General features: G+C 46.2%; 106 protein-coding genes, 15 tRNA genes, 1 rRNA gene and 2 pseudogenes (1 of these 124 running past the window's edge). 89 read left to right on the forward strand and 35 right to left on the reverse strand.

All coding sequences use genetic code 11. The annotated features are described in order from the left end of the window. Positions 1-14: 14 nt before the first annotated feature. The 20 genes from rrf (at position 15) to AC3B4V_RS00100 (ending at position 4,479) form a co-directional block, all read left to right on the forward strand. Positions 15-130: ribosomal RNA gene (gene rrf, locus AC3B4V_RS00005) — 5S ribosomal RNA — on the forward strand. Positions 131-136: 6 nt separating this feature from the next. Next, positions 137-211 (forward strand) — tRNA-Asn (locus AC3B4V_RS00010). A gap of 26 nt (positions 212-237) precedes the next feature. Further along, positions 238-328 (forward strand) — tRNA-Ser (locus AC3B4V_RS00015). A 21-nt stretch (positions 329-349) separates the two neighbouring features. Next, positions 350-424 (forward strand) — tRNA-Glu (locus AC3B4V_RS00020). Positions 425-434: 10 nt separating this feature from the next. Continuing rightward, positions 435-508, forward strand: a tRNA-Met gene (locus AC3B4V_RS00025). A gap of 8 nt (positions 509-516) precedes the next feature. Next, positions 517-592: transfer RNA gene (locus AC3B4V_RS00030), tRNA-Asp, on the forward strand. 7 nt (positions 593-599) lie between these two features. Continuing rightward, positions 600-675 (forward strand) — tRNA-Phe (locus AC3B4V_RS00035). A 31-nt stretch (positions 676-706) separates the two neighbouring features. Further along, a tRNA-Tyr gene (locus AC3B4V_RS00040) sits at positions 707-790 on the forward strand. 4 nt (positions 791-794) lie between these two features. Next, positions 795-865: transfer RNA gene (locus AC3B4V_RS00045), tRNA-Trp, on the forward strand. 9 nt (positions 866-874) lie between these two features. Beyond that, positions 875-947: transfer RNA gene (locus AC3B4V_RS00050), tRNA-His, on the forward strand. 10 nt (positions 948-957) lie between these two features. After that, positions 958-1,029, forward strand: a tRNA-Gln gene (locus AC3B4V_RS00055). Between the two features lie 8 nt (positions 1,030-1,037). Then, positions 1,038-1,112 (forward strand) — tRNA-Gly (locus AC3B4V_RS00060). A gap of 6 nt (positions 1,113-1,118) precedes the next feature. After that, positions 1,119-1,192 (forward strand) — tRNA-Cys (locus tag AC3B4V_RS00065). A gap of 36 nt (positions 1,193-1,228) precedes the next feature. Continuing rightward, positions 1,229-1,309: transfer RNA gene (locus AC3B4V_RS00070), tRNA-Leu, on the forward strand. Positions 1,310-1,313: 4 nt separating this feature from the next. Then, positions 1,314-1,384: transfer RNA gene (locus tag AC3B4V_RS00075), tRNA-Gly, on the forward strand. Between the two features lie 38 nt (positions 1,385-1,422). After that, a tRNA-Gly gene (locus AC3B4V_RS00080) sits at positions 1,423-1,493 on the forward strand. Between the two features lie 89 nt (positions 1,494-1,582). Further along, entirely contained in the window at positions 1,583-2,743 is a 1,161-nt protein-coding gene (queG, locus tag AC3B4V_RS00085) for a tRNA epoxyqueuosine(34) reductase QueG (protein WP_488377488.1), read from the forward strand. Further along, positions 2,718-3,197: a methylated-DNA--[protein]-cysteine S-methyltransferase gene (locus tag AC3B4V_RS00090; protein ID WP_023467318.1), complete on the forward strand. Its 480-nt coding sequence runs from the start codon at positions 2,718-2,720 to the stop codon at positions 3,195-3,197. Before queG ends, AC3B4V_RS00090 begins: the two co-directional genes overlap by 26 nt. Before the next feature lie 3 nt (positions 3,198-3,200). Next, the gene (gene trmL, locus AC3B4V_RS00095) at positions 3,201-3,674 is read left to right on the forward strand and encodes a tRNA (uridine(34)/cytosine(34)/5-carboxymethylaminomethyluridine(34)-2'-O)-methyltransferase TrmL (protein WP_488377489.1); all 474 of its coding nucleotides are present in this window, start codon (positions 3,201-3,203) and stop codon (positions 3,672-3,674) included. Positions 3,675-3,912: 238 nt separating this feature from the next. Next, on the forward strand, positions 3,913-4,479 hold the full coding sequence (locus AC3B4V_RS00100) for a DUF5366 family protein (RefSeq protein ID WP_029340917.1): 567 nt from the start codon (positions 3,913-3,915) through the stop codon (positions 4,477-4,479). 1 nt (position 4,480) lies between these two features. On the opposite strand, the gene AC3B4V_RS00105 is transcribed toward AC3B4V_RS00100, so the two are convergent. Next, positions 4,481-6,256, reverse strand: a complete 1,776-nt coding sequence (locus AC3B4V_RS00105; RefSeq protein ID WP_223041400.1) for a transglycosylase domain-containing protein — start codon at positions 6,254-6,256, stop codon at positions 4,481-4,483. Positions 6,257-6,461: 205 nt separating this feature from the next. On the opposite strand from AC3B4V_RS00105, the gene AC3B4V_RS00110 reads away from it, so the two are divergent. The 4 genes from AC3B4V_RS00110 to AC3B4V_RS00125 are packed head-to-tail and all read left to right on the forward strand — an operon-like array spanning position 6,462 to position 12,654. After that, positions 6,462-7,622 (forward strand): glucose-1-phosphate adenylyltransferase, encoded by a 1,161-nt coding sequence (locus AC3B4V_RS00110; protein ID WP_488377490.1) that lies wholly within the window; start codon positions 6,462-6,464, stop codon positions 7,620-7,622. A gap of 13 nt (positions 7,623-7,635) precedes the next feature. Then, complete coding sequence (glgD, locus tag AC3B4V_RS00115) at positions 7,636-8,736, forward strand: glucose-1-phosphate adenylyltransferase subunit GlgD (protein ID WP_195865556.1); 1,101 nt, start codon at positions 7,636-7,638, stop codon at positions 8,734-8,736. A 14-nt stretch (positions 8,737-8,750) separates the two neighbouring features. Next, positions 8,751-10,202, forward strand: a complete 1,452-nt coding sequence (gene glgA / locus AC3B4V_RS00120; RefSeq protein WP_488377491.1) for a glycogen synthase GlgA — start codon at positions 8,751-8,753, stop codon at positions 10,200-10,202. Positions 10,203-10,230: 28 nt separating this feature from the next. Next, positions 10,231-12,654, forward strand: coding sequence for a glycogen/starch/alpha-glucan phosphorylase (locus AC3B4V_RS00125; protein WP_488377492.1), 2,424 nt, complete (start codon positions 10,231-10,233; stop codon positions 12,652-12,654). A gap of 41 nt (positions 12,655-12,695) precedes the next feature. Here AC3B4V_RS00125 and AC3B4V_RS00130 read toward each other — a convergent pair whose 3' ends face one another. Next, positions 12,696-13,514: a sulfurtransferase gene (locus AC3B4V_RS00130; RefSeq protein ID WP_195865559.1), complete on the reverse strand. Its 819-nt coding sequence runs from the start codon at positions 13,512-13,514 to the stop codon at positions 12,696-12,698. A 93-nt stretch (positions 13,515-13,607) separates the two neighbouring features. Here AC3B4V_RS00130 and AC3B4V_RS00135 point away from each other — a divergent pair, with 93 nt between their 5' ends. Then, positions 13,608-15,344 carry a phospho-sugar mutase gene (locus tag AC3B4V_RS00135; RefSeq protein WP_488377493.1) on the forward strand — a complete coding sequence of 579 codons (1,737 nt, stop codon included), beginning with the start codon at positions 13,608-13,610 and terminating at the stop codon, positions 15,342-15,344. 138 nt (positions 15,345-15,482) lie between these two features. Further along, a complete protein-coding gene (locus AC3B4V_RS00140) occupies positions 15,483-16,379 on the forward strand; it encodes an aldo/keto reductase (protein ID WP_058265034.1) in 897 nt (298 codons plus the stop codon). 188 nt (positions 16,380-16,567) lie between these two features. On the opposite strand, the gene AC3B4V_RS00145 is transcribed toward AC3B4V_RS00140, so the two are convergent. The 5 genes from AC3B4V_RS00145 to AC3B4V_RS00165 form a co-directional block, all read right to left on the reverse strand. Continuing rightward, positions 16,568-16,756 (reverse strand): hypothetical protein, encoded by a 189-nt coding sequence (locus AC3B4V_RS00145; RefSeq protein WP_023467331.1) that lies wholly within the window; start codon positions 16,754-16,756, stop codon positions 16,568-16,570. Positions 16,757-16,896: 140 nt separating this feature from the next. Then, entirely contained in the window at positions 16,897-17,547 is a 651-nt protein-coding gene (locus tag AC3B4V_RS00150) for an amino acid ABC transporter permease (protein ID WP_023467332.1), read from the reverse strand. Beyond that, complete coding sequence (locus AC3B4V_RS00155) at positions 17,544-18,311, reverse strand: transporter substrate-binding domain-containing protein (protein WP_133207898.1); 768 nt, start codon at positions 18,309-18,311, stop codon at positions 17,544-17,546. Before AC3B4V_RS00155 ends, AC3B4V_RS00150 begins: the two co-directional genes overlap by 4 nt. Before the next feature lie 163 nt (positions 18,312-18,474). Then, positions 18,475-19,581, reverse strand: a complete 1,107-nt coding sequence (locus tag AC3B4V_RS00160) for an ABC transporter ATP-binding protein (protein WP_023467334.1) — start codon at positions 19,579-19,581, stop codon at positions 18,475-18,477. 118 nt (positions 19,582-19,699) lie between these two features. Further along, positions 19,700-20,533, reverse strand: a complete 834-nt coding sequence (locus tag AC3B4V_RS00165; protein ID WP_050677719.1) for a PucR family transcriptional regulator — start codon at positions 20,531-20,533, stop codon at positions 19,700-19,702. Between the two features lie 74 nt (positions 20,534-20,607). On the opposite strand from AC3B4V_RS00165, the gene AC3B4V_RS00170 reads away from it, so the two are divergent. Beyond that, positions 20,608-21,744: a DUF445 domain-containing protein gene (locus AC3B4V_RS00170; protein ID WP_133207899.1), complete on the forward strand. Its 1,137-nt coding sequence runs from the start codon at positions 20,608-20,610 to the stop codon at positions 21,742-21,744. A 20-nt stretch (positions 21,745-21,764) separates the two neighbouring features. Next, positions 21,765-22,139: a YlbF/YmcA family competence regulator gene (locus tag AC3B4V_RS00175; RefSeq protein ID WP_023467337.1), complete on the forward strand. Its 375-nt coding sequence runs from the start codon at positions 21,765-21,767 to the stop codon at positions 22,137-22,139. A gap of 51 nt (positions 22,140-22,190) precedes the next feature. Here AC3B4V_RS00175 and AC3B4V_RS00180 read toward each other — a convergent pair whose 3' ends face one another. The 4 genes from AC3B4V_RS00180 to AC3B4V_RS00195 all read right to left on the reverse strand — a co-directional run bounded on the left by AC3B4V_RS00180 (position 22,191) and on the right by AC3B4V_RS00195 (position 24,509). Then, positions 22,191-22,403, reverse strand: coding sequence for a YhzD family protein (locus AC3B4V_RS00180; RefSeq protein WP_087679747.1), 213 nt, complete (start codon positions 22,401-22,403; stop codon positions 22,191-22,193). 58 nt (positions 22,404-22,461) lie between these two features. Then, positions 22,462-23,175: a Y-family DNA polymerase gene (locus tag AC3B4V_RS00185; RefSeq protein WP_488378211.1), complete on the reverse strand. Its 714-nt coding sequence runs from the start codon at positions 23,173-23,175 to the stop codon at positions 22,462-22,464. After that, a complete protein-coding gene (locus AC3B4V_RS00190; protein ID WP_488377494.1) occupies positions 23,130-23,540 on the reverse strand; it encodes a Y-family DNA polymerase in 411 nt (136 codons plus the stop codon). The genes AC3B4V_RS00185 and AC3B4V_RS00190 overlap by 46 nt, the downstream gene beginning before the upstream one ends. 63 nt (positions 23,541-23,603) lie before the next feature. Further along, positions 23,604-24,509, reverse strand: a complete 906-nt coding sequence (locus AC3B4V_RS00195) for a magnesium transporter CorA family protein (protein ID WP_023467340.1) — start codon at positions 24,507-24,509, stop codon at positions 23,604-23,606. A gap of 104 nt (positions 24,510-24,613) precedes the next feature. Here AC3B4V_RS00195 and AC3B4V_RS00200 point away from each other — a divergent pair, with 104 nt between their 5' ends. Both AC3B4V_RS00200 and namA read left to right on the forward strand, forming a co-directional pair. Beyond that, entirely contained in the window at positions 24,614-25,534 is a 921-nt protein-coding gene (locus tag AC3B4V_RS00200) for an HD domain-containing protein (RefSeq protein ID WP_029340932.1), read from the forward strand. Positions 25,535-25,546: 12 nt separating this feature from the next. Beyond that, positions 25,547-26,578: an NADPH dehydrogenase NamA gene (gene namA / locus AC3B4V_RS00205; RefSeq protein ID WP_488377495.1), complete on the forward strand. Its 1,032-nt coding sequence runs from the start codon at positions 25,547-25,549 to the stop codon at positions 26,576-26,578. A gap of 59 nt (positions 26,579-26,637) precedes the next feature. Here namA and AC3B4V_RS00210 read toward each other — a convergent pair whose 3' ends face one another. The 4 genes and pseudogenes from AC3B4V_RS00210 to AC3B4V_RS00225 form a co-directional block, all read right to left on the reverse strand. Further along, a complete protein-coding gene (locus AC3B4V_RS00210; protein WP_050677713.1) occupies positions 26,638-27,555 on the reverse strand; it encodes a peptidylprolyl isomerase in 918 nt (305 codons plus the stop codon). A gap of 258 nt (positions 27,556-27,813) precedes the next feature. Then, positions 27,814-28,383: an HTH-type transcriptional regulator Hpr gene (locus tag AC3B4V_RS00215; RefSeq protein WP_023467344.1), complete on the reverse strand. Its 570-nt coding sequence runs from the start codon at positions 28,381-28,383 to the stop codon at positions 27,814-27,816. 83 nt (positions 28,384-28,466) lie between these two features. Next, a complete protein-coding gene (locus tag AC3B4V_RS00220) occupies positions 28,467-28,808 on the reverse strand; it encodes a hypothetical protein (protein WP_023467345.1) in 342 nt (113 codons plus the stop codon). Between the two features lie 114 nt (positions 28,809-28,922). Next, a pseudogene (locus tag AC3B4V_RS00225) lies at positions 28,923-29,351 on the reverse strand (HIT family protein); the annotation flags it as partial. Positions 29,352-29,477: 126 nt separating this feature from the next. Here AC3B4V_RS00225 and AC3B4V_RS00230 point away from each other — a divergent pair. Then, positions 29,478-30,530, forward strand: coding sequence for a TcaA second domain-containing protein (locus AC3B4V_RS00230; protein ID WP_064300384.1), 1,053 nt, complete (start codon positions 29,478-29,480; stop codon positions 30,528-30,530). 35 nt (positions 30,531-30,565) lie between these two features. On the opposite strand, the gene AC3B4V_RS00235 is transcribed toward AC3B4V_RS00230, so the two are convergent. Beyond that, positions 30,566-30,817, reverse strand: coding sequence for a GlsB/YeaQ/YmgE family stress response membrane protein (locus tag AC3B4V_RS00235; RefSeq protein WP_029340936.1), 252 nt, complete (start codon positions 30,815-30,817; stop codon positions 30,566-30,568). A gap of 33 nt (positions 30,818-30,850) precedes the next feature. Beyond that, positions 30,851-31,099: a GlsB/YeaQ/YmgE family stress response membrane protein gene (locus tag AC3B4V_RS00240; protein ID WP_023467349.1), complete on the reverse strand. Its 249-nt coding sequence runs from the start codon at positions 31,097-31,099 to the stop codon at positions 30,851-30,853. A 316-nt stretch (positions 31,100-31,415) separates the two neighbouring features. Here AC3B4V_RS00240 and AC3B4V_RS00245 point away from each other — a divergent pair, with 316 nt between their 5' ends. Then, on the forward strand, positions 31,416-32,150 hold the full coding sequence (locus AC3B4V_RS00245; protein ID WP_064300383.1) for an ABC transporter ATP-binding protein: 735 nt from the start codon (positions 31,416-31,418) through the stop codon (positions 32,148-32,150). Then, positions 32,147-33,283, forward strand: coding sequence for an ABC transporter permease (locus AC3B4V_RS00250; RefSeq protein WP_488377496.1), 1,137 nt, complete (start codon positions 32,147-32,149; stop codon positions 33,281-33,283). The genes AC3B4V_RS00245 and AC3B4V_RS00250 overlap by 4 nt, the downstream gene beginning before the upstream one ends. Before the next feature lie 60 nt (positions 33,284-33,343). Here AC3B4V_RS00250 and AC3B4V_RS00255 read toward each other — a convergent pair whose 3' ends face one another. After that, complete coding sequence (locus AC3B4V_RS00255; RefSeq protein WP_341086806.1) at positions 33,344-34,639, reverse strand: ammonium transporter; 1,296 nt, start codon at positions 34,637-34,639, stop codon at positions 33,344-33,346. Positions 34,640-34,756: 117 nt separating this feature from the next. Here AC3B4V_RS00255 and AC3B4V_RS00260 point away from each other — a divergent pair, with 117 nt between their 5' ends. The 7 genes from AC3B4V_RS00260 to mscL all read left to right on the forward strand — a co-directional run bounded on the left by AC3B4V_RS00260 (position 34,757) and on the right by mscL (position 41,526). Then, positions 34,757-35,059 (forward strand): MerR family transcriptional regulator, encoded by a 303-nt coding sequence (locus AC3B4V_RS00260; RefSeq protein ID WP_023467353.1) that lies wholly within the window; start codon positions 34,757-34,759, stop codon positions 35,057-35,059. A gap of 143 nt (positions 35,060-35,202) precedes the next feature. Then, positions 35,203-36,249: a uroporphyrinogen decarboxylase gene (gene hemE / locus AC3B4V_RS00265; protein ID WP_488377497.1), complete on the forward strand. Its 1,047-nt coding sequence runs from the start codon at positions 35,203-35,205 to the stop codon at positions 36,247-36,249. Further along, the gene (hemH, locus tag AC3B4V_RS00270) at positions 36,246-37,178 is read left to right on the forward strand and encodes a ferrochelatase (protein WP_064300380.1); all 933 of its coding nucleotides are present in this window, start codon (positions 36,246-36,248) and stop codon (positions 37,176-37,178) included. Before hemE ends, hemH begins: the two co-directional genes overlap by 4 nt. Continuing rightward, positions 37,168-38,577: a protoporphyrinogen oxidase gene (hemG, locus tag AC3B4V_RS00275; protein WP_488377498.1), complete on the forward strand. Its 1,410-nt coding sequence runs from the start codon at positions 37,168-37,170 to the stop codon at positions 38,575-38,577. Before hemH ends, hemG begins: the two co-directional genes overlap by 11 nt. Before the next feature lie 135 nt (positions 38,578-38,712). Then, on the forward strand, positions 38,713-40,164 hold the full coding sequence (gene cls, locus AC3B4V_RS00280) for a cardiolipin synthase (protein ID WP_488377499.1): 1,452 nt from the start codon (positions 38,713-38,715) through the stop codon (positions 40,162-40,164). Positions 40,165-40,239: 75 nt separating this feature from the next. Beyond that, the gene (locus tag AC3B4V_RS00285) at positions 40,240-41,121 is read left to right on the forward strand and encodes a Cof-type HAD-IIB family hydrolase (protein ID WP_064300377.1); all 882 of its coding nucleotides are present in this window, start codon (positions 40,240-40,242) and stop codon (positions 41,119-41,121) included. A gap of 12 nt (positions 41,122-41,133) precedes the next feature. Then, entirely contained in the window at positions 41,134-41,526 is a 393-nt protein-coding gene (gene mscL, locus AC3B4V_RS00290; RefSeq protein WP_023467359.1) for a large-conductance mechanosensitive channel protein MscL, read from the forward strand. A 254-nt stretch (positions 41,527-41,780) separates the two neighbouring features. Here the strand turns inward: mscL and AC3B4V_RS00295 are convergent, their stop codons facing one another. Continuing rightward, entirely contained in the window at positions 41,781-43,943 is a 2,163-nt protein-coding gene (locus AC3B4V_RS00295) for an ATP-dependent helicase (RefSeq protein ID WP_488377500.1), read from the reverse strand. Positions 43,944-44,189: 246 nt separating this feature from the next. Here AC3B4V_RS00295 and AC3B4V_RS00300 point away from each other — a divergent pair, with 246 nt between their 5' ends. Next, positions 44,190-44,687 (forward strand): GNAT family N-acetyltransferase, encoded by a 498-nt coding sequence (locus AC3B4V_RS00300; RefSeq protein WP_341086819.1) that lies wholly within the window; start codon positions 44,190-44,192, stop codon positions 44,685-44,687. Between the two features lie 47 nt (positions 44,688-44,734). On the opposite strand, the gene AC3B4V_RS00305 is transcribed toward AC3B4V_RS00300, so the two are convergent. The 3 genes from AC3B4V_RS00305 to AC3B4V_RS00315 form a co-directional block, all read right to left on the reverse strand. Continuing rightward, on the reverse strand, positions 44,735-46,201 hold the full coding sequence (locus tag AC3B4V_RS00305; RefSeq protein ID WP_488377501.1) for a glycoside hydrolase family 32 protein: 1,467 nt from the start codon (positions 46,199-46,201) through the stop codon (positions 44,735-44,737). Between the two features lie 86 nt (positions 46,202-46,287). Beyond that, a complete protein-coding gene (locus AC3B4V_RS00310) occupies positions 46,288-47,871 on the reverse strand; it encodes a diguanylate cyclase domain-containing protein (RefSeq protein WP_488377502.1) in 1,584 nt (527 codons plus the stop codon). A gap of 25 nt (positions 47,872-47,896) precedes the next feature. After that, positions 47,897-48,367, reverse strand: coding sequence for a GNAT family N-acetyltransferase (locus AC3B4V_RS00315; RefSeq protein ID WP_488377503.1), 471 nt, complete (start codon positions 48,365-48,367; stop codon positions 47,897-47,899). A gap of 152 nt (positions 48,368-48,519) precedes the next feature. Between AC3B4V_RS00315 and AC3B4V_RS00320 the strand changes: the two genes are divergently transcribed. Both AC3B4V_RS00320 and AC3B4V_RS00325 read left to right on the forward strand, forming a co-directional pair. Beyond that, a complete protein-coding gene (locus AC3B4V_RS00320) occupies positions 48,520-49,437 on the forward strand; it encodes an ABC transporter ATP-binding protein (protein ID WP_029340951.1) in 918 nt (305 codons plus the stop codon). Continuing rightward, positions 49,415-50,158, forward strand: coding sequence for a DUF2705 family protein (locus tag AC3B4V_RS00325; protein ID WP_488377504.1), 744 nt, complete (start codon positions 49,415-49,417; stop codon positions 50,156-50,158). Before AC3B4V_RS00320 ends, AC3B4V_RS00325 begins: the two co-directional genes overlap by 23 nt. A 59-nt stretch (positions 50,159-50,217) precedes the next feature. Here the strand turns inward: AC3B4V_RS00325 and AC3B4V_RS00330 are convergent, their stop codons facing one another. Then, entirely contained in the window at positions 50,218-50,859 is a 642-nt protein-coding gene (locus tag AC3B4V_RS00330) for a YczE/YyaS/YitT family protein (protein ID WP_064300371.1), read from the reverse strand. Positions 50,860-51,029: 170 nt separating this feature from the next. On the opposite strand from AC3B4V_RS00330, the gene AC3B4V_RS00335 reads away from it, so the two are divergent. From AC3B4V_RS00335 to AC3B4V_RS00400, 14 genes are all read left to right on the forward strand, one after another. Further along, positions 51,030-51,593, forward strand: coding sequence for a glycerol-3-phosphate responsive antiterminator (locus tag AC3B4V_RS00335; protein ID WP_023467370.1), 564 nt, complete (start codon positions 51,030-51,032; stop codon positions 51,591-51,593). 195 nt (positions 51,594-51,788) lie between these two features. Continuing rightward, on the forward strand, positions 51,789-52,613 hold the full coding sequence (locus AC3B4V_RS00340; RefSeq protein WP_087679766.1) for an MIP/aquaporin family protein: 825 nt from the start codon (positions 51,789-51,791) through the stop codon (positions 52,611-52,613). 30 nt (positions 52,614-52,643) lie between these two features. Continuing rightward, positions 52,644-54,134, forward strand: a complete 1,491-nt coding sequence (glpK, locus tag AC3B4V_RS00345) for a glycerol kinase GlpK (RefSeq protein WP_195865581.1) — start codon at positions 52,644-52,646, stop codon at positions 54,132-54,134. 133 nt (positions 54,135-54,267) lie between these two features. Further along, positions 54,268-55,923 (forward strand): glycerol-3-phosphate dehydrogenase/oxidase, encoded by a 1,656-nt coding sequence (locus tag AC3B4V_RS00350; RefSeq protein WP_087679768.1) that lies wholly within the window; start codon positions 54,268-54,270, stop codon positions 55,921-55,923. A 145-nt stretch (positions 55,924-56,068) separates the two neighbouring features. Then, complete coding sequence (locus tag AC3B4V_RS00355; RefSeq protein ID WP_488377505.1) at positions 56,069-56,749, forward strand: DsbA family oxidoreductase; 681 nt, start codon at positions 56,069-56,071, stop codon at positions 56,747-56,749. Positions 56,750-56,788: 39 nt separating this feature from the next. Further along, positions 56,789-57,778, forward strand: coding sequence for a lipoate--protein ligase (gene lplA / locus AC3B4V_RS00360; protein ID WP_023467375.1), 990 nt, complete (start codon positions 56,789-56,791; stop codon positions 57,776-57,778). Between the two features lie 50 nt (positions 57,779-57,828). Beyond that, on the forward strand, positions 57,829-58,716 hold the full coding sequence (locus tag AC3B4V_RS00365; protein ID WP_064300368.1) for an SDR family oxidoreductase: 888 nt from the start codon (positions 57,829-57,831) through the stop codon (positions 58,714-58,716). A gap of 122 nt (positions 58,717-58,838) precedes the next feature. After that, complete coding sequence (locus AC3B4V_RS00370) at positions 58,839-60,386, forward strand: fatty acid--CoA ligase family protein (protein WP_488377506.1); 1,548 nt, start codon at positions 58,839-58,841, stop codon at positions 60,384-60,386. A gap of 66 nt (positions 60,387-60,452) precedes the next feature. Further along, complete coding sequence (mgsA, locus tag AC3B4V_RS00375) at positions 60,453-60,887, forward strand: methylglyoxal synthase (RefSeq protein WP_023467379.1); 435 nt, start codon at positions 60,453-60,455, stop codon at positions 60,885-60,887. Between the two features lie 96 nt (positions 60,888-60,983). Next, positions 60,984-61,139 carry a hypothetical protein gene (locus AC3B4V_RS00380; protein WP_174316041.1) on the forward strand — a complete coding sequence of 52 codons (156 nt, stop codon included), beginning with the start codon at positions 60,984-60,986 and terminating at the stop codon, positions 61,137-61,139. Between the two features lie 134 nt (positions 61,140-61,273). After that, positions 61,274-61,936, forward strand: coding sequence for a response regulator transcription factor (locus AC3B4V_RS00385; RefSeq protein WP_023467381.1), 663 nt, complete (start codon positions 61,274-61,276; stop codon positions 61,934-61,936). Further along, a complete protein-coding gene (locus tag AC3B4V_RS00390; protein WP_214728720.1) occupies positions 61,933-63,315 on the forward strand; it encodes a HAMP domain-containing sensor histidine kinase in 1,383 nt (460 codons plus the stop codon). The genes AC3B4V_RS00385 and AC3B4V_RS00390 overlap by 4 nt, the downstream gene beginning before the upstream one ends. Before the next feature lie 110 nt (positions 63,316-63,425). Further along, complete coding sequence (locus tag AC3B4V_RS00395; protein WP_029340962.1) at positions 63,426-63,899, forward strand: competence protein ComK; 474 nt, start codon at positions 63,426-63,428, stop codon at positions 63,897-63,899. A gap of 97 nt (positions 63,900-63,996) precedes the next feature. Continuing rightward, the gene (locus AC3B4V_RS00400; RefSeq protein WP_488377507.1) at positions 63,997-64,404 is read left to right on the forward strand and encodes a hypothetical protein; all 408 of its coding nucleotides are present in this window, start codon (positions 63,997-63,999) and stop codon (positions 64,402-64,404) included. Between the two features lie 43 nt (positions 64,405-64,447). Here the strand turns inward: AC3B4V_RS00400 and AC3B4V_RS00405 are convergent, their stop codons facing one another. Further along, positions 64,448-64,789: a hypothetical protein gene (locus AC3B4V_RS00405; RefSeq protein WP_023467386.1), complete on the reverse strand. Its 342-nt coding sequence runs from the start codon at positions 64,787-64,789 to the stop codon at positions 64,448-64,450. A 60-nt stretch (positions 64,790-64,849) separates the two neighbouring features. Further along, positions 64,850-65,227, reverse strand: a complete 378-nt coding sequence (locus AC3B4V_RS00410; RefSeq protein WP_064300364.1) for a truncated hemoglobin — start codon at positions 65,225-65,227, stop codon at positions 64,850-64,852. Positions 65,228-65,364: 137 nt separating this feature from the next. Here AC3B4V_RS00410 and addB point away from each other — a divergent pair, with 137 nt between their 5' ends. The 9 genes and pseudogenes from addB (at position 65,365) to AC3B4V_RS00455 (ending at position 80,922) form a co-directional block, all read left to right on the forward strand. Next, the gene (addB, locus tag AC3B4V_RS00415) at positions 65,365-68,796 is read left to right on the forward strand and encodes a helicase-exonuclease AddAB subunit AddB (protein WP_488377508.1); all 3,432 of its coding nucleotides are present in this window, start codon (positions 65,365-65,367) and stop codon (positions 68,794-68,796) included. Further along, positions 68,793-72,344 (forward strand): helicase-exonuclease AddAB subunit AddA, encoded by a 3,552-nt coding sequence (gene addA, locus AC3B4V_RS00420; RefSeq protein WP_488377509.1) that lies wholly within the window; start codon positions 68,793-68,795, stop codon positions 72,342-72,344. The genes addB and addA overlap by 4 nt, the downstream gene beginning before the upstream one ends. A 206-nt stretch (positions 72,345-72,550) precedes the next feature. Continuing rightward, positions 72,551-72,928 (forward strand): response regulator, encoded by a 378-nt coding sequence (locus tag AC3B4V_RS00425; protein ID WP_023467390.1) that lies wholly within the window; start codon positions 72,551-72,553, stop codon positions 72,926-72,928. Then, positions 72,909-75,452, forward strand: coding sequence for an ATP-binding protein (locus tag AC3B4V_RS00430; protein WP_373953605.1), 2,544 nt, complete (start codon positions 72,909-72,911; stop codon positions 75,450-75,452). Before AC3B4V_RS00425 ends, AC3B4V_RS00430 begins: the two co-directional genes overlap by 20 nt. 84 nt (positions 75,453-75,536) lie before the next feature. Next, positions 75,537-75,917, forward strand: coding sequence for a DUF1516 family protein (locus tag AC3B4V_RS00435; RefSeq protein ID WP_023467392.1), 381 nt, complete (start codon positions 75,537-75,539; stop codon positions 75,915-75,917). Between the two features lie 187 nt (positions 75,918-76,104). Beyond that, positions 76,105-77,055 carry a class I SAM-dependent methyltransferase gene (locus AC3B4V_RS00440; RefSeq protein ID WP_347355566.1) on the forward strand — a complete coding sequence of 317 codons (951 nt, stop codon included), beginning with the start codon at positions 76,105-76,107 and terminating at the stop codon, positions 77,053-77,055. A 106-nt stretch (positions 77,056-77,161) separates the two neighbouring features. Next, positions 77,162-78,651 (forward strand): annotated as a pseudogene (locus AC3B4V_RS00445) (phytoene desaturase family protein). Next, a complete protein-coding gene (locus AC3B4V_RS00450; protein ID WP_488377510.1) occupies positions 78,648-80,129 on the forward strand; it encodes a phytoene desaturase family protein in 1,482 nt (493 codons plus the stop codon). The pseudogene AC3B4V_RS00445 and the gene AC3B4V_RS00450 overlap by 4 nt, the downstream one beginning before the upstream one ends. Next, the gene (locus AC3B4V_RS00455; protein ID WP_055966987.1) at positions 80,089-80,922 is read left to right on the forward strand and encodes a phytoene/squalene synthase family protein; all 834 of its coding nucleotides are present in this window, start codon (positions 80,089-80,091) and stop codon (positions 80,920-80,922) included. The genes AC3B4V_RS00450 and AC3B4V_RS00455 overlap by 41 nt, the downstream gene beginning before the upstream one ends. A 420-nt stretch (positions 80,923-81,342) precedes the next feature. Here the strand turns inward: AC3B4V_RS00455 and AC3B4V_RS00460 are convergent, their stop codons facing one another. The 7 genes from AC3B4V_RS00460 to AC3B4V_RS00490 form a co-directional block, all read right to left on the reverse strand. Next, positions 81,343-82,815, reverse strand: a complete 1,473-nt coding sequence (locus AC3B4V_RS00460) for a phytoene desaturase family protein (RefSeq protein ID WP_488377511.1) — start codon at positions 82,813-82,815, stop codon at positions 81,343-81,345. Positions 82,816-82,830: 15 nt separating this feature from the next. Further along, entirely contained in the window at positions 82,831-83,907 is a 1,077-nt protein-coding gene (locus AC3B4V_RS00465) for a glycosyltransferase family 2 protein (RefSeq protein ID WP_488377512.1), read from the reverse strand. Further along, positions 83,904-84,605, reverse strand: coding sequence for a lysophospholipid acyltransferase family protein (locus AC3B4V_RS00470; protein WP_488377513.1), 702 nt, complete (start codon positions 84,603-84,605; stop codon positions 83,904-83,906). Before AC3B4V_RS00470 ends, AC3B4V_RS00465 begins: the two co-directional genes overlap by 4 nt. After that, positions 84,574-85,329, reverse strand: a complete 756-nt coding sequence (locus tag AC3B4V_RS00475) for a carotenoid biosynthesis protein (RefSeq protein WP_488377514.1) — start codon at positions 85,327-85,329, stop codon at positions 84,574-84,576. Before AC3B4V_RS00475 ends, AC3B4V_RS00470 begins: the two co-directional genes overlap by 32 nt. A gap of 136 nt (positions 85,330-85,465) precedes the next feature. Then, positions 85,466-86,212 carry a CDP-diacylglycerol--serine O-phosphatidyltransferase gene (gene pssA / locus AC3B4V_RS00480; protein ID WP_174316042.1) on the reverse strand — a complete coding sequence of 249 codons (747 nt, stop codon included), beginning with the start codon at positions 86,210-86,212 and terminating at the stop codon, positions 85,466-85,468. A gap of 21 nt (positions 86,213-86,233) precedes the next feature. Continuing rightward, a complete protein-coding gene (locus tag AC3B4V_RS00485; protein WP_223041430.1) occupies positions 86,234-86,701 on the reverse strand; it encodes an aminoacyl-tRNA deacylase in 468 nt (155 codons plus the stop codon). Further along, positions 86,661-88,043, reverse strand: coding sequence for an MATE family efflux transporter (locus AC3B4V_RS00490; protein WP_035398439.1), 1,383 nt, complete (start codon positions 88,041-88,043; stop codon positions 86,661-86,663). Before AC3B4V_RS00490 ends, AC3B4V_RS00485 begins: the two co-directional genes overlap by 41 nt. A gap of 193 nt (positions 88,044-88,236) precedes the next feature. Between AC3B4V_RS00490 and AC3B4V_RS00495 the strand changes: the two genes are divergently transcribed. After that, positions 88,237-89,010 (forward strand): enoyl-CoA hydratase/isomerase family protein, encoded by a 774-nt coding sequence (locus AC3B4V_RS00495; protein ID WP_488377515.1) that lies wholly within the window; start codon positions 88,237-88,239, stop codon positions 89,008-89,010. A gap of 57 nt (positions 89,011-89,067) precedes the next feature. On the opposite strand, the gene AC3B4V_RS00500 is transcribed toward AC3B4V_RS00495, so the two are convergent. Both AC3B4V_RS00500 and AC3B4V_RS00505 read right to left on the reverse strand, forming a co-directional pair. Next, positions 89,068-90,219 (reverse strand): cation:proton antiporter, encoded by a 1,152-nt coding sequence (locus AC3B4V_RS00500; protein ID WP_488377516.1) that lies wholly within the window; start codon positions 90,217-90,219, stop codon positions 89,068-89,070. A 141-nt stretch (positions 90,220-90,360) separates the two neighbouring features. Next, positions 90,361-92,148: a glycoside hydrolase family 13 protein gene (locus AC3B4V_RS00505; RefSeq protein ID WP_488377517.1), complete on the reverse strand. Its 1,788-nt coding sequence runs from the start codon at positions 92,146-92,148 to the stop codon at positions 90,361-90,363. 455 nt (positions 92,149-92,603) lie between these two features. On the opposite strand from AC3B4V_RS00505, the gene AC3B4V_RS00510 reads away from it, so the two are divergent. The 7 genes from AC3B4V_RS00510 (at position 92,604) to AC3B4V_RS00540 (ending at position 102,357) form a co-directional block, all read left to right on the forward strand. Next, positions 92,604-93,860 (forward strand): extracellular solute-binding protein, encoded by a 1,257-nt coding sequence (locus AC3B4V_RS00510; RefSeq protein WP_197484522.1) that lies wholly within the window; start codon positions 92,604-92,606, stop codon positions 93,858-93,860. Between the two features lie 126 nt (positions 93,861-93,986). Further along, complete coding sequence (locus tag AC3B4V_RS00515; protein WP_326188434.1) at positions 93,987-95,342, forward strand: sugar ABC transporter permease; 1,356 nt, start codon at positions 93,987-93,989, stop codon at positions 95,340-95,342. Position 95,343: 1 nt separating this feature from the next. Next, positions 95,344-96,177, forward strand: coding sequence for a sugar ABC transporter permease (locus AC3B4V_RS00520; protein WP_050677686.1), 834 nt, complete (start codon positions 95,344-95,346; stop codon positions 96,175-96,177). A 22-nt stretch (positions 96,178-96,199) separates the two neighbouring features. Further along, a complete protein-coding gene (locus AC3B4V_RS00525; RefSeq protein ID WP_488377518.1) occupies positions 96,200-97,723 on the forward strand; it encodes an alpha-amylase family glycosyl hydrolase in 1,524 nt (507 codons plus the stop codon). 34 nt (positions 97,724-97,757) lie between these two features. Then, positions 97,758-98,789 carry a LacI family DNA-binding transcriptional regulator gene (locus AC3B4V_RS00530; protein ID WP_035398727.1) on the forward strand — a complete coding sequence of 344 codons (1,032 nt, stop codon included), beginning with the start codon at positions 97,758-97,760 and terminating at the stop codon, positions 98,787-98,789. Between the two features lie 227 nt (positions 98,790-99,016). Next, complete coding sequence (locus tag AC3B4V_RS00535; protein ID WP_488377519.1) at positions 99,017-101,317, forward strand: glycoside hydrolase family 65 protein; 2,301 nt, start codon at positions 99,017-99,019, stop codon at positions 101,315-101,317. Positions 101,318-101,505: 188 nt separating this feature from the next. After that, entirely contained in the window at positions 101,506-102,357 is an 852-nt protein-coding gene (locus AC3B4V_RS00540) for a YitT family protein (RefSeq protein ID WP_050677689.1), read from the forward strand. A gap of 50 nt (positions 102,358-102,407) precedes the next feature. On the opposite strand, the gene AC3B4V_RS00545 is transcribed toward AC3B4V_RS00540, so the two are convergent. Beyond that, a complete protein-coding gene (locus AC3B4V_RS00545) occupies positions 102,408-103,217 on the reverse strand; it encodes a Cof-type HAD-IIB family hydrolase (RefSeq protein ID WP_214768965.1) in 810 nt (269 codons plus the stop codon). A gap of 198 nt (positions 103,218-103,415) precedes the next feature. Between AC3B4V_RS00545 and AC3B4V_RS00550 the strand changes: the two genes are divergently transcribed. The 15 genes from AC3B4V_RS00550 to AC3B4V_RS00620 form a co-directional block, all read left to right on the forward strand. Then, positions 103,416-103,610 (forward strand): YjzD family protein, encoded by a 195-nt coding sequence (locus AC3B4V_RS00550; protein WP_023467415.1) that lies wholly within the window; start codon positions 103,416-103,418, stop codon positions 103,608-103,610. 63 nt (positions 103,611-103,673) lie between these two features. Next, positions 103,674-104,807, forward strand: a complete 1,134-nt coding sequence (iadA, locus tag AC3B4V_RS00555) for a beta-aspartyl-peptidase (RefSeq protein ID WP_488377520.1) — start codon at positions 103,674-103,676, stop codon at positions 104,805-104,807. A gap of 13 nt (positions 104,808-104,820) precedes the next feature. Beyond that, positions 104,821-105,309 (forward strand): thioredoxin family protein, encoded by a 489-nt coding sequence (locus tag AC3B4V_RS00560; protein ID WP_050677692.1) that lies wholly within the window; start codon positions 104,821-104,823, stop codon positions 105,307-105,309. Beyond that, a complete protein-coding gene (locus AC3B4V_RS00565; protein ID WP_214860939.1) occupies positions 105,302-106,081 on the forward strand; it encodes a phosphatidylserine decarboxylase in 780 nt (259 codons plus the stop codon). The genes AC3B4V_RS00560 and AC3B4V_RS00565 overlap by 8 nt, the downstream gene beginning before the upstream one ends. A gap of 50 nt (positions 106,082-106,131) precedes the next feature. After that, the gene (locus AC3B4V_RS00570; RefSeq protein WP_290715733.1) at positions 106,132-107,481 is read left to right on the forward strand and encodes an ArsB/NhaD family transporter; all 1,350 of its coding nucleotides are present in this window, start codon (positions 106,132-106,134) and stop codon (positions 107,479-107,481) included. Positions 107,482-107,617: 136 nt separating this feature from the next. Continuing rightward, entirely contained in the window at positions 107,618-108,202 is a 585-nt protein-coding gene (locus AC3B4V_RS00575) for a YqeG family HAD IIIA-type phosphatase (RefSeq protein WP_023467420.1), read from the forward strand. Positions 108,203-108,345: 143 nt separating this feature from the next. Further along, positions 108,346-109,455 (forward strand): ribosome biogenesis GTPase YqeH, encoded by a 1,110-nt coding sequence (gene yqeH / locus AC3B4V_RS00580; protein WP_023467421.1) that lies wholly within the window; start codon positions 108,346-108,348, stop codon positions 109,453-109,455. Further along, a complete protein-coding gene (gene aroE, locus AC3B4V_RS00585) occupies positions 109,455-110,243 on the forward strand; it encodes a shikimate dehydrogenase (RefSeq protein ID WP_058265063.1) in 789 nt (262 codons plus the stop codon). The genes yqeH and aroE overlap by 1 nt, the downstream gene beginning before the upstream one ends. A 2-nt stretch (positions 110,244-110,245) precedes the next feature. Next, a complete protein-coding gene (yhbY, locus tag AC3B4V_RS00590; protein WP_023467424.1) occupies positions 110,246-110,539 on the forward strand; it encodes a ribosome assembly RNA-binding protein YhbY in 294 nt (97 codons plus the stop codon). Continuing rightward, on the forward strand, positions 110,536-111,105 hold the full coding sequence (gene nadD, locus AC3B4V_RS00595; RefSeq protein ID WP_488377521.1) for a nicotinate-nucleotide adenylyltransferase: 570 nt from the start codon (positions 110,536-110,538) through the stop codon (positions 111,103-111,105). Before yhbY ends, nadD begins: the two co-directional genes overlap by 4 nt. Beyond that, positions 111,095-111,670, forward strand: a complete 576-nt coding sequence (gene yqeK, locus AC3B4V_RS00600; protein WP_023467426.1) for a bis(5'-nucleosyl)-tetraphosphatase (symmetrical) YqeK — start codon at positions 111,095-111,097, stop codon at positions 111,668-111,670. Before nadD ends, yqeK begins: the two co-directional genes overlap by 11 nt. After that, on the forward strand, positions 111,667-112,014 hold the full coding sequence (gene rsfS, locus AC3B4V_RS00605; RefSeq protein ID WP_023467427.1) for a ribosome silencing factor: 348 nt from the start codon (positions 111,667-111,669) through the stop codon (positions 112,012-112,014). Before yqeK ends, rsfS begins: the two co-directional genes overlap by 4 nt. Next, positions 112,014-112,742 carry a class I SAM-dependent DNA methyltransferase gene (locus AC3B4V_RS00610; protein WP_058704798.1) on the forward strand — a complete coding sequence of 243 codons (729 nt, stop codon included), beginning with the start codon at positions 112,014-112,016 and terminating at the stop codon, positions 112,740-112,742. The genes rsfS and AC3B4V_RS00610 overlap by 1 nt, the downstream gene beginning before the upstream one ends. Before the next feature lie 78 nt (positions 112,743-112,820). Next, on the forward strand, positions 112,821-113,579 hold the full coding sequence (locus tag AC3B4V_RS00615; protein ID WP_488377522.1) for a helix-hairpin-helix domain-containing protein: 759 nt from the start codon (positions 112,821-112,823) through the stop codon (positions 113,577-113,579). Continuing rightward, a protein-coding gene (locus AC3B4V_RS00620) for a DNA internalization-related competence protein ComEC/Rec2 (protein WP_488377523.1) crosses the window boundary here: on the forward strand, positions 113,579-115,343 show its 5' portion. 398 nt of this gene lie beyond the right edge of the window; 1,765 of the gene's 2,163 nt are visible here — the first part of the coding sequence; its start codon is at positions 113,579-113,581; the stop codon falls past the right edge of the window. Before AC3B4V_RS00615 ends, AC3B4V_RS00620 begins: the two co-directional genes overlap by 1 nt.

Consider the following 115,343-nt stretch of genomic DNA (forward strand, 5'->3'; position numbering starts at 1 on the left):
TAAGATAATAAATGTCTGGTGGCGATAGCCAAGTGGTCACACCCGTTCCCATGCCGAACACGGAAGTTAAGCACTTGAACGCCGAAAGTAGTTGGGGGCTTCCCCCTGTGAGGATAGGACGCTGCCAGGCGATCGTTCCGCAATAGCTCAGCGGTAGAGCAACCGGCTGTTAACCGGTAGGTCGTAGGTTCAAATCCTACTTGCGGAGCCATTTATTACTTCTTCACCACGTACAATGGAGAGCTGTCCGAGTGGCCGAAGGAGCACGATTGGAAATCGTGTAGGCGTCAAAAGCGTCTCAAGGGTTCGAATCCCTTGCTCTCCGCCATCATCACTTTCAATTCATAATGGCCCGTTGGTCAAGCGGTTAAGACACCGCCCTTTCACGGCGGTAACACGGGTTCGAATCCCGTACGGGTCACCATTTATAGCGTCGCGGGGTGGAGCAGTCTGGTAGCTCGTTGGGCTCATAACCCAAAGGTCGTCGGTTCAAATCCGGCCCCCGCAATTACATACGGTCCTGTGGTGTAGCGGTTAACATGCCTGCCTGTCACGCAGGAGATCGCGGGTTCGAATCCCGTCAGGACCGCCATTGTTAAGGCTTTGTAGCTCAGTTGGTAGAGCAAAGGACTGAAAATCCTTGTGTCGGCGGTTCGATTCCGTCCAAAGCCACCATCTTTATTAACAACATGATTTTCCCATTTGTGGGGGGGTAGCGAAGTGGCTAAACGCGGCGGACTGTAAATCCGCTCCCTCGGGTTCGGCGGTTCGAATCCGCCCCCCCCCACCACCATAGGGGCATAGTTTAGCGGTAGAACTACGGTCTCCAAAACCGTCAGCGCGGGTTCGATTCCTGCTGCCCCTGTTTACCATGGCGATTGTGGCGAAGTGGTTAACGCACCGGATTGTGATTCCGGCATTCGTGGGTTCAATTCCCATCAGTCGCCCTCTTATTATTGGGCTGTAGCCAAGTGGTAAGGCACTGGATTTTGATTCCAGCACGCGAAGGTTCGATCCCTTCCAGCCCAGCTTTTCAAGCGGAAGTAGTTCAGTGGTAGAATACGACCTTGCCAAGGTCGGGGTCGCGGGTTCGAATCCCGTCTTCCGCTCCAATGAGTGGCGCCATAGCCAAGTGGTAAGGCAGAGGACTGCAACTCCTTTATCGTCAGTTCGATTCTGACTGGCGCCTCCAACTATTTCTCAATTAAATAGTTTTGCAAGAGATTGTGCCGGTGTGGCGGAACTGGTAGACGCGCACGACTCAAAATCGTGTTCCTTTGGAGTGTCGGTTCGATTCCGACCACCGGTATCTTGCGGGTGTAGTTTAATGGTAAAACCTCAGCCTTCCAAGCTGATGACGAGGGTTCGATTCCCTTCACCCGCTTTATACTTTTTACACAATCTGATGTTTCACCTGATCATGCGGGTGTAGTTTAATGGTAAAACCTCAGCCTTCCAAGCTGATGACGAGGGTTCGATTCCCTTCACCCGCTTACCAAAAAAGAGCAATGTGTCGTTTTCGCTGACACCTTGCTCTTTTTGTTTAGGAACGGGATTTTAACGAGGAAAGGAGTAGATCGTGATGGATGGTATGCAATTGAAATTGGCTTTACAAGAGTACGCAGCAGAGATTGGGATCGATGAATTGAAGGTGACGACGGCTGATCCATTTCTTGTCTTAAAACGTCGCCTGCAAGCGCAACAAGAAAAAGGATTCGCTTCTGGTTTTGAAGAGCCCGATCTCGACCTTCGAACGACACCGTCTCTACTCGTTGAAGATGCCGCTTCGATCATTGCCATTGCGGTCGCGTATCCAAGTACTCTCAAAAATGCACCTCGTGGCAAGGAAGGGGAGCGACGGGGAATCTTTTGTCGATCGTCCTGGGGACTGGATTATCACCAGGCGTTGCGACAACGCTTGACGTTACTTGAAGAAAAAATTCAAGAATTGAGTCCAGGTGCAAGGACACGCTCGATGGTCGATACAGGAGAACTCGTCGATCGTGCAGTAGCAGAACGAGCAGGTATCGGATTCAGTGGGAAAAACTGCTCGATCATCAGTGAGGAGCACGGATCCTATCTCTATCTTGGTGAACTGATTACAGATATCGTTCTACCGCCGGATCAGCCAGTCGAAGAATTGTGTGGGACATGCAATAAGTGCATCGACGCTTGTCCGACGGATGCGCTTGTTGAACCTGGCGTCATCGACGCTAAACGGTGCATCTCGTTTTTGACGCAGACGAAAACGTTACTACCAGAACCATTCCGAATGGCGCTTGGGAACCGTCTATACGGTTGTGATACGTGTCAGCAAGTATGTCCGTATAACCGGAAGAAGAATGCGATACATCATGCTGAACTGCAGCCGGATCCAGAACAAGTCAAACCGCTCTTAGTTCCACTCTTATCCATGAGTAACCGCGAGTTCAAGAGCCGGTTCGGGACGTTGTCTGGCGCATGGCGTGGAAAGAAGCCGATTCAGCGTAATGCGATTTGTGCGCTCGTCCATTACCGAGACAAGAGTGCGATTGATGCGTTACGATTGATGACAGAAACGGATGCCCGGGAAGACATGCGGGCGCTTGCACTCTGGGCAGTCGGCCGGATTGGCGGAATCGATGAGAAGTCGTACATCGAATCACGTCTTTTAGCCGATATTGCAGTGGATGTGCAAACCGAAGGACAACGGTTACTTGAGGAGTGGAGGGAAGCAGATGCCATTTCAACAGCTCACTTATGAGTTTGGTACATTGCTCGTCGCATGGGAAAAAGAGCACATCGTGTATCTCGATTTTGGATTGAATGAAGAGCGTGCTCGAACCTATTTGCAAAAAGAAACCGACGACGGTGAATTACCGAATGCTTGGCGCATGGCGTTTGATCGTTACGCAGTAGGCGATCGACAAGCGCTTGATGCACTTCCTTGTCAGTTGCGTGTCACACCATTTGCAGAGCAAGTATTGCACGCTTTACGAACCGTTCCGTTTGGTCAGACGATCAGTTACGGTGAACTGGCTCGAATGATTGGGAAACCAAAGGCAGCACGAGCCGTTGGTGGTGCCTTGAACCGGAATCCGATCGCGTTAATTTATCCGTGTCACCGTGTCATCGGGGCGACTGGTAAACTGACGGGTTTTGCAAGTGGGATTGCCCATAAAGAAGCGCTTTTAGCGCATGAGATAGGAGAGAATTAAACCATGACTATTCATGTCGTTATGTATCAACCGGAGATTCCTCAAAACACAGGAAATATTTCACGCACATGTGCAGCGACGCATTCCGTCCTTCATTTGATCCGACCGCTCGGCTTCTCGACGGACGATAAGCAACTTAAACGTGCGGGTCTTGATTACTGGGAATTCGTCGATGTCCGTTATCATGATTCGTTAGAAGAACTGTGGGAGAAGCATCCGGAAGGTATTTTCTACTATATTACGAAATATGGAGAACAGTACCCGAGCCAGATCGACTTATCGGACGTCGAACAGGATTATTTCTTCGTCTTTGGTCGGGAAACAAAAGGATTACCGCTTGAAGTCATCGATGCGAACGCAGAGCGTTGTATCCGTCTACCCCAATCGAATCTCGTTCGTTCACTGAACGTCTCGAACACGGCAGCGATCATCGTCTATGAAGCATTACGTCAGCAAGGATACGCAGGTCTTCTATAAAGCAAAAGCTCCATCCTGAATCAGGATGGAGCTTTTATGAATTATTCGTTACCTTCAGGTTTTTTGTTGTAGCCTGCAGTGAAGATTGCTGTCAAAAACGCAAGACTTACGCCGACCATTAAGATAAATGCCATTTTTGTTTCCCCCTTCAGTCTCTTGAACCGATATAATCTATTATAGTATACCTGTAAGTGAAATTGTGTGCTACATATGAATTTTCTATGAATGGAGACTCCACATGCGTACGAACGTTTACCTATTAAGTTATGCTCCGCTGATCAGCATCTTGTTATTTAGTACGTCCCTTGCGATTGCAACGACGGAACTTGCATTACATTGGCTCGATCAAGTCGGAGTGTACGATGAATTGTTACAACTCTTGACGGCACGCGATACGAAGCTCGTTGTTTGGCTCGGCTTCCTGATCGTTTACTTCATGATCTTCAGTTCACTTAAACTATTGTCAGATACGATCAATCAGCTCGGTTTCGCCTTTTTCATCAAGGAACAAGAGGGAACGACACTCGGCATGTTACGTCCGGGAAGTATTCTGCTACTTATCGGAGGTTGTGTTAGCTTCGCCTTCATGACGTCCTTCTTGCATGTCGGAATCGTCTTGCTTGTGTCTTTTTTCATCTACTTCATCTTTTACACGGTACAAATCAGTAAAATGACGAGTGCAGCAGGAGCCGTTGGTTTGATTATCTTTTCTTTCTTAGCCTGGGGTGTTCTGCTTGCTGGTCTATCCTGGGTCGGTCTGACTTTATTCAATTCGTTCGGGGAAGCGATTTTATTTCCGAGTTGATTTAAGGACGTAAAATCGTTGCCCACGTCTGGACCTGTAGCGTTGCATTTGCCTCAACAGGGAAGGGACGTGGGCGATCTGCCCCTAGCCAAATCCCTCCGATATGTTGATTTTTGATGCCAACGAACCACATGTCCTTATTGTCGTTCGTTGTTCCTGTTTTTCCTCCAATATAGCGCGCAGAGGAATCATATCCTTTGCGTCCCGTTCCATACGTCATGACATTTTTCAAACCAGCCCGTAATTCCCGGTTCGTCTGACTGGACCAAATCCGTTGTTCCTTTTCTTGTGGTCGTTCGACCGTTCCATTCTTAAGCGTAATACTTTTAATCATCGACGCCGGTCGATAGAGCCCATCATTAACGAATACGGTATAGGCGTTTGTCAGTTCATACGGACTGATCCCGTATTGCAACCCACCTAGAGCACTTGTAAAAGCATCATCCTCGCGCGTCCATTGGCTGAACTGGAACGGACGGATCGACTTCAATCCTTCCCGGAAAGAGACAGCAAATGCGCGAATAGCTGGTGTGTTATAGGAGTAAGCAATCGCATCGGCAATCGTTACTTGTCCGAGAATTCGATTTCCGCTATTTGACGGACAGTATCCGTCGATACAGACGGGACTACCGTCTAATGTGCTCGATAAGCGGGCTTTCGTCTTCTCAAGGTAAGGACCATAGACAAGTAACGGTTTGATGGCTGAACCAGGTTGTCGGTACGACTGCACTGCTCGGTTGAACTGACCTGTCAAATTCGATTTGTAGCCGACAAGAGCGGTGACCCCGTGTGTTTGTCCGTCGATGCCAACATAAGCACCCTCAATCGGGTTGGGTAGATTGCGAAGAGCTTCCTTAGCCCGTCGTTGTTCTGCTGAGTCGAGATATGTCGAGATGACCGCCCCTTGTTGATGCAGATATTCTGCAGCACGCTTCTCACTCCAACCTTTTTTTTGAGCGGTCATCCGAACCGCAGCTTGAACGGTGGCATCGATATAATCTGGATAAGGGACACTCGGTTTATAGGATCGAGGCGACACACGAGAAATAGCAAAATCTTTCGTCAGTACACGATCGCGTATTAACGCTTGAACGATTCGTTGCTGACGTTTTTTTGTGTTTTCAGGAAAGCGTAGCGGGTCATAAAGAGAAGGATTATTCGGAATTGCTGTCAGAAAACTGATTTCAGACCAACTCAACTCGCGTGCCGGCTTATTGAAATATGATTTTGCGGCAAGTTCGATACCATAAATATTATTCGCGAAATAGGCTTGATTGACATACGCCGTCATCAGTTCTTTTTTTGAATATTTTTGCTCCAAAGACACAGCAATTAACAACTCTTTTATTTTCCTAGTATATGTTTTTTCGTTTGATAGATACGTCATTCTTGCTAGTTGTTGTGTGATCGTACTGCCACCTTGAGATTTAGAATCCGACTGATTTTTTGTAAACGCGCGTAAGATTCCTGTGATGTCATATCCGTCATGTTGATAGAAACGCTGATCTTCGATGGCAACAAACGCTTGCTCGACTTTTTTCGGCAATGTTCGAGGAGTTAGATCATCCCGTCGCAATCCGTCATAGAGCTCGACCCGTTTGTTTTCATAGGTTACGGTGATTGGTTGATAGGAGGTCAGTGGATGTCGCGTCGTCTGTTCATCGGCCCAGAAAAAAAGTGTACGTGCTGTTTTCAACTCATCTTTTATTGAAAATAAGGAAAATAGAAGCATCGTCGCAAGACCAAGTAAGACAAGATATCCTGTAGTAATTCGCATGAGAACTCCTTTCAAAAAGCCATTTCATTCCTATTATCGGTCTTTTATGGAGAAATCAGTAGATTTTTTTTCGATTTTTGTATTTTAATAAACCTATTTTGCAGGAATGTTATATTAAAAAGAGAAAAGATTGGGTATATAGAAGTATCTGTGGATTTTACAACGCGAATTGTCTGAAAAAAAGAGCATAAATGGAGGGGACGAAATGGCTAAAAAGAATGTCGTTGCGATGTTACTTGCAGGCGGAGAAGGGAAACGTCTGGGAGCTTTAACGAAACATACTGCAAAACCAGCTGTTGCATTTGGAGGAAAGTACCGGATCATTGATTTCCCGCTGTCGAACTGTACGAACTCAGGAATCGATACAGTTGGTGTATTAACGCAATATGAACCACTTGAATTAAACCGCTATCTCGGAATCGGGAGTGCATGGGATTTAGATCGACGTAACGGTGGTTTGACGATTCTACCTCCTTACCAGGCGCAAAACGGAAAGAACTGGTATGAAGGAACGGCAAATGCCATTTATCGGAACATGAGTTACATCAACCAATTTGACCCTGACTATGTTCTTGTCTTATCAGGCGATCATATTTATAAAATGGATTATGAACAGATGATTGAAGAGCATCGTCTTGGCGGAGCGGACGTAACAATCTCTGTTCGTGAAGTGCCATGGGAAGAAGCACCACGATTCGGAATTCTCAACACGGATGATGATCTCCGGATTAATGAATTCGAAGAAAAACCACAGAATCCAAAATCGAATCTTGCATCGATGGGAATCTACGTCTTTAACTGGGATGTATTAAAACGACATTTGATTCAAGATGCTGGTGATGCGGAATCAAGCTTTGACTTCGGTAAGAACATCATTCCGAACATGCTCTTTGAAAACCTCAATATTCGTGCTTATAAATTTAAAGGATACTGGAAAGATGTCGGAACGATTCAATCGCTCTGGGAAGCGAATATGGACTTGTTGACGGCAGAACCAGAGTTTGATTTATATGATCCTTCTTGGAAAGTCTATTCGGTCAACCCGAATCAGCAACCACAATATATCGGGAATGCTGCGACAGTCGAGACATCGATCATCAATGAAGGATGCCATATCGAAGGTGAAATCAATCATTCGGTTCTCTTCCATGGTGTCGACGTAGCAGAAGGATCACTCGTCAAAGACTCGGTCGTCTTCCCGAACGTCAAAATCGGACGAGACGTCACGATTCATCGGGCGATCTTAGCGGACGGTGTGATCGTAGAAGATGGTGCAACGATCGGCTCTCCAGACGGAGAAGTTTTCGTCATTGAAGCAGACAGCATCGTCAAGAAGAACGAAGTCATCAAAGAAGCGATTCAATAAGGGGGATATTCGGATGAAGGTCGATTTATTAGGTGTCATCAATTTAAGCGGAGAAGAAGGCTTTTTCAAGGAATTGACGGAACATCGTAACTTAGCGGCAGTTCCATTTGCAGGACGTTATCGGTTGATCGATTTTACATTAACGAACATGGTACAAAACGATATCGCAAACATCGGGATTTTTACACTCGAGAAATATCGTGGAATGATGGACCATCTTGGATCGGGTAAAGAGTGGGATCTTGACCGTTCAAACGGTGGACTCTACATCTTCCCGCCTGCATTGTCACAAGATGCGAACGAGTTCCGTGGAGATTTATCGAACTTCCACCTCCACCGTGACTTCTTCCTTCGCAGTAAGGAAAACTATGTCGTCGTTTCTGGTTCAAACATCTTATCCGCGGTAGATTATCGCGATGTGTTACGCGAACATAAAGAATCGAATGCGGACATCACGGTCGTCTATACGAAGCGTGAGCTGCCTTGTAAATACTGCCGTCCGATCCGTTTTGGCGAACAGAATCGCGTGACGGCAATCGGATCACGAGGGTTCCAACCGACGGATGAGACGTTCTACATGGAAACGGTCGTCCTATCGAAGAATCTCTTTGTTCGTTTAATCGATGAAGCCATCGCACGTGGTGAGTACGATTTACTTCAAAGCATCATTCGTTCGCAGCTCAATCGCTTGCACGTTCACGGGTATGAGTACCGTGGTACATCACAAGTCATTCATTCGCTTCGTTCGTATTACCGTGAAAGCATGCTGTTACTTGAACAGTGGGGAGCAATCAACGACTTCCAACACGTTTATACGAAAATCAAGCATGAACCGCCGACGCGTTACTTACCGGGTTCTGCCATTAAGAACTCACTCGTCGCAAACGGCTGTAAGTTAGAAGGCACGACGACGGACAGTATCTTGTTCCGTGGTGTCAAAGTCGGAAAACACGCTCGCATCAAGAACTCGATCATCATGCAAAAATCAGTCATTGAAGAAGGGGCGGTCGTCGAGTACGCGATTCTCGATAAAGAAGTCACTGTCAAACGCGGTCAAGTCATCCGCGGAACGGCAGAAGAACCAATCGTCATCAAAAAACAAACAATCGTTTAAAGGAGATGTCATTCATGAAGGTATGGTTTGCTGCCACGGAAGCGACACCCTTCATCAAGACAGGGGGGCTAGCTGACGTCGTCGGCTCGCTCCCCTTAGCGCTTGCTGAGGAAGGGGCAGACGTTTCAGTCGTCTTACCCAATTATGGTCAAATCAAGGAACAATACAAATCAGAGATGGAGTTCTTGTTCGACTTCATCGTGCCAGTCGGTTGGCGCCAGCAATTTGGTGCTGTCCTCCGTTTGAAACAAGATGGTGTGACGTTCTATTTCATCGATAATGAGTACTACTTCAAACGGGATGGAGTCATTTATGGACATTACGATGATGCTGAACGGTTTGCTTATTTCTCACGTGCTGTCCTTGAGATGATTCAACATTTCGATCGAAAGGAAGTACCGGACGTCATCCATTGTCACGATTGGCAAACAGGTGTGATTCCAGCGTTCTTACGTATCCATTATCAACATCTTGAGCGCTATCAAGACATTAAAACGGTCTTTACGATTCACAATCTACAATACCAAGGTGTCTTCCCGGAAGAAGTGCTCGGTGACTTACTTGGTTTGAGTCATGAACATTTCACAGCGGATGGGATCGCTCATAACGGACTCGTCAATTACATGAAGGCAGGACTCGTCCACTCCAATCAAATCACGACAGTCAGTCCATCGTACCGTGATGAAATCATGGATCCGTATTACGGTGAGACACTTGAGCCGGTCTTGCAACATCGCGCTGTCGATGTGCGTGGCATCTTGAACGGGATCGACTATCGTCAATTTGATCCTGCGCATGATACGCATCTCGTTGAGACATATTCCGTTGATACCGTCACGGAAGGAAAAGCAAAAAACAAGGCGGCTTTACAAGAGGAACTAGGTCTCCCGATTAATCCGGACGTACCATTGTTCGGTTTCGTGTCTCGTCTCGTTGACCAAAAGGGAATCGATTTACTCGCGCATATCTTGCCAGACTTGTTCGAACTCGATGCGCAGTTCATCATTCTCGGATCGGGTGAAGCGGAATATGAAGGATTGTTCCATCATGCGACATCGATTCGTCCAGACAAAATCGCTTCTTATATCGGATTCGACGTTGGTCTCGCGCAACGGATCTATGCGGGGAGTGACGCCTTCTTGATGCCATCGCGTTTTGAACCGTGTGGTCTCAGTCAGTTGATTTCGATGAAGTATGGCTGTTTACCGGTCGTTCGGGAAACAGGTGGGCTCCGTGATACGGTCAAACCGTTCAATCAGTTCACATTAGAAGGAAATGGATTCTCGTTCGCGAATTATAATGCACATGAGTTTTTAGAAGCGATTAAACGTACGATTGAGGTGTATCATGATCGACCAGTCTTTGATCATTTGATTGAGACAGCGATGAATGAGGACTTCAGTTGGTTGCGTTCAGCCGACGAATACTTGGCGTTATATCGTTTGATTGCACCGTCCGCCACTTGATCGTATCACTGGGAAAAGGGGTTACGTCATGTTCAAAGATAAAGAGAAGTTCAAGGAGAGGTTTACGGAACGATTCGTTTCGATGCATGGCAAGGCAATAACGGAAGCAACAGAAAACGATATCTATCAGACACTTGCCTATCTGGTACGCGAGACGGTCACGACCGATTGGTTACGGACGAAGGAAACGTATATCCATAAAAAAAGTAAGCAAGTCTATTACTTCTCACTCGAGTTTTTACTCGGACGTTTCCTGCATAACAATCTATTGAGTCTTGATGTCTTAAAGGATGTCGAGCAGGGACTTGAAGAACTCGGATATCAGCTCAGTGATTTGACAGAAGAAGAGCCGGAACCTGGACTTGGGAACGGGGGTCTCGGACGTCTCGCGGCATGTTTCCTTGATTCCCTGGCTGCGCTCGGTCTGCCTGGACACGGGAATGGGATCCGGTATCAGTATGGTCTCTTCAAGCAAAAAATCATCGATGGTTATCAAGTCGAGTTACCGGATAACTGGCTGAAGAACGGAAACATGTGGGAAATCAGACGTTCTGATAAAGCGGTCGATGTGCCATTCGGTGGGCATGTCTGGCTTGAAGAGGTCGGTGATGGGTATCGTGTCCATCATGAGCCGGCTGAAATCGTCCGTGCTGTTCCGTACGACATGCCAATCGTCGGCTATCAAAACAAGGTCGTCAATAACCTGCGACTTTGGAGTGCTGAGTCTCCACTTGATGATGATGAATTACTTAGCCAATACCGTGGGAACTATAAAGATTTACTGGCACATAAACAATCGATTCAGACGATTTCAGAGTTTCTGTATCCGGATGATACGACGTATGAAGGAAAAGAGCTGCGTCTAAAGCAACAATATTTCTTCGTCTCTGCTGGATTACGGAGTATCTTAACGTCCTTTAAAAAGCGAAATCATTCATTGAAGCAACTCGGCAACCATATCGCTATTCATATCAACGATACACATCCGGTCGTCGCGATTCCGGAGTTGATGCGGATTCTTGTCGATGAAGAAGGATTTGGCTGGGAAGAAGCATGGCGGATCACGAAGAGTGTCATGTCGTTTACGAACCACACGTTACTGTCAGAAGCACTCGAGCGCTGGCCGATCGATTTGTTCCGTCGCTTGTTACCGCGCATCTACCTCATCATCGAGGAAATCAACCGACGCTTCTGTAAGGATGTGCTTGCGAACTATCCACACATGGAAGCGCATATGCGAGATATCGCCATCATCGCGGATGACCGGATCAACATGGCGAACCTGGCTGTCGTCGGCACGCATTCGACGAATGGAGTCGCACAGATTCATACTGAGATTCTGAAGCAGCGCGAGATGCGCCTATTTTATGAGATGTTTCCGCTTCGCTTTAACAATAAGACGAACGGAATTACACATCGTCGCTGGTTCCTCTCATCAAACCCAGCACTGGCAAATCGTGTGACAGAAGCAATCGGGGATGGTTGGATTCAGCATCCGTCTGATTTGCAAAAGTTGACGAAATGGGCAGAGGATGCAGCGTTACAGAAGGACATCGCTGAGATCAAACTTCAGCGTAAAGAAGAATTAGCATTGCTCATTGAAAAAGAAACCGGTATCGTCGTGGATCCGACCTCGATTTTTGATGTTCAAGTCAAACGATTGCATGCGTACAAACGCCAACTCTTGAATGCGTTACACATTCATTCGCTTTACTATCGTCTGAAGGAAGACCGTTCCTTCACGATGACACCGCGGACATTCATCTTTGGTGCAAAGGCTGCGCCAGGCTATCATTATGCAAAAGAAGTCATTCGTTATATCAATGCGTTAGCTCGCTTGATCAATCAGGATCCAGACGTCAGTCCATACTTGAAAGTCGTCTTCCTAGAAAACTATCGTGTATCGCTTGCTGAGAAGATCTTCCCGGCAAGTGACGTCAGTGAACAGATTTCGACTGCAAGTTATGAAGCCTCTGGAACCGGCAACATGAAATTCATGATGAATGGCGCCTTGACGATCGGAACGCTTGACGGAGCAAACATCGAAATTCGAGACGAGGTCGGGGATGCGAACATCTTCATCTTCGGCTTAACACCACAGGAAGTCATGAATTATAAGCAGTACGGTGGTTACAGTGCATACGATCAATACAGTGCCCAACCCGAACTACGACGGATCATCGATAGTCTCGTCGATGGAACATTATTTGCTCCAGGTGAATTCCAAGCGATTTACGATTCATTATTGACGTATAATGATGAGTATCTGATCCTGAAAGACTTCATGTCGTATCAACAAGCGCAAGAACGAATCGATCGGATGTATCAGCAACCAGAAGAATGGTATAAACGCGTCATTCTTAATATTGCACGGTCAGGTGTGTTCTCAAGTGACCGAACGATTAAAGAGTATGCGAATGCGATCTGGAACATCAAACCGATTCAACTCTGAACAAAAAGACACTGACAGATGTTTCCGTCAGTGTCTGATGTTTACGAACGGGAGACATCTTCACCACGGCTGACCCAATCACTATAAGAGCCAGCGTATAGCCGGACGTCGGTTTTCCCGAGTGAATGGAGAGCGATGACATTGACACAAGCTGTCACACCACTTCCACAATAAAGAATGGGTGCCGTGACCGGTAGGATGTCGGCGTACAGTTCTTTCAAATCTTCCGCGTCCCGTAAGCGACCATCTGGTGAGAGTGCTTGTTCGAAGAAACAATTCACAGCACCTGGAATGTGACCGGCGACGTGATCGAGTGGTTCGATTTCTCCACGGTATCGATCAGGTGCACGGGAATCGATGATCATCGTTTCTGTCAGCTGATGCTTTAGCTCTTCGAACGAGACGAGCATCTCATCTTGAAAACGAGGCGCGTACTGAGACGGTTCATAAGTAGGAACATCGTCCGTGACCGGAAGATCGAACGCTAGGTAAGAGGAGAATCCGCCCTCAAGGACGACGACACGCTCATGTCCGATCCATTTAAATAACCACCACGCACGAGCTGCATACGGAAAACCATCGTCATACAAGACGACGAAGTCTTCCGGTGTCACACCATGCTGTTCCAGTGTGTGTTGCCACGCTTCTTTTGAAGGAAGCGGATGCCGACCGCCGACCTCATCGACGGGACCGGAAAGGTCAGTCGTTAAATCCAGGTGCTGTGCACCTTCGACGTGTTGTTCCAAGAAAGCATTTCGTCCATATTCAGGTTGTTGCAAGTCATATCGGCAGTCAAACCAGCGAATCTGATCCGTTCGGACGAGCTGTTGAAGATCTGCCATTTGAATCGTAGGAAACATGCCTCATCACCTTACCCTTTCTAGTGTTAATCATATGAAAGGTATCGCATCATCGCAAGTCTTACCCTCATTTAAAAAAGGAGTCGATTTACCATGTCATGGAAAGAAACCTATCAAAAATGGGATCAGTTCGCTGATTTAGACAGCGCATTAAAAGAAGAATTAGTTACGCTAGCAACGGATGAAAAAGCAGCCGAAGAAGCATTCTATAAAGAACTCGAGTTCGGAACAGGTGGTATGCGTGGGGAAATCGGTGTCGGGACGAACCGGATGAACGTATATACGGTCCGAAAAGCATCACAAGGGTTCGCGGCATTCATTAAGGCGTCGGGGGAAGAAGCGGCAGCAAAAGGAATCGTCATCGCACACGATTCACGCCATTTCTCACCAGAATTTGCGCTGGAGGCGGCACGGACGCTCGCAAGTAACGGCATCAAAGCGTATCTGTTCGACGGTCTACGTCCGACACCAGAACTTTCGTTTGCAGTTCGGTCTTTACAAGCAGCGGGCGGAATCGTCATCACGGCGAGTCACAACCCACCAGAGTACAATGGTTATAAAGTATACGGGGATGACGGTGGACAACTTCCACCAAAAGAAGCGGATGAACTCGTTTCGTACGTCAGCCAAATCGAAGATGAGCTGTCGATTGAACTGGAGCAAGAAGAAGTTCTTCGTGCGAACGGATTGATCGTCCGTGTCGGAGAAGAACTCGACGAAGCGTACCAAGACAAATTACAAACGATTCGTGTCTTACCTTCGATTCAATCGGAATTAGCGGATCCACTTAAAATCGTCTTCACACCACTTCACGGAACAGGTCTTGTGCCGGTAACAGAAGGATTGAAACGGTACGGATTCGAACAGGTGACAGTCGTCAAGGAGCAAGCGGAACCAGACGGTGCGTTCCCGACCGTGACGTCGCCGAACCCGGAAGAACATGCTGCCTTTAAACTGGCGATCGAATATGGTGACCGGACAGATGCCGACATCTTGATTGCGACGGATCCAGATGCTGACCGTGTCGGAGTCGCAACACGTGATGCCGACGGAGAATGGACAGTCCTGACAGGGAATCAGACGGGAGCGTTATTGCTCGACTACATCCTTTCACAAAAAGCGGCGCAAGGAACACTGCCAGCGAACGGATTCGTCGCGAAGACGATCGTTACGTCAGAACTGGGTGCATTGATTGCGCGTCATTATGATCTCCATGTCGAGAACACATTGACAGGCTTTAAGTTCATCGGGGAAAAAATCAAACAATACAATGCATCGGGTCAATATGAGTATCTCTTCGGATACGAGGAGAGCTATGGATACCTCATCGGTGACTTCTGCCGAGACAAGGATGCTGTCCAAGCGTGCTTGTTAGCTGCTGAGATGGCTGCGTACCATAAGAAAGAAGGACGGACGCTCTATGAGGCATTACAGGCGATTTACGAGCAGTTCGGGTACTTCGAAGAGTCACTCCGCTCTTTAACGCTCAAAGGGAAGGATGGCGTGGCACAGATCGGGCGTATCATGGATACGTTCCGTGAGAATCCGCCAAAACAAGTGGCTGGAGAACAGGTCGTCTTATTCGAGGACTATGATGCGAGCATCGCCCACGATTTGAAGACGCATCAACCTTCACCAATTAACTTGCCAAAATCCAACGTACTGAAGTTTACCCTCAGCGATGGATCGTGGTTCTGCCTTCGTCCATCGGGTACGGAACCAAAAATCAAATTCTACTTCAGCGTCACGTCACCAGATGCTGCTGAGACGACACGGAAACGTCAGCAGATCGAAGATGAAGTCATGCAAGAAGTCGAACAAATTCAATAAGTCCCATGCAGGATCACGTCATCGACGGGGTCCTGTTTTTTATCTCAGAGCATCAAAAAGTGAAATCCGTGCAACCGGTACCATTTTGAGGTACAGTAAACGAGATAGAGTTTATACGATAGAGGAGTTGGAAGACAGATGGAACGGATTCAACTAACAGAAGATTTATCATTCTCACGCATTATTCATGGCTTATGGCGATTGAATGAATGGGAGATGACGAAAGAAGAGCGTCTCGAATTGATCGAAGCATGCCTTGCTTTAGGAATTACGACGTTTGATCACGCGGATATCTATGGCGACTACACGAATGAACGCTTATTCGGAGAAGCGCTTGCTTTAAAACCGGAATTACGTGACCGGATGGAGATTGTCACGAAGACGGGTATCAAGATGAAAGGGAATCATTTCTCGGATCAGTCGTTATCATTCTATGATACGACGAAAGAGCATATCATCAAACAAGTGAACCGTTCTCTTCAAGAACTCGGTGTCGAGTATGTTGATACGTTGTTGATTCACCGTCCAGATCCGTTGATGGACCCGAACGAGATTGCTGAAGCGTTCGTAGAGTTGAAGGACGCAGGAAAGGTACGGACATTCGGTCTCTCGAACCATACACCTGCGCAACAAAGTCTCATTCAGTCGCGCTTACCATTCATGCTCGTGACGAACCAACTCGAGTTGTCGGTTTCGGAACTGAAACATTTCGAGGACGGATCCGTTGATCTCTGTCATGAAAATGAGATGCCGTTGATGGCATGGAGTCCGCTTGCGGGCGGTCGTCTCTTCAAGGACGAGCAATATGCACCGTTACGCGAAAAATTAGCTGAGATCGCAGAGACGATCGGGGCAGAAGAAATCGACGAAGTCGCATATGCATGGTTGCTCAAACATCCAGCACGTATCATGCCAATCGTTGGTTCTGGTAAGATTGAACGCATCGAATCTGCGGTTCGTTCGACGAAATTGTCTTTGACACGCGAACAGTGGTTTGAGATTTTGAAGGCATCACGTGGTCGTGACGTCGATTAATTGGTTTTAAGATAGAAGCGGATCAATGCGCACGTTGTCCGTTAGCGAAATAAAGTGAGAGGATCGTTTCCGATATATCATCTGGAGGCGATCCTCTCCTTCGTTTACGAATAGAATGTTCCTCTCATTTAAAAGTAAACAAAAAAAGCCCCATCTCAAGGGGGAGGAGAGATGGGGGATCTATGAGGTTAAGCTTCTAAGCGAAGCATCTCCTGACGGTATTTATCTAAACGATCTTTACTTGCTGACATGGCAGCTTGGTCATTGGCTTGAATCGCATCGAAGAGCGTACTGAGCTCATAATCGATTTCGAGACGTAGCACTGGAATTCGCTGCTCTGCATCTTGTCTACGGAAAGCTTCAATTACTTGTTTCATCTCGGCCACGCTCCTTTGTAAGTTGTCAGATAATTCTGATTTTTATTAGTATACTTGATTATTCCCGGATTGCCTAGTGCTAAACCTAAAAAAATCTAAAAAACACACTTGAAATCCTGACGGTTCCAAGTGTGGAAAATTCATTCTGGAATGCTGAATCGTGCCTCTAAGCGATGCTGAACACTTTGAATGAGTGTTGACATGATCCAGTAAATCGCAGCTGAGAATAGAAGCAACGGCATGACAAGATACGTCGTAGCTGAAATCTGGTCAGAGACGTATGTCAATTCCTCAACAGCAACAATCGTACCGAGTGATGTCGATTTGATGATATCGATGACAGAGTTCGAAAGTGGGGGAATCGCCCGAGATAGTGCTTGTGGCAAGATGACGTCCTTGAATGTCTTACGGCGCGGAATACCGAGCGAGTCAGCGGCTTCCCATTGTCCACGATCGACAGAGGAGATGGCAGCCCGGAACGATTCCGAGATATACGCAGAAAAGTGAAGCGATAAGCCGAAGGCGAGAGCTTGGAATCCAGTCAATTGAAGGACAACGAGACCATTGTATAAAATCAGGATTTGTAACAGCAATGGTGTTCCTCGGAAGAAGGAGACGTATAAACGTGCAAAACCGCTAAAGACGGCAAGACGGCTATCACGCATGACGGCAAGAATCAACCCGAGAATAAGCGCAAAGACGATGGCGAGACCACTTGCAAGAAGGGTCGTACCAATCGCCTTTGCGTAGACGTCCGAGTTATCCCGGACGATCGTCAGTAATTCACTCACTTACTGATATCCTCGTTGAAATACTTCTTACCGATTTTTGCAAGAGTGCCGTCTTCTTGCATATCAGCGAGTGCTTTATTGAAGTCTTCTGTATACTTACTGTTTTTTGCCATCATGAAGCCTGATTCGTTCTTGTCGAATGTTTCACCGACCGCTTTGACTTTGTAGCCTGCTTTCTTCAGCTCCGTCAAGACGAAGAGACGATCGTTCATAGCAGCATCAACACGACCTGCTTCAAGATCTTTCAAGACTTGGTTCGCGCCTTTGTAGTATTTCACTTTCGCGCCAGCTTCTTCAGCCGTTTTTGCATAAAGTGAACCTTGTGTCGAACCAACTGTCTTTCCTTTTAAGTCATCGAGTGTTTTGATATCGTTCGTTTTATTGTTGACGATGATCGTTGAACCAGAGACCGTATACGCATCAGAGAAAGCGTATTTTTCTTGGCGCTCAGGCGTGATTCCCATTTGGTTCGCGATGACATCGATCCGTTTTGAATCAAGTGCTGGGATGAGTCCTTTGAAGTCCATCGCTTTGTAATCGACTTTATAGCCGGCGCGTTTTGCGACTTCGTTCATGACGTCTACGTCATAACCTGTCAATTTTCCTTTTTCTTTATACGTGAAAGGTGGGTACGTTGCTTCTGTACCGACTGTAATGACTTTTGACTCTTTATCAGAACCTGCGTTGTCGTTCGAAGCGCCGCATGCTGCAAGCACCCCCGCTGTCGATAATGCTGCTACAGCTAATTTCAAACCGTGTTTCATAGCGCTCTCTCCTTTATAAATGAATGATTTCAATTCCTAGTTTTCGAATAGGATTAATTTTAAGCTACAAGCAGTATCATACAAAGTTACAGGAACGTCTGTCAATAAAAAAGACTGCCCTTAAAAGGACAGTCTGAAACATCGTAACTGATCGATGATAAGATTAACGGATCGTTGCTTCCGTCGCAGAGTCGAAGAAGTGTGCTTTTGTCATATCGAAGAAGAGATCAAGCTGCGATCCCATCTCGACGTGTGAACGTGAATCAACACGTGCCGTGAACGCTTGTTGTCCAACTTTTGAGTAGAGATAAGACTCTGCACCCATCAATTCGGATACTTCGATATGTGCTGGGAAGCGATGCGCTGTTTTAGTGTCTTGGTAGATCAATTCCGCATGGATGTCTTCTGGACGAATTCCGAGGACGAGATCCTTGTTCGTGTAACCGCGATCGCGGAGAACTTTCATTTTTCCTTCTGGTACTTCGAATTTCTCTTCTGTTCCTGAAACGTGGAAGAGACCGTCTTCCGCTAATTTACCTGTCAAGAAGTTCATCGATGGTGAACCGATGAATCCAGCGACGAACATGTTATCTGGGTGATCATAGACTTCTTTCGGCGTTCCGACTTGTTGAATGATACCCGCTTTCATGATGACGATTCGTGTCGCAAGCGTCATCGCTTCCGTCTGATCGTGCGTGACGTAAATCGTTGTCGTCTCAAGACGTTTGTGTAACTGAATGATTTCCTTACGCATTTGTACCCGCAATTTAGCATCTAAGTTCGAGAGCGGCTCATCCATCAAGAAGACTTTAGCATCACGAACGATGGCGCGACCAATCGCTACCCGTTGACGCTGACCACCAGAGAGTGCTTTTGGCTTCCGCTCGAGGTATTCTTCAAGACCAAGGATACGAGCTGCGTTATCTACGCGTTGCTTGATTTCATCTTTTGGGAACTTCCGAAGCTTTAATCCGAATGCCATGTTATCGAAGACGTTCATGTGTGGATACAACGCGTAGTTTTGGAAGACCATCGCGATATCGCGATCTTTTGGCGCTACATCGTTCATGCGTTTGCCATCGATGATGAAATCCCCACCTGAGATTTCTTCGAGCCCAGCGATCATCCGAAGTGTCGTTGATTTACCGCAACCTGATGGTCCGACGAAGACGATGAATTCTTTATCTTTAATGTGAAGGTTGAAGTCATCAACCGCTTTTGCATCACCTGAGTAGATTTTATCGATATGTTCAAGACGAATTTCAGCCATGTGTAGTTCCCCCTAATGTAAATGATGAAATAATAACGCTTACAAGATTTAGTATAAAAGAAGTCAGGGAGTCTGCCTATGGACAACCTGACTAAATGCAAACGTTTTCAATTAGGCATCATGCTACAAGAAGTAAGGTATAGAGGAAAGTAGCGCCTTCAAATGAGCGAACATCGATTCCAGTCTGCTCCGTCAATCGGTCGAGTCGATACTGGAGGCTATTTCGATGTAAGAATAGATGTTTTGCTGTCAGGGAGACGTTCAAATTAGCTCGGCAAAAAGCAAGGATTGTCTCACGAGACTCTGCCTCGAGGGAACGAATGAACTGATCGACGAGTGTCGCGCGGTGCCGGTCATCTAGACTCGCAAGACGAATCATGGCAGGCAAGAAGCGTTCGATGTGCATCGAAGGAACGAAAGCAAGCGCTGCTTGTTCAAGTTGGAACTGAACGGCGATATCGCCTGCAGCACGTTGTTGACCAAGCAATACCTTACCGTCGAGTACAAAATCAGATTGTAACGCTAAAAATAAATCGGATAGTTCAGACTCAATGACAAACTCTTCGCGTTCGACGACCGTGAAGCGGTGTGTGCTAAAAGGAATAAGGATGCTCGTCTGCGAAAAGAAAGAGGAGAGCAATTGTTGAATTTCTTCACTTGTCCGTTCATCGGTTGGATTGAACAAAAAATGGACAAGTCGGAACGACTGATCTTCCAGGGCATGAGCAGATTGGATACGCTCTCGCCATAGATCGATATCAGACCGCGACGTCGTGATGATGCGTTCAGCGAATACATCAAGCAGTTGTTGTTCACGGTCAGAGATGGCAGTTGCCTTGATTCCAAAACAAAGTCCATCTTCAAGGCGATATACGCTATACTGTTCCTGGCAATAAACATTCGGATCGGTCGTAAGCTGGTCATTGAATACAGTCATCAGTTGTCGTAACACACGGCATCACTCCTAAATCGTACATAACTATCTCGACTTTACCATAAGTCGAAAATCGGAAGGAATGATAACTTATGTCAGATACGTTTTTACTCGTGTTGAAACTTGTCGGAATCATCGTCATTGGGGCCCTGATCGGCGCAATTACGAATCATTTAGCGATTCGGATGTTATTTCGACCACTTGAACCGAAATACATCGGAAAATTTCGCGTCCCATTTACACCTGGTCTGATTCCTAAACGGCGGGATGAACTGGCAGCGAATCTCGGACGGACGGTCGTCAAGCATCTCTTGACGCCAGAAGGGATCGGGAAACGTCTCGCATCACCAGCTGTTCGTGGAGCTGTCACGCGGCTCGTCGAACAAGAAGTCATGAAATGGACACGCTCGGAAGAGACGACGGAAGCGTGGATTAGTCGATTCATCGACGAACCAAAACAACGGATCCAAGGAAAAATCAGTTATCACTTGGAGCAGGAGTTTTCGCTCCTCATGGGTAAATGGCGTGAGCAGTCCGTGCGCGAGTTGATCGGGGAAGCCGGAGAACAAAAAATCGAAGAGGTCATGCCAAGACTCGTCACATCCGTATTGCACCAAGCAGAGGAATATTTTGATGGACCAGAAGGACGTCTACAACTCGAGGAAACTGTTGCTCGTTTCATCCAACAGCGACTCGGAGGTGGGATGTTCGGGATGTTGCTCGCGAACGTCAACGTCGTTGATATGATTCAGCCGGAGCTGAAACGGGTACTTCAATCAGAGTCGACGTCTCAGTTCATCCTTGCCTTATTACGTCAGGAATGGCAAAAGGGACTGGATCGTCCACTGTCGTCCTATATGACGGAAGAGACGGAGTCGCGGATTCGACAGACCGTCAAAGAACAAGTCTTGGCGCGTTTACCGATTGAATCGATGCTTGCTACACCATTACGCGTCTGGTTGAATCCACTCGAATCACAATTACTCGAGCAACATGTCCCTGTCGTCATCGATCATCTATTCGAACGGACGACGAATCAAATCGGGCAAATCTTGCAGACGCTCGATCTCGAAACGATTGTTCGAGAAGAGGTCGGTTTGCTGGATACTGCATATCTCGAAGAAATCGTCTTATCGATTTCTAAGCGAGAATTCCGGGCTATCACTTGGCTTGGAGGGTTGTTAGGTGGTTTAATTGGATTGATACAGGCGGGGCTTTATCTCGTCTAAACAAATTGGAGGTTTTACTCATGGCAGAAACAAACTTATACGATCACGCGTACACACTGGAGCGTGCATTACGTGAAACTTCGGAGTATACGACATTAAAAGACTTGTACACGCAAGTTAACGCGGATCCGGAATCAAACGAATTGTTCGCGTCGTTCCGTAACATCCAACTCGAATTACAACAAAAACAGATGCAAGGTGAAGAAATCACACCAGACGATATGGCATCTGCCCAAACAAAGATGCTTGAAGTACAAAACAACCCACTAATCAGTCAGCTGATGCAAGAAGAGCAACGGATGCACACGATGCTGACGGAAGTCACACAAATCATCATGAAGCCGTTAGAAGAACTCTACGCGCCAATGATGGAGCAACAAGACGACGTTCAATAAGTAATCAAAAGGAAGACGACCATAGTGGCGCGTCTTCCTTTTTTGTATGGCTCAAGATGAAGTAGGGACGATCCGTGGCAAATAAGCGCGCTCGAAATGAATGAGACGACCGGAACGCGTGACACGTGCTGCATGATGGGCGTACCCACTCTCATTAAGACGCCGAATCCCTTCTTCTCGTGCCTGTCCATCTGTTTCTGCTTCAAAGACGTCATCGAGTAACGTTTCACCACGATCTGAAAAGACTGTAATCGTATACTGCATACTTGTTCCTCCTTTGTCCGATTGGTCTTGTATTTAGTATAGTGAATCACTATTCATTTTACAAGCGTAAGTCCATATCCTGCCACGTCAACTGTCGCGCAGCGGGAGGAGTAGTCAGGTGACTGACCGTCATACCAATCAAGCGGATCGGTCCGTCGAAGGTGATGCCATTGAAGAGTTTCGTTGTTTCCTCAAGTAATCGTTCTTCGTCCGCCGTCTCTTCTGAAAATGTATGCCGTTTCGAACGTGACTGGAATGTATCGGTCTTCCACTTGATCGTGATCGTCCGGCAGACGAGTTCTTTTTTTTGAAGACTCGCAATGACGGATTTTGATTCTCGAATCAACGTCTCAAATATCGTATCGATATCCTCCGTATCTTCTTCAAATGTTGTCTCAGAACCAATCGATTTTCGCTCGCGTTCCGGACGAACGGGACGCTCGTCGATCCCGTGTGCCATCGCATGCAGTTCCGTTCCGCGATCACGTCCAAGTATTGCTCGTAATTGTTCGACCGGCATTGCTTGGACATCTGCGACGGTTTCAATCCCTTGCTTTCGTAACGCTTGTTCCGTGACTTTTCCGACGCCATGTAAATCTCCAATTTTTAATGGAGACAAGAAACTGAGGACGTCCTCTGGAGGAACGACCGTCAAGCCGTTCGGTTTCTCGTATCCGGAGGCGACCTTCGCGACGAGCTTAGAGTTAGAAACACCAGCAGAGGCCGTCAGACCTGTCCGTTCTTTAATTTGCTGAAGAACATATTGCGCGATATAGGTCGCACTTTTTGATCAAAATAATTTTCCGTGACGTCAAGATACGCTTCATCAAGCGAGAGAGGCTCGACGAGCGGTGTCACTTCTCGAAAAAGCGCCATGATTTGCGCACTGACAGCTCGGTAGACGTCAAAGCGGGGACGAATGAAGACCGCACGGGGGCAGAGCTGGAAGGCACGTCTTGACGGCATCGCGCTATGGATCCCGTATTTCCGTGCTTCATAGGAACAGGTCGCTACGACACCACGTGCATGAGGCGGTCCACCGACGACGACGGGAACACCTTTTAATCGAGGACGATCGCGTTGCTCGACGGAAGCGTAAAAGGCGTCCATATCAATATGAATGATTTTTCGTTCCATCGTACAAGCGTCTCCTTTCAGTAGATATGATACAATTAGTATAACGAACTTATGTTCTGATATCTATTTTTTTGGTCGACTGTTCTTTGGCATCCGAACAAGAGCGCCTAACCATCCACGCCAGCGCATCCAGTAGAAGATGCCACCGGTCGAGAGAAAAATTAGACCAAGGGATAGGGCGTAACCGTATTTCCATTCTAATTCCGGCATGATTTTAAAGTTCATCCCCCAAATCGCACCGAGAGCCATCGTTGGTGTCGCGACGGCAGTAAAGATCGTTAATGCCTTCATGATTTCGTTTCCACGGAAGTTCGAGACGGTCGTCGATAAGTCGAGCAGGACCTCGATGTCTTTTTGATAATGTTCGATGAGCATCAACAGACGGCGGACACGTTTCGTAGCTAGTTTCAACGAGAGGTCCTCGAGATACGCGTCCTCATCGAGAAATGATTCTTCGCCAGCCATGACGAGCTCTTGAAACGGAACGATTAAATCGGACCAGTTCTCGATCGTGTCGCGTAAAGCGAAGATGCTATCGAGTGAATCTTCATTGATGCTACCGCGCAGTTCATCTTGTCTTGAGAACAGTTCCGTCTCAAACTGATCGATACCGGCAAAATACGTGTTCAGCTGTAAAGCAAGAATCGTATAAAAAGCCGCAAAGGGATGCGCGGGAGAATAGGGAGCGACCAGGGACACGATTGAATCCGACAATCCGATTGTGATGAGTTTTTCTTTCGTTACGTAAAAGCAAATCGAGCGGCGGTCACTTTTGTCGACAGGATTTTGCCAGGTGACGACAGCGCCATAGAGAACCCCTTTTTCCGAGCGGGTGAAGTTCATGTCTTTCGATCGCAGCTGTGTGACCCAGTCCATTTCGGATTGGTCGACGGCAGCCGTCGGAAAGGTTTGTTCATAGTCAGCTAAATCGAGATAGCGGGACCAATTAAATTGAGGTTCCAGTTCCATGTTCATGACTCCCATATAGTAGAATGAAATAGTATATGCCTTAAGTGTAGTCAATGGAATATAAAAAAGACACCTATTTTACAGATAAAGGACGTGTTTCAAGTATGAAAGGAATCGGTAAATTAGCAGTTGGAGAAACGCTCGATCAACGAGCGATGATCAAGCAAGCAGTCAAAGGAATTGCAGCAAATGGGAAACCATACTTGACGCTCATCTTGACGGATAAGACAGGCGAAATCGAGACGAAGATGTGGGATACGAGTGATCTTGAAAAATATGCGCCGAAATCAATCGTCCATGCTGCTGGAGAAGTCATGGACTATCGGGGACGGACACAACTCAAGCTCAAACAAATCACGGTCCTAGAGGAGACGAATGTCGAGGACTACGTCCAATCCGCGCCGATTCCGCGAGAGCAGATCGAGACGGAAGTACTCGCGTTCGTAGAATCGATTCAGAACAGTGATATGAAAAAGCTCGTTAAACATTTGATTACTTCACGATTCGACGCCTACTTCACGCATCCGGCAGCGGTCAAGAACCATCATGCTTTTTACTCGGGGCTGTCATACCACGTCCTTTCGATGTTGCGTCTAGCGGATCAAATCGCTCAACTCTATCCGACCTTAAACCGTGACGTGCTAATCAGTGGCATCATTCTGCACGATTATGCGAAAATCAAGGAGTTATCCGATCCGGTTGCACCAGAATATACGTTGCCTGGTAAACTCGTCGGTCATATTACGATGATGGTAGCGGAACTTGAGAAAGTCGGAGCAGAATTACAAATTGACGCAGAAGTACTGACGGTCTTGCAACATCTCGTCTTAAGTCATCACGGACGACCGGAATGGGGTTCTGCCGTCGCACCACAGATGCGCGAGGCAGAAGTCTTGTTCTTGATCGATAACCTTGATGCACGGATGACGATGATGGATCGTCTCCTTGAATATGTCGAGCCAGGACAGTTCTCGGAACGATCATTTGCACTAGATAATCGTGCTTTTTATCGTCCGAAGCTATAAGGGGGAAAAAAGATGAAGACGAAGTTGTTTGATACGGTTCAACTCGGAACGTTGACATTCCGCAATCGGGTCATCATGGCGCCGATGTGTATGTACAGTGCAAAAGAAGATGGACTCGTTACGGATTGGCATGTCACGCACTATGCAACCCGTGCAATGGGTGGTGTCGGTGGTGTCATCTTAGAAGCGAGTGCCGTCACGCCAGACGGTCGTATTTCAGCCGGTGACCTTGGGATTTGGTCAGATGCGCATATCGAAGGACTACAACGGATCGCAGAGCAAGTCAAAGCAGCGGGTGCAAAAGCAGGCATTCAACTGGCCCATGCTGGGCGCAAAAGTACGACGGCAGAACCACCCGTTGCACCGAGTGCTTTACCGTTTGATGACACATACGGTCATCCGCGAGCATTAACGCTTGAGGAAATCGCAACGATCAAACAACAGTTCATCGATGCAGCACTACGTGCGGAACGAGCAGGGTACGATTTCATTGAAATTCATGGGGCTCATGGTTATTTATTGAACACGTTCCTCTCTCCGTTATCGAATGTCCGCGAGGATCAATACGGTGGATCGGTTGAAAATCGGATGCGCTTGTTGCTAGAGATCATTGATGGGATTCAAGCCGTTTCCAAGCTGTCAATTTGGGTCCGGATTTCAGCAGCGGATCACGCAACAGGAGGAATGACGGCAACGGACTATATTCCACTTGCAAAAGAACTAGCAGCACGTCACATCGATCTACTCGATTGCAGTTCAGGGGCTGTCGTCGCCAATGCCGTACCGGAAGTGTATCCAGGCTATCAAGTGAGCTATGCGGAAGAGTTGAAACGAGAGACAGGTATCGCAACGGGAGCGGTTGGATTGATCACGACAGCTGCCCATGCAGAAGAAATCGTCCGTAACGGTCGAGCGGATATCGTACTGCTCGCACGTGAGTTACTGCGTCAGCCTTACTGGGTCTATCATGCGGCAGCCGAACTAGGAGACACGGTCGCCTTGCCGAAACAATACGAACGAGCACCGATTCGGACGGTACGCTAACTATTAATCATATGAAAAAACGACACAAAAAAGGAAGCCCCAAAGGCTTCCTTTTTTGATTACTGCTGTTGTTGTTGCATCATCTGTTGTTGCATTTGTTGTTGTTCTTGTTTGTCTAAATCAAAAGCATCCTTGAAGTCTTTGTTTTCGATTTTAACATCGTATTCTTTCATGAGTGAACGGTAGATATCGTTCGGGTTGACTTGTGCTGCTTTTTCTTCAGCAAGTGCTTTTTTGATGCGTGATTTTTCTTTATCAAGTGTAAAGTCTTTCTTTTCTTTACGATCGACTACTTTGATGATGTGGTAACCGAACTGTGTTTTAATTGGATCGGAGATTTTACCTTCAACGCCATCCTTGAACGCATAATCTTCGAATTCCTTGACCATTTTACCTTTTGTGAAGTATCCAAGGTCTCCACCTTTTGTACCGCTACCTGTATCTGTTGATTTCTCTTTTGCGAGTTTCGCGAAGTCCGCGCCGTCATCCAATTGTTTTTTAATGTCTTTTGCTTCTGACTCTTTCGCAACGAGGATATGGCTTGCTTTAACTTCGACTTTTTCTTGGTCAAAACGCTCTTGGATTTCTTTATCTGTTACTTTTGATTTCGCAGATTTTGCTTCCGTTAAGAGCATTTGTGTGCGAAGAACTTTCTCGAATTCTTTTTCATTCTTGATTCCAGCAGATTTCAATGTTGTACTGAACTGCTCTTTATCCGGGAACTGGTCTTTGGTCTTCTTGACTTCTGCTTCGACTTCTTTATCCGTGACTTCTTTGCCGTATTTCTTCTCAAGCAATTTGTTCATCGTTTGCTGGAAGGCGATTTGAGCACCAGCTTTTTCGTATGCTTCTTCTTGGACGTCAGCCTTGTTGACTTCGCCACCTTTGTAATTGATGACGGCTTCGTCATTTGATCCACATGCTGCTAACGTAAATACACTTGCGACTGCTGCTGCGCCTAACAATTTCTTTTTCATACATACACCCCTAATTTACCATTATTTCAACCGTTTTATCATATCATATTCTCGTCTGGTTGACAGCTGTATCTTGTCATGCCAAGAGATACTTGCTCTTTTCCATGCTATCACATCCAAGTAGTCGGTTGAGGATAATTTTTATGGGAAATTGTGAGGGAAATAACGCTCTTGAGACATAGTAGTAATGTCCTTGTCATGAGGAAAAAAGACCTAAAAAAAGCATTCTAGCTAAAGGCTAAAACGCTTTTGGTAAGGTTATGCTTTTTTGATTGAGTCCATGACTGGATCTTGAGGGCGACGATCTGCTTCTTCTGTGATCATCTTTGATGTCTCAGCGAATATGTCCATGAAGCTGTCGCCATACAAGCGACGTACGATCGCAGAAATGTCCGTTAATTCCGGGAACTTCCCGTACAATTCCTGAAGAGGAAGTGATGCACGGAAGACACCGTTTTCTTCAGGGCGGAACGCTTGAATCGTCTCAAGTAAGAGTGATTCGCCCTCTGGTGTCAACTGGACGTAGGTATTTCGTTTATCTGTTTCCTTTTTTGAGAACGTCAACAGTCCACGGTCTTCTAACTTCTTCGAGAAGTTGAATGCCGTCGAGACGTGCATGACACCATACTTCGCGATCTCTGAAATTGAGGCACCGCCTAGCGCGTGCGAAATCCACAAGATATGATGTTCATTGATGTTCAGATCAAAAGGCTTGATCCAATTTTGCCAATCTTTTTCTACCGTTTTCCATAGTGCTTTGCTTAACTGGACAATCTTGTGGCTATACAACAAAGCCTCTTGTCCAGGATATAACTTTTCGTGTTCCATATCTGACTCATCCTTTCGAAAGGTGACAATGGCTCAAACGCGCAAAATGCAAACTATACAAAAACAAATCGAAGCAACGGATCTTACTTTTGTGGAGAAAGCTGGTCTGCTTCCTGTTTCGCTTCATCAGCGAGAGACTGGATCTTCGTGAGCGATGCTTGGACTTCCGTTTGGTATTCCGAGACGCTCTGCATGACTTCTTCTTTGAAGTGCATACCAGACGCTTTTGCTGTCTCTACTAAGTTCTTGCCCTCCTGGGTCAAATCCTGCACATTCGTTACGATTGTAGAATAAGAATTTCGACGTTGATGACCGTTCGAAGAGTCGCTTTTCGTACCTTGGCGAAGCGCCTTCAGACCGTAAAAAGTCACAAGTGTTAGCGTAGCACCAAAAGCGACCCAGTTACGGGCGGGACGCTTCGACATATTGAACCTCCTTTTTAATATTAAAATATTTGTTTCATATTATTTTACCGAAAATCGAATGAAAGAAACCTATTTCGGCAATATTTTTCTAAGAATAGAAGAAAAAGAGCAGACTTAGATGCGAGAAGCGATCGAGTTAGCGAGTTCAGCCAATTCCTCTGCCGTATAATCGTCATTATGAACTTCCCATTTCGCACCGAAACCGTCTTGTTTATCGTGACGCGGAATGAGGTGCAGGTGGAAGTGGGAGACCGATTGACCCGCTACTTTTCCTGTATTCGATAAGAGATTCATGCCAGCTGCCTCTGTCTCTTGTTGAAGCGCACGACTGATTTGCGGGATCGTCGCAAATACGTCTTGTGCTTGTTCAGGAGAAAGATCATACAAATTATCGGCATGTTGTTTTGGGATGATGAGCGTATGTCCTTTCGTCACTTGTGACAAATCGAGGAAGGCGAGAACTTGTTCGTTCTCGAATACGATATGACCAGGGACTTCTTTGCGAGCAATTTTACAGAAGATACATGACTCTTTTTGCATGGAACGTTCACTCCTTTGGGTAAGATAACATTAGTATACGGAAAGTTTCCGACTTCCGCACGATTGACAGTCAAATTGAACCCGATACACTTAGAAACATACAGCTACTGAAGGGAAGGAGCGAACTGCATGGCATCACGAGTAGCCTCGACGGCACAAAAAAAACGAAAACGGCGTCTGCTCGTCGGTAGCGTTATCGTCGTCGGTCTTTTCTTATTCGTTGCCTTTTGGTTTGGGCGTAACATGCAAGAAGCGGCGAAAATGGAGAAAACAGACGAGCGTCTTGCTACCTTGTTAAAGGAAAAGGATCAGCGTGGATTCCAAAAGCTAGTCACGATGAACGATAAGTCACTACCGATGAGTGAGGCGACGCGACTCGTTAACTGGTTGACGGCTGATGCAGAGCGGACGGACCGGGTCATCGCACAAGTCAAACAGGATCAAGACGCAGGTAAGCAAGTGAAGACACATCTGTTTTCGTTACAAGAAGAGGATGGATGGCTTTGGTATGACCGGTACTCTCTCGATGTGAATCCTCAACGGTTAACCGTTTCGAGTGATCTACCGGGAACAAAGGTTTCACTAGATGGAGAAGAAGTCGGGACGATCGATCAGAAATCTCTTGAAGTCAAGCGTTCTCCTGGAGAGTACGATGTTCAAGTAAGTGCGGAACAATCAGGACAGACCGTCCAGGAATCAAAGACTGTACAACTCGGAGATGAACCGAACGCGACAGTCGACTTTAAATTAGCTGATCGGTTCAATACGACCGTTTCGAACGAATATGCAGTCGATATCAAAACGTTACTTGAGACGGAAGTGAAAGCCCGGACTGGAAAAAGTATCGATACGATGACTGGCTATCTTGGACGTTCGCGTGACTCGTTTGAGAATACGTTCGGAACGCCTGATTCGACCGTTGCCAATCGAGCGCGGTACGATGGGTATGAAGTAACCTATCAGTCGGGGCAGGTGGAAGAATTGTTAATCCGATTGAATAAGACTCCGGATGAACTTGAAGCCATCGCTGGAAAACCAGAACGAAAGAAGCGAGAGCAAGTCGGTACGGTTTGGGAATATCCGTCTAGTTTTCTCGAAGGTGTGTTCGAATGGTTGAATCTGCGAGCAGAAAAACGTGTCGTCGAGCGAGAAGACGGCATGTGGTTACAATTAAAAGACTAAAAAAATCCTCGGACAGAACGTCCGAGGATTTTTGGTTATCGTTTATTCACCGCACGGAGAATGAACGATACGATGAGGATAAGAATGATAGCTCCGAGTAAAGCAGGTACGATTGCGAATCCAGCAACCATTGGACCCCAATCTCCGAATAATGCTTGACCAATCAATGCACCAACGAAACCAGCGATGATGTTACCGATAATACCACCTGGAACATCTTTACCTAAAATCAAGCTTGCTAACCAACCAATAATACCACCGACGATTAATGCCCATAAGAATCCCATTTAAAACACTCCTTTTCAATTTAAGATATATGATTACTTACGTACTGCCCGGAGAATAAGTGAGACGATGAAGATCAAGATGACTGCTCCGAGAATAGCCGGAATGACTGCGAAACCAGCGATTTTTGGTCCCATTGAACCAAAGATGGCTTGACCGATCATCGAACCGATGAAACCAGCGATAATGTTACCGATGATGCCACCCGGCACATCTTTCCCGATAATTAAACTTGCGATCCAACCGATGAGACCACCAATGATGAGTGCCCATAAGAAACCCATTTTAAAACATCTCCTCTACATATTAGTTTTACCTGTTTTCAGGCAGTTATAAACACGTGCGAAAATGAAAAAATCTGAAATCGTTCATTCTTTAAATGACTAGACAATTAGACCACTTGATAGAGAATGAATGGACGATTCATTGATTTCACTTTCAATTTACATGTAAATCGTTTTCATATATTGATGTAACGATTACACTTAGAGTAATTGCCGAAAAAACAAGTATTAAAACATTATATTTTAAAAAACTAGGCGTTAAGCTAGAAAAACGAAGCAAATCTACTTTACGATGAGCCTAAAGGGAGTGGCGAACATGTTATTAGATATCAAAGGTTTATCAGGTGGATATGGATCGAAAACCGTCCTTCATGACATTAGTATCGAAGTGGATCGGGGTGAACTCGTTGGTTTAATTGGTTTAAACGGTGCTGGGAAATCGACGACGATCAAGCACATACTCGGTCTTTTGCCAGTCAAGACGGGATCAGTTCGAATCAATGGAATGGATTTAGCAACGAACGAAACCGAGTATCGTCGTCAAGTTGCATACATTCCAGAACAACCGATGTTATATGAACAACTGACATTACGGGAGCACCTTCGTCTGATGGCGCAAGGATATGATGTCGAAGAAGCGATCGCGACAGAACGCGCGCAACATTACGCTGAACGACTTCGGATGACGAAGCAACTCGAATGGTTTCCAAGTGTCTTCTCAAAAGGAATGAAACAAAAAGCGATGATCTTGTGCGCACTCGTCACAGGGAGTGAGCTGTTGATCGTCGATGAACCGTTTGTTGGACTAGATCCGCTCGCGATTCGCGAGTTATTACAGATTTTTAGTGAACTCAAGCAAGACGGTAAAGGTATTTTAATGTCGACGCATATCCTTGAGACAGCAGAACGGCATTGTAATCGTTTCGTACTCTTACATGAGGGTCACATTGCAGCGGAAGGGACGACAGCTGCTTTACGCGCACGATATGGATTACAAGATGGAACACTAGATGATCTGTACGTCGCTGCAATCGAGGAGGCGGAACGATGAGCAGCCAGTCCTTATGGAGGGAACGGTATCAGGCGGCGATGACCGAGACGGTGAAATACACAAGGTATATGGCGAATGGTGGACTATTATTCACCGTGTACTTCGTTATTTTGTACGGTTTAGTCGTATACGGTCGTTTCCTCGACCAACTCGATCCATCGTTTCCTGGTCGGTTCGTCATGGCATCCTTGTTTCTGATTTTACCGCTCTACCGGACGAGTCGGACGTTTCTCGTTGAGGCGGACCAAGTGTTTTTGTTACCGGTATTAGCGAAGTTATCAGGGTTTATGCAACAAGTACGAGCGTACAATGCGGTCTTTGGTATCATCCGTGCCGTGATTCCATTTTTAGCTGTCGTTGTTCTCTATGTTCGAACGGAACAGACGACACCACTTGAACTTGTTTTACTTGGGGTAGCACTTGGACTGTTCGGAGCAGCAGCGAACTTATCAAAACTTGAAGGAATTGCACATCGGACGGTGCTGTTATATGCGTTCGGAGCGGCACTTCTCGTCATCATCGATATGGCGTGGATGGCGATCGTCGTCGCACTTCTCTTAATGGTCGTCCTTCATCTGAAGCGTCAGGATCATCTTCCTCTACGCGAATGGATTTCACTTGAGCAGGAATCGCGCGATCGATTTTATCGATTAGCGAATTGGTTCGTCGATGTGCCGCATCTATCGGCAACGTATAAACGCCGTCGTCTCTTAAGTAACATGGTCGAGCGGATTCCATATCGAGCGCAAACGACATTCGATTACTTGTATGTCAAACAGTTCATCCGGAGTGGAGACGGGATCGGATTGATTGTTCGTTTGACGTTAATTGGAGCTGTTTTCATGTGGTTGGCAAGTGGAAATGTTTGGTTCGTCGCCTTAGCGATTCCAGCGTTCGGAGGACTAACTAGTTTTCAGTTGGCGCCATTCACGAAAGCAGTCGATCAGCATCTTTTGACTCGTCTATTACCATTTGGAAATGCCGTACTGGCGAAACGGAAAATCATCCGCTTCGCAGCAATCAGTCAATGTATCGTACTGACGCTACTTGGATTCTTCTTCAGTGGATCCCTCTATGTCGTTGGTGGGGCAGCCTTGGCGCTTGTGATTGGTGAATACTACGCTCGAAAGTAATAAACAAGAAAGAGCCTACGCGATGAATCCATCGTGTAGGCTCTTGTTCTTTACTAATTATTAATTGACACGTTCGTTTGAGAGGTCTTCTTCAACCATACGTAATTCTTTGCTGACAGGAGCAGGGAGATCGTAAGAAGATTGACCATGTTCTGCAACATCCAGTCCGCGGAGTTCATCTTCGCGTGTGATCCGAAGACCAATCGTAAGGTCGAGAACTTTTAAGAATGCGTAACTTAAGACGCTGACGATGACGACGGCAAAGACGACACCAAGTGCTTGAACGCCGAGTTGCGTAAAACCGCCACCATAGAAGAGACCAGCTTGTCCGATCCCTGTGATTTCAACGAGTCGTGGTGAAGCGAAGAATCCAGTTGCGAGTGTACCCCAGATACCAGCGACGCCATGAACGGAGAAGGCACATAATGGATCATCCACACGGCTTGCGAGAAGAATGCTCGTTCCATATGTGATCACACCAGCGAGGAAACCGATGACGACAGCTGCCCACGGTTCGACGAAGGCACAGGCTGCTGTGATGGCAACGAGTGCAGCTAACACGCCGTTGATGATCGAAGGGATATCTGCGACACGACGGTGCCAGAATGAGATGGCAAGAGCACCGAGGGCACCTGCTGCAGTCGCAAGTAACGTCGTCAAGGCAACGTAACTAAAGAATCCATCGGCAATCGTTAGTGTCGAACCAGCGTTGAAGCCGAACCAACATAACCAGAGGATGAAGGCACCAACGACAGAGTAGATGACGTTGTGTCCAAGTAACGGTGTTTTTTCAGCACCGATTCGTTTCTTGAGCAGTAAAGCGGCAACGAGTGCGGCAATTCCACCTTGTAAGTGAACGACCGTTGATCCAGCGAAGTCTTGCATCCCGAGCGAACCAAGGAATCCACCTGCCCAAACGGAACGTGCGATGATCGGATAGATGATAGCAACGAAAAACGTTCCGAACAACAGGTAAACGGATAATTTAGCACGTTCTGCGAATCCGCCCCAAGCGATCGCGAGGGAGACAGCGACGAATGAGAGTTGGAAGAGGAACTTCACATCAATCGTGATGTTCGACCAATCAAGACTGCTAAATCCTCCTTGTAAGAAGAATCCTTCCGTTCCGATAATGGAATTACCATCACCGAACGTCAATCCGAATCCGATGGCCCAAAAGGCGAGGGCGGCAACTGAGAAGCTGATGATCTGTTTGACAGCGACGTGCCCTGCGTTCTTCGCCCGTAACATTCCTGTTTCTAAAAGTAAGAATCCGATTTGCATCGTAAAGACGAGCAGTGCTGCGAATAAGACATAAAACGTATCGACTGAGATAGCGAGTTGTTCCAGTTTCATTGTCGTTCCTCCTTTATCCATTTAAAGTATGTGTTTACTTTAGACGGAAATACTTTCAAAGAAACGTGTTGTGTCAGAAAATCTGACATGGTATTTTTGTGGAAAGGAGTGACGAAGATGAACTACCGTGAGAAAAAGGTGATGTCGATTGGAATCGTCTGTGAGTTGACCGGATTATCGGAACGTCAGATTCGTTACTATGAAGAACGAAAATTAATCTTTCCAGAACGGACGAACGGAAAGACACGAAAATATTCATTTACGGATGTCGAGCGACTTGTCGAAGTCGCGGAAAAAATTGAAGATGGCTGGCGGACACATGAAATACGTGAAAAAGAACGGAAGGTAACGGAACAGCAACGTTCTGACTTGATCCGTGGTCAATTAAACGCTGCATTCGGTCTTTACAAGAAACAGTGAACATTTCATGAACTGGTAACAGAACTGTCATTTTGTAAACGATTTATTGGCACAGACTTCTTAATTTCAGATATAATGTTTCTGTGTTCACAAACTTATCGTACGTTTTTTTGGGGCGTTAGAACGAGTATAAAGGGGTAGTTATGATGAAGAAATTCAATGATACGTTTTTGCGGGCGATCCGTGGCGAGCAGATTGATCACGTTCCCGTCTGGTACATGCGACAAGCAGGTCGTTATCAAGCGGAATATCGTGAAATCAAGAAGACACGGACGCTTTTCGAGATCACACATGACTCGGAACTAGGCGCATATGTGACAGAACTACCTGTAAAACAATTAGGGGTCGATGCAGCGATTCTGTATAAAGACATCATGACGCCACTTCCATCGATGGGCGTTGACGTCGAAATCAAGAGTGGTATCGGTCCAGTCATCGCGAACCCGATTCGCACGATGGCAGATGTTGAAGCATTACAACCATTTAACCGTGAAGATATTCCATATATCTATGAAACGATTCGTTTGTTACGGGAACGACTCGAAGTACCGTTGATTGGTTTTTCCGGGGCACCATTCACGCTTGCGAGCTATATGATTGAAGGTGGTCCTTCGAAGGGATACCATAAAACGAAAGCATTGATGTATGGACAACCTGAGGTATGGCATGCCTTAATGGAGAAACTAGGTGACATGGTCATCGATTACATCAAATCACAAGTGGATGCAGGAATCCAAGCGTTCCAAATCTTTGATTCATGGGTCGGAACGACGAGCCGGAAAGATTATGTCCGTTACATCAAGCCAACGATGGAACGCATTTTCACAGAATTAAAAGATACAGGCGTGCCGATGATCATGTTCGGTGTAGGAGCGAGTCACTTGGCAGAGGAATGGCACAGTTTACCGTTAGACGTCGTCGGACTTGATTGGCGTTTGTCGATTGACGAAGCACGTGAGCGTGGACTGACGAAACCTTTCCAAGGAAACCTCGACCCGTCTTATCTGTTAGCACCATGGGATATCCTTGAAGCAAAAACGAAGGAAATTCTCGATATGGGAATGAAGCAACCAGGATTTATCTTTAACCTCGGTCACGGCATCTTCCCGGAAGTCGATCCAGAAGTATTGAAACGTTTGACTGCATTTATCCATGATTATTCGAAAGAAAAAATGGAGGTAGGAAAATGAAGACGTTAGGACTACTTGTTATGGCGTACGGTACGCCATATAAACCAGAAGATATCGAGCGTTATTATACGCACATTCGTCGCGGACGCAAACCGTCTCCAGAAGCATTGGCAGAGTTAACGGAACGTTACGAAGCCATCGGTGGTGTCTCACCACTCGCACAAGTCACGATTGATCAGGCTGAAGAGCTACACCGTCAACTGTCTGAGAAATATGCTGGTGAAATCGAGTTCAAACTCTATCTTGGTCTGAAACACATCGAGCCATTCGTTGAGGATGCTGTCGAGCAAATGGCAAAAGACGGCATTACGGAAGCAGTCACAGTCGTTTTAGCACCACACTATTCGACGTTCAGTATCCGTTCATATAACGGTCGTGCGAAGGAAGTCGCGGACCAACACGGTATCCGTCTCGCATCCGTCGAATCGTGGTACAAAGAAGAAGCGTTTCTCGATTGGTGGGGTAAAGAAATTCGCAAGACGTTCGACGCTTTACCAGTATCTGAAGAGAAAGCCGTTCTCGTCGTTTCAGCACACAGTCTACCTGAAAAAATCATTGCCAACGGTGATCCATACCCAGAGCAATTGAAGGAAACAGCTGAATTGATCGCGCAACGTGCTGGTGTACCGCATATGATCACAGGCTGGCAATCGGCTGGACAAACGCCAGAACCATGGCTTGGACCAGATGTTCAGGATTTGACACGTGACGTCTACGAAGAAAAAGGATACGAAGCATTCGTCTACGTACCCGTTGGTTTCGTTGCCGATCACCTAGAAGTATTGTTCGATAATGATTACGAGTGTAAAGTCGTCTGCGACGAACTCGGAATTCATTATGCGCGACCTGTCATGCCAAACGCGGATCCAGCTTTCATGAAAGCTGTCACGGAAGCCGTCGCGAAACAGGTGGGTAGTTATGTCCAGTAAACGTCTCGTCATCGTGGGCGGTGGTATATCAGGACTTGCAGCCGCCTATTATGCAGAGAAGCAGTTTCCAGAGATGAACATCACGTTACTCGAGGCAGAGGGTCGTCTCGGTGGTAAGGTGGCGACATATCGGGACGAAGGATTGACGATCGAGCGGGGACCGGATTCATACGTCGCACGGAAACACGTGTTGACGGATCTCATCGAAGAGATTGGATTAGGGGAGCAACTCGTTCGCAATAACACGTCGCAAGCGTATATCTTGGATGCGCGCGGTCTCCACCCGATTCCAAAAGGTGCCGTCATGGGCATCCCGACCGATTTAGAGTTATTCGCAGAGACGTCTCTACTGACGGAAGAAGAAAAGTCAGAGGTGACAGAACGCTTGCTTCACCCTGCTCCTGATTTGACGATTCCGGAAACAGACATTCCATTAGGGGAATACCTGCGTCCGCGTCTTGGAGATGCGCTCGTCGAGAAGTTGATCGAACCGCTTCTTTCAGGCATCTATGCGGGTGATATCGACCGGATGAGTACGTTCGCGACCTACCCGCAATTCGTTGCGAATGAGCAAAAGGCTGGAAGCTTGTTCGAAGGGATGCGCCTCATGCGTCCGCTTGATCAACAACAAGGCCCGACGCTCAAAGCGACAGGTCAATTCCTATCACTTGCTACTGGACTCGAGTCTCTCGTCGAGCGTTTAGAAGAGGTGCTCGAACGGACAGAGATTCGTCTAGAGACACCGCTTCGCTCCATTGAACGGGAAGCAGACGGGCGGTATCGTCTCGAAACGGATCATGGTCCAGAATATGCCGATGATATTTTGTTGACGATTCCGCATCGCCAAGTCGTGTCCCTGTTACCGGAAGCGACGCTTCCAGGGCTTGCGAACCTTTCGACGCACTCGACAGCGACGGTCACGTTGATTTTTGATAAGGAAACGGCGTTACCGATTGATGGAACGGGATTCATCGTCAACCGTCGGGCACCGTATTCAATCACAGCATGCACGGCGATTGATCAAAAGTGGAATCATGCAGCACCGAATCATACCGTGCTTCGTGCCTTCATCGGACGCCCCGGAAAAGATGCACTCGTTCGTGAATCAGACGAAATGATTGAACGCGTCGTCTTAGAAGATCTTGAAAACATCTGTGGTCGTCCCTTGCAACCGGAACGTGTCGTCATCAGTCGTCTATTAGACGGCTTACCGGCTTACACGGTAGGTCATGCACAGCGGATTCAAGAAGTGCGAGAAATCGTCGCTTCGCATTATCCACACATTCATTTAGCTGGACTTGCCTATGACGGTGTTGGTTTGCCAGACTGTGTAGCAGGTGTCAAAGCGACGCTTGAACAAATGGCGTTACAACAACCGGAACCATGTAAAGAATCATGACACACCTAAACCTTTTTGAAGCTAGCAGTGCTTCAAAAAGGTTTTTTGTCTTCAGAAGAATGACACGGAAGGAAACGGGAATAAGAGACAGAGGAATCAAAATTGAAGAATACCGTTGAAGCGGGAGGGAATCGTATGGTGGAAGTATGGAGTACGTTCACGATCATCATCGTCTACGGACTACTTATCATGAATATCTTGGCTGTCCTGACGGTTATTTTTCTCGAACGGCGCGATATTGGTGCGACGTGGGCATGGGTATTCATCTTGTATTTCGTTCCGCTCGTTGGGTTTCTCGTCTATCTGTTTTTCGGAAGACTATTGAAAAAAACGAATTTTTATCGTGTCACGGATGAAGAACAACTGGAACAGGATAGACGGATTGCCTTACAGAAAAAAGAACTTGTAACGATGGGACGGCACCCGATGATTCAAAAGCACCGGGATATGATTCGGATGAACTTAATGTCGAACGGTTCCCTGCTCAGTCTCTCGAATCAACTGCAGATTCTTTCGGATGGCGAGCAGAAGTTCAATCGGATGATTCAAGATATCCGTCAGGCTGAGCATGAAGTGAATATCCAATATTACATCATTCAGAAAGATCGTCTCGGGTTAGCGTTGATCGATACATTGACCGATTGTGCCCGTCGTGGGATCAAAGTCCGTCTCTTGTATGATGCTGTCGGATCACGAAGTCTCAAACGGACGGATTTTAAGGATTTACTCGCACACGGAGGAGAAGTGTTTGCCTTTTTCCCGTCGACGATTGGATTCGTTAATTTTCGATTGAACAACCGCAATCACCGTAAATCCTGTATCATCGACGGTCGAATCGGCTATATTGGTGGGTTCAACGTTGGTACGGAGTATCTCGGTATCGATGAAAAGTTCGGCTACTGGCGGGATACACATTTTCGCTTGGAAGGTGACATCGTTCATGATCAACTCGATCGCTTTATTCTCGACTGGAACCAAGCAAGTGACGTCTATACGGAAAAATCTTTGTTTTACTATGGAACGCATAGGATTCAGGATATATTACCGATGCAAATCGTCACATCGGGTCCGGATTCCCGTTCAGAGTATTTGAAGCTTGCCTTGATCAAGATGATCAACGAAGCAAAACGGACGATTTATATCCAATCGCCTTATTTCATTCCAGACACGAGTTATTTAGATGCATGTAAGGCAGCCCTTCTGTCCGGAGTGGAAGTCCGCATCATGATTCCGAACAAGCCGGACCATCCATTTGTTTACTGGGCAACGACTGCGGCTGTAGGGGAGTTGTTATCGTACGGAGCTAAAGTCTACACGTATGAACCTGGATTTTTACATGCGAAGACAATCGTCGTTGATGGTGAGATTGCTTCAGTCGGGACGACGAATATCGATGCGCGAAGTTTTCGGTTGAACTTTGAAATGAATACGATCGTCTATGATCAGGCAGTAGCGATTGAACTAGAGCGTCTTTTCCTCGCTGATTGTGAGGTATCAAAGCTCATGACGGTCGAGTCGTATGCCGCGCGATCAAGAACGATCAAATTCAAGGAAAGTATTTCGCGTTTGTTGTCACCGATCTTGTAAACCGCGTTTACGACCAGTCAAAATGTGAAAAATGGTATAGTGGTATGGAAATAGAAAAAGAGGAGAGTGAAGACGATGGCAAATCCAATCAAACTACTCGTATCAGACATGGACGGAACCGTTCTTTCGGGCAAGCAACGAATTGAACCGGAGACGATTCAGGCAATTGAAGCGGCACGCGAACAAGGTGTCGAATTTGCAATCGCAACAGGACGTAACTACTTAAATGCAAAAGAATTAACAGATGCAGCAGGGATCCACTGTCCGATCATTGCTTCAAACGGGGCACGTGTGATGACCGTCGATGGAGAAGAGTTGAGTGCGACGACGTTGACGACGGAACAAGCACAGCAAATTTACGGTATCATCAGTCAATATGAAGTTTTCTTCGAGATGTTCTGTGATCGAGGACTCGTGACAGCACAAGGAGCGACGATCGACGCAGCCTATGATTCGCTGAAAGAGTTGAGTGAAGAAAGTGATCGGGCAAAACAAGTGCTTGATTTCTTCCACGATCGTTATTATGTCCACGAAGACGTCAAGATGATTGATGGATTCCGATCATACATCCGTAACCAAGCGGGAAAAGTATTTAAATTCATCTCATTCTCGTTTGATCAAGAATTAATGAAAAAAATCTGGCAGGAAATCGAGCAGAAGGTCGACGGTGTCTATGTCACGTCGTCAGGACACGATAATATCGAAGTCATGGCAGTTGGTGCCGATAAAGGAACTGCGGTTAAAATCCTCGCAGACCACCTCGGTGTGCCAATCGAACAGGTCGCTGTCATCGGTGATAACCTGAATGATCTTCCAATGTTCAAAGTTGCCGGCAAGGCGATCGCGATGGGGAATGGTCATGATGAGGCAAAAGCGATTGCCCATCACGTGACGAAAACAAATGATGAGCACGGCGTCGGATATGCGATTCAGCAGTTGGCGTCCCGCGCTTGGTAAGGGGGACGTTTCATGTTTAAGGCATTCAAGGAATTCGCATTTCGAGGAAATGTGATCGACTTAGCGGTCGGAGTTATTCTTGGTGCTGCGTTTAGTGGGATCATCAAATCACTCGTCGACAGCGTCTTCATGCCACTGATCGGTATCATTATCGGGGGCATTGATGTCAAAGGATTGTCGGTCATGGTTGGAAATGCAGAGTTGCAGTACGGTCAATTTCTTCAAGCGAGCATCGAATTCTTGTTGATCGCCTTTGCACTGTTTATCTTCGTCAAAGGCATCACTTCATTCCGGAAGAAGGAAGAAGTCGTCGAAGAAGAAGCGGTACCAACGACAGAAGAAAAATTATTGACAGAAATCAGAGATGCCTTGATTCATCAAAATGAGTCATCGACGAAAAACTGACGTATATAATTGGGATTAACTTAAAAAAGAAGGACTCGTCTTTTCACGCCCTTTCCTCAGGCGAGACACAAGCCAGTTTTCCTGCTTCATTCAAGCAGGAAAGCGGGTCTTGCTTGTCTCTGACAGCACGATGCGCTTTTTCCTGTAGGAGTGTCGTGAAACGAGGCCTTCTTTTTTACGAGATAAGGGTGGCAGATCATCATTCTGCCACCCTTATCTTTATGGAGACTGACTTATGAATCAGTCCATTTAAATCATAAAATTTCGAGTAATGCATTTTCAGAGCAGACTTGTAACGAAAGCTGTTTTTTCATTCCTTGATCAAATGAAATTTCTAGCACGTCGTCAACCAGGTGCAAGACGGTTCCGGGACCAAATGCTGTATGCGAGACACGCATGTTCTCAGTGATCGGTAGAGGAGGAACGCTAGCTCGCGCTGCAACAGCAGTTCGCTGTCGCTCTACTTTTCGTTTTGCAGCATCAGGTGTGACAAGGCGATGGACGTCTTCGACGAATGGTGAGACATCAAATGATTTCGATTTAAAACGATAGGACAGAAGATGTAGTTCGTGTCGCGCCCGTGTCATGCCGACGTAAAACAAACGTGCAGCTTCTTCCATATCATCGAGTTGTCCATTCTTGTACGCCTTGATCGTATCAGCCGATGGAAGAATACCAGAAACGAGATCAATCATGAAGACGCGATCGAATTCAAGTCCTTTTGCACTGTGAAAGGTCGAAAGGGTGACCGCATTTTGATTTTTATTTTGTTTCGCATCACGCATCAATTGTTCGAGATGCGTGATCCGTTCACGAAAAGCGAGTAGCGTTGGTACATCACTTGCGATGTTATCGATCGTATTCAATGTTTCAAGCAGGTGATCGAGACTAAAACCGAGACTCTCACTCATTTTCCGCAAATTCTTTTCGTAACCCAGTTCATGACGAATCAGAGAGAGGGCAGCAGAGGGTCGAACGGTTTGGATGGAAGCGAACGTACGCTTCATTTGTTGAAGTTGTTTCTTTTGATAAAACTTCATCTCGATTTTGTTTATGAGTAGATCAAATACAGATTCACCCGTACCGAACTGTTGCAATTGAGAAAGTTGCGCTTTTGAAATGTACCCGGCGAATTTCGTATGAATAGTTGCTAACACATCGATATCTGTCGGATCTTGTGCGAATGTCATGAAGTTTAAGATATCCTTCAAAATCCAATGACTGAAGAATTTATGATCGACATCCTTAATATAAAACGGAATATTTGCTTGATCCAACGCATTCATGACGTTGATCGAAGAAGCATTGTTGCGATATAAGATGGCCACTTCGCGGTAATTCGTCTCTGTCCGTAGTTGATTCAACAGATAGCGGGTCTGATCCTCGTAAGTTGGTAACGTCTCTAAGATGATCGGACGAACAGCAGCGTTCTCCGTGAACATCTGTTTCGGATAGCGTGCTTTATTGCGCTGAATGAATTGATTCGCGACGGATACGATGTCTTGAGACGAACGATAATTTTGTTCCATGTAAAGAATCGTCGCATTCGGATACGTATCTTTGAAGTGCAAAATTTTAGAAGCGTCTGCGCCACGCCAGCTGTATAGCGTCTGATCATCGTCTGCAACGACACAAAGTCGGTTATGCGGTAAGGCTAACTTTTCGACCAATTGATGTTGAACGAGTGACGTATCCTGGCTCTCATCCGTTAGGATATAGTCAAAGCGACGCTGATAATGTTGCAACAGACGACGGTCTTGCTCCAAAATCGTATTCGCATACGTCAACATATCATCAAAGTCGAGTAACGGATGTAAGGGATCACGCGACTTGAATTGTTCATACGCGACATAGATATCAGGGAAATGTTTGATCGTCGTCGGTACTGCCTTGATTTCCTTTAAAGAAAGAAGACGGTTCTTGACGAAGGAAATCATTCGTAATAACTCATCCATCTGGTCGTCGGTAATGACACTCCGATTAATTTCCTGGAAAATACGCCGGAGTAACATGCGTTTATGTGGCGCATTCGGATGTTGTTGATCCATTGGTCCCTCAATGATCGTATAGGAGAGACGTTGCTGGGATGTATGATCCCGAACGACTTGAAAAGCAAAGCTATGAATCGTCGAGAATGCCGCTGTCGTTCCAATTAATTCGTGAAATAGATGATAAAAACGATCCGCCATCTCGCGAGCTGCTGCCTTACTGAAGGTCAGCCCTAAAATACGATGTGGTTCGATCTTTTTTTGTAAAATCAAATAGGCAATCTTAAAATTAAGCGTCGTTGTTTTTCCAGAGCCGGGTGAGGCGAGTAACAGCAACGGACCATGGTCATGTTCGATTGCCTGTTGTTGGACAGGATTCAGTTGAATGCCGGTCAATCGCTCCATCTGTTCGAAAAAATCTTCATGCATGATACAGTTCACCTCGAGCGTATTTATTTCTCGTCCAATAATCGAACTTTCCCTAGTGTATCATTTTTAGTGTCAGGATTGGATTACGGAAAGAAGAACCGTGGAATAAAGAGACAAGAGCCTATTGGATGTTATGTAAGACGAGTACCCTAAAAGACTAGGCAAATGGATACAAAAACATTAAAATGGGAATAGATGTAAGAGAGTACTCTCTTGTCCTGTACAAAGAGGGAAGGCGGAATGAGAATGTCTGTAGTGAAATTACACATGTATACGAATGAACATTATGAACAATGTGATGCGTTCATTCTTCCGGAAGAACAAGTCCAGTTTACTTCTTTTCCGACGGATGTCGTCACAGATGCAGTTGCCCATCCAGATAAATTCCCGGTTGTCATCAAAAAAGACGAGCTCGTCGTCGGATTTTTTATTCTTCATCTTAACCCCCCTAAAACACATCGAACACATGAACAAAGTGTCCTATTACGTGCCTTTTCCATTGATGCACGCCATCAGCACCAAGGATATGCGAAAGAGGCAATGATGCAGTTGCCAGAGTTCGTGCATCATCATTTTCCAGAAGTCACAGCGATTACACTAGCGGTCAACAAAAAGAATATTGCTGCAAAATCACTGTACTTCAAGACGGGATACGTCGATACGTTACAGTCCGTCATGGGTCCGATTGGGGAGCAACACATTCTCGCATTTGATTTAGAAAAAGAACTACGATTGAAGCATTGAATTAAAAAAGCATTTTCCTGATTTTATTCAGGAAAATGCTTTTTTGCTTAAGATAAATCGTAGAGCGATAGGTGCGCACCTGCTTCACCAGAGAAGGCAATCCCTCGACTGGATGTTTTCGGGAAAATTCGTCCAGATGCAACGGCTTCTCCGTCATTCAGGAAAAGTTCAAACGAAGAACGATCCACGAACAAACGTAATGTATGCAAGTCCTTCGTAAGAATCGTCGATCGCGAAGTGCCGAATGATTCAGCAGGTACTTCCGCACCTGATCGGCTTCGATCGATTGTAAATTGACGTGATACAGCATCGTAATGGAATACGGTTTCTTCAGTGGCGTCTTGACGAATCGAGAAGCGGAACGAGTCGGACGATAGTTTTAAGTCTGTCATCACGAGCTCGAAAATCTCGGCTTCCGCAATTGTCACGTCTTGTTCGAAAAGAATCGTTTCGTCAAACAGCGTCTCTTTTCGTAGCTGTGTCAGTTCATTGACAGGTCGTTGACGAAGTTGCCCCTGTTCGATCGTTAATTCACGTGGCAATGTCAAAGCATGTGCCCAGTTATAGATGTCAGAAGGATAACTGATATCCGGTAGCCCCATCCAACCAACAAGAATCCGTCGACCATCTGCCGCCTCAGTTGTTTGTGGCGCGTAGAAGTCAAATCCGAAATCGAGTTCTTGGAACGATTCGTGTGTGAATGTTAAGTCGGGTAAAGCTAACGGTTCGCCGATGAAATAACCGGACTGGAAAATGTTTTGATAGTTCGGGCCATCTGGTTCAATCCCTTGAGGGCTAAAGAGAAGGATTCCTTTTCCATCCAGCTCGAAATAATCAGGACATTCCCACATATAACCGAATGTCGGGTAGTTCGTCTGTAACTCACCGAGGAATGTCCAGTGCTCTGCATCTTGAGACTGATAGATGACAGTACAGCCCGTCAAGTCACTGCGCTGTGCACCAATGATGCAGTACCAGATGCCCGATGCATCTTGGAAGACTTTCGGATCACGGAAATGTTCCGTATATCCTTCAGGAACGTTTGGAATAGCAGGTGGTAAATGTTTTTCGATTCGTCCATCTGAGCGGAGATGACCGACGATTTGGCTCGTATGGCGATTCCAATCGGCATCCCGTTTATTACCGGTGTACATGATGTGCACTTGATCATCTTTAATGAAGCCACTACCGGAATAAGCACCGTGTGAATCAGGATCGTCATTTGGGATTAAGGCGGCTCCTTCATCGAACCAATGTACAAGATCTTTTGATGTCATGTGATACCAGTACTTCAGCCCGTGTACGGGTCCGAGTGGAAACCATTGATAAAACAAATGATAAAGACCATCATGATAGACGAAGCCGTTCGGATCATTCAAAAGTCCGGTCGGAGGTTGAATATGGTAAGAAAATCGCCAAGGAGATGTTCGAACTTCTTCCTTCATCGCTTGGTAGACGCTCGGATCGACATCCGAGAGGGGACGGTATCGTGCTTCACGTGTCCATTGATTCATGTTGACAGCTCCTCGTTGAAAAATTATACGCTTCTCGTTCACCTTACGGAGGAGAGCTGCGCTTGTCAATCCTCCGTCCTGAATGGTCAATGAACGGACATACATCCTCTGCCGTTTTGCTTCGAACGATAGAGCGCTAAATCAGCGCGATGCATGACTTGTTCAAGTGATTCTCCTGTCACCTGTTCGGCGACTCCGATACTCATCCCGATGTGGACGGTTTGTTCTTCTAAGTGATACGGCATCGAGACGTGAGCAATCCATTGTTCACCTAAGTATCGTGCTTCTGGTAAGGATTGAGTCGTCAAGACGATGATGAACTCATCGCCGCCCAGACGAGCGACGAATCCACCTGGTGGAAGTAATTGTTCGAGACGTTGACTGACCTCGATTAGCAGGAGATCGCCTAGCGCGTGACCATACGTATCATTGACTGCCTTAAAGCCGTCCAAATCGAGGCAAAGATAAATAGAATGCGTTTCTGCAGGCAATTGTTCGATGTATTGAGCGAGACCGTTACGGTTCGCGAGACCCGTCAGGCTGTCGCGTTGTGACAAGCGTTCAAACGTCAATTTCTCTTGTTCGGTATGTAGCAAGCGATGAATCAGTCGTTGTAAGGCATCCGTCAGTGTCTCGATTTCCCGGATTCCACGATGATTCGGGAGTGATTTTGAGGGATCATCCTGCATTTGTTGGGCGGCATGTGTGATTTTTAATAATGGTCGTGTCAATAACTTCGCTAACATCCATCCGAGTACGGCTGTAATGAGAGAGGCAATCAATCCAGCGATAAAAATCGTTTGACGTAAAGCGTCGGCATCAGCGAAGGCAATCGAAGTCGGTTGACGTACGAGAACCGTCCAACCTAATCCATCGTAATCCTTGTAACCTCGGCTTGTACTTTGACCAGAGACGAATTCTTTCCCTTTCCAAGAAGCGGTCGCAGAAGTATTCGAAGTCAGCGTTACGCTATCAGGTAATGTTTTACCACTCCATCCGTTCGGTCCAAGCAAAATCGTCTTTCGATCTTGACTAACGATGAAGACATCGACTTGTTGGAGAGAAGAGGTAGCGCTCTGAAAACTTTGTTCAATCGCTTTAGCCCATTCGAAACTGAGATGTGTCGCAAGGACACCGGAAAATCGCCCTTTATCATATAAAGGTGTACTGATATCGACGAATTGGAGCGGCTCGCCGCTTGGATTCGGCAATAATTTTGCGAGTAGAACAGCCTCATGGACATCCCCGATGAATGGTTGCGATAAGGCTTCTTGAAAAACAGGTCGTTCTTTAATCGATGTTCCTTCAAGAATCTGATTCGTTGACGCAATGACTTTACCGTTCGTATCTAAACGACCAATCCAAGAAAAGTCAGGAATCTGTCGTTGTAACTCTTCGAGTGTCTGACGTGTTTTTACTTTTTGATCTGTTTGTTGAATCGTCGATAAAGAACCGAGTAACTTCACTTCTGCATAGCGTGACCACATGTAATGATCAAGCTTATCAGACAGTTGGTGAGCAGTCGTTGACAGATTCATTCCGACTTCCGATTGGAGTCGGTTTGTTGCATGGTGACTAATGAAAAAAGTTAATCCGAGCGTCATGCTAAAAAATAGCAGGGAAATCAATCCCGCTAACAAAACATCAAAGCGAAGTGAGGGTCTGAACATTGTGTGATACTCCATTCATGCGTTTTCATTTGTTTTTACTTACATCATACACGTAGACGTCTACGTGTTGTTCGCGATTCGAGATACTCGTTCGCGCGTATCGGAATCCGTGCTTTTCCCAAAAACGACGGGCTCTTAAATTATCGGGTAAGACCGCGAGATGAATGTGAGGTTCCTGACTTAGGAACTGATCACAAAAAGCGGATAGTAACTGACTGCTAATTCCCGTACCGTGCCGAGAAGCATGCAGTAAGAATAGACCGATCCAAGGTGTACCGTCTTTTGGATGCTTCGGTAGGTAGTCAATCAGCAAGACGGGTTCTCCGTCTACATATCCAATCAGCGATACGGTATCGGGATTTAAAAACTCTTCCTGTAAGGTCGAATCAGAGAGCGGAAGCACTCGTTCTTCTAAGAGCGCATATTCAGGAACGCTCGCGTATAACGATTGGATGATCGGAAAGTGATCATGTGTTACTTGTTCAAAGAGAATCATCTAGCGACTCCATTCTTTATTTTTAGTATGAATTTCCGCTGTTACGCCTCTTTAATTGGAATCAGATTACATATTTGTAAGAAATGAAACTTATCCTTTAAAATCACGTACACTACTAGCATAGACAAAATATGAATGAGGAGGAAGAGCAGATGTTAAAGATTGAAAATATCTCAAAGCGTCTCGGAAAAGAGCAAATTTTAAAAGACGTCAGTTTTGAGGTATCCCCAGGAGAAGTGTTCGGCTTCCTCGGACCGAATGGAGCAGGGAAGACGACGACGATTCGCATCATCACGGGACTACTCGAGCAGGATGCAGGGAAAGTCACGGTCAATGGATTTGATGTCGTAGAAGAGCGTTCGAAAGCGTTGACGCAAATCGGAGCAATCGTTGAGAATCCAGCGTTTTATCCTTATCTGACAGGAAAACAAAACTTGGTTCATGCCAAAAATCTCATTCCGGGACTCGGTCAAGTGGATTATGATGCACTAGCACGACTCGTTGGTCTTGAAGGAAAGCTTTCAAAAAAAGTCGGAGAGTACTCACTCGGAATGAAGCAACGACTCGGAATTGCTCGTGCCTTGCTACATAACCCGCGCGTCTTGATTTTAGATGAACCGACGAATGGTCTGGATCCATCCGGGATTGCGGAGCTTCGTGAATATTTACGCCAAATGGCGCGTGAGCAAGATATCGCGATTTTAATTTCAAGCCATATGTTGAGTGAGATGGAACAAATCAGTGATCGTTACGCAATCATCGATCAGGGTGTCATCAAGTCGGTCGAATCCGTTCGTAATGAAACCGGAGCGAAAATCGCTCTTCGTGTCAATGCGGAAGCGATGACAGATGTACTCGATGCCCTTCGCGTCGCAAACTATCCATCAGAAGTACTCGAGAATAAAATCATTATCACCGCACCGGAAAGTGAATGTCCAGCTATCGCTCGACTCGTCGTGCCGATTGCCGATTTACATGAACTGACCGTTAAACGTTTGACGCTTGAGGAACAATTCCTGCAAGTAACGAAAAAAGAGGGGGATTCACATGCTTTCGCTCATACAAAATGAATGGATGAAATGGTGGACGACTAAAAAAGCGAAGATTGTCTTAGCACTATATGTCGTTATTGCAGTTGGTATTATCATCGTTGCAAAGACGAATGATTTTGAGTTCACACGTTATGATTATTATTCATCAACGTTCCTTTTACTGACATCTCTATTAGGAATCATCACGATTGTCTTCACGGCAGAAGCCATCGGGAATGAAGTACGTTATGACACGATGAAACACTTATTAATGAGTCCGTATTCACGAATAACGATTTATTTCTCGAAACTTATCTTTTCGATCTTGATCATGTTGTTCCAATTCGTGTTCATCGCTGCGATCGTCTACGCAGGCTCATTTGCGTTTTCAGAGGCAGGAGATCCAATTCTGTTCCGCGATACGATCGTCGAAGTTGTCAGTCCGATTTTTACGATATTCATGACGTTATTCTTCTCATTGTTGTTCCGTTCTGTTGGAATGATTATCGGCTTCACCGTACTAGCACAGTTCTTTACAAGCATTGCGGGTAACTTACTGGTTGGTTTCAAACCAGCAATCGCTAAGTGGATCGTATTCATGCATTTAGACTGGTCAATGTATTTCAAGGATTCTATGACCTATGGTACGAGTGAAGCGATGGGAACAACTTTGACGTTCTCCGCCTTGTTCGTATTGGCTCATATCATCGTCTTGTTAGGTGCATCGATTCTTGTCTTTCAAAGAAAATCATATACGTAAATGAAAGAGCTGCTATTGATAGATGAATTTGTCTATCAATAGCAGCTCTTTTACAGTATTCAAGAACTTGTCCGTTTAGGTGGACGTGCCGTAATCGGGAACAATCGCTGAAACCATTCGATCAGTGGACCGTTCAATAAGAGGAAAATGAAAGTTCCGACTCCGATGCCGATCAGTTCGCGTTCAATCAGTGAAAAGAGGCAAGCAATCAAAAAAGGAATACCGAGGCTGATCGTTGCTCCGAGCGATGTACTTTTAAAGCGGCTGATCAGTGACTTCATCAAGTAATCCGGTGGCATCAATACGAATCCGATTTGGAGATAGAGGGCGAGTCCAAGTGAAATCAATGGCATACCGATCAACATGTACACGGCGCGCATCCAAAGTCCCTGTGGTGTGTAAATCAATTGATGGATGGATAAGAAGAAATCAATCGCGGCGCCGAAAAGGACGACGAGTGCAAAACTGAGAACAATCGTCCACCAACTAAATCGACTCCCGAGAGAAAGTGCTGCAATCAAAGCAAGCACATGTAAGACGATGATCGCTAGTCCGACAGTTAAAGGAGAGATGGCCGCGACGGCTTCACTCGCTGATGTCCAAGGTGCACTCCCGATCGAGGCGGTCACCATGAAGCTGTTTCCTAAGGCGTTAATTAAAATAGAGAATAAATAGATGACAATCCGTTTTTGCTGACTCATTGACGTGCACAGACGGTAGGACTGCGCGTTCACCTCCTGAAAAGAAATCGTTTCGTTAAGCTATACCCTAATCGTAGCGCTCTTTTCACTTATTTTCATGAAAAGAGCATTGCCTATTCCTTATGTTTCACGACATACTTAGGACACATTACGAATCAGGGGGAGAACATATGACATATTTCGGACAGAAGATCCTGCCTTCCGTTAGAAAATTAGAAGACTTTGAAAAGATGCTGAAGAGTCCATATGAATATGGGGTCTTACTCGAAATGCATGTATCGCGTTTAAAAGCGGTCTATGAGATGGCGCATCGTTACGACAAAAAAATGTTTTTACACATGGATCTCGTTCAAGGGTTAAAAAATGATGAATATGCCACAGAATACGTCTGCCAAGAATTGAAGCCGTATGGTGTCATTTCGACGAAGGCGAGCGTCATCTTGAAAGCACGTCAAAAAAAGGTCAAGACGATGCAACGTATGTTCTTACTCGATTCCAGTTCACTCGAAAAAAGTTATCAACTCATGGAACGGACGCAACCTGATTACATCGAAGTGTTACCAGGGTTAATGCCAAAGTACATTCAAGAAGTGAAAGAAAAGACAGGGCGTCTCGTATTCGCCGGTGGACTCATCGATACGGTCGAGGAAGTGGAACAAGCGATTGAAGCAGGTGCCTCTAGTATCACAACATCGAATAAGGACTTGTGGCGTCATTTTGAACCACGCTCTTAACTTGATTGTGATGAAAATCATTCGGATTATTTGACAGCGTTTTCACTGATTGTTATAGTGATATCAAGTTGATACAAAGTGACGGAGAAAAGGGAGATTCACGTGTGAGTCCTGCTTGGAGAACATTCAAGCATGAACTGACGTGGATCTCCTTTTTATGTTGCTTTTTTCACATAACCAAAAGGAGGAACATATATGTCACCCTTACTAGCGGAATTTTTAGGTACAGCCTTGCTTGTCGCGCTTGGGAATGGTGTTGGTGCAGGCGTTAGTTTGACGAAATCGTTTGCGAAGGATGCAGGCTGGATCGTCATCACGTTTGCGTGGGGTTTTGCCGTGGCGATTGCAGCGTATGCTGTCGGTCAATTCAGTGGAGCACACCTTAACCCAGCAGTAACGCTTGGTTTAGCCTTTGACGGTTCATTTGCATGGGCAGACGTACCAGGCTATATCGTCGCTCAAATTGCCGGCGGGATACTTGGTGCAAGTCTTGTTTTCGTCCATTACTTACCACACTGGGCGGAGACGAAAGACCCAGCAACGAAACTCGGCGTCTTTGCGACGTCACCAGCGATTCCACATACATTTGCCAATCTAATGAGTGAAATGATTGCGACATTCTTACTTGTCATCGGGTTGTTGTCGATCGGAGCGAATAAGTTCTCCGATGGTCTGAATCCATTGATCGTCGGGTTCTTGATCGTCAGCCTCGGTATGTCGTTCGGAGGCACGACAGGATATGCGATGAATCCGGCGCGGGACCTTGGTCCACGTATCGCTCACTTCATCCTACCGATCCATGGAAAAGGATCATCGAACTGGGGATACTCATGGATTCCGGTTCTCGGACCAGTTCTCGGTGGAAGTCTTGGCGGATTGTTTTATCGTTCGGTCTTCACAGGAAAAGATACACCGGCTTTTTGGATTGTAGGACTTGTGACAATCGTCATATTAGGCTTATGCTATAGATTCGGTGTTCGTCCGAACAAAACAACGTCAGTGGAGTCAAAGTCAGCTTAACTTATTTAGATACAAAAGGATGGGGAAGAGATGGAGAACTACATTTTGTCATTGGATCAGGGAACGACGAGTACACGTGCGATCCTGTTTAATCGTGCCGGCGAGATCGTCCATTCAGCACAACAGGAATTCACGCAGTATTTTCCGAAGCCAGGTTGGGTCGAACACAACGCAAACGAGATTTGGGGAAGTGTCCTTGCTGTCGTGGCGACTTGTCTGACGGAGGCGAACGTAAAGCCGTCGCAGATTGCTGGTATTGGAATCACGAACCAACGTGAAACAGCTGTCGTTTGGGAAAAAGAAACAGGGAAACCGATTCACAATGCAGTCGTGTGGCAATCGAGACAAACGGCTGAAATCTGTGAAGCGCTTCGAGCAGCCGGTCATGCCGAGCTCTTCCGTGAGAAGACAGGTCTATTGATTGACGCTTATTTCTCTGGTACGAAAGTCAAATGGATTTTAGATCATGTCGAAGGAGCACGGGAACGTGCTGAACGTGGTGAACTATTGTTCGGTACGATCGATACGTGGCTCATCTGGAAATTATCCGGCGGAAAAGCACATGTGACCGACTATTCGAATGCAAGTCGTACGTTGATGTATAACATTCATGAATTAAAATGGGATGACGAGTTACTCGACATCTTAGATGTCCCAAAAGCGATGCTTCCGGAAGTACGACCATCTTCTGAAGTGTACGCAGAGACAGCAGGATATCACTTCTTCGGAGAAGCGGTTCCGATTGCTGGAGCAGCGGGCGATCAGCAAGCAGCATTGTTTGGTCAAGCGTGTTTTGATACTGGAATGGCGAAGAACACGTACGGTACAGGCTGCTTCATGTTGATGAACACAGGGGAAGAGGCTGTGAAATCAGAGCACGGATTGCTGACGACGATCGCATGGGGCGTCGATGGAAAAGTGGAGTATGCTCTAGAAGGAAGTATCTTCGTCGCAGGATCTGCGATTCAGTGGTTACGTGACGGATTACGTCTCATTGATGATGCCAAAGAATCAGAAGGGTACGCAACACGCGTCACGTCTTCAGACGGTGTCTACGTCGTACCAGCGTTCGTTGGTCTCGGTACACCTTACTGGGATTCAGACGTTCGTGGTGCAGTCTTTGGTTTGACACGTGGTACGGAAAAAGAACACTTCATCCGCGCGACACTTGAATCACTCGCTTATCAGACACGCGACGTCCTATCTGCGATGGAGCAAGATTCAGGCATCGAGATGAAAACGCTCCGTGTCGATGGTGGAGCAGTCAAAAACGACTTCTTGATGCAGTTCCAAGGTGATATCATCCAAGCACCAGTTGAGCGTCCGGAAATCAATGAAACGACGGCGTTAGGTGCAGCGTACCTCGCAGGTCTTGCTGTTGGATTCTTTGAGAACCGTGAACAAATTGCGACGCAATGGAAAAAAGAACGTCGTTTCGAGCCGAGCATGGCAAAAGAAGAGACGGATGCGCTCTACGGTGGATGGCAAAAAGCTGTTCAAGCTACGATGTTGTTCAAATGATGTGAGGTATGTTATAGTAAGGTCAAGTTAATAAATCGGTCGGAGAATATGGAGAGACCACAGCAGCAGTTGACATAGTCAGCGTGTTTGTTGTGGTCTCTTTTTTTTCGAACCTAAACAGGAGGAACTATTCATGGCTAACCAACCATTTTCAAGCAAAAACCGTGCAGATGTCTATAATCGATTAACACGTGAAGAACTCGATCTACTCGTCGTAGGTGGCGGTATCACAGGTGCGGGGATCGCCCTCGATGCAGCGTCACGCGGTATGAAGATTGGCCTCGTCGAAATGCAGGATTTCGCGTCCGGTACGTCTAGTCGTTCAACGAAATTAGTCCATGGTGGTCTACGTTATTTAAAACAATTCGAAGTTCAGATGGTCGCGGAAGTCGGTAAAGAACGTGCGATCGTTTACGAAAACGGACCACACGTCACGACACCAGAGTGGATGTTGCTTCCGATGCATAAAGGCGGTACTTTCGGACCGTTCAGTACGTCAATCGGTCTTCGTGTTTATGACTTCTTAGCAGGTGTTAAACGTTCGGAATGGCGGACGATGTTATCTGCGAAAGAAACATTGGCAAAAGAACCACTCGTCAAACAACAAGGTCTTAAAGGTGGCGGTTACTACGTTGAGTACCGTACAGATGACGCCCGTCTAACGATTGAAGTCATGAAAGAAGCGGTTGAACACGGTGCACGCGTCGTCAACTATACAAAAGCAGAAGAAATCATCTACGATGCTGGAAAAGTCGTCGGCATGCGTGTGACGGACCTCTTGACAGGTGACGTACATGAAATCCGTGCGAAAAAAGTCGTCAACGCGACAGGTCCATGGGTTGATGAATTACGTGAAAAAGATGGCTCTAAAGTCGGGAAACAACTTCGTTTGACAAAAGGTGTCCACGTCGTCATCGATCAATCGAAATTCCCGCTTAAACAAGCGGTCTACTTCGATACACCAGACGGTCGGATGATCTTCGCGATTCCACGTGATGGAAAAGCGTACGTTGGTACGACAGATACGTTCTTCGATAAAGATACTGCACATCCGAAGTTCACAGTCGAAGACCAAGACTACGTCCTAGACGCAATTCACTACATGTTCCCGGATGTTAAAGTGACAGCAGAAGACGTTGAATCAAGCTGGGCTGGTGTACGTCCATTGATTTATGAAGAAGGAAAAGATCCTTCTGAAATCTCTCGTAAAGATGAAGTATGGCAGTCTGAGTCAGGTCTCATCACGATTGCGGGTGGGAAATTGACTGGATACCGTAAAATGGGTGAGCACGTCGTTGATCTCGTCGCTAAACTCTTGAAAAAAGAAGAAAACGTCGCGTACGCACGTTGCTCAACGAAAAACATGCCAATGTCTGGTGGACACGTCGGCGGAGCAAAAGGATTTGCTGAATTCCTAAAAGCTCAAACAGCAACGAACGGTCTAACGACAGAAGAAGTTCAATTCCTAGCAAAACGCTACGGTTCGAACTTACCGAAAGTACTTGAATATGCAGCAGCATTCGATGCAGCAACGACAGCTCTTCCACGTTCTGTCTATGCACAACTCCACTACAGCATCGAACATGAAATGGTTGCTCGTCCGATCGACTTCTTCATCCGCCGTACAGGTGCTGTCTTCTTCGACATCGCTTGGGCTCGTGCTCACAAAGATGCCGTCATCGAAGAGATGAAATCTGTCTTGAACTGGACAGCAGAACAAACAGATGCTTATACGAAAGAACTCGATATCGAAATCGAAGATGCAGCACATGCACTCGTGACAGAATAAGCTTTCTAACTCATCAAGGAATCAAGATCAATATGATCTTGATTCCTTTTTTGTATATTCGTATTGGCGCGGGCGGAAAGATTGCAACTCTGTCTAGAGGCGACTATGCTTAATGTATGAAATTGCACAAAAGGAGAGAACACAGATGAAAGTAGAAGTATGGTCAGATTACGCATGTCCGTTTTGTTATATTGGGAAGCGTCGCTTAGAACAAGCGATTGCGAACGAAAAGTTAGATGTCGAGGTCGAATTCAAGAGCTTTGAACTCGATCCAGATGCACCAGCAGTACCGACACAAGGCTTATACGAAATTCTCGCGTCAAAATATGGAACGACTCTCGAGCAGGCACGGAATATGTCGCAAGGTGTCGTTGATACGGCAAGTCAGGAAGGCTTGCACTACGAGATGGATCGTGTCATCCCAGCCAATACATTTGAGGCTCATCGTCTGACTCAATTCGCTAAAAAACATGGTAAGATGGATGCAGTATCAGAAGCCTTGTTCACAGCGTATTTCATAAATGGAGAAGATTTGAATGACCGAGCCATTCTGACACGGATCGCAGTAGATGCTGGACTTGCTGAAGCAGACGTCACAGCGTTTCTTGCGTCAGAAGAACTGGCGACAGATGTTCGAGAAGAAGAAGCGATGGCACAACAACTGGGAGTTCGTGGTGTACCGTTCTTCGTCTTCAACCGGAAATATGCGATTTCAGGCGCACAACCAGTGGAAGCATTCGAACAAGTCTTCGCGAAGATGCGCCAAGAACAAACACTTGAAGTCATCGCTGAAGGTGACGCGTGTGGTGTTGACGGCTGTAACTGATCACATTATGATTCCATCACAAAGGAGCACGAAACCATTATGAAATTCATCTTCCACCCTGAGATTCGCGATGCGCGAATCAATCTCGCTGTCGAAGAATTCATCTTGAACAACCTAAACGTCAATGAAGAAGACTATTTCTTGTTTTATATCAACGGTCCATCGATCATCGTCGGAAAAAACCAGAACACGAACGAAGAAGTCAATTTGAAGTATGTCGAGGAAAACGGGATCCACGTCGTCCGTCGTCTTTCAGGTGGTGGCGCGGTGTATCATGACGAAGGAAACTTGAACTTCAGTTTCTTGACAAAAGATGACGGTGATTCGTTCAACAACTATAAAAAGTTCACGGAGCCAGTCGTACAAGCGCTGCATAAACTCGGTGTCGAAGCGGAGTTATCTGGACGAAACGATATTCATGTCGGAAGTCGGAAAATCAGTGGGAATGCCCAGTTCACGACGAAAGGGCGGATGTTTAGTCACGGTACACTGATGCTCGATTCGAACATCGAAGAAGTCGTCAATGCGCTTGTCGTCAGTGAAGAGAAGATGCGCTCTAAAGGCATTAAATCAGTCCGGAGTCGTGTCGCGAATATCTCGGAATTCCTGTCAGAACCATTGACGATGGAACAATTCGTTGATCATCTCCTTGCCTCGATCTATGAAGGAAAAGAGATTGAACGGTATATCTTAACCGAAGAAGACTGGGATAAAGTGCGTGCTATCTCGGCAGAACGTTATGGCAACTGGGAATGGAACTTCGGAAAATCGCCGAAATTCGATGTCATCCATAAAAAACGCTTCCCGATTGGTACGATTGATTTCCGGCTGAACGTCAAAAAAGGCATCATCGAAGAAGCGAAGATTTACGGTGACTTCTTTGGCGTCGAGGATGCAGAGGAAATCGCGCGGGCGCTCGAAGGTTCACGCTATGATCGCGCGTCTCTTCGCGAAGTGCTCGGTCGGTACGAATTGAAAAAATACTTCGGCGCTGTCGAACTAGATGAGGTGCTAGACGTTTTAGCGTAAGTCTTTATGGGAAAACTCCTTCTATCAACTGCATAGGGGGAGTTTTTTTCATGGGCTATAATAAAGATAATTTTTTAGAAGGTTCGTTGACGGACTTTATTGATTTCGAACGGATTTCAGAACAGTTACCAAAAACGGAGGATGAACAGCCGTTACCATATTATGAGCGTGATGATTATAAGGCAGCAGGAAAATTAGAGGGGAAAGTCGCGATCGTCACGGGCGGCAACTCTGGGATCGGGCGTGCTGTCTCAATTGCTTATGTCCGAGAAGGAGCGAAAGTCGTCATCGCCTTCTACGGTGATCAAGAAGGGGCAGAAGAAACGAAGGCTCGCCTTGAGGAATTAGGCGGCGAAGTCCTACTTTCTAAAGGGGATATCGGAGATGCAGATTACTGTGAAACACTCGTCCAAAAAACGATCGATCGTTTTGGTCGCTTAGATATCATCGTCAACAATGCGAGTATGCAAAAACCAGAAGATAGTCTGAAGGATATTACAGACGAGTCGATGGAAAAGACGTTCAAGACGAATATCTTCGGAATGATGCGTCTTGCCCGTGCTGCCTTACCGCATCTTTCACTCGGTTCTGCCATCATCAATACGACATCTTCAACGGCATACGAAGGGAACGCGCTTTTGATTGACTATTCTGCGACGAAGGGCGCAATCGTCAGCTTCACACGGAGTCTTTCGATGAACTTAGCAAAGGAAGGCATTCGTGTCAATGCCGTCGCACCGGGTCCGATCTGGACACCGCTCATCACGGAAACGTTCCCGCATGAATCAGTCAAGACATTCGGGAAAAATACACCGATGGATCGCCCAGGGCAGCCGGCTGAGATGGCATCGGCATATGTTTTCCTCGCGTGTAACGATTCAAGTTATATGACAGGACAAGTCCTTCACTTGAATGGTGGCGTCATCGTCAACGGTTAAAAAGAAACTCGGTGAAAACGTTTCCAAAAAGTGTTACACTATCCATACGGTCGCTTTTGACTACGTATGGATTTTTTACGTAAAAAATGAATAGTCATTCATTCGAAAGGGGAATTTTGCTCATGCTTGGATTGATTCAATCCGTCGAAGAAACTGCTCGAACACATCCGGATTCAAAGGCGTATGTGTTTGAGGACACGCAAGTCAGCTATCGTGAGTTTGTCGAGAAGTTTCACCGGGCAGCCGGTGCGCTCGAAGCGAACGGGATCCGAAAAGGCGATCATGTCGCGCTGATCTTAGGGAATAGCCCAGCATTCCTAGTGGCATATTACGCCATCATGAAACAAGGGGCAATCGCGATTCCAATCAACCCTACATATACACCGGATGAAATCGGGTATATCCTGATGAACGGTGATGTGAAGGGGATTTTAGGGATTGCACCGCTCGTCGAAGCTGCAAAAGATCGTCTCGTGCATTTACCGAATCTCAAGATTGTCGTCTCTGTTCCTTACGCGGATCAAGAAGGACCGAACGAAACACATCAACAAGTGACGTTCATCACGCTCGATCGCTGGCTCGCAATCGAACATCCATTGACAGAAGTGACGAATGAACTGGACGACATCGCTGTCATTCTCTATACGAGTGGAACGACAGGAAAACCAAAAGGTGCGATGTTATCCCACCGTAATCTGACGTCGAATGCGCGCTCGATTGGGGATTATCTACATGTATCCAGTAGCGACCGGACACTTGCCGTATTACCGATGTTCCATGTCTTTTGTTTGACGGTCGTCGTCAATGCTTCACTCGCACATGGAGCGTCAATCATCATTGCTTCACGTTTTTCACCACAAGAGACGTTTGAGTTAGCGAAAAAAGAACAGGTGACGATTTTTGCGGGTGTACCGACGATGTATAATTTCTTACTTCAAACCGTGAAGGCTCATCCGGAATATGCGACCTATTTTGAATCAACACGTTTGTTCGTCTCAGGAGGAGCAAGTCTTCCAGTGCCGCTTCTTGAAGCATTTGATCGAACATTCCAATGTCATATCCTCGAAGGATATGGTTTATCGGAAGCATCACCCGTCACTTGTTTCAATCCGGTCAATGGTGTTCAAAAACCAGGTTCGATTGGGACATCGATCGTCGATGTCGAAAACAAAGTCGTCGATGAACTCGGACAAGAATTACCAGATGGTCAAGTCGGAGAATTGATCGTTCGAGGACCAAACGTCATGACGGGTTATTACAAGATGCCGGAAGAGTCGCAAGCGACGTTACGCGATGGCTGGTTATATACGGGTGATTTGGCTCGTCGAGATGAAGACGGGTATTTCTATATCGTCGATCGCAAAAAAGATATGATCATCGTCGGTGGTTACAATGTCTACCCGCGTGAAGTCGAAGAAGTCCTCTACCAACATCCGAACGTCATTGAAGCCGCCGTCATCGGCATACCGGATGAGGAGATGGGCGAAGCCGTCAAAGCATTCGTTGTTGCTCGTGAGACGATGACGGAAGAGGAAACGCAGGCATTCTGTGCTACATCACTCGCGAAATATAAATGTCCGACGCAGATTGAGTTCATCGATCAATTACCTCGTAATACGACCGGGAAGATTTTACGGACCGTGTTGAAGAAACAACCGACGAATTCATGAGTGTCTCAAGAACTTCAGGTTTCTGAAGTTCTTTTTCTGTGCATAGACAAGAAGGAGGGGATACGAATGAATATCGCTTTGATTGCACATGATGAGAAAAAGGATGAGATGATGGGCTTTACACGGGCTTACGCCGCATTCTTTAAGAAAAATACATTATACGCGACAGGAACGACCGGACAACGGATCATGGAAGCAACCGATCTGCACGTCCATCGCTGTAAGTCAGGTCCACTCGGTGGGGATCAGGAAATCGGAGCGCTTGTAGCACAAGGAAAAATCGATATCGTGATTTTTTTACGGGATCCACTGACGGCCCAACCGCATGAGCCGGACGTCTCCGCACTCATTCGATTGTGTGATGTGTACGATTTACCGCTTGCGACGAATGTCGGAACTGCTGAAATTTTAATCAATGGACTCGAACAAGGACAATTTGATTGGAAGGAAATCATTCGAAAACGCCATGAACTGGAACAACAAAAGTTTTTAGACGATTAATTTCATGAGAACGCTTCTCATTTTCGTTTGAGCGTGATATAGTCAGTTTGAGGATGATACTGATTATCAATTGCGATGGAAAAGGTGGCGAAGAAAATGGAGATTCTATTAATGACGGGTGTAACGGTATTGTTAGGAGGCGGCGTTGGATTTTTGACGCACGTCGTAAAAATGGAACGTCGTCAACAGGTAACACCTGTGACTTCAAAGAACGAGCAAGTAGCGTATCCAGCGCTCCGTCTCGTCAAATAATAGAAAATTTATGACTTCGCCTTTCTTTTCTTTTGAAAAGAAAGGTTTTTTTGAATTATTATCCACTCTCCCATAATTTTGCGGAATTCCTTTGATACACTGAAACAAAGCACATTAGTCGAGGAGTGAGAGCCATGCATACAATCTATTTAGTTGATGATGAAGTGAACTTGAATCGTGTACTCGTGAAATATTTGGAGCAAGAGGGATGGCAGGTGAAGTCGTTTACGTCTGGTGAGGCAGCGGCCTCTGCCATCGTTGAAAAGCCTGACTTATGGATTTTAGACATCATGCTACCGGATATGGATGGTTTTCAATTGATTAAGCGGATCAAGGCACATGATGAGACGACACCTGTCATCTTCATCTCGGCTCGTGATGAGGACATCGATAAAATCATTGGTCTTGAGATGGGATCAGACGATTACATCGCAAAACCGTTCCTTCCGCGAGAACTCGTCATCCGCGTCAAAAAGATTTTGGCACGAACGTATGCGACACCAAAGAGTGGTGTCATCCAATACGGTGATTATATGATTTATCCAGAGAAACGAATCATCGAAGAGAATGGTCAAGAAATCGATTTGACGTCGAAAGAGTACGATTTGTTGATTTTATTCGCCACACAAATCGGGACGCCGATGTCACGCGAGCAGATTCTCGTCAGCGTCTGGGGTGACGATTATTTCGGTTCAGACCGAGTCGTCGATGATCTCGTTCGTCGTGTCCGTAAAAAATTATCGAAGCTCGAGCTCGAAACGATTTACGGCATCGGTTATCGCTTGGTGTCTGCATGAAAAACCGCAGTCTCGGATTCCAGATTTGGGCGATGTTTCTGCTCGTCATCGTCACGCTTTCTGCGGTCATTCTCCTGGTCATTCGGTCATCGATCGGAAATTTCATCGATGAACAGGTCTATGCGACACTTGAGAATAGCGAAGTCTTCTTCTCGAAGGACGCCTCCGTCATCGAGATGCTTCAGGATAATCCGATTGAATTTGACCGCCGAAAACAGGAGTCCCGTTCTGTTAATATCTTACTCCTTTCTAAAAACGGAAAGCTCTATTACGGTGGAGCACCACAACAGCTGATCAATCAGATGTACCGTGATGCGATTGATCAAAAAACAGTTACGGCAAAGTATACAACGCGTCTTGATAAAGAAGATGTATACTACAGTATTCGAAAAATCGAGGATAGTGGTGAAACGTACTATCGTGTCTCCTATGTTTGGGATGCGTATCGACAAGAACTGATTACGCAGTTATTCTCGAAAATCGGATTCGTCGTCATCATTGGAAGTATCTTTACGCTATTCATTGCCTTTTGGTTAGCGCGACGGTTGACACAACCACTCGTCGAAATCGAGGGAGCGGTCGGGAAGATCGCGGCTCAGAAATGGGATACACCACTTCCACTTGATCGCGGGGATGAAATCGGACGACTCGCACGATCGGTCGATGCGATGCGGATGGATCTTGAAAAACAAGATAAGGCACAAAAATCATTACTTCAAAACATCTCCCATGATTTGAAGACACCGATCATGGTCATCCGAAGTTATGCTCAATCCATCTCAGACGGGATTTATCCGGATGGTGATTTGACCGGATCCGTATCCGTCATTGATGAAGAAGCGGAGCGGTTGGAGAAAAAAGTCGCGGCTCTACTTTATGTCACGAAGCTCGACTATTTCGAGCTCGATCGTTCAACGTGGGACAATGTTGACATCGACCGGATGGTGCATCTGTTGAAAAATCGCTTTTCTGGGACGAAATCACTTGAATGGCATGTTAGTGGAGAAGCGGGAATCGTTCTTGGTGAAGGAGAGCAGTTACGTGTTGCGCTCGAAAATGTCATGGACAATGCGATTCGTTATGCCGAAACACGAATCGATATCCGATTGTCCGGAACAGCGGATCAGGTGCATATCGAAATCGAAAATGACGGACCACCGCTTGACGCCTCCTCGCCACTGTTCCATCAATTCTCACGTGGCAAGGAAGGAAAGTTTGGGCTTGGTCTCTATATCGTCAAACGGATCGTTGAGCGTCATGATGGAACGGTCGCAATCGAAAACCGTTCTGCGGGAAATGGAGTTGGAAAAGTTTGTGTGATTTTTAATTTCCCACGTCATTTTATTGAGCAAGAGGAAAAAAAACCAAAAGAATTTTAAAAACGGGATCTTTGGATCTCGTTTTTTTCGTTAGGAAATAATCGTTCCGGTCATGCAAGGCAAAAGGAAGTTTGATATAACCAATATAATCCAGGAAGGGAGCGAAGGAGATGTCATACCCAATCACGGAAGAAACGTTAGCCTTGATCCCGCGATACGGTCAATACGGTGAACCGCAGACACTCGTCATCAAGGAACATTCTGAAAGTATTTTAGATGGTCATCCCATTAAGTTGATTGAAGAATCCTGTTTGTATTTTGGTTCGTCCATGCGTGGAAGAATCGAAGCAGCGCGGCATATTCTTGGTCCGAACCGAAAGACCCCTGTTTTAGTGGATTGGCAAGCACAGACGATTTTCTTTCCAACGACCGCAAAAGAAAAGGCGGAATGTATTTGGATTAATTTTAAACAGATGAAGACTGTTCAGAAAAAATCCGGTAAAGTACAAGTCGAATTTCAGACAGGTCAATGTATCGATACAGATGCATCCGCATACAGCATCGAACGACAACGGATTAAAACACTGGAACTGGCGTATGAAATGCAGCGTCGTTTTCAGTTACCGGAGTTTAAGAATCGGTGAAAAGTGGAAACACATAACAGGAATCTTACTTACGTAAGGAGAAACAGTAGAGAGAGAAATCATAGGGAGGTGAAGCGGTAACTTTTACCGCGACACGATGAATGAATCATACGAATGGTTAAATCGCCGAAAATTACAGCCTGGATTTGGTGCGACTGGAGGCAGACGCTTTATCAGTTCCCGCATCGTGCGTCCGGAAAATACACCGGGTAAACGAATCAAAGGAATTAAACGGGCGCGACAATTGGTCGTCGATGATGCTGGAAATCGCCGTTGGGTCACGAAACGCATCGTCGTGACGGATGCTGCGAAACACGTCACGATGAACCGTCGGACATCCATCGCCTTGAAAGAGACGAATGAGTCCCGCCTTGAGCAAGTCAAACAAAAACTAGCATCTAACAAAAAGGTCTTATTACCGATCTTGGCGGCAACAGGGATCGCTGTCGCAGGTGGCGTTCTTGCTTACGTCCTTCGTCGGAAGAAAAAACAACCTGATCAATAAAAAATAAGCCGTTCTCCAATCGGAGGACGGCTTATTTCATGCATTACAAGAATCGTTTTCGTAAAGAAGTCGAGAGTGCTTTTTCTGCGATTTCTTCTAGTTCCGTCAAGTTTGTCGGATCAAAGCTATCATTGTAGAAACGACCTACGAAGTCGACACGGTCGTAATCGAGTTCCTTGAAAATCAAGTGTTTATGGTCGTCATAAAAAACGACACGATAGTAATCAGATCCGCGTTCAAGGGTTACGAGACCTTTGATGTGATCCAATTTTTTTTGTTCTTCGGTTTGCTCTTCCTCGAGCGTGTCATCCTCGTTCGTCGATGCTTCGGCTTGCTCGATCGCATTCTTTACGAGTTCAGGTCGTTGTTCTTGTTCTTCCGTCATGTTTTATCGCCTCCATTTATTATTTTACATGGAAATGGACAGATGAGAAAGAAAAATCCCTCAGTCCATCTGGTGTGCTTCACAAACGCGTAGTACATTCATCGCGCCAATTCGTAATCGCTCGAGTAGTTGAAGTCGTGCTTCTTCATTTGGAATCGTATCAAGAGCAGCTACTTCCATCAGTTCCAACCAACGGATGGCATGTTCTTTTTGAATCGGTAATAACCGGTGAATCATCGCTAAACTCGCCGGCGGTTGATCCGGGTCGCGCGGTCCCCCTGTCAATTGGGTCAAGAAGACGAGTTGTGCCTGTTCGACACGTTGCCGATCTTCAGGGAATAACGGTCGCAACAGTGAATCATGGTAGACTTGATGATAGAACGAGCGAACCAAGGATGTGAGTATATGCTCGCCTCCGACGGTTTCGTAAAGTGACAAGAAGCATCACCTGCCTTACATAGGATGTGTCCTGATTATAGCAAATTTATACGTAGAAGACATGCGCCAAAAACAGTACATTTGTTCTTGTTTGTGAGATACTAAGAGTAAAGAAAAACGAGAAGGAGGTTTTCTTGATGAACCATATGCATATTGGTCGTGCCGGTAGTGGGAAAACGACACAATTGATCGAGCGCGTCGTACAAGAACTCGAGCAACGACCACTAGGAGAGAAGATGTATTTCATCGTTCCAGATCAGATATCATTTGAAATGGAGCGGCGGATTGCGACAGATGAACGGATAGCAGGTCTTGTTCGTCTTGAGGTCATGAGTCTACGGCGCTTTGCGTTTCATATTTTACGCGATTACGGGAATCAAGCGATTCCATTTCTTGATGAGACGGGGACGCAGCTATTACTGCGACAGGTCGTTGAGGAATCAGAAGACGAACTGAAGATTTTTAAACGAACTAAAAACATGCCTGGATTTTTCCAAGGACTTGATGAGCTCATTGCGTCGTTTAAACGTTCGTTGATTGAGCCAGACATGTTGCGTCAAGTGAGTGATCGCTTTCTCGAACGGTCACCGAAATTAAACGACCTTGCGTTGATTTATGAGCGCTTTACGGAACGAATCGTCGATAAAGCACTCCATGCAGACGATTACTATACGACGTTGCTCGAATTACTTCCAAAAGCGCGACTGGATCAAGCGACGATCATCGTCGACGGATTTTATGAATTTTCGCTCCAGGAACAACAAGTTTTACTCGCCTTGATGCAACAAGTGGCTGAAATGCATATTAGTTTTACGATGGATGCAACGGATCCTTATGCGAAACAAACTTCTTTTGGTGTGTCTCAGCGGTGCTACATGCAATTGATCGGTCAGATGCAGGAACTGTCGATTCCATATGAAGAAATTTTGTATGATCAACCAATCAAGTTTCAATCAGAAGGACTACGACATTTGGAGCAGGCCTTGTTGAAGCCGGGATATCCTCCTGTCGATCATGACATTGAGGGCTTTCAGATGACAGCTGCAGTTAACCGTCAAGTTGAAGCAGAATCAGCCGTGCGGAAAGCGATTCAACTCGTTCGACAAAAAGGGTATCGGTTTCATGAGATGGCATTCGTCGTGCGACATCTTGAGCCGTATGCGGATCACTTGGAACGAGCCTTCCACATGTATGATGTTCCATATTTCTTGGATCAACGTGAGTCGATGGTTCATCATCCACTCGTTGACTTGATTCAATCTGCTTTAGACATCGTAACGTCGGGTTATCGGGAAGAAACGGTCTTTTGTTTACTGAAGACGGAGCTCTTGCCAATTCCCGCAGAAGATGCGCGTCTAGCGCTCGATCGTTTTGAGACGTTCGTGCTCGAACGCGGCATCAAAGGGTCGATGTGGCAACAACCGTGGCAATTAAAGCGGCGCCTAGCAGAGGAAGTTCGCTTAACGGAAGAGGAGCTTGCGCAAGAAGAAGAACTGAACCATTTACGAACATTCGTCGTCGACTTGATTGAACCGTTGCACCGTCGGCTGAAACAGGCGAAGACGATGAGCGCGTATACGAAAGGTCTTTATCAATTCCTTGAAGAACAAAAAATTGCAGAACGTTTAATGGAATGGCGTAAGCAAGCACTAGAGCAGGATCAATTACTTGTTGCGCGCGAGCATGATCAAGTATATGAAGCGATACTTCATCTATTCGAGCAGCTAGAAGCTGCTGCGCCTGAGCATACCTTATCAACGGATTTGTTCGTCCAGATGGTCGAGACAGGACTTGAGAGCCTTCGTTTTGCACTTGTTCCGCCATCGCTCGATCAAGTCATCGCGACGGACTATGTCCGTGGACGATTACAACGAGTAAAAGTCGTCTTTTTACTCGGAGCGAATGATGGTCTGATTCCGTTCGTTCAAGATCAATCAAAGTTACTGTCCGAAAATGATCATGACTTTTTACATGAGCATGGTATTCCGGTTGGAAAAGCGTCTCTTGATGTGTTTGATGATGAGCTGTTTTACCTGTATCAAGGGATGATGGCTCCAAGTGAAGCCTTGTATGTCAGTTACGCACTGGTCGATGAAGAAGGTAAGGCGCTTCAGCCGGCAGCGATCACAAAACAATTAAAGCGACAATTGTTGCTCGATCGTCCGATCAAAACACACTTTGCGGAAGCTGGGGAACACGCACCGCAAGAACAACTTGATTTCGTAACGAGTCCAGATCGCGCGGCAGCAGCGACGGCGATCGAGCTGCGCCGTTTGCAACGACGTTATCCGATTCAGCCGATTTGGTTCGAAGTGTACAATACGCTTCTCGAAAACGGACAGGGACGTGAACGGATGGGGTTATTCTCGAGTGCCTTGTTCTATCAAAATCAAGCGGAAGCCTTGCCGGAGGGTTTGGCGCATCGTCTATATGGTGATTCACTGCAAGCGAGCGTTTCGCGTTTTGAGACCTATAACGCCTGCTCGTATAAGCATTTTGCTCGATACGGACTTCGTTTACGCGAGCGGAAGCTGTATAAATTTGAAGCACCGGACATCGGGAATCTGTTCCACGGCGCATTAAATGATCTGTCGCTCAGTATTAAAGCTTCTGGACGACACTGGCGAGAGATCGACGGCGAGACGTGCGGAACACTTGCGAAGGAAGCTGTCGAAAAGGTGACACCGGAAATTCAGAATGCGATCTTGATGAGTTCGAGTCGCTTCGGGTATATCAAGAAAAAATTGACGGATGTCGTCGAACAAACAGCTAAAATGCTTGTGGAACAAGCAAAACGAACAGATTTTGAACCTGACTTATTTGAAATCAGTTTTGGGAATGCGACGTTCCCGCCATTACGCTTTACGTTACCGGATGGAACAGAAATTGAATTCACGGGTCGCATCGACCGGATTGATCAGGCGACGATTGGTGATCAGCTATACGTTCGAATCATTGATTATAAATCAAGTGCTCGAGGACTTGATTTTGCGGAAATCTATTATGGGCTTGCGATTCAGATGTTGTTGTATTTGAAGACGGTCGTGGAGCAGTCGGAGCTGCTTTATCAACAGCAGGCAAAACCAGCTGGTGCGTTATATTTCCACGTCAAAAACCCGATGTTACGGGGCGATTTATCGGCTGACGAAGAAGAGCGCAACCAACTGTTACTCGAGTCCTATCAAATGCAAGGCGTCATTCTCGAGAATGACGAGGTACTACGAGCGATGGATCATATTGCGTACGATGAACGAAAAAAATCACCGCTCGTCAAAGTGACATTCACAAAAAACGGACTGCATAAGACGCAGACGAAAGGTGTCGTACAAGAGGAAGATTTATCAGCGCTGATGGATCATGCATGGGAGGCATTAAAAGACAGCAGTCAAGATATCTATGATGGGGATATCGCCATCAATCCATTCGATTATCAGGAACGGACACCGTGTAGTTTTTGTGAGTATCGTTCAGTCTGTCAGTTCGATGAATCGCTTGGGAATCAGTATCGCCCATTAAAACCGATGTCTGAAAAAGAGGTACTGGAACGGTTGAAGGAGGAAGAAGAATGAGCGTGCGTTGGACGGAAGAACAACAACAAGCCATTTCAGCTAGAGGTGGACATATCCTCGTCTCAGCGGCAGCGGGATCAGGGAAGACAGCGGTCCTCGTTGAACGGCTGACGCAACGATTGATTGATCCCGAAGATGAGTTGTCGGCTGATCGGATTCTCGTTGCTACCTTTACGAATGCGGCAGCACGTGAGATGAAGACGCGGGTCATTGAGGTGATGGACCAGCGCATCAAAGAGGCACCGGATGATTTGTATTTGAAAAAACAGCGTCAATTAATGAACCGGGCACAAATTACAACGATTCATTCGTTCTGTTTGTCGATTCTGCGCGAGAATTATTACCGGATTGGTCTAGATCCTGCGTTTCGAATTGCCGATGAATCTGAATTACTGTTATTGCAAGACGATGTCTTAGAAGCGGTCTTTGAGTCCTTTTATGCTTCTGAGGACCCGGGATTCTATGATTTGATTGATAGTTATACGTCAGATCGGGATGATCAAGCGATGCTGACACTGATTTCGAATCTCTATCGGTTTTCCCGTTCCTTACCGGATCCGGAAGCTTTTTATGCACATTTAATCAGTCAGTACGATCAGCCAATTGACCCGGATGATTCTCCACTCATGCAACGACTAGTCGAATTAGAGTGGGAAAGTCTCTCGAATTTATTAGGACGTTACCGAGAACTTGCTTTTGAGCTGGAGCAGTCTGGTTATACGGAAATGGGACAGATGATGCGTCAGGACATTGCTCCTTTTACCTCGCTTGAGACGTCGGCACGCCACTGGACGATGGTTGCGCTTGCTTTTCAAGCAGTAGAATTCGGTCGCTGGAAGAGTCCACGCGGGGATGAAGGAATCAAACCGTTTCAAGCAGAGCGGACGCGACTCGTAGCGGAGTTCAAGAAAATGAAAGAGCTGTTCGTCCAAAAGACCGGTGTTGATTACTTGGAGGACTTGCGGTCGCAGTTGCGACACGTCGAGACGATCGTGACACTCGTACGTCAATTTGCAAGCGATTATCTCGAAGCGAAACAACAACGTGGCATCGTCGATTTTTCGGATCTTGAACATTTTGCATTAGAGATTTTGACGGACGAAGGACAACCGTCAGACGTGGCAAAACTTCTGAAGGAACGCTTCGTTGAAGTACTCGTCGACGAATATCAAGATACGAACGAGGTTCAGGAACGCATCATCCAATTGGTCTCGAAAACGGATGAGGCGACAGGAAATCTCTTCATGGTCGGTGACGTCAAACAATCCATCTATAAATTTCGTCATGCAGAGCCAGGATTGTTCCTTGAGAAATTCAAACGATTCCAACAGACCGACGTTGGAACACGAATCGATTTAACAAAAAACTTCCGCAGTCGTCTTGAGGTGCTGGATGGAACGAATCAAATCTTCCGCCAAGTGATGGATGAGACGGTCGGGGAGATTGATTACGATGAAGCCGCGCACCTTCGACTCGGGAATCTGAGTTATCTCGAATCGGAGCAAGTGGCGCCTGAATTACTCTTGATAGATCCTCTTGATAGTGAAAAGGAAGAGGTTGAAGCACGAGCGATTGCGACGCGAATTTTAGAACTCGTTGATTCGAAGCATCCACATCTGATTTACGATGCGAAAGCGAACCGATTCCGAACGTGTGAATACCGCGACATCGTCGTCTTAGCACGGTCGCGTGGTAAGCGTGTCCAAGCGCTTGTCGAAGTGCTCGAACAGTATGAGATTCCGGTCTATGCGGATACGACAGGCGGATACTTCCAAGCGACGGAAATTCAAATCATGATGGCATTGCTCAAGACGATCGATAATCCGCTTCAAGACATTCCATTCGCGAGTCTGTTACGATCGCCGATTTTTGGGGTGGCGGATCGAGATTTAGGACGGATTCGAGCAAAACAAAAAGAAGGAAGCTTTTATGAGGCAGCGCTAGCAATGGCGGCAGAGGAATCATCACTCGGAATTCGAATGGATGAAATCATCCGTCAGATTCAATCATGGCGAACTGAAGCACGTGGGAGTGCCCTACCTGCCTTCATTCGATCGCTCTTTGATCAGACCGGCTATTTTGAATACGTCGGCTGTCTCGCTGGAGGCAAAAGTCGTCAAGCCAACTTGAACGCTTTATATGAGCGAGCGAAGCAATATGAGACGTCCGGTTATCGTGGCCTCTATCGTTTCCTTCGTCTAATCAATCGATTAATTGAACGAGGAGAAGACTTCGCAGAAGCCCGTTCGCTTGGAGAAGACGAGGACGTCGTTCGCATCATGACGATCCACCAATCAAAGGGACTCGAGTTCCCCGTGACGATCGTCAGCCAATTGACGAAGCAATTCAACAAACAGGATCAAATGCAGGCGATTCAGTTGCATAAGACGTATGGCATTGCCCTAGATGCGATTGATCCGATTCGTCGTTTGCGATCTGGGACACTCTTAAAAGAAGTCATCCGCCGGGAAATGGATCGAGAGATGAAGGCAGAAGAGATGCGCGTCTTGTATGTTGCGATGACTCGAGCGAAGGAAAAGTTGATTCTTGTCGGGACAGTCAAGGATTTAGAGGATCAAATGGCGACCTGGCAGATGACGCCACCAGATGAAGTCTTACTACCTGAAAATGATCGACGCCAAGCGAAGAGTTATGCGGAATGGGTCGTTCCGGCAGTCTTACGCAGTAGTTTACTACGTCCCGATGAGACGGATTGGTCGATTCGTGTGATGTCGTTAGAGGAGTTAGCACCGTATCAAGAAATCTCAACACTCGTGGAGCAACTCGAACACGTCCAGAAGCTTGAAAAAATCGATGTGCCGGTTAATTCACAAGTCAAAGAAATTGTCGAAGCGGCATTTTCGTATCAGTATCCGCATGCGCTTGCGACAGAGACGGCAGCAAAACAGACCGTCACGGAACTGAAGCGGGCGGAACAGCTCGAACGTGCAGCATTCGAAACGACATATCGCCAGACGACGTATTACCGAACGCCACAATTCCTCGGACCTGTTTTAAGTGGAGCGGAACGAGGAACGGTCTTACACTTAGCGATGCAATTATATGAACCGGACGAATCGATTTCGCAACAAATTGATCAGTGGGAAGCAACGGAACGCATTACGCCGATTGAAGCGACGACGATGCGGGAAGCGACAACACAGTTACAAGGATTCCTCGACTCTGAAATCGGACAATTGTTCAGCGAACGATTACGGACGAACCACGTCTATCGAGAGTTGCCATTCACATATAAGATCGGGGCATCGCGTTTCCGAAAAGACTGGACAGGTCCAGTGGATGACGCAGTCATGCAAGGAATCGTCGACTGTTTGATTCAGGATGGAGAGTCATATATCTTGCTCGATTATAAATCGGATCAAATCGTTACGACGGAAGTCGGACAGACACCTGCTGATGTGTTAAGGAATCGGTACGCGACTCAGTTGAATCTGTATCAAGAAGCGTTAGAAGCGATTCTTCATATTCAAATTTCACGCAAGGTCATCTATGCGTTTGCTTTAGAAGAAACGATTGATTTAGTGTAATTTAATTTTGATACGATCGAGACCTTCCTCGTCCTACTACTTAAGGTAGAGATGAGGGAGGTTTTAGTATGGGTCGAAAGAGGGATGAGGAATAAGGAGACAAAATCAGTTTCTAAAGTGATTTCCGTTTCTTATTGTGAAAGAACTGTGTAAAATAAAGAAGATATGTTACTTTGGTGATGGATAATTTTGGGAGGTTTTAATAGATGGCACGTATTTTATTAGCAGAAGACGAAGATGTCTTACGAATGTTAGTACTCGATACACTAGAAGATGAAGGATATACGATCGACGAAGCGACGGACGGTGACGAAGCGTATCAAAAAATCATGAACGCTGAGTATGATCTCGTTTTACTCGATTACATGATGCCTGGAATGACAGGGATTGAAGTCATCGAAAAAGTCCGACAACATCCAGATAAGCAACACTTAAAAATCATGATGTTGACGGCTAAAAGTCAACAATCAGACCGCGAACGAGCAGAAGAAATCGGAGCGAATTACTTTTTCTCGAAGCCATTTAGTCCGTTAGAACTGATTGATGTCGTGGGAGGAATACTGAGTGATCACCAAGTGGATTAATCGAAAAATCGGGCGCCAACTCATGGCCTCCTTTTATGTCGTATTAGCTACATTGATGATTTCATCATTGATCGTCTACAACTACACCGATACGAAACTGCAGGCGACTCGGGCGAAATTAGAAGATATCCGTGACCGGAGTGCACGTGCGGGTGCTTTATGGGAAGAGTGGCAGGATGTCCAGTTCAACATGCGCGGTTATGCCTTGATGGGGAATGGTGATCTATACAATCAAGTCATGGCTCAACAAGATAAGATTGATCAGCAGACAGAATGGTTCGAAAAAAATGCGATTTATGATCAAGGAAAGGCATTCGCCCAGTCCTCGAGAGAATTGTATGGTTATTATTTCGATGCGATTTTGCCGCTTATTCAATCCTATGTCCAAGCGAAAGAATCTGGAGATGTCACGGAATCCTTCTTAAAAGGAACAACACTTGCTGAACTGCCACTTGGTCAGCAATTATTAGCTGAAGGTAAGATTCAATTAGATGCTCAAGGAAACATTGATGTACTCTCGGAAATCAATAAGAGCGAGCTAGCACTCGGCGGTTATCGTGAATTTTTGGAGGATTGGGCACAACGGACGAGCGACCAACTGGAACGGGAAATCCGGACGACACAGCTGATTTGGTTAGCGAATATCGTCGTCTTACTTGCCGTCTTGATTTTCTTTATTTATCCGTTTATTCGCCGCATCACGATGGAATTATTATCTCTCGTCAAGAACAGTCAACGGCTTGCGAACGGTGAAGATGTTTCGAGCGTCAAAGTACCGAATCGTAAAGATGAAATCGGAATCCTGGCGTTATCCTTCAATCAGATGGCAAGTTCGATTTCCGAGAACAAGCAGCATTTATTAGCGAAAAATGAAGAATTACAGGCGCAACAGGAAGAATTACAAGCACAGCAAGAAGAATTACAAGCACAGCAAGAAGAACTCGAAGAAGCATTAGAGCTGACGATGCGGAATGAGCAACATTTGCAGTATCGGAATGATTTGACAGAAACGCTCGCGGCACGTGAGTCGTTGACTGCTTATCCAGAAATCATTGAGAAGCTAGTCACGATCACAGATTCTGAGATTGGTGCATTAGTATTTGTTGATGAAGAAGATAGTTATTCTGTCGTTACGTATGGAATGACGGATGAATTGGCAGAACAGCTGCTTCAAAACGATGCGTCTCTCTTAAAACGAGCTGAGTCACTAAAGTCACCTGTTCATTCTTCTAAACAAGTCGCAAGCAATCATCCACTGCCGTACCCGTACTATATGTACGAAACAGCTGTACCGATTCTTGAACCGACGTCTGGTGACATCATCGCGTATATCTACCTTGTCCGTTATCGCGATCAGTTTACGAACGAACAGATGCGTGATGTCATGTCCTTCTCCCGTCAATTATCGCTATCGCTTTTACGGATGCGGTTGTTTGACGAGATGACGAAAGAGAAAACGAAGACAGAGCGGATTCTCGATTCGATTCGAGAGGCCGTCATCTATCTTGAACCGGGGAAAGAAGAGGTCTTCGTCAATCGACCATTATACGATTTATTCCCGGAATTACGTTATGGTGTTCAGACTGAACAGGAGACATTGCAAACGTGCTTAGAAGTCATTCGATCCGTCGTCGACGAACCAGAAGTCTTTAGCCGTTATGTTGATTCAGTTCTGCGTGGAGAATTACCGACCGATAGTTTACAGTTCTCGATTCGAAACGAAACGGTATTCATTCAATTTTATGTCGAGGTGATCCATATCCATCACGTACATAAAGGAACGATGCTCGTCATGCGTGATGTGACGAAAGAGACTGAAATGGATCGTTTGAAATCAGAACTCGTTTCAACCGTCTCTCATGAACTTCGGACGCCACTCTCTTCGATTTACGGATTTACAGAACTCATGCTCAACCGAGACATCGAAGAGTCGCGCCAAGATCGATATTTGCGGACGATCCATTCCGAAACGGAACGTCTTGCGAATCTCGTCAATGATTTCTTAGATGTCCAGCGCATGGAGTCGGGCACACAATCGTATAAAAAAGCATCGGTGAACATCTATACGATTGCTGAAGAAACGACACAATTTTATGCGGCTTCGACACAAGCTCATCAAATTACGTTCCATCATGAGGGAAATCAGTTGCCAGTCATTGAAGCAGATGAAGAAAAAATCAGACAGTTGCTCAATAATTTATTGAATAATGCAGTGAAATATTCACCATCTGGTGGTGCGATCGATGTCGTACTCACGACATCACTTGATCAAGTCATTCTTCAAGTTCGAGATGAGGGAATCGGGATTCCAGAACAATCGCTGAGTCGTCTATTCGAAAAGTTCTATCGCGTCGATAACTCGGATAGTCGAAAAATCGGTGGGACTGGTCTAGGACTAGCTATATGTAAGGAAATCGTCACGGGTCATGGTGGAGAAATTCATGTCGAGTCAGTCGTGAAGGAAGGTAGTCTTTTTACCGTCAAATTTCCACTTGTCCAGTCTACACATGTGACAATCTCCTGAAAAAACCATATATCAACAAAATAACACTAGGTGTTCGTCCTGAAATCAGATACGATGAAATAGGAAAAGAAAGGAGGAAATGAAATGCCAATCACAGCATTCGTTCACACACACGTCTTACTTTGGGTACTTTTATTGGTTACGTTCTTCGTCGCCTTTTCGATGTACAAGAACAACAAAAAAGCTGCAAAAGGGATTCATATGGCGTTCCGTCTTTTACTCTTATTGACGTTCGCGACAGGTCTTTATCTGTACATCAAAATCATGGGGATGTCTGAAAATCCAGACCCACTCTACCATGCGAAGATTACACTCGGCTTACTATCGCTCATCTTTGGAGAGTTGACACTTGTTCGACTTAAAAAAGGAAAAGCTTATTCCGGTTTCGTCATCGGATTCATCGTACTCGTCCTTGTGACAGTATTCCTAGGCTATTCACTCCCATATGGTATGAAATTCTTCTAAGTTCATGCGAAATCAAAGAGTCCTTTTCGACCTTACAGGTTGAAAGGACTCTTTTTGTCATGTTCGTTAGTAATTTTTGTTTACAAGTGGTTGTTATTTGGGAAAAGGGATGTATTACACAGTAGAGAGGGGAACGCTTGTGGCACAGTTGAAGGAATGGACGAAAGTTTTTCGGGCACGAAAATGGATGAAACGCGCAGAACCGGTGTTACCACTTTGGCATGGGTATATCGGTTATAAATATGGGTTATTCGATGCTCTTCAAACAGGAGCAACACAAGCAGAGGCACAGCTACGAATGCAGCGTCCGCTGACACAGGAAGCGTTATCCCGCTGGTTCGAAGTCGGTGTCGCAGTCGGTCACTTGAAGAAAAAAGATTTACGCTATACAGCGACTCGCCATGTTCTTCCGGAACTCTCTCAATCAGACGATCGCAGTATCGGATTCATGTTATCGGAAATGATGGAGCTGCACTTGCCAGCACTATTCTCTTATCCTCAATTTTTAGAAGAGGGTCAACAAAAGACCTTTAATGGAGAGGAACATGGAGACATCGTGGCTGAAACTTCAGCTCTCGTTGAGACGGTTGCTTTCCCGGCAGTACGCCATATCATTCGCAGTCGTAATCTGACCTCACTCCTTGATATTGGTTGTGCTTATGGTGGATATCTCCGTAAAATTCACGAGGCATTGCCGGACTTACGACTCGCCGGAATCGATATTGAAGAATCCGTCATCGCCGAAGCAAAACGACGAGATACGAGCGGAGAGATTGATTTTGTCGTCGGGGACATCAAAACGTTTGATGTAAAAGAGACATATGACGGTGTCATGATGAATAATATTTTGTATTACTTCCCGCAACCGGAGCGCCTTGCGCTATTAGAAGGAGTTCGTCGTTTCGTCAAGGATGATGGAACAGTCATTCTCGTCACACCATTACGCGACAGTTCACACGGTGCACCATTCTCAGCAGCATTCAATGCCTTCATGACGTTGCATGAGAATCTGTATCCATTACCAAGTAAGGAAGAATTGAAAGAAGATCTAACGAAAGCTGGGTTTGAAAACATTTCGATCACACCATTCTTAAAAGAAGGTGCCTGGTATATCGTCACTGCAAACGCCACTTCCTAAGCGAAGTCTGGCGTTTTTACAGTTGGAAGACAGTTCAAATTTGTTGCTTTTACTATGTGCTTAGTATAATAGTTGAAACGATGAGAGATAAAAAGGAGAGATTTGGGTGAAGCGACGCGTAGCAGTGATTGGAGCAGGACCTGGGGGACTTGCATGTGCCTTGTTATTAGCAGGAAAAGGAGTAGACGTCACCGTTTACGAAAAACAAACGCAAGTCGGTGGACGAACTTCTGCCGTCAAGCTAGGTGACTATACGTTCGATCGAGGACCAACATTCCTTAATATGCCGCATATTTTAGAAAACGTTTTCACGAAGCCGGTTTACGATTAGAAGATTATTTAGATTTAAAGGCACTTGATCCGATGTATACACTCTATTTCAAAGGCGGAACAGAGGAGTTTACGATGACGACGGATCGGGACAGGATGAAAGAGGCAATCGAACGACAATTTCCTGGAAACGGGGAAGGGTACGATCGATTCATGGCAGAGCAAGCACTTAAGCTTGGAAAACTCATGCCAATCTTACAGACACGTCACGATCGGCTGACGGATTACTTATCACCGCGTGTCTTAACGGCACTGCCACGCCTATCGCTCGGACGATCGCTTTATGATGTTTTATCCGATTACTTCACGAGCGAAGAATTGAAGTATTCTTTTACATTCCAAGCGAAATACTTAGGCATGTCAGCATGGGAATGTCCGGGTGGTTTTTCGATCTTGTCTTACATGGAACATGCTTACGGTGTCCATCATCCGATTGGTGGGATGCATCAAGTACCGCTTGCAATGCAACGTGCGATCGAGGAGCTAGGTGGAACCGTACAGTTAGGTGCGGGCGTCGAACAATTGATTTTAAACGGAAAAGCTGTCGAAGGAGTCATCCTCGAGTCAGGTCAACATGAGTTATTCGATGAAGTCATCATCGGTGCCGATTTCGCACATGCGATGAATCATCTGGTGCCGGAAGGGGTTTTGAAAAAATGGTCCCGACCAAAAATTGACCGCAAAAAATTCTCGTGTTCGACGTTCATGTTATACCTTGGTGTCAACCGGACGTTCGATGCACCACACCATACGATTTACTTTGCAGAGGATTATGAGAAAAACGTTCGCGAGATGACGCAGACTTTAGAATTATCGGATGACTTTTCGTTCTATGTCCAAAATCCATCCGTGATTGATCCAACGCTAGCACCTGAAGGCAAGTCTGCTATGTATGTCTTAGTGCCAGTGCCGAACAATTACTCTGAACTTGATTGGTCGATCGAAGGACCGAAACTACGTCGCCGTGTTCTGGACGCTCTTGAAACGCGTTCACCGTATCAAGGGATTGAGGCGGCAATCGAAGTCGAAGAGATGTTTACGCCAGACGACTGGGAAGCGATGGGGATCCATCAAGGCGCGACGTTCAATCTCGGTCATCAGTTGACACAGATGATGTACTTCCGCCCGCATAATCAATTTGAAGAGCTCGATCATCTGTATCTCGTCGGAGGTGGCACACATCCGGGGAGCGGGTTACCGACGATTTTCGAATCCGCGCGTATTACGGCAGAACTCGTGCTCAAAAAAGAAGGGGTGCGGACATGAAGATAGGATTCGTAGGAGCCGGTGTCGGTACACTGCATGCAGCGCTTTTGCTGACAGCAAGACATCCTGGAGTCGAGATTACGATTTTTGAAAAAGAAGCACATGTCGGTGGTCGATTACGATCCGTCGATTTTGAATCGGGTGGCCGCATCGATGAAGGTCCGACGATCGTTCTGATGCCAGGCAAGTTAAAAGAGCAGTTGGCAGAAGCCGGCGTGACGGGAGTAGAACTTGAACGGGTCGATCCATTGTATGACCTTCACTTCGACGATGGTACCGTCGTTACGAAAGTAGCCGATGTCGTGGATCAAGCGATCGCGATCGAACGTCAATTCGGTGAAGGTCGTGGATTTTATGAATTCATGCATCAAAAAGAAAAGGATTATAAGACGAGTGTATCGAAATTTTTAGAACGTGGTTATCGTAGGAAGACGGAGTTGTTGCACCCAGACATGATGCGTCCATTATTACAGATGCATGCTCTAGAGACTGCACATGACCATTTGAAGCGATACTTCAAGAGTAAATATTTGCGCATGGCATACAGTTTCCCGACATTTTATATCGGCGGAAACCCTTATACGACACCATCGATTTACGGTTTGATTCCGTACCGGGAACAAGCAGAAGGTGTCTGGTATGTAAAAGGTGGCTATTTCTCGCTTGCTGAACGCATGTATGACACATTAGTCGAACGTGGTGTCCGATTCGTCTTCGAGGCACCCGTTGAACGAATCGTCGTCGACCAAGGACAGGCAAAGGAAATCGTCTTACAAGATGGCACACAGGAAGCATTCGATCAAATCGTACTAAATGGAGAGTTTCCATTGATGGAACGCCTTGTAGAAGGTAAACAACCTAAGACCTATACACCTTCAGGCGGTACGCTATTGCTATATTTCAAGATGAAAGGGAAAGTCGATTTACCGGTGCATCGCTTTTTGATGCCAAACGACTTGGAACCGCTCATGACGAATATCTTTAAAAAAGGACGATTACCTGAACATCCGGCAGTCTATCTGTTCCATCCGAGTCGGATTGACCGTAGTTTAACAGGAACGGACGATAGCGTCGTCTATTCATTAATTCCTTCTCCGCGTGGCTATGGTGTAGAAGATTATGAAAAAGTAGACTTCATTGAGACCGTACTTGAAAAAATCGAGCATCATCATCCGGGATTCCGGGAAAAGATACAAGAAATGAAGATTCGTACACCTAATGATGCACAGGCCTTTGGGTTATATCAGGGAGGTAGTTTTGGGATTGCGCCGACGATTCGCCAATCGGCTGCCTTAAAGACACAGGCAAAACCGTATCCGGATATCGATCGATTATATGCCGTCGGTGCATCGGTGCATCCGTGTGGAGGAGTACCAGTCGTCATGATGGGCGCAACGATACTCGTAAACCGAATGGAACAAGAGATGGGGTGGAAACATGAATTCAGTGACGATCCAGAACGCGTATATCAAATGTGAGGAAGTCATTCAGTCCGGATCTAAGACGTTCTATAAAGCCTTTTCACTCTTACCAAAAGCAGATCGACAAGCTGTTTATGCCATCTATACATTTTGCCGGTTCCTCGATGATACCGTCGATGAGTCGGATACGCCGAAAGAGAGCTTACTAGCTTTCTTGAATGAATTCAAACGATTCCGTGATGGCGAAGTATTAGATAAACCGTTATGGATTGCGTTGGCAGACGTATTTGAACGTTATGAAATGGATGAGACACCATTCCTTGAGCTCGCGGAAGGGATGCGTTGGGATATCGAGAAAAATCGTTATCAGACGCTTGAAGAGACAGAGCAATACAGCTACTACGTAGCGAGTACTGTCGGTTTGATGTTGTTGCCCATCCTTGCACCGCAACAGCCTGATCTCCGTAAGTCTGCTATTGATCTTGGAATTGCGATGCAACTGACGAATATTTTACGTGATGTTGGTGAAGATGCAAAACGCGGCCGTATCTACTTGCCTCATTCATGGATGGAGACATACGGTGTCACAGCGGAATCGTTACTCGCTGGTCGTCCTTCAGGAGACTTTATCGGTCTCTGGGAAGAGGTTGCACTTCGAGCAGAGCATCTGTATGACGCAGCGATTCCATCGTTTGAACGGTATCCACGAGAGAGTCGGCGTGCTCTGAAGGCTGCTGCTTTCCTGTACCGTGGTATACTCGATGCAGCGCGGGATAATCACTATGACGTCTTTACAAAACGGGCGTACGTCAGCCGTTGGCAAAAAATGAAGTTACTTGCTACGATTTAATACATGACCATAGAAAAAGACCTTGGCGGGGACCAAGGTCTTTTTTCTATGGTCTGAGACCGGGGAGTCTCAGATTACTTCTACACCAGAGCGAACATCTGGACTACGAGATAGGTCTGTTTCGACCACGGGGATGGTCTTTTCTTTATCGAGCTATCTGTGGACCATTCGGATGAGACGATCTAAGGGGGAACGTCGTAAGTCATGCGAATGGACACACGATGAGTCACGTGATGAAATGGGTGGGTCCCATTTGATTTCGCTGGTTAGAAAAAGTAAGTTCTTCAACGCTCTTGACTCGGGGAAGTCACCTTGCGCTTGATTGAGGATGTGGGGTCAATCACTACCTCTTGAACTCGAAGTAATCGTATCAAATCTTAGTTGTCCGTACAAGTGATTGATATGCAATTCACATAACGTTCACAGGGTAGCGGCGACAGCAGAGACGATTCGTTCACTTGCTAGTTTTCCTGAAAGCGTCACCATTGGACTACCACCACCAGGATGCGTTGATCCACCGGCAAAAAACAAATTGTGAACATTCTTTGAACGGTTGCTCGGACGGAGGAAAGACGACCGGATGCCATTGGATGACAAGCCATATAACGAGCCGTGATAGGCAAAGAAGGTTTGTTCGATATCCTGTGGCGTGACCCGTTGCTCGAAGACGACATCGGACGAAATATCAATCCCAAAGGACTGCAATCGTTGATTGATCAGTTGATCATACGTATCAAAATCAATCGCATGTCCAGTATCCGTTGCAGGTGCATTGACGAGCACGAATAAGTTATCACCTGCTTGTCCCATTTCTGGTGCTGTGACGGAAGAATTCGAGATATAGATCGTCGGCTCCTCAGCGTAACGTTTTTCATCAAAGAGTGCCTTGAACTCAGCTTCGTAATCTGAAGAGAAGAAGACGTTATGATGAGCCAGCCCTTCGATCCGACGTGAGAGACCGATACATCGGACATAGGCAGAAATCGACGGTTCGACTTGAGCAGGTGTCGGATTTTTAAAATCAGGTCGTGCCGTTTCCGAGATCAGACGTGGATATTGTGTCAACAAATCACCGTTCATGACGACAAAGTCAACCGGGAGATATTCCAAGTGATTCAATTCAATTTCCGTTGCTTGTCCATCGACGACTTCGATCTGTGTCACTTCATCGCCAAGACGGAAGACGACACCTAGTTCTTTTGCACGTCGGGCGAACCCTTCTGCGATTGCTGTATTACCATCATTTGTGAAGTAGACACCGTCATTTAGTTCTAAATGAGCGATTAAACTGAAGGTAGCGGGTGTTTGATACGGATTACTCCCGATATACGTCGCATAACGATCGAGTGCCTGAATCAACCCTTTATCCTTAAAGTAGTGCTTATGCAACCCATGAAGGTTTTGAAAGGGATGCACTTTCAACATGTCTCGCCAGAGGGAGGGGCGGATATACGAATCAATATTCGTAAAGAATTGTTGTTTTGCGATCGTATGCAACTTCGCCACTTCTTCTTGGTAACCTGTAATATCGTTCTTCGCCAACTGACCGTTCGTGAAACGATCTACTTCTGTCCGCATCGCTTCGCGTCCAGACGAAAATGTTAATGTTCTTCCATCGGAAAAATGATTGACCGTATGACGTTCAAGTTTCGTGAATGTAAAGTACTCATCGGGATCCGCACCGGATTCAAGAATGACAGACTGAAAAACTTCCGGCATCGTGATCGTATTCGGACCAAAATCGAAGCGATGTCCTTCTGTGACGATCGGCATCATTTTGCCACCGATATGTGTATTGCGCTCGATGACCGTGACGCGAAATCCTTTTGCTGCTAATGAGATAGCAGCGCTGAGTCCACCAAGACCGGCTCCGATGACAGCTATATGTTTCATGATACTGATTCCTCCTTATGAATAGGTCCTACCCTTCCATGTGATTTCCCGTTTCCTAAAGCTTCGAATCATCGCACTTGCTAGCAAGATGACATAAAGGAATACCGCCAGTGGATGGAGCCACCAAACATGTCGGATTCGTGCCGCACGATCGATCCGGAATCGTGCTAAATAAAGAAGAATCAGTGCGCCACCCATCTGCCAGGATGGGTGGAGGATGAGATAAGGTAGGACACTTGCTTGAACCAAGTAAAAGAGTAGAAAGTATGATCCGACGATATAAGAATCGTTCATCCCACGAAAGACATTCTTTAGAAAACCTTGCCAGACTTCTTCGTTCGTGGCGTACATATCACAAGAGACTGCTGGGGCGACTTCGACGAGCGTCGTCGTCAACCCGTGTCGTTTAAATGTACGACAAAGTTCTAAATCGTCAACGAGAGCCGATTGGATGCTTTCATGTCCACCGACTTGGTCATACGCGTATCGTTCGACGAGAACGACCATGCCGTTGGCTGCAGCAAACGCTGGATGTTTCACCTTGCGAAACGGAATCGGAAGATGCTGCGCGATAAGAACATGTTGCATCGGAATCAAACACTTCCCTAGAAACGTCGGTACAGGAAAGGACGGGAAACCGGAAAGGAAAACAGCTCGTTCTGTTCGTAACGTTCCGTATAAGCGACAAATCGCATCAGGTGTCAGTGTCACATCAGCATCGAGGAATAACAGATAGTCCTCTGTCGTTCGTTTCGCGAGTTGATGACATGCATGAACCTTTCCTGCCCAGCCTGCTGGTAAGGGAAGACCATCAATCACTGTAAAACGGTCGTCTTGACCAATCCGATCGAGCAATAACTCATGCGTCCGATCGGTCGAGCGGTCTTCATATAAGTAAACGTGCATCCCTGGTGTCAGAGCAGGTTCTAATGCGTCTAGTAATTTTCGTACATTACGCTCCTCATTCCGTAACGGGATGCAAATTGCTAGACTATCTGGTTGAACGGGATCCGTTAATCGTGGTAGAAAAGCTAAATTGATCCATGTATAGAGACAGACAGCTAGAGCGAAGAGGAGAAAGAACCAACTCATGACCGAAGGGCCCGTAACCAGCGCTCCGTTCGTGCAGGAAGTGGTTCCCTTCGGGTAGAGATACAGCGATACAAATCAACACGTTCCGCAATCGCATCTGCTCGAATGTCGTCGTATAAAGCAGTTAGTTCTACCGTCAGTCGTTTTGCCTGAGCACTTGACCGTTCGTCAGGTAATGGATGAAAGCGACGCGTCCGGATGTAGACGTCCGGTTGCTGTTCATGTCCATATGAATAATAAAAGGCGACGAGAGACACATGATGCGTATAGCGCGTTAAATGTGTGGCACCACTTGCTAAGCGAAGCGGACGGTCCTCTTGATGACGTTCCTCGCCTTGCGGAAACATCCAGACGCTGCTGCCATTTTGAAGTCGTTCTTTTGCATAATGAAGGCTTGTCTTGATATCAGCGAATGATGTCCGGTCAACAGAGAAAGCTCCGAGACGGGAGAAGAACGGGAAACGAGCAAGCCCTGCTTGATCGATCATGACGTAGGGGTCGTGATGGAAACAGGTCTGATCCAAATGAAAAAGAATCATACCATCCCACCAAGAACTGTGCGTAGCAAGCATGAGACCAGGGACAGGTAGATCGTCTGCTCGATATAAGACACGATGGAAATGACGTCGGATCAAAGCATGATCGACATACGTATGAAATACGGACTCAGCTAATTTGCTTTTGTTTGCTTCTTTCAACGATAACCCCTCGTTTCACAATGAAATAGACGATGAATGCACTTAAGCTGATCAAAGTGACGCCATAGAGACCAGCAACTCCTGCCGTTACACCGAATAAAGAGTGCAACATCAAAAAGAGATACTGATTGTTTTGTTCGAGTGCGGCATCCTTCGCCTTGACTTGATAGCGATTGATGAAAAAGGAAAAGACGAGCGCCGTTCCATACCACCCGAAGAAGTTCTGTGTCGGAATATCGTAATACCAGCCATCGTCTTGCCAAAGCCAATAAGATTTCACGTTAGCAGCAACAGGATCGATCGCTAAATCGAGCCAGACGGCGAACAATGGAACGAGAATCAATGTACTATAGCGAAACGAAAACAAACGGGAGAAAGCGAGACTCGCCCCCATGACCGACAGCCATGCAGCCCCGATCGTAATCGGTACACCTAATAATTGGACACCGAAATCCGACTCGTAACGATATGTTCCAAACGGCCAACCGGTATGGACCCCAATCGACTCAATGATGATCGAACCAAAGAAGATGAAGGGGATGACAAGACGTCCCTTCGGTAAGACATGCCAAAAATAGAGTGCTGCGTATAAGCCGGAAGCGAATAAAAAGACGGCATTGGCCCACTCGAGCCAAGGGGGAAGTAACGAAAAACCAACTAAGATCAAGCCGATGGTGAACCAAATCGAAAAGAAAATCCAAAGACGTTTATGAAACTGCTCCATGCGTGACATTCCTCCATTTCCAAAATAGCTTCTGTCATAAGTATACCCATATATCTTGAAAACGAGCGAGGGAGAAGCGGTCTTGTAAAAAAAGTGGTCCGGCTTCTCGTAAGAGAAACCGAACCACTTCCTATCATCATCCGTTTGAATGTTGTTTTTGCTTCTTCTTTTTGATGAACGAGAAAAGGAGAAACGCGATATACAACGGAACAGCAACGAACCAAAACGTCGACCACTCATTGCTACGCGCAATCATGACATACGTCACGTACAGCAACGTAAAGGTGATGACGAACGTATGGCGCGGAACGGGAATGTCTTTAAAACTTGGAATCTTGACACGACTGACCATCAAGAAGGCAAGACCTGTAAAGACGAGTGGGACCATCAAGTCGTTCATTCGTCCGCTAAACAACGTGACGACGGCCAAAATACCACCTGCCGCTGTAATCGGTACACCTGAAAAATAAGCAGATGCCACATTCGTTGCCGATAAATTAAACCGAGCAAGACGGAATGCGCCAAACAACGGGAACAGAGCAGAGATTAGTAAACCAACTTCTCCGAATTCATAGAAATACGTATAGTAGGCCATCATTGCAGGTGCGACACCGAATGTCACGATATCTGCTAATGAGTCCAGTTCTTTTCCAAAGTCGCCTGCTACACCAAGCATCCGAGCAAGACGTCCGTCCAGACTATCAAGCATCATCGCGATGACGATCAGTAAGGTGGCATTTTGAAAATCACCTTTTGCTGCCATGACGATGGCTAAAAAACCACAATACAGATTTCCGAACGTAAATAGGTTGGGTATTGAATTACGAACACGATCTTTCCACAAAATGATTCCTCCTGCCACTTCATCGATACTACTCATCATACCATAATTAGGAGATGGAATTCAGCCGTTCGTAAAGAGAATCCCCTGAGTGAAAGATAAAAAATCATGAGGATTCAATCGAACTTGATGTCCACGTTTTCCAGCGGATATGATGATGAATGGTTCATGAATAGCACGATCCGATAAAAGAACCGGAAAATTCTTCTTAGCACCGATGGCAGAGACACCACCTCGAATATAGCCAGTCAGGCCTTCTAACTCCCTCATCGGAACAAGCGCGACTTTTTTCGAATGCAATGCTTTAGCCGCTGCCTTTAGAGAGAGTTCTTCTTCCCCCGAAATGACGACGAAGACATATTTATTTTCGACCATTTTCAAAACAAGGGTTTTAAAAATGGTCGAAAGGGGGTAATTAATCTTTCTAGCGACGGCTTCAGCAGATAAATCATCAAGATCAACAGGATAAGTGAGGGATTCGAAGTCAATCTTAGACTGCTTCAGAAGCCTCTCGACGTTCGTTTTGCTCATGTGTTTCTCCTTTGACGAGTGAGTATTGGACCCATTTCCGTCCATGCCAACGTTTCATGGCGAAAATGCCACGGAACCATTCGTCAGCAGAGAAGGCAATCCAGATTCCAAGTAAACCGAGACCGAAACCAAGACCAAGTGTATAACTGAGGACGACCGCGATTCCCCACATTGATAGAATACCGATGGCGACAGGGAAACGAACATCTCCTGCCGATTTAAGAGTTCCCATAAGCACGATGTTCATCGCGCGACCTGGTTCAAGAATGACGCTTGCCCAGAGTAGTGGGATACCGATTGCAATGATTTCAGGGCTCGATGTGAACGCTGATAGAATCGATGAACCGAATGAAGCAAGTGCTACAGCTGAGATGAAGCTTGCGAAAACAGCGATCTTCAATGTTTTCACAGCCCGTCCATATGCTTGTTCAAATTGTTGAGCACCAACTTGGCGTGCGACGAGTAATTGCGTTCCTTGCGCGATTGCAAGTGTAAATAGGAAACAAAGCATCGTGATGTTTGATACATAAACACGAGCAGACAACGCTGCTTCACCAATTGTTGCGATAAATCCTGTGATGATGAGTTGTGAGAATTGATACGAGATCCCTTCACCAGCAGATGGGATTCCGATGTTCATGATTCGTTTCACATCCTCACGATTGAAATGAATCAAGTCTTTTACTGTAAAACGTAAAGAAAGTTTGCGGTAAACGACAAAGAACAAGACAAGGACAGCGATTGTCCGGGCGATGACGATCGACCAAGCGACACCAGCAACACCGAGAACGGGAATGCCGAAGAGTCCAAGAACAGCGATGACGTTACCGAAAGCACTAACGAAATTCATGAGTAGCGTGACATACATAGCATTTTTAGTGAATCCATGACTCCGGAGAATCGCACCCAGTGTCAATGAGATAGCTTCTAAGAAAAGGAATAGACCAACGATCTTAATGAACGTTTCGCCATAGACGAGCGTCTCTCCTTCTAACGAGAAAAATCCAAGGAGTTGTCTTCCGAACAACACGACGGTCAGAGAAACGATGAGACCGGTATACAAGTTAATCGCAAAAGCAGAACGAGCCGTTTGACGAGCGTTTTGCGTCTTTCTTGCACCGAGGTACTGACCAATGATGATCGTTGCACCGACCGAGGTGATGTTAAAGAGAATAATGAAGATATTCAAAATTTGATTGGATACACCGACTGCCGCAGCAGCGCTATCCGAGTAATAACTTAAAATCAACGTTGCAATGATCCCGAGGCTCATATGCAATGCGATTTCGATGAATAATGGCCACGTAATGTGGAATAAGCTTGGTTGCTTGACTGTTTTCATAAATAAATCCCCTTTGTTTCATAAAACGAATAGTGTTTCTTTATCTTTTTGAAACTATACGCCTTCGATTTTCATAATGAAAGAGGGTTTTTTGTCTTTCATCGAAAAAAAAGAGATTTAAAAGGATTTTCATAAAATATCACGAATACATCATAATGAACAATCATTCATTTTTAAAAGGTAGGGGAATCCGATGAAACGAGAAATGCATTATGTCGTCAAGGATCAAATCGCAACGCTAACGCTGGCTCGACCCAAACAACTGAATGCATTAACGTCGAATTTATTAGAAGAGTTGGCAGACGCTCTAGAAGAAGCGAATCAGGATGAGGAAGTACGTGTCATCGTCTTGACTGGTGAAGGACGTGGTTTTTGTGCAGGACAAGATTTGAAAACCGTCTCGCCTGAGCTCGATCATGGTGAATATCTACAGCAGTATTATCATCCTGTCGTTCGGGCACTTGCTAAATCAAAAAAACCGACGATTGCTGCCATCAATGGTGTAGCGGCAGGTGCCGGTTTATCATTGACGCTCGCCTGCGATTTCCGGCTCGTCCATGCTGAAGCGAAATTGTCGCTTGGATTCATCAATATCGGTCTTGTCCCGGATGCAGGAGCTCCGTATTTCTTACCTCGGCTAATTGGTGCAGCAAAAGCAACGGAGCTTGCGTTACTCGGTGATACGATATCAGCAGACGAAGCCGTTTCGCTCAATCTTGCGACACGAAGTATCCCATCAGAGAATTATGTAGAAGAGGTCACAGCGTTTGCTCGTCAGCTGGCAAATCGTCCGACAAAAGTGATCGGGTACATCAAACAGCTGCAAGCAGCGAGTTATGAAAATAACTTGGAGGAAATGCTTGCTCAAGAAATCATCTATCAGTCACGTGCTGGAAAAACGGAAGACCATCGTCATGCTGTTGAATCCTTCATCGAAAAAAAACGTCCTGTTTTTGTAGGACGATGAATCGAAGAACATATATAGAAGAAAGACGTCGGAAACGCACGATGCGCCGACGTCTTTTTAATTCAATTTCTTTTTGATTTTTCGTGCGGTCGCATGTGTGCGATTCGTCAATCCTGTAGAGATACGGAATAGTAAAATTCCAAGAAAAGCAGAAACAAAAATGTATATCCCGGTCAACGTCACGAATGCGCCACTAGCGAGCGTGATGAAGAGAATCGAAAATTCACCACGTGGACCAAGACAGAATCCTGATTCGATCGCATGATAATTTGATAGACCGAACGATTTTCCGCCGAGGTAACCGACTAAGAATTTAGAGACGACTCCCCAAATGACAAGAGCGAAGAAAAATAGATCAATCGGTAATCCGTCAGTCAACTCGAATGACATTCCGAACGTGATAAAGAACAATGGTAATAATAAGTCTTGGAACGGCGTGACTAGTCGTCTAAGATAACGCGTCTCATCCAGTTCGGTTAACAGAATACCGATGATAAAGGCGCCAAGTACTTCTGACAAGCCGAATAAAATACCGACACCGGAAAATAACAAGATTAACCCGATGATTCCGATGCCGGCATCAGGATGACGGTAGAGTGAATCGACGAGACGTTTCCGTCTTCGGATGAACAATGTCATGATGATTAAAGCAATGAAGAAGAAGCCAAATCCGAGAAAGATGATACTGATTTTGGCAACCGAGAACGTCTCAGTTCCTAAAACGAACGGTGCCGTCGTCAGTAGGATCGGTGCCATCAAATCTTCGAAGACGAGTAGGGACAGCACGAAGCGATTCACATCCTGATGTTTATCCGGTTCCCGATCGAGCAGTCGAGCAGAAATCGAAGAACTCGTCGCATACAAGACACAGCCGATCAAAAACGATTCGGCGATGGAAAAACCGAACGATAAAGTCAACAGGATTGTTCCACCAAACGAAAGTAGAATATCGATGACTCCTGCTTTCCAAATGGAACGGAGCTGAATCAGCAAGTCCGCCACTGAAAATTTTAGACCGAGTAAAAAGAACAGGACGATGATGCCCGCTTCTCCTCCGAGTTTCAGCTCTTCGGGAGGATCGTAATAAAATCCAAGGACGATTCCAATCAAGATGAATGCCAGAATACTCGGGACGTGGAATCGTTCACTCAAGTAACTGATCGTAAACAAGCCGATGAGGATGAGACCGGCGTAAAAGAAAATTTCCATGGAGGATGTCCTCCTTTCTGTACCCTATACCCTAATTCGATGGCATTCATTAACTTGTTCCTATCCTGGAGAACGGATACAGAAAAAAGCCTGTACACAAAACTTCTTTTTTAGAAGGTGAGTGTACAGGCTTTTAGATAATTATAAGACTTGAACGATCGTTCCAGAATACGCAGGGAGAGAGACATCAAGTGTCTGCTGGTGCGTGTTCGTCAATAAATCAAGCCCCCGACCAGCTTGTGGAGCGGTCAACGAAACGGGAGCATCTGAATTGTTGAAGTAGATATAATATAATCCTTCCGGGCTCATGCGACGCATGATGATTGTATTCGTCTCATCATTCGCATGAACGAAAGAGATATGTCCTTTGTTCGCGAGTGTCTTATGCTGCTTTCGAAGCTGTAACAAGTGTCGCGTATAGGCGAATAACTCCCGATCCTGCTCTTCTGGATCCCATGGCATACATTTCCGGCAGCCTGGATCTTGATCGCCATCGAGACCGATTTCATCACCATAATAGATGACGGGACTACCCGAGAACGTCAACATCGATAACAAGAGAAGACGAAGCTTCTGTTTGTTATTCCCAGCACGCGTCAACGCACGTGGTGTATCGTGTGAACCGATTAAATTAAAGGTCACTTCATTGACATTCATCGTGTTTGAGAACAATACATGCGACATATCGTTCGCATACGAAGTTGCTTTAGTCTTATCTAAGGCAAAGAAGTTCAAAGCGGCATTTGTAAATGGGTAGTTCATGACAGCGTCAAACTGGTCACCGAGCAACCATTCCTGTGAGTCATGCCAAATTTCACCAAGGATATACGTGTCAGGGTTGACTTCCTTGACGACTTGACGGAAATCGCGCCAAAATGCGTGATCGACTTCGTTGGCGACGTCGAGACGCCAGCCATCGATTCCGAATTCTTCGACCCAGTAACGAGCGACATGGAGCAAGTAAGACTTTACTTCATCATTCTCGGTATTGAATTTCGGCATCTCAGGTACGAAAGCAAACGTATCGTAGTTCGGCAATGGTTCTGTCACGAGCGGGAAATCACGCAGGTGGAACCACTCTTTATAGGTGGAGTGACTACCATGTTCACGGATGTCAGCGAATGCTTTATGGTGGAAGCCGGCATGATTGAAAACGGCATCTAACATGATGCGAATCCCGTGTGCGTGTAACAGATCGACCATTTCCTTGAATTTCTCTTTCGTACCGAATTGTGGATCAATTTCTAAGTAATCGATTGTGTCATATTTATGATTCGATTTCGCCAAGAAGATGGGGCAGAAGTAAATACCAGTGATACCAAGCTCAACGAGATAATCGATGTGATCGATGACCCCTTGGAAATCTCCACCGAAAAGATTCGTCGTCGTTGGTGCTGTACTATTCCATGGAAGTGTACCAGCTGGATCATTCGTCGCATCGCCATTTGCAAAGCGATCTGGGAAGATTTGATACCAAACCGTATCCTGGACCCAATCTGGTGCAGTGAATACGTCGACTGCATTAAGGAAAGGAACGCAGAAATAGTAGCCTGTATCATCGAGCGGTTTTTCATCAAACCATCCACGTTCCGTGAATACATGACTCGTTGCACCGTCATGGAGACGGAAACCATATCGTAGACGACGGAAGGGAGGAACAACATCGATGAACCAATAATCGTATAACTCATCTGATCCACTTCGCTTCATCGGTGTTTCGAATGTATTCCAGTAGTTTGATTTCGAGGGATCGAAGTTCCAATCGGCAGCATCTGGATTTTCAGTATGCCAATCGTATGGATCGCCCCAAATCAAATCGACGCGATCAACGTCATTTTTTTTCGTTTGTAAACGGATGTGGATTGTTCGCTCATCGTACTTATAGACGAATGGAGACATCGCACGGTGAAACACAGCTTCTTTGAACATGGCAGTCACTCCTTAACGCAATCGCTTGCATCGTATTGATTATGTCTTCGACCTAAGAATAGTAAAGCGCTTTCTTAAAGTCAATTCCAATCCCGTGAAATCAAGGATTCCTGATAAAAGTCGAGAGTATGATGCAATCGTTTGCATCATGTTGTGCAAACTATAAAAATGAAAACGTTTTCTTTTTATACACTTATTCTCTTTAGCATTTGATTCAAATAATGAAATCAAAAATAAAAAGTTTTTGAAATGTAAGAAAATAATTGAATAAAAGGACTTGTCAAAAGGATTTTAGATTGTATAATAAAAATGTAAAGGTGATGCAAACGTTTTCATAAAACGCTTACAACCACTCGGTTGTTATCATGAGAAAATGGTTGTGCCTTTATGCAAACGTTGTGCATTAAAACTTATCATTCATAAGTTAACTTGGGGAGGAAATTTTAATCATGGAAATGAAAAAATTCGTAGCAGGTCTCTCTGTATCTGTCATGGCAATTGGTGCGCTTGCAGCATGTGGCGGTGGATCGGATTCTGAATCATCATCTTCAGATTCAGGCAGTAAAAAACCAAGCAAGATCGTCATCTGGGAAGACACTGAAAAAGCTGAAACGACTAAAGCGGCAGCTAAAGCGTTCGAAGAAAAAGAAGGCGTCAAAGTTGAAGTTAAAGAAGTCAAGATGACAGATCAGCAAAAGAAAGTAGCACTTGACGGACCAGCAGGTAAAGGGCCGGATATCATGCTTCTTCCACACGATCAAATCGGTACAGTCGTTGACCAAGGCTTGATCGCGGAACTCAAGGATGGCGAAAAAGCACTTGAGCCATTCATCGATACAGCGAAATCAGCAGTAACGTTTGATGGTAAAGTCTACGGATATCCGAAAGCAGTTGAAACACCCATCCTCCTTTTCAATAAAGATGAATTAAAAGAAGCACCAGCTTCAATGGATGATCTGTACAAGATCTCAACAGAGCAAAAGAAAGACGGCAAATACGGATTCCTCGCGCTTTGGGATAACTTCTACTTCGCACACGGTCCAATCGGTGGATACGGTGGTTATGTCTTCAAAGACAACGGTGGCAAATTGGATCCAGCAGATATCGGCTTGAACAATGAAGGTGCTGTCGAAGGTATGGATTACATCGGCAAGTGGTACAAAGAAGGTCTCTTCCCGAAAGGTCTCATCGGTGGTGGCGGTGGTCAAGCACTTGATCAACTCTTCGGCGATAAAAAAGCTGTTGCTGTCATGAACGGTCCATGGGCAGTTGCGAGCTATAAAGAAAAAGGCATCAATCTTGGAGCTTCAGCACTTCCGAAACTTCCAAACGGTGAGCCGATCAAAACATTCGTTGGTGTAAAAACATACGCGATTTCAGCATACTCGGAAAATGCAGAGTGGGCTGAGAAGTTCTTGGCATCACTCACAGGTGAAGAAAACGCTAAAGCAATGTTCGAAAAATACAATGAAATCCCACCAGTTACTGCTCTTCAAGAAGATGCAGCAATCAAGGATAACGAAGTCGCAGCAGCAGTCTTCGCACAATCGAAAAACGGTGTGCCAATGCCGAACATCGCTGAGATGGGTCAAGTTTGGGAACCAATGGCAGCAGCACTTCAGCTTGTTGCAACAAACAAACAAGACGCACAGAAATCAGCTGATGATGCTGTCAAACAAATCAAGCAACAAATCGAAGCTAACAATCAATAAGCGTAAATGGAACGCGTGAATCCATGACAAAGAGATAAAGAGAGGGGGATCTTGGATTCCCCCTCATCTTTATGGTTGGAAGAGAAGCCTGAGGTCAGACATGACCTTTGGAAAGGAGAACGGACGATGGCTGCGATTGCAACACCACACCCGACGAATCCAACGCCTGAAAAAAAGACGAACCACCGCACGATTGCGGCGCTGATGTCGATCATTCCAGGAGTGGGACAACTATACAATAAACAATTCCTTAAAGGCGCGACATTTTTTGTCGTCGTACTATCATATTTTCTCGTCAACTTTGAACTGTTCTTCAAAGGAGCCGGAAATGGTCCTGGCGATCGCGGAGCGATCTGGGGCTTGATTACACTCGGTGAGGTACCAGGCGTAAGGGGGGATCACTCGATCTTTCTAATGGTCGAGGGCATCATTGCCTTGATTTTACTTGTCTTTGGTATCGCCATTTACGTCTGGAACTTTATCGATGCGTATCGAATCGGTAAGTTGCGCGACATGAACCTCGAAGTACCTTCCTTGAAGATGCAACTACGGAACTTCCGCGATAATGGATTCCCGTACGCGATGTTGATTCCTTCATTAGTGCTTTTGGTGTTCACGGTCGTCTTACCGTTGATCTTTACTTTCTTGATTGCTTTTACGAACTATAAGTTCAACAACTCGCCTCCAGCGAAGTTGGTCGACTGGATTGGGATTCAAAACTTCTTGAATATCTTTACGGTTGATATTTTCCGCGATACGTTCGTCAGCGTTCTTGGTTGGACGCTTGTCTGGACTGTCGCTTCGACGACAGGTGTCATCGCGATCGGTATCGGACTTGCAGTCTTGCTGAACCAAAAAGGACTCAAAGGAAAACGGTTCTTCCGTTCCATCTTGATCCTGTCATGGGCAGTACCAGCGTTCATCACGATTTTGATCTTCCGCTCGATGTTCAATGAGACATTCGGTGTCTTCAATACGACATTGTTACCAGCGATCGGTCTTACTGACGGTGTCGACTGGATGACAGATCCGACGTATACGAAGCTTGCCTTGATCGGGATTCAGTGGTGGTTAGGTTTCCCATACATCATGACACTGACGACGGGGATCTTGCAGTCGATACCAGAAGATCTTTATGAGGCAGCAACAATCGATGGAGCGACAGCAGGAGAGAAGTTCCGCTTGATCACATTGCCGATGATTTTGTTTGCAACAGCACCAATCTTGATCACGCAGTATACGTTCAACTTCAATAACTTCAATATCATCTATCTCTTCAACAACGGTGGACCGGCAGTACCAGGTCAATCGGCTGGTGGAACGGATATCTTGATTTCGTGGATTTACAAATTGTCGCTTGGCTCGAACCCACAGTATGGATTTGCAGCAGCGATCACGCTTGTGTTGTCGTTCTTCATCATGACGATTGCCGTCATTCAGTTCAAGCGTTCAAAATCATTCAAAGATGAGGATATGATCTAATATGAGAAAACAAAACCGAATCAACATGGCGTTGTCATATCTCATTTTGACGATCGCCTCCATCATTATCGTCTACCCACTCCTTTGGGTCGTTGGTACTTCACTCAACCCAGGGAAAAGTATTACATCGGATATCTTCCCAAGTAATCCGACCTTGATTCACTACTTTGATTTGTTTGATCCATCAAAAACGGATTATGGCATGTGGTATTTAAACACAATTAAGATTGCCGTCATCACGATGGTCGTCTCCGTCGCGCTAATTACGTTAACAGGATACATTTTTTCACGCTATCGCTTCGTCGGTCGGAAAAATTCACTAATCTTGTTCCTCGTGTTGCAGATGGTACCGCAATTCGTTGCCATTATTGCGATTTATGTCTTGCTTAATATGTTAGAATTGTTTGATACGCATCTGGCGCTTATCCTACTCTACTCGGGTGGCGCGATTCCAATGAATACGTATCTTGCAAAAGGATATTTTGATACGATTCCAAAAGAACTCGATGAGGCGGCACGGATGGATGGTGCCGGTCACTTACGAATCTTCTGGCAAATCATCTTACCGCTCGCAAAACCGATGGTCGCCGTCATCGCGTTGTTCAACTTCATGGCACCATTCAACGACTTCATTTTAGCATCGCTCGTCCTGCGTTCTCCTGAGAAGCAGACGCTTGCAGTCGGGTTGTACAACATGGTGTCGGAGCAGTTCGACAATAACTTCACGTTATTTGCGGCAGGTGCCGTATTATCAGCGGTTCCAATCGTTCTACTCTTCTTCGCATTCCAGCGCTTCTTCGTGTCTGGATTGACAGCAGGTGGAACAAAAGGATAATCATAAGGGGGAAATCAGCGGCATGAGACGAGGCATAATGCTTCTCCTCTTGCCGCTTCTCTTGTCTATCGGGCTTCAACCGATGACGGGTGAAGCAGCAGGTTGGGAAAAAGAACGAATGTATTTCATCATGGTGGACCGGTTCGAGAATGGCGATCCGAGTAATGATCGAGAGGCGGATCCCGAAAATCCAAAAGCGTTCCAAGGTGGCGATTTAGCAGGCGTGACAAAACGTCTCGATTACATCAAGGAAAAGGGATTCACTTCGATTTGGTTGACGCCGATCTTTAAGAACCGTCCGAATGGTTATCATGGATACTGGACGGATGATTATTACGAGATTGATCCGCACTTCGGAACAAAGGAAGAGTTTAAACGTCTCGTCAAGGAAGCGCATAAACGGGATATCAAGGTCGTCCTTGATCTTGTCGTCAATCATTTAGGACCAAATCATCCAATGGTGAAAGAAAAACCGGAGTGGTTTCATAAAAATCAACCGATCATGAATTGGAATAACCCGTCGGAAGTCGAGAATAACTGGCTGTTCGATTTACCGGACTTCAATACAGAAAATCCGAAAGTCATGGATTATTTAGTTGATGTCGCGAACTACTGGGTCGATGAAACGGGTATAGACGGATACCGGCTCGATACGGTTCGCCATGTGCCAGCCACATTTTGGGAAACGTTTATCCCAGCAGTCAAAGAAAAGCATCCGGACTTATTCTTGTTGGCTGAAGTGTTCGATGGAGATCCGCGAAAAATCGCATCCTATTCGAAATTAGGTTTTGATTCCGTGACGAACTTCCCGTTTTATTATGGAGTCAAGGATCAGTTTGCTCGCAAAAATGGTTCTGCGGAAGAGCTCGATTCAGTTTATAATCGAGATACTACGTTTAATCCGAATGCCAAGGGACTTGCAACCTTCATTGATAATCATGATGTCAAACGCTTCATCACGGAAGCAAAGATTGGTGGAGCAGAAGAAGAGGAGCGGCAGCTTCGATTAGCGTTGTTCGCACTCTATGCTGCTCCGGGGATGCCGATTGTTTACCAAGGAACAGAGGTAGCGATGCCAGGTGGAGAGGATCCCGGAAACCGGATGATGATGACATTTGATCAAAACAAGAAGATGCAACAGTACGTAAAAACGTTGAACGAGATGCGTCAGGACTACCCAGCGTTTGCAACAGGGAAGCAACGCTTGATCGCAAAAACCGATCATATGGCAGTCTACTCACGGGAGACGAAACAACAACAAGTCGTTTACGCGATCAATCTTGGAGAAAAAAAGACGAGCTTACGCGTGTCTGCGAAAGAAATCGGTGATGATCAGCGTCTAAGAGGGCTTTTATTCTCAGACTTGGTGCGTCAAGATGGTGACGCCTATGAGATCACGCTTGATGCAAATAGTGCGAACAGCTATGTCATCGAAAAGTCACAAGTCAACTGGTGGTCGATCATCGCAATTGGTGCGATTGCTCCGATTTTAGCGCTCATACTTCTTCTCGTTCACCGTAAACGCATGCAACGTCAAACAAAATAAAATACTTAACTAGGGGAAATGTGAGGTGAAGGGGATGCAGGTAACAATCAAGGATGTAGCACGGGAAGCGAATGTCGCACCCTCGACGGTATCACGCGTCATTGCGAATAGTTCACGCATCAGTCAAAAGACGAAGGAACGGGTGCGGCAGGCGATGGATGAGCTCGGATATTATCCGAACGTTCATGCACGCAGTCTAGCGAATCGAACGACACAGGCGATCGGTCTCGTCATGCCAAGTGCTGCAACGAAAACACTACAAAACCCGTTCTTTTCGGAGGTCATTCGAGGAATCAGTACAAAAGCGCATCAAAATGGATATTCGTTATATATGACGACAGGTGTCTCGGAAGAAGAAGTATATGAAGGTGTCGTCTCGATGGTTCAGGGCCGTCGGGTCGATGGTGTCGTCGTACTGTATTCCCGTACGGATGACAAAGTCGTTCAATTTCTGCAAGACTCGAAGTTTCCGTTCGTCGTCGTCGGAAAACCATTCAGTGATTCATCACATGTCACGTATGTCGATACGGATAATTATCTAGCCGGTCGCGAAGTGACGAAGTACTTGCATCAACTTGGGCATGAGTGTATCGCATTCGTAGGAGGCGCACAGGACTTAGCTGTGACGCAAGAGCGTGTCGGTGGCTACAAGACGGCTCTCATGGAAGAGGGCATTCCGATTCAAGAGTCCTACATCGTCAGTGCACCATTCATGACGACAGGAGGAGCCGAGGCAGTCAAGCGACTGATGTCACTTGAACATCCGCCAACGGCTGTCGTTGTTAGTGACGATATGATGGCACTTGGTGTCATGAGTACACTGAATGAGATGGGGATTGGTGTGCCGGATCAAATGGCCGTCGTCAGTTTTAATAACTTGTTCATCGCAGAATTCTCAAGCCCACCGTTGACTTCTGTTGAAATCAATATTTTTGGACTTGGTTTTGAAGCGACGAATTGTTTGATTGAACAAATCAATGAGGATGCGACACCTTATGGGAAACGCGTCATCGTTCCGCATTATCTCGTCGTTCGTCAGTCTTGTGGCGGAAAATCTGAAGCATGAAATGATAGTCTATTTTTAAGCCGATTGGTTTGAAAATAGACTTTTTTTGATTCAAATGGATATCGATTTCTAGTAAAAGGAAGCGGTTGCAGAAAAAGAAATTTATTTTCGTGCAAACGATTGCATTGATGCTTTTTATGTGTACAATAAAGAATGTATAGTATAGATGAAACGCTTACATGATCAGGGTGACCGACATGCGTAGCATAAAAAGGAGCGACTTGACGATGAAACGACTTTTTGAGGTCAATGAGTGGAAAATTACAGAGCTTGGTTTTCATCCAGAAGATAATCGATTGGCAGAATCGATGACATCGATCGGAAACGGTCATATGGGAATGCGCGGGACGTTTGAAGAAGAGTACACAGGGGACACGCATCAAGGCATGTATGTCGCAGGTGTTTACTATCCGGATAAGACACGTGTCGGCTGGTGGAAAAACGGTTATCCAGAGTACTTTGCGAAAGTACTCAATGCTGTCAATATCATGGGATTGAAAGTATCCGTCAACGGAAAAGCTGTTGATTTGAACACGTGGGAAGTCATCGACTTCAAACGCGAACTTGATATGCAACATGGTGTGTTGACACGGACGATGCTATTGAAGAATGGGGTAGAGGAAACGAAAGTCGAATCCAAGCGTTTCTTCTCGATCGTTGATAAAGAAATCGCTGCCTTGCAATATACGGTGACACCTGTCAATTTTGAAGCAGAAATCGTCATTGAATCGTATCTCGATGCAGATGTTGAAAATGAAGACTCGAACTATGACGAGAAGTTCTGGCTTCCTGTCGAACACGGAATTGAAGAACGGTTCGGTTATGTCACATCAAAAACGAAAAAGCTCGATTGGCATGTGACGGCAGCGATGATCACGGATGTCGAAGGCGCACGATGTGAGGTCGTCGATGGCAATACGCAGTACGTCGCGAATAGTTTCACGAAACAAGCCGCAGTAGGTGAGGGTGTCACAATCGAAAAATTCGTCGCACTCGTAACGAATCGCGACCATGAAATCGATGCGCTATTGGAGCAAGCGATGAAACGGGTTCACGTCGCATTCGAATCAGGCTTTGATACATTGCTTGCGACACATGAAGCAGCTTGGTTGCACCACTGGGAAGAAGCGGACGTGAAAATTGAAGGAGATGTCGAGGCACAGCAAGGGATTCGTTTCAACATCTTCCATATGTTCCAGACCTACACAGGTGAAGATTCACGTCTGAATATCGGACCAAAAGGATTCACGGGCGAGAAGTATGGTGGTGCGACGTATTGGGATACAGAAGCGTATTGCTTAAACTTCTACCTTGCGACGTCGAAACCGGAAGTTGCTTGGAATTTACTCAAGTATCGTCACAATCAATTACCGCAAGCGAAAGAAAATGCGGATAAGAATGTCGGAATGAAGGGTGCACTTTATCCGATGGTAACGATGAACGGAGAAGAGTGCCACAACGAGTGGGAAATCACACATGAAGAAATTCACCGGAACGGTGCAATCGCGCATGCGATTTATAACTACACGAACTACACGGGAGACACGTCGTATCTCGGACAATACGGATTTGAAGTGTTAGTCGAGATTTCCCGCTACTGGGCAAGCCGTGTCAATTACGTGCCGCACAAGGATGTCTATATGATTCTTGGCGTGACGGGACCGAATGAATATGAGAACAACGTCAACAATAACTGGTATACGAATCTGATTGCGGCATGGTGTCTCGAATATACGCAAACCGTCCACCGTCATTTGGCACAAGAAGAACCAGAACGTTTGCAAGAACTTATGCATCAATTAGCGTTGACGGATGAGGAGCTGGCAAAGTGGGCAGATATCGACTCGAAGATGTATTATCCAAAAGATGAGGCAGCCCCTGGAATCTTCATGCAACAGGATGGCTTCATGGATAAGGAACAAATCTTGGTCGCTGACCTCGATCCAAAACATCTTCCGCTAAACCAGAATTGGTCATGGGACCGGATCCTTCGCTCTGTCTTCATTAAACAAGCAGATGTCTTACAAGGTCTTTACTTCTTGACGGATCGCTTCAGTGTAGAAGAGAAAAAAGCGAACTTCGATTTCTATGAACCACGCACGGTTCATGAATCGTCATTATCACCATGTATCTACTCAATCATTGCGGCGGAAGTCGGCTATGAGGAAAAAGCGGTCGAACTGTACCAACGTTCAGCACGACTTGACCTCGATAACTACAACAATGATACGGAAGACGGGTTACACATCACGTCGATGGTTGGATCATGGATGTCGATCGTCCATGGGTTCGCTGGATTACGGGTGGCAAACGATACGTTATCCTTTAAGCCGATGTTGCCAAAAGGCTGGACGAGCTATACATTCCGGATGCAATGGCGCGGTCATCATATCCATGTCCATGTACAGCCAAATGCCGTCGAAATCGCTCAAACAGAAGGCGAAGCATTCAGCTTAAACGTTCATGGAACAACTGTAGAAGTTCCGGCGGGAGGACAGATTACAGTTCCTGCTTCGATGACAGTATAAGAGATTAAACAGAACCGATTTTTTAGTCGGTTCTTTTTTTTGTGTGTAACAAGAATCAGAACACCTTTGTCACAAATGAAAACGCCATCATGAAAAAGAACATCAATCTTTGGAAATCTTGACTATCCGGCGACATTTGAATGTGCTAAAGTGTTTCAAGATAGTTATGAATGAGAGGAGAACGGCGTGTGACATCAGTAGTAAAGGAAAGTATGTTAAAAGTGATCGTGGCTTCGATTGGGGGATTCGTCATCGCCGTTGCCATGAACTGGTTTTTGATTCCGAGTGGTGTATATTCGACTGGATTTACAGGACTTGCCCAAATCTTGACGCAAGTCCTTCAAAATACAGCATTTGCGTTTGGTGAAAACGTCTGGTTCTTGGCGTTGAACATACCTCTGATTGTGCTCGCATGGATCATGTTAGGTCGGAGCTTTACAATCATCACCTTGATTTCAGTTTTGGCAACGACGATTTTCATTGGTCTTATTCCTCAATATGCTGTCATACCAGGTGATCAAACACTGAATGCAGTGTTTGGAGGGGTCTTGCTTGCGATTGGTACCGGTATCACGATTAAGTTCGGTGCTTCGACGGGTGGTTTCGATATCGTTGCCTTAATCTTCGCTCGTTTCTCCGATCGTAGTGTCGGCTTGTATCTGTTCGTCTTGAATTTCTTAATCGCATTATTAGCAGGAGCGTTGTTCGGTTGGTCGACTGCTTTATACACAATCGTTTTCATCTACGTGACGTCTAAGGTCGTCGATGAGATTCATACGAGCAATCAGCGTCTAACGATTTTCATCGTCACGAATCATGCGGATGACATCACGACGGCTTTGCATCAGCACATCATTCGAGGCATCACGCAAATTCCTTCGATTGGTACGTATTCTCGAGCTGAAAAAGCGACGTTGATGATGGTCATCGAGCGTCATGAATTACGGGACATTGAACGGATTTGCCGGGAAGCGGACGAGACGGTCTTCATCAACGTCGTCGCGACAGACTCGGTTGTCGGATACTTCCGAAAAGGATAATGAAAAAGGCACTTGCTCTGCGATATGCAGCAAGTGCCTTTTATCTGTTTTCATGCGAGCCCGAGGACGTGTCTCAAGTAATACGCGATCCCGTCATCCTCATTTCGCTTCGTCGTGCCGTTTGCCAGATGCTTCAGCGCGGGGATGGCATTACCCATCGCGACACCATGTCCAGCATACTCGATCATCTCTAAATCGTTTTCCTCATCACCGAAAGCAATGATTTGTTTAGAGTTAATACCAAGGTGATCGGCGATATGGGCAAGACCGACCGCTTTGCTTGTACCTTTTCGCATCACTTCGACCATGAATTCAGGCTTCACCCATTGACGATTGAGTACCGTCTCGGCATGGATACCAGATAGTTCGGAGCGGATCTCATCGACGTGTTCTCCTTTGGCATGAATTAAAAGAGATGTTGGTTCATGCATAAGCACCTTTCGTAAATCTCCGGTCGTGACGGATAAGGCATGGTCGGTATAGAATTCGTAAATACCAACCGGGTCATATTGAAAATAGACATGATCCGTGACTTCGCAGACGATGTTTTGTGTTTTCGTCTCAGCGACAGATTCTAAAATATGTTGAACAGTTTTTAATGGAATCGGATGATGCTGAACTTCAAAGTGGATGTCTTGTGGATGATGGACGAGACCACCGTTAAAGTTAACGATCGGTGTCGTTAAACCGAGCTGTTCGTAATATTTTCGAGCGTGACGAAATGGTCGTCCGGTTGCGATGACGACTTCGTGACCATTCGCACGCGCACGCTGGAGCGCAGCGATGTTCGCAGCGCTGATTGTCTTATCATCTTTTAAAAGGGTGCCGTCGAGATCGACAGCGATTAAGTGACGGGTCATGATGAAATCCTCCGCTTTCTTTTCGTTAATTCTACTGTAGCATATGAAGCGATTGTCCTTCGTATGAAACGATTAAGTTTTTCAAGGAAAAGAAAGCGCTTGAAAAAATTAGAGAAAAGCTGTTGCTTGGATTAAAAAATGGTATACTACAAATCGTAGGATAACTCTATAGTACGTTATGGAAACGGAGGGGAAATCATGCGTTTTCTCGTTACATTCTTTTGGTCATTCTTACTCGTGAACACGGCTGTGTTCATCGTATCGGCAGTTGATGCAGTAACGTATAGCTTCGGATTCGCGACAGCTATGTCTGTCGTCACTTCACTTGTCGTCTTCGCACTCGATGCCGTCAATGAAGATTTAGGTCTTGGTCAAGGGACTAAGGCAGAATAAGGAAAAGCGAGATGTCGTCACATGGGCGATAGGCTCGCTTTTTGTCTTAAGGAGGAATGATCGATGATCGTCATCGAACAGGTTCTGTGGCAACAGATGCCGCAAAATGTCTACATCGCAGGGAATCAGATCATCGGAATCGGTTCCTACACCATAGATGAAGCACTCATTACGCACCGGATTGATGGTCGCAACAAACGCCTAGTCCCCGGATTCATCGACGGACACTTACATCCGATCGGTGGAGGAGGAGAAGGCGGATTTGCCACGCGAACGGCTCCGTTGACTGTTCGTGACATATTCGAAGGCGGTGTCACGACGGTCGTTGGATTACTCGGAACGGATGGTTGGACACGAACAGGAATTGACCTACTGGCACACATACGGGGATATGCTGCATCTGGTATCCGTCCCTTTTTATTAAGCGGAAGTTATATGGTTCCGCCGGTCTTCCTGACGCAATCGACAGGACATGATATCGTCCTCATCAATGAAGTGATCGGCATCGGAGAGATTGCCATCAACGATCACCGATCGACACAACCGACGGCTCATGAACTCGCGCGATTAGCGTCAGAAGCCCGAATTGCCGGCATGGTCAAAGGAGTGTCGGGAACGATGAACGTCCATATCGGAGACGGGAAACAAGGGCTTGATCTGTTACATGAGGTGATTGATACGACGGACCTCCCTATCGGACAATTCCTTCCGACGCATATCAACCGGAGTGAACGGATTTTTGAGGCGGGACTCGCTTGGGCGAAACGGGGAGGTCGAATCGATTTTACGACGTGTACGACGGAAACTTTCATTGCGGAAGGCGAGATTCCAGCAGGACAGGCTGTTGCTCGTGCTTTAGCAGCGGGAATCCCACCCGAGCAGATCACGATGTCGAGCGACGCTGGCGCAAGTCTTCCGGCGTTTGATGATGCAGGTCGCTTAGTGCGGATTGATACAGGAAAGCCTAATTCTCTGATGCAAGCCGTTCGCGATGCAGTGGAGCATGGTGTTGCTTTTGATCAGGCAATCGCGACGATCACGCGACATGTCGCGGATGCATATGGTATACCGGGCGGGCGAATCGCGGTCGGAGAACGAGCGGATCTGTTACTGATTGATGACGCTTTGCAAATCGATACGATTCTTGCGAATGGTCATGCTATAATGATTCAGAAAAAATGGCTAATACCAGAATGACGGAGGGATAGACGTGTCAAAGAAGTCGAAACGTAAAAACACGAAAAAACCGCAATCCAAGGCGAATTGGATTACAGCGGGAGTCATCGCCTTGATCGTATTGGTGGGAGGATTACTTCTTGTCTTCACGGATCGAGAAGATTCTGCATCGAAGAACGGCAATCTAACGGCTACACAAGTCGCAGATAAAGTAAAATCCGGTGATGAATTCTATACGTATTTCTATCAAACGGGTTGTTCCCACTGTGAAAAAGTAAAACCATATCTCGTCCCGCTTGGTGAAAAACAAGACATTCCATTCGAACAGATCGATCTTGCTGTCGAACAGTCGGCTTGGGATACGTTTGGCATCGAGGGTACACCGACTGTCGTTCACTTTAAAGACGGTAAGGAAGTCGGACGCGTAGCAGGAGAGCAAACGGAAGACAGCTATAAAGAGTTCTTCGCTGGAAAAGACGTAAAGGACTCAAAAGAAGAATCATCTGGTGATCTCAATGATTAAAAAATGGTTTTACTCTCGTGTGTTCGAATTAAATGGACACCCGCTTGTTGCCAAACAACTAAAACGTTTTGCGATGAGCCGTATCAGTCGTCCGTTCATCCGTCCGTTCGTTCAGGCATACGATTTAAATATGGCAGAAGCGACTCGGAGCCTCGAGGAGTATTCGAGTTTACATGACGTCTTCGTTCGCCATGTCAAACCAGAAATGCGACCGATCGATCAAGCAGAAGGCGCATTCGTCAGTCCGTGTGACGGTGTGCTATCCGTCGTTGACGATTTGACGGCTGATAGCCGCTTTACTGTCAAAGGACAATCGTATACGGTATCTGAGTTACTCGGTTCCCATCATGAAGCACAACAATATGTCGGGGGACGTGTGATGATCTTTTACTTAAGTCCGCAAAACTACCATCGTGTTCATGTGCCGATGGATGGAACAGTCCGGACGAGCTATACGCTCGGTCGCGATTCAGCACCGGTAAATGAGATTGGTCTCACACATGCGCTTCGTCCATTGACGCGGAACTACCGTCGTGTGACGCGCATCGTCCAAGGGAAACATGCACTTGAACATGTCATGGTCGGTGCGTTAAATGTCAACTCGATCGTTCGGACGAACGAGTCGAAGGAGCTTCGTCGCGGGGATGAGTTCGGATACTTCTCATTCGGTTCGACGGTCGTCCTGATTTGTCCGAAGGACGCATTGACGTTAGACAGTCAAGCAATCGGACCAGTTTTAATGGGGCAACGCCTCGGACAATGGCATTCATGAAAGCGAGACGCCCGTTTTGGGCGTCTCCTTACGTTTAGGAGGAATGAATCATGCCGGCACTGGCATTAGCAGAAATCGGAAGTACACAGGTCCAAACGTATATCGCACTCATCATTTTTTTAGTGACCTATGGCTTCATCATCAGTGAAAAAGTAAGTCGGGCGATCGTCGCCTTGCTTGGAGCGCTCGCGATGGTCATCATCGGTATTGTGGATCTTGAAACCGCATTGTTTGAATATATTGAATGGGGAACGATCGTCTTATTGATTGGCATGATGATTCTCGTCACGATTGCCAACCAATCTGGATTGTTCGAATACATCGCAATCCGCGCTGCGAAGACGACGAAAGGTGATCCGATCAAGGTACTGATTCTACTGTCCGCATTGACGGCACTTGGATCTGCATTCCTTGATAACGTCACGACGGTTCTATTGATCGTTCCGATCACGTTTTCGATTACGAAGATACTTAAAATCGCGCCGTTTCCATTCTTGCTCGCAGAAGTCCTATTTGCGAATATCGGTGGGACGGCGACCTTGATTGGGGATCCACCGAATATCATGATTGGTGCCGCAAATCCACATTTGACGTTCAATGCCTTTTTAGTGAATCTTGCACCGATCATCCTCGTCATCACGGTCGTGACGATCGGCATCCTGTATTTCATCTTCCGGAAGCAGTTGCATGTCGAAGCGGAAGATCGACAAAAACTGATGGAAATCGATGAGAAGAGCTATATCGTTAGTCGAAAATTGGTCACGCGAAGTAGTATCGTTCTCGTCAGTACGATTGCGTTGTTCGTGTTACATCCGCTGCTTGACCGAATCGGACTCCATCTCGAAGCACCAGCGATCGCGATTCTTGGAGCGACGGTTCTGATGTTGCTGACGATTGAAAATGATCATCAGCTCGAAGGGATTTTTGCCCGCGTCGAATGGACAACGATCTTCTTCTTCGCCGGACTGTTCGTGCTCGTCGGCGGGATCCAAGAAGCGGGCATCATCCGCTACCTCGCTGAAAAGACGATTGATTTGACAGGTGGCGATATTCAGACGACAGCGACTGCTGTTCTTTGGTTGTCTGGTATCGCCAGTGCGACGATTGATAACATCCCGTTCGTCGCGACGATGATTCCACTCATCAATGATGTAGCTGCTGGAATTGGATTATCATCAGCAGATGCGAAAGTGGACGTGTTATGGTGGTCCCTCGCACTCGGTGCCTGTCTCGGTGGTAACGGGACATTGATCGGTGCATCGGCGAACGTCATTGTCGCGGGTCTCGCGACACGACAAGGTGAAAAATTTACCTATATGCGCTTTTTGATTTATGGAGCACCGATCACGATCGTAACGTTGATTCTATCGCAACTCTATCTGTGGATTCGATATTATTAAGAAAACGGAAGGTGGACCTTCCGTTTTCTTTTGTGCGTCGCTCTTACTACCTGATTGTGCTATAATCGAACGATAAGAGCATAACTGTTTCTTAAACTTAACTATAGAGCTAGACCATTATCTGGAGGTTTTATTCTTGTTCAAACGACTTTATCCGAAACATTTCGTGGCTTCGATCTACGATATCGACCTTGAAATGCTCAAACGAAACGGTGTCAAAGCGATTTTGACCGATCTTGATAATACGCTCGTCGCATGGAATATCGCAGATGCTCCAGACGAATTGGTTGCTTGGCTGGATATGGTGAATAATCAATATGGTTTCGACGTCATCATCGTATCGAACAATAACGGAGACCGCGTCAAGAAGTTCGCGGATCCACTCGGATTGCATTATATTGCGCCTGCTCGAAAACCGCTTCCTATCGGGTTTAAACGAGCATTGACGGAATTCGGTTATCATGCGAAGGAAGTTGTCTTCTTAGGAGACCAACTCTTTACGGATGTACTCGGTGCAAACTCCGTTGGAATCGAAGTCATCCACGTTCAACCTGTCGTTAAGACGGACGGTGTCGTCACGAAATTCAATCGCCTGATGGAACGTGTCATTTTCCGCCGGATGAAACGCAAAGGAATCTATAAATTGACACAACGCGTCAAGGAAGATCCTTCTGCACTGGAGCATCCGATCGAAACACTTCGTCAGGATAAGCAACAATAACCCTGTCAGATCGGTAGATGAAAGGGAAGGCAGCAGTCGCAACATGTACGGCGAGAGGTCGGAAGTTACGCTCTTGGAGTAGCGAGCAGGGCGCTACGGTGAAAAGAGAAGGGATATCGTTCCCACATGCGGCTCAACATAATATGATCGAAGAAATCCACTGCGCTGGCTGTGGTGTCGCCATTCAAACGGAAGACACAAAAGCACCAGGATACGCACCTAAATCTGCACTTGATCGTGAAATGGTCATTTGCCAACGTTGCTTTAAATTAAAGCACTACAATCAAATTCAAGATGTATCGTTATCGGACGATGATTTCGTTAAAATCTTAGACGGAATCGGTCAAAAAGATGCACTTGTCGTTAAAATCGTTGATATCTTCGATTTTAATGGAAGCTGGTTACCGGGATTACATCGGTTCGTCGGTAAAAACGACGTCTTACTCGTCGGGAACAAAGCCGATTTATTACCGAAGTCACTCAACCCGAACCGTCTCATGAACTGGATGCGTCAAGCATCGAAAGAACTTGGATTACGTCCAGTCGACGTTCATCTGATCAGTGCGAAAAAAGGGCACGGAGTCGATGAACTCGCTGAAAAAATCGATTATTATCGAAAAGGCCGCGACGTCTATGTCGTTGGTTGTACGAACGTCGGGAAATCGACGCTGATCAACCAAGTCATCAAACGCTTCGGTGAAGAAGATGAAGCCGTCATCACGGTCAGTCACTTCCCAGGAACGACACTAGACTTGATCGACATTCCACTCGACGATAACTGTAACCTGTATGATACACCGGGGATCATCAATCATCATCAGATGGCTCACTATGTTGATGCAAAGGACTTGAAGCTGATCACACCGAAAAAAGAGATCAAGCCACAAGTCTTCCAAATCCATCCGCAACAGACACTCTTCTTCGGAGGTCTTGCACGATTGGACTATATGGAAGGGAACAAGCGTTCATTCGTCATCTACATGTCGAATGAATTGAAAGTTCACCGGACGAAGCTTGAAAAGGCAGACGATTTATACGCGAACCATAACGGTGAGCTGTTGTCTCCGCCAAACGAAAAGACGCGTGAGATGCTACCGCCGCTTGTCCGTCATGAATTCAGCCTCCGCGACAACATGAAGACGGATATCGTCTTCAGTGGACTCGGGTGGGTTGCGGTTCACGGAAAAGGTGGACGTGTCGCTGCTTACGCCCCGAAAGGTGTCGCTGTATCCTTACGTGAGGCGCTCGTCTGATGCGCTTTGCCGTCATCGGTCATCCGATTGCCCATTCACTTTCACCTGAGCTGCATACAGCTTGGCTGGAAGCGGCTGGGCTTTTCGGCTGTTATGACCTCATCGATGTAACGGAGCAGCAATTGCCGCAAATCATTACGAAATTACGCACACATCAGCTAGACGGAATCAATGTGACGATTCCACATAAAACAGCAATCATTCCGTATCTGGATCGGCTAGAGCCGGCAGCTCAAAAAGCAGGCGCCGTGAATACGGTATATCGGCAGGATGGGCAGTTGATTGGTGCGAATACAGATGGAATCGGATTCGTCCGCGCGTTGACAGAACGTCGTCCGTCATTTCAAAAGACGCTCGTTCTTGGTGCGGGCGGTGCGGCGCGAGGCATCATTGCTGCGTTGCCCGGAGATGTGACGATCACGAATCGTACAGAAGAACGCTCTAAGGCAGTTGCCGATGAATTCGGAGCAACCGTTTTACCATGGCAAGAAACATTTGATTTAACGAGTTACGACGTCATCATCAATACGACTTCTGTCGGGATGGCGCCACATATCGAGGCACGTCCGATCGAATTGACGGAGACGCACGCCTTGATTTGTGATATTATTTATCGACCGACGCCGACCCGTCTATTACGTGAAGCGACCGAAAAAGGTCTCGACACTCTTGACGGCGTCCCGATGTTCGTCTTACAAGCGGCTGAAGCATTTGAACGCTTCACCGGACAAGCACCTGACCTTGCACTTGGCGAGCAGGTGATACGAAAGCAATTGGAGGAATTTTAATCATGTTAACAGGTAAACAAAAACGTTTTTTACGCGCGACAGCTCACGACTTAAACCCGATTTTCCAAGTCGGTAAAAATGGAGTCGGCGAAGCGATGTGCGCTGATTTGATGGATGCGCTTGAAAAACGGGAACTCTTGAAAGTACAAGTATTGCAAAATTGTGCGGATGCACCGAAGGATGTCGCACAAGAACTCGTCGCAGGAACGAATGCTGAACTCGTTCAAGTCATCGGAAAAGTCATCGTTCTCTATAAAGAATCAAAAGAGAACAAGACGCTCGAATTGCCACGATGAAAATCGGACTGATGGGCGGAACGTTCGATCCTCCGCATATTGGTCATCTCTTGATTGCCGAACAAGCGCAGGAACAACTCGAACTCGATGCGGTCTGGTTCGTACCAGCGAATGTGCCACCGCATAAACAACGTACAGTCACAGACGCAACCAAGCGTTTACGCCTTGTAGAAGAAGCAATTGCATTGAATCCGACCTTTTCCGTCTCAGCAATCGAGTTTGAGCGCGAAGAGCCTTCCTATACGTATGATACGATTCGTGCACTCAAGCACCGGTACCCGGAGCATGAATTTCTGTTTCTCATTGGAGCAGATTCACTCGTGAGTCTCGATACGTGGTATCAAGCCGAACGGTTATACGAGGAAGTCGTCTTTGGTGCCGTCGCTCGACCGGGCAGTCGGTATCTGATTCCGCGTGGTGCCCGTGTGAAAGCGGTCGATATGCCATTGCTAGAAATTTCTTCGACGGATATCCGGAAACGGGTCGCGCGCGGACGGAGCATTCGCTACCTTGTACCGGAAGCCATTCGACAACGGATTGAGGAGTGGAATCTATATGCGCCTTGAAGAAGCACGACAAATCATTGAGCGTACGTTGCCTGAGCGACGCTATGTGCACACATTAGGTGTTGTCGAGACAGCGCGACACTTGGCTCTTAAATATGGTGTTGACGAAGAAGAAGCAACGCTTGCTGCTATGCTTCATGATTATGCAAAATACCGCGATACGAATGAGATGCGTTCGATTGCCGTTGAATTGAATCAACGTGTTTTACTCGATTATGATGACGAACTGCTTCATGCGCCAGTGGGTGCGGAGCTTGTCCGTCGAGAACTTGGTCTTGATTCAGACGTGATTTATCAGGCCATCGCAAATCACACGACGGGGGCACCCGGTATGCCATTGCTCGATCAAATCATCTTCGTCGCGGATGCGATTGAACCAAATCGTAGTTATCCAGGTGTCGAAGCGCTTCGTGAAGTAGCGGAGCAGGATTTGACGGACGCCGTCATCGCGACACTCAGTCAGACGATTCATTTTTTATGTAAAAAACAAGCCATCATCTTTCCGCGTACGATTGAGACGTATAATGCCTTCGTCGCGGCCAAACGAAAGGGGACCGTCCTATGACAGTCGAACAAGAATTACAATTAATCGTAAATGCCATCGACGATAAACGCGCTGAAGATATCGTCGTCCTGAATATGTCGAGCATCTCACCAGTTGCCGACTACTTCGTCATCTGTGAAGGGAATTCAGAAAAACAAGTACAGGCAATCGCACGTGAACTCAAAGAAGTCGCGCACGAACATAACCTGCCGATCAAACGTCTCGAAGGATTCGATGCGGCACGTTGGGTGTTAGCGGATCTTGAAAACGTCGTCGTTCACGTCTTCCACCGTGACGATCGTGATTACTATAATCTCGAAAAACTCTGGGCAGATGCTCCAAAGGTTGAAGTCGAGGTCAACTAATGGCATACGAACAGTTCGCCTACATCTATGATGAATTGATGCAAGACGTCCCGTACGATCAATGGGTCGACTGGGTCAAAGCATACGTTCCGACTGGAAGTACGATTGCTGATATCGGATGTGGAACAGGTACGGCGACGCTTGCATTAGCGGCACACTATGAGATGCTCGGGATTGATTTATCGGAAGAGATGCTCGAAGTCGCGCAGGAAAAAGCGATGGAAGAGGGATTACGTATTCAATTCTGGGCGCAAGACATGCGCGAAATCGAATTGCCGACACCTGTCGATGCCGTGACGATCCTATGCGACTCCTTGAACTATCTTCGGACGGAAGAGGATGTCAAACAGACGTTTACACATGTAGCAGCAATCCTCAAAGAGGGTGGACGTCTCTTGTTTGATACACACTCTCCTTACAAGATGGAAACGTTGTTCAATGGAAAGACGTACGCGACACATGCGGAGCAAAGTTCGTATATCTGGTTCGCGGATCCTGGTGAAGCACCGCTTTCTGTCGTCCATGAACTGACTTTCTTCATCGAGGAAGAGGACGGTCGCTATGAACGTGTCGATGAAACGCATCATCAGCGGACATATCCTCCAGCACAATACGTGACGTGGTTACGCGACGCCGGCTTCCGGGTTCTCGCGGTCACAGGCGATTTTGGACCGGATGCTCCTTCTGAGACAGCCGAGCGGATTTTCTTCGTTGCTGAAAAAATGTAAAAGTGATCTCATCCGTTTTCTTTAAGCGATACACGTTCGTGTTGCTTGAAGGAGACGGATTTTTTGTTCGTCAAACAGATGCTAATTCAAAGTAACGGTATGGATGATATGACCTTCATCCGACATAACATACCGTATCGTGTTGTAAAAGAGTGGTTAGTGCGTATTCCTTCGTTTCCTGAAGTCCGTAGCGACCTGTTAGAGTCGTGGGAAAAGGAGGGATTCGTCTTGACCGTTCCACGTTTGCAACAGATCGCAGGTCTCGTCGTCGTCCTGCTACTCATCATTTTATTGTTCGTACCATTACCCTCTTGTTCGAATGAAGCGATGGTCGATCAACCGTCCTTAACGGATAGACAACAAGAGGCAAAAGCAGAGCCAGCAGAAAAGGAGACCTCGATTCGTGACAAACTCATCATGGTCGATGTGAAAGGAGCGGTAGAAGCACCTGGACCCTATCAATTCCACCTCGGTGATCGAGTGAAGGATGCCATCGAAAAAGCAAAGACGACTGCGAAAGCTGACATTCGACAAATGAATCTCGCGGCACGCCTCATTGATGGACAGGAAGTCATCGTGCCGGTAAAAAAGACGAAAAATCAGCCGAAACCAACGAAACGCTCAAAAGCAGAGATACCGAAAGGATTGATTGACCTCAATGCGGCAACGGCGGAACAATTGATGGAGGTTCCGGGAATCGGACCTGCCAAAGCAGAAGCAATCTTGGCCTATCGTGAGGAGAAGGGAGGATTTGCGACGTATGAATCACTCGGAGATGTGAAGGGATTTGGGGAAAAGACGTTAGAATCGCTAAAATCCTACCTGATTGTCTACTGATGCCACTTCATGCGCTGTTCGTCCTTTTATTCATTGTCGCCATTAAAGAATCGATTTGGTGGTTAGTGTTCCTGATGCTCTTTGCGATCATGAAGTCATGGTCTTTTTCAATCGGTCGTCTTTTCTTCTTGTTCATTCTGAGTTGTCTATTCATCGGAATGGGTCATCTGTCACCTGAACCGCACGACGTCTCGTCTGTTGACATCTTATCAGGTAAGCGTAATGGGGATCGAATTCGCTATGAGGCGGAGAGCAACGGTCAATCGGTTCTATTGACAGCAACGATTGCAGAAGAAGAGACGGGATACGAACGAATCGGATACTCCTGTCGCGTCACTACGGAACCCCTTGATGTCCGCCAGCAATCGAATGCGGGAGGTTTTGACGAACTGCAATTCATGCATACACATCGTTACGCTGGAAAGTGGGAAGTTCGTTCATTTGATTCCTGTCATCCGACACCTGGATATGCGGCAGAAGGAAGACGGGTACGTCAAGCATGGTTGAAACGGATAGAAGACTTGTTACCACAAAAGCAAGCATTCTACGTCGAAGCGCTTGTATTTGGTGAGGATCGATTAATGGATCAAGTGACGCTCGAACGGTTTAAGAAATTCGGCTTATTACATGCGATCGTCATTTCAGGATCACATATCGCTTTTTTAGTAGTTAGTCTGCTGTATGTCTTACGAAAAATCAGAATGACAAAAGAAAAACGACTTGATATCGTTCTGATCTTACTGCCGATTTACGGATGGTTGACGGAGTGGAGTCCTCCAGTCACTCGGGCTGTGCTTGTCGCAATCATTCTGTTGCTCGGTCGTCGTTTTCACAAACCGTTAGATCCGGTTGAGGTCATTGCGGGGGTCGCGGCTTTTCAATTAGCGATTCAACCAACTGTCATTTACGATATCGGATTTCAATTGACGGTCGGACTGACGCTGTTTCTTGTGCTTTCGAGACGACTCATGGGTTCGGTTCGTCGTCCTTGGAACTGGCTGCTTATCAGTGCTTGGGCACAGTTTGGAACCCTCCTCTTGTTACAGGGGATTGAACAGACGACAATTTCAATTTGGTCGCCACTGTTAAACCTATTGATTGGTAGCTGGATTGAATGGGTGATTCTGCCGGGATCGTTCATTCTTGCGACACTCCCGTTCTTACCGATTCGTTCAACGCTTCAGAACGCGCATCAGTATGCGATTCAATGGATGGACCAAGCGTTACGACTGGCGGAACATCTGCCGTTAGCAATGGTTGCCGTTCCAGCATTTTCTCCGATCGTCTTGACAATCGTCGTTGTCGGAACGGGAATCGCTTGGTTCATTGCTGAGCGGAGATGGTGGGGGCATACTCTCCCATTGATTCTTTTGCTTACGGCATGGGGTTACACGGAGTGGCACGTACCTGAACAAATCACGTTTTTAGATGTCGGGCAAGGGGATAGTATCGTACTCGAGAAAGCAGGAGAGACGTTCGTCGTAGACACAGGTGGTGTTTATCAGCAAACGACGCATCCACTGCTCCGTCCGTTTGATCCGGGTAGTCATATCGTCGCGCCCTTTTTATTCACACGAGGAGAATCAGAAATCGACGGTCTCATCGTGACACATGCTGATCACGATCACGTCGGTGGACTGCTAGGATTACTGCGTCAAGTTCGCGTGAAAACCATTTATTTAGGGGCGTATGACAATACGGATGAGAAGCGAAACGATTTGATTCGTTCGATCGAAGCAACTGGGACGCGTGTCGAGTTCGTTC

This window comes from Exiguobacterium sp. E17S, from assembly GCF_057772545.1.

Excerpts from the sequence above, each read along its gene's own strand:
- AC3B4V_RS00215 (WP_023467344.1), bottom strand. The coding sequence starts at position 28,383 with ATGGAACACGAAAAGTTATATCCTGGACAAGAGGCTTTGTTGTATAGC.
- AC3B4V_RS00380 (WP_174316041.1), top strand. The coding sequence starts at position 60,984 with ATGGAGATTCTATTAATGACGGGTGTAACGGTATTGTTAGGAGGCGGC.
- AC3B4V_RS00315 (WP_488377503.1), bottom strand. The coding sequence starts at position 48,367 with ATGATTCTCTTTGAACAAGTAACACATGATCACTTTCCGATCATCCAA.
- AC3B4V_RS00200 (WP_029340932.1), top strand. The coding sequence starts at position 24,614 with ATGAAAGGAATCGGTAAATTAGCAGTTGGAGAAACGCTCGATCAACGA.
- AC3B4V_RS00300 (WP_341086819.1), top strand. The coding sequence starts at position 44,190 with ATGTCTGTAGTGAAATTACACATGTATACGAATGAACATTATGAACAA.
- yqeK (WP_023467426.1), top strand. The coding sequence starts at position 111,095 with ATGCGCCTTGAAGAAGCACGACAAATCATTGAGCGTACGTTGCCTGAG.
- AC3B4V_RS00565 (WP_214860939.1), top strand. The coding sequence starts at position 105,302 with ATGATTAAAAAATGGTTTTACTCTCGTGTGTTCGAATTAAATGGACAC.
- AC3B4V_RS00500 (WP_488377516.1), bottom strand. The coding sequence starts at position 90,219 with ATGGAAATTTTCTTTTACGCCGGTCTCATCCTCATCGGCTTGTTTACG.
- AC3B4V_RS00230 (WP_064300384.1), top strand. The coding sequence starts at position 29,478 with ATGGCATCACGAGTAGCCTCGACGGCACAAAAAAAACGAAAACGGCGT.
- AC3B4V_RS00335 (WP_023467370.1), top strand. The coding sequence starts at position 51,030 with ATGACATATTTCGGACAGAAGATCCTGCCTTCCGTTAGAAAATTAGAA.
- AC3B4V_RS00240 (WP_023467349.1), bottom strand. The coding sequence starts at position 31,099 with ATGGGTTTCTTATGGGCACTCATCATTGGTGGTCTCATCGGTTGGATC.
- glpK (WP_195865581.1), top strand. The coding sequence starts at position 52,644 with ATGGAGAACTACATTTTGTCATTGGATCAGGGAACGACGAGTACACGT.
- AC3B4V_RS00405 (WP_023467386.1), bottom strand. The coding sequence starts at position 64,789 with ATGACGGAAGAACAAGAACAACGACCTGAACTCGTAAAGAATGCGATC.
- AC3B4V_RS00495 (WP_488377515.1), top strand. The coding sequence starts at position 88,237 with ATGAAACGAGAAATGCATTATGTCGTCAAGGATCAAATCGCAACGCTA.
- namA (WP_488377495.1), top strand. The coding sequence starts at position 25,547 with ATGAAGACGAAGTTGTTTGATACGGTTCAACTCGGAACGTTGACATTC.
- AC3B4V_RS00285 (WP_064300377.1), top strand. The coding sequence starts at position 40,240 with ATGGCAAATCCAATCAAACTACTCGTATCAGACATGGACGGAACCGTT.
- rsfS (WP_023467427.1), top strand. The coding sequence starts at position 111,667 with ATGACAGTCGAACAAGAATTACAATTAATCGTAAATGCCATCGACGAT.
- addA (WP_488377509.1), top strand. The coding sequence starts at position 68,793 with ATGAGCGTGCGTTGGACGGAAGAACAACAACAAGCCATTTCAGCTAGA.
- AC3B4V_RS00435 (WP_023467392.1), top strand. The coding sequence starts at position 75,537 with ATGCCAATCACAGCATTCGTTCACACACACGTCTTACTTTGGGTACTT.
- AC3B4V_RS00475 (WP_488377514.1), bottom strand. The coding sequence starts at position 85,329 with ATGGAGCAGTTTCATAAACGTCTTTGGATTTTCTTTTCGATTTGGTTC.
- aroE (WP_058265063.1), top strand. The coding sequence starts at position 109,455 with ATGCGCTTTGCCGTCATCGGTCATCCGATTGCCCATTCACTTTCACCT.
- AC3B4V_RS00455 (WP_055966987.1), top strand. The coding sequence starts at position 80,089 with ATGAATTCAGTGACGATCCAGAACGCGTATATCAAATGTGAGGAAGTC.
- AC3B4V_RS00365 (WP_064300368.1), top strand. The coding sequence starts at position 57,829 with ATGGGCTATAATAAAGATAATTTTTTAGAAGGTTCGTTGACGGACTTT.
- AC3B4V_RS00370 (WP_488377506.1), top strand. The coding sequence starts at position 58,839 with ATGCTTGGATTGATTCAATCCGTCGAAGAAACTGCTCGAACACATCCG.
- AC3B4V_RS00390 (WP_214728720.1), top strand. The coding sequence starts at position 61,933 with ATGAAAAACCGCAGTCTCGGATTCCAGATTTGGGCGATGTTTCTGCTC.
- AC3B4V_RS00310 (WP_488377502.1), bottom strand. The coding sequence starts at position 47,871 with ATGTTCAGACCCTCACTTCGCTTTGATGTTTTGTTAGCGGGATTGATT.
- mscL (WP_023467359.1), top strand. The coding sequence starts at position 41,134 with ATGTTTAAGGCATTCAAGGAATTCGCATTTCGAGGAAATGTGATCGAC.
- AC3B4V_RS00525 (WP_488377518.1), top strand. The coding sequence starts at position 96,200 with ATGAGACGAGGCATAATGCTTCTCCTCTTGCCGCTTCTCTTGTCTATC.
- AC3B4V_RS00450 (WP_488377510.1), top strand. The coding sequence starts at position 78,648 with ATGAAGATAGGATTCGTAGGAGCCGGTGTCGGTACACTGCATGCAGCG.
- cls (WP_488377499.1), top strand. The coding sequence starts at position 38,713 with ATGGTGGAAGTATGGAGTACGTTCACGATCATCATCGTCTACGGACTA.
- AC3B4V_RS00515 (WP_326188434.1), top strand. The coding sequence starts at position 93,987 with ATGGCTGCGATTGCAACACCACACCCGACGAATCCAACGCCTGAAAAA.
- AC3B4V_RS00255 (WP_341086806.1), bottom strand. The coding sequence starts at position 34,639 with ATGAAACTGGAACAACTCGCTATCTCAGTCGATACGTTTTATGTCTTA.
- AC3B4V_RS00160 (WP_023467334.1), bottom strand. The coding sequence starts at position 19,581 with ATGGCTGAAATTCGTCTTGAACATATCGATAAAATCTACTCAGGTGAT.
- yhbY (WP_023467424.1), top strand. The coding sequence starts at position 110,246 with ATGTTAACAGGTAAACAAAAACGTTTTTTACGCGCGACAGCTCACGAC.
- AC3B4V_RS00180 (WP_087679747.1), bottom strand. The coding sequence starts at position 22,403 with ATGCAGTATACGATTACAGTCTTTTCAGATCGTGGTGAAACGTTACTC.
- addB (WP_488377508.1), top strand. The coding sequence starts at position 65,365 with ATGAACCATATGCATATTGGTCGTGCCGGTAGTGGGAAAACGACACAA.
- AC3B4V_RS00170 (WP_133207899.1), top strand. The coding sequence starts at position 20,608 with ATGTCAGATACGTTTTTACTCGTGTTGAAACTTGTCGGAATCATCGTC.
- AC3B4V_RS00105 (WP_223041400.1), bottom strand. The coding sequence starts at position 6,256 with ATGCGAATTACTACAGGATATCTTGTCTTACTTGGTCTTGCGACGATG.
- AC3B4V_RS00140 (WP_058265034.1), top strand. The coding sequence starts at position 15,483 with ATGGAACGGATTCAACTAACAGAAGATTTATCATTCTCACGCATTATT.
- AC3B4V_RS00490 (WP_035398439.1), bottom strand. The coding sequence starts at position 88,043 with ATGAAAACAGTCAAGCAACCAAGCTTATTCCACATTACGTGGCCATTA.
- AC3B4V_RS00385 (WP_023467381.1), top strand. The coding sequence starts at position 61,274 with ATGCATACAATCTATTTAGTTGATGATGAAGTGAACTTGAATCGTGTA.
- AC3B4V_RS00545 (WP_214768965.1), bottom strand. The coding sequence starts at position 103,217 with ATGACCCGTCACTTAATCGCTGTCGATCTCGACGGCACCCTTTTAAAA.
- AC3B4V_RS00305 (WP_488377501.1), bottom strand. The coding sequence starts at position 46,201 with ATGAATCAATGGACACGTGAAGCACGATACCGTCCCCTCTCGGATGTC.
- AC3B4V_RS00340 (WP_087679766.1), top strand. The coding sequence starts at position 51,789 with ATGTCACCCTTACTAGCGGAATTTTTAGGTACAGCCTTGCTTGTCGCG.
- AC3B4V_RS00295 (WP_488377500.1), bottom strand. The coding sequence starts at position 43,943 with ATGCATGAAGATTTTTTCGAACAGATGGAGCGATTGACCGGCATTCAA.
- AC3B4V_RS00350 (WP_087679768.1), top strand. The coding sequence starts at position 54,268 with ATGGCTAACCAACCATTTTCAAGCAAAAACCGTGCAGATGTCTATAAT.
- AC3B4V_RS00245 (WP_064300383.1), top strand. The coding sequence starts at position 31,416 with ATGTTATTAGATATCAAAGGTTTATCAGGTGGATATGGATCGAAAACC.
- AC3B4V_RS00520 (WP_050677686.1), top strand. The coding sequence starts at position 95,344 with ATGAGAAAACAAAACCGAATCAACATGGCGTTGTCATATCTCATTTTG.
- AC3B4V_RS00175 (WP_023467337.1), top strand. The coding sequence starts at position 21,765 with ATGGCAGAAACAAACTTATACGATCACGCGTACACACTGGAGCGTGCA.
- nadD (WP_488377521.1), top strand. The coding sequence starts at position 110,536 with ATGAAAATCGGACTGATGGGCGGAACGTTCGATCCTCCGCATATTGGT.
- AC3B4V_RS00195 (WP_023467340.1), bottom strand. The coding sequence starts at position 24,509 with ATGGAACTGGAACCTCAATTTAATTGGTCCCGCTATCTCGATTTAGCT.
- AC3B4V_RS00425 (WP_023467390.1), top strand. The coding sequence starts at position 72,551 with ATGGCACGTATTTTATTAGCAGAAGACGAAGATGTCTTACGAATGTTA.
- lplA (WP_023467375.1), top strand. The coding sequence starts at position 56,789 with ATGAAATTCATCTTCCACCCTGAGATTCGCGATGCGCGAATCAATCTC.
- AC3B4V_RS00505 (WP_488377517.1), bottom strand. The coding sequence starts at position 92,148 with ATGTTCAAAGAAGCTGTGTTTCACCGTGCGATGTCTCCATTCGTCTAT.
- hemH (WP_064300380.1), top strand. The coding sequence starts at position 36,246 with ATGAAGACGTTAGGACTACTTGTTATGGCGTACGGTACGCCATATAAA.
- AC3B4V_RS00615 (WP_488377522.1), top strand. The coding sequence starts at position 112,821 with ATGCTAATTCAAAGTAACGGTATGGATGATATGACCTTCATCCGACAT.
- AC3B4V_RS00250 (WP_488377496.1), top strand. The coding sequence starts at position 32,147 with ATGAGCAGCCAGTCCTTATGGAGGGAACGGTATCAGGCGGCGATGACC.
- AC3B4V_RS00135 (WP_488377493.1), top strand. The coding sequence starts at position 13,608 with ATGTCATGGAAAGAAACCTATCAAAAATGGGATCAGTTCGCTGATTTA.
- hemG (WP_488377498.1), top strand. The coding sequence starts at position 37,168 with ATGTCCAGTAAACGTCTCGTCATCGTGGGCGGTGGTATATCAGGACTT.
- AC3B4V_RS00465 (WP_488377512.1), bottom strand. The coding sequence starts at position 83,907 with ATGAGTTGGTTCTTTCTCCTCTTCGCTCTAGCTGTCTGTCTCTATACA.
- AC3B4V_RS00550 (WP_023467415.1), top strand. The coding sequence starts at position 103,416 with ATGCGTTTTCTCGTTACATTCTTTTGGTCATTCTTACTCGTGAACACG.
- AC3B4V_RS00400 (WP_488377507.1), top strand. The coding sequence starts at position 63,997 with ATGAATGAATCATACGAATGGTTAAATCGCCGAAAATTACAGCCTGGA.
- AC3B4V_RS00090 (WP_023467318.1), top strand. The coding sequence starts at position 2,718 with ATGCCATTTCAACAGCTCACTTATGAGTTTGGTACATTGCTCGTCGCA.
- AC3B4V_RS00355 (WP_488377505.1), top strand. The coding sequence starts at position 56,069 with ATGAAAGTAGAAGTATGGTCAGATTACGCATGTCCGTTTTGTTATATT.
- AC3B4V_RS00320 (WP_029340951.1), top strand. The coding sequence starts at position 48,520 with ATGTTAAAGATTGAAAATATCTCAAAGCGTCTCGGAAAAGAGCAAATT.
- AC3B4V_RS00235 (WP_029340936.1), bottom strand. The coding sequence starts at position 30,817 with ATGGGATTCTTATGGGCATTAATCGTCGGTGGTATTATTGGTTGGTTA.
- AC3B4V_RS00440 (WP_347355566.1), top strand. The coding sequence starts at position 76,105 with ATGAAACGCGCAGAACCGGTGTTACCACTTTGGCATGGGTATATCGGT.
- AC3B4V_RS00155 (WP_133207898.1), bottom strand. The coding sequence starts at position 18,311 with ATGAAACACGGTTTGAAATTAGCTGTAGCAGCATTATCGACAGCGGGG.
- AC3B4V_RS00125 (WP_488377492.1), top strand. The coding sequence starts at position 10,231 with ATGTTCAAAGATAAAGAGAAGTTCAAGGAGAGGTTTACGGAACGATTC.
- AC3B4V_RS00535 (WP_488377519.1), top strand. The coding sequence starts at position 99,017 with ATGAAACGACTTTTTGAGGTCAATGAGTGGAAAATTACAGAGCTTGGT.
- AC3B4V_RS00220 (WP_023467345.1), bottom strand. The coding sequence starts at position 28,808 with ATGTCGAAGCGTCCCGCCCGTAACTGGGTCGCTTTTGGTGCTACGCTA.
- trmL (WP_488377489.1), top strand. The coding sequence starts at position 3,201 with ATGACTATTCATGTCGTTATGTATCAACCGGAGATTCCTCAAAACACA.
- AC3B4V_RS00145 (WP_023467331.1), bottom strand. The coding sequence starts at position 16,756 with ATGAAACAAGTAATTGAAGCTTTCCGTAGACAAGATGCAGAGCAGCGA.
- yqeH (WP_023467421.1), top strand. The coding sequence starts at position 108,346 with ATGATCGAAGAAATCCACTGCGCTGGCTGTGGTGTCGCCATTCAAACG.
- AC3B4V_RS00485 (WP_223041430.1), bottom strand. The coding sequence starts at position 86,701 with ATGAGCAAAACGAACGTCGAGAGGCTTCTGAAGCAGTCTAAGATTGAC.
- mgsA (WP_023467379.1), top strand. The coding sequence starts at position 60,453 with ATGAATATCGCTTTGATTGCACATGATGAGAAAAAGGATGAGATGATG.
- AC3B4V_RS00260 (WP_023467353.1), top strand. The coding sequence starts at position 34,757 with ATGAACTACCGTGAGAAAAAGGTGATGTCGATTGGAATCGTCTGTGAG.
- AC3B4V_RS00330 (WP_064300371.1), bottom strand. The coding sequence starts at position 50,859 with ATGAGTCAGCAAAAACGGATTGTCATCTATTTATTCTCTATTTTAATT.
- AC3B4V_RS00130 (WP_195865559.1), bottom strand. The coding sequence starts at position 13,514 with ATGTTTCCTACGATTCAAATGGCAGATCTTCAACAGCTCGTCCGAACG.
- glgA (WP_488377491.1), top strand. The coding sequence starts at position 8,751 with ATGAAGGTATGGTTTGCTGCCACGGAAGCGACACCCTTCATCAAGACA.
- iadA (WP_488377520.1), top strand. The coding sequence starts at position 103,674 with ATGATCGTCATCGAACAGGTTCTGTGGCAACAGATGCCGCAAAATGTC.
- AC3B4V_RS00530 (WP_035398727.1), top strand. The coding sequence starts at position 97,758 with ATGCAGGTAACAATCAAGGATGTAGCACGGGAAGCGAATGTCGCACCC.
- AC3B4V_RS00510 (WP_197484522.1), top strand. The coding sequence starts at position 92,604 with ATGAAAAAATTCGTAGCAGGTCTCTCTGTATCTGTCATGGCAATTGGT.
- pssA (WP_174316042.1), bottom strand. The coding sequence starts at position 86,212 with ATGATGAGTAGTATCGATGAAGTGGCAGGAGGAATCATTTTGTGGAAA.
- queG (WP_488377488.1), top strand. The coding sequence starts at position 1,583 with ATGGATGGTATGCAATTGAAATTGGCTTTACAAGAGTACGCAGCAGAG.
- AC3B4V_RS00210 (WP_050677713.1), bottom strand. The coding sequence starts at position 27,555 with ATGAAAAAGAAATTGTTAGGCGCAGCAGCAGTCGCAAGTGTATTTACG.
- AC3B4V_RS00570 (WP_290715733.1), top strand. The coding sequence starts at position 106,132 with ATGCCGGCACTGGCATTAGCAGAAATCGGAAGTACACAGGTCCAAACG.
- AC3B4V_RS00190 (WP_488377494.1), bottom strand. The coding sequence starts at position 23,540 with ATGGAACGAAAAATCATTCATATTGATATGGACGCCTTTTACGCTTCC.
- hemE (WP_488377497.1), top strand. The coding sequence starts at position 35,203 with ATGATGAAGAAATTCAATGATACGTTTTTGCGGGCGATCCGTGGCGAG.
- AC3B4V_RS00325 (WP_488377504.1), top strand. The coding sequence starts at position 49,415 with ATGCTTTCGCTCATACAAAATGAATGGATGAAATGGTGGACGACTAAA.
- AC3B4V_RS00610 (WP_058704798.1), top strand. The coding sequence starts at position 112,014 with ATGGCATACGAACAGTTCGCCTACATCTATGATGAATTGATGCAAGAC.
- AC3B4V_RS00395 (WP_029340962.1), top strand. The coding sequence starts at position 63,426 with ATGTCATACCCAATCACGGAAGAAACGTTAGCCTTGATCCCGCGATAC.
- AC3B4V_RS00460 (WP_488377511.1), bottom strand. The coding sequence starts at position 82,815 with ATGAAACATATAGCTGTCATCGGAGCCGGTCTTGGTGGACTCAGCGCT.
- AC3B4V_RS00100 (WP_029340917.1), top strand. The coding sequence starts at position 3,913 with ATGCGTACGAACGTTTACCTATTAAGTTATGCTCCGCTGATCAGCATC.
- AC3B4V_RS00110 (WP_488377490.1), top strand. The coding sequence starts at position 6,462 with ATGGCTAAAAAGAATGTCGTTGCGATGTTACTTGCAGGCGGAGAAGGG.
- glgD (WP_195865556.1), top strand. The coding sequence starts at position 7,636 with ATGAAGGTCGATTTATTAGGTGTCATCAATTTAAGCGGAGAAGAAGGC.